This is a genomic window from Streptomyces sp. NPDC006602 (assembly GCF_042870385.1).
In the GTDB taxonomy this organism is placed as follows: Bacteria; Actinomycetota; Actinomycetes; order Streptomycetales; family Streptomycetaceae; genus Streptomyces.
Genome location: NZ_JBIAHG010000004.1, coordinates 288,414 through 381,590, shown reverse-complemented (window position 1 = coordinate 381,590; position 93,177 = coordinate 288,414). Strand labels below are relative to the sequence as shown.

At 70.8% G+C, this 93,177-nt stretch carries 83 protein-coding genes and 4 pseudogenes (1 of these 87 cut by a window edge); 47 read left to right on the top strand and 40 right to left on the bottom strand.

What is annotated here, in order from left to right:
• The first annotated feature begins 138 nt into the window (after positions 1-138).
• Positions 139-384: a hypothetical protein gene (locus ACFYO2_RS14010; RefSeq protein ID WP_388348202.1), complete on the top strand. Its 246-nt coding sequence runs from the start codon at positions 139-141 to the stop codon at positions 382-384.
• The gene (locus ACFYO2_RS14005) at positions 327-1,163 is read left to right on the top strand and encodes a TIGR04222 domain-containing membrane protein (protein ID WP_388348200.1); all 837 of its coding nucleotides are present in this window, start codon (positions 327-329) and stop codon (positions 1,161-1,163) included. The genes ACFYO2_RS14010 and ACFYO2_RS14005 overlap by 58 nt, the downstream gene beginning before the upstream one ends.
• A gap of 98 nt (positions 1,164-1,261) precedes the next feature.
• Here the strand turns inward: ACFYO2_RS14005 and gcl are convergent, their stop codons facing one another.
• A complete protein-coding gene (gene gcl / locus ACFYO2_RS14000) occupies positions 1,262-3,046 on the bottom strand; it encodes a glyoxylate carboligase (protein WP_388348199.1) in 1,785 nt (594 codons plus the stop codon).
• Between the two features lie 186 nt (positions 3,047-3,232).
• On the opposite strand from gcl, the gene ACFYO2_RS13995 reads away from it, so the two are divergent.
• Positions 3,233-3,922 (top strand): hypothetical protein, encoded by a 690-nt coding sequence (locus ACFYO2_RS13995; RefSeq protein WP_388348197.1) that lies wholly within the window; start codon positions 3,233-3,235, stop codon positions 3,920-3,922.
• Positions 3,923-3,946: 24 nt separating this feature from the next.
• Here ACFYO2_RS13995 and ACFYO2_RS13990 read toward each other — a convergent pair whose 3' ends face one another.
• From ACFYO2_RS13990 to ACFYO2_RS13980, 3 genes are read right to left on the bottom strand one after another with little or no spacing between them, the layout of a single operon-like run.
• Positions 3,947-5,092 (bottom strand): NADAR family protein, encoded by a 1,146-nt coding sequence (locus tag ACFYO2_RS13990; protein ID WP_388348195.1) that lies wholly within the window; start codon positions 5,090-5,092, stop codon positions 3,947-3,949.
• A 21-nt stretch (positions 5,093-5,113) separates the two neighbouring features.
• Positions 5,114-6,736 carry an AMP-binding protein gene (locus ACFYO2_RS13985; protein ID WP_388348193.1) on the bottom strand — a complete coding sequence of 541 codons (1,623 nt, stop codon included), beginning with the start codon at positions 6,734-6,736 and terminating at the stop codon, positions 5,114-5,116.
• Complete coding sequence (locus tag ACFYO2_RS13980) at positions 6,733-8,403, bottom strand: AMP-binding protein (RefSeq protein ID WP_388348191.1); 1,671 nt, start codon at positions 8,401-8,403, stop codon at positions 6,733-6,735. The genes ACFYO2_RS13985 and ACFYO2_RS13980 overlap by 4 nt, the downstream gene beginning before the upstream one ends.
• A gap of 112 nt (positions 8,404-8,515) precedes the next feature.
• Here ACFYO2_RS13980 and ACFYO2_RS13975 point away from each other — a divergent pair, with 112 nt between their 5' ends.
• From ACFYO2_RS13975 to ACFYO2_RS13965, 3 genes are all read left to right on the top strand, one after another.
• The gene (locus tag ACFYO2_RS13975) at positions 8,516-9,352 is read left to right on the top strand and encodes a response regulator transcription factor (RefSeq protein ID WP_388348189.1); all 837 of its coding nucleotides are present in this window, start codon (positions 8,516-8,518) and stop codon (positions 9,350-9,352) included.
• Between the two features lie 141 nt (positions 9,353-9,493).
• Positions 9,494-12,343, top strand: a complete 2,850-nt coding sequence (locus ACFYO2_RS13970; protein ID WP_388348187.1) for an ATP-binding protein — start codon at positions 9,494-9,496, stop codon at positions 12,341-12,343.
• A 294-nt stretch (positions 12,344-12,637) separates the two neighbouring features.
• A complete protein-coding gene (locus tag ACFYO2_RS13965; RefSeq protein WP_388348185.1) occupies positions 12,638-13,426 on the top strand; it encodes a S1 family peptidase in 789 nt (262 codons plus the stop codon).
• 182 nt (positions 13,427-13,608) lie between these two features.
• On the opposite strand, the gene ACFYO2_RS13960 is transcribed toward ACFYO2_RS13965, so the two are convergent.
• The 8 genes from ACFYO2_RS13960 to ACFYO2_RS13925 form a co-directional block, all read right to left on the bottom strand.
• The gene (locus ACFYO2_RS13960) at positions 13,609-14,718 is read right to left on the bottom strand and encodes a winged helix DNA-binding domain-containing protein (RefSeq protein ID WP_388348183.1); all 1,110 of its coding nucleotides are present in this window, start codon (positions 14,716-14,718) and stop codon (positions 13,609-13,611) included.
• A gap of 91 nt (positions 14,719-14,809) precedes the next feature.
• Positions 14,810-16,273, bottom strand: a complete 1,464-nt coding sequence (locus tag ACFYO2_RS13955; RefSeq protein WP_388348181.1) for a glycoside hydrolase family 32 protein — start codon at positions 16,271-16,273, stop codon at positions 14,810-14,812.
• A 132-nt stretch (positions 16,274-16,405) separates the two neighbouring features.
• Positions 16,406-17,350, bottom strand: coding sequence for a carbohydrate ABC transporter permease (locus ACFYO2_RS13950; RefSeq protein ID WP_388348179.1), 945 nt, complete (start codon positions 17,348-17,350; stop codon positions 16,406-16,408).
• A 1-nt stretch (position 17,351) separates the two neighbouring features.
• Positions 17,352-18,308, bottom strand: coding sequence for a carbohydrate ABC transporter permease (locus ACFYO2_RS13945; protein WP_388348177.1), 957 nt, complete (start codon positions 18,306-18,308; stop codon positions 17,352-17,354).
• A gap of 79 nt (positions 18,309-18,387) precedes the next feature.
• On the bottom strand, positions 18,388-19,668 hold the full coding sequence (locus ACFYO2_RS13940) for an extracellular solute-binding protein (RefSeq protein ID WP_388348175.1): 1,281 nt from the start codon (positions 19,666-19,668) through the stop codon (positions 18,388-18,390).
• A gap of 130 nt (positions 19,669-19,798) precedes the next feature.
• Positions 19,799-20,833, bottom strand: a complete 1,035-nt coding sequence (locus ACFYO2_RS13935; RefSeq protein WP_388348173.1) for a LacI family DNA-binding transcriptional regulator — start codon at positions 20,831-20,833, stop codon at positions 19,799-19,801.
• A 183-nt stretch (positions 20,834-21,016) separates the two neighbouring features.
• Positions 21,017-21,310, bottom strand: a complete 294-nt coding sequence (locus ACFYO2_RS13930; RefSeq protein WP_388348171.1) for a putative quinol monooxygenase — start codon at positions 21,308-21,310, stop codon at positions 21,017-21,019.
• A gap of 67 nt (positions 21,311-21,377) precedes the next feature.
• Entirely contained in the window at positions 21,378-23,939 is a 2,562-nt protein-coding gene (locus ACFYO2_RS13925; protein ID WP_388348169.1) for a GH32 C-terminal domain-containing protein, read from the bottom strand.
• 441 nt (positions 23,940-24,380) lie between these two features.
• Here ACFYO2_RS13925 and ACFYO2_RS13920 point away from each other — a divergent pair, with 441 nt between their 5' ends.
• The 5 genes from ACFYO2_RS13920 to ACFYO2_RS13900 all read left to right on the top strand — a co-directional run bounded on the left by ACFYO2_RS13920 (position 24,381) and on the right by ACFYO2_RS13900 (position 28,949).
• Complete coding sequence (locus tag ACFYO2_RS13920; protein ID WP_388348167.1) at positions 24,381-25,403, top strand: sugar ABC transporter substrate-binding protein; 1,023 nt, start codon at positions 24,381-24,383, stop codon at positions 25,401-25,403.
• Between the two features lie 154 nt (positions 25,404-25,557).
• Complete coding sequence (locus tag ACFYO2_RS13915) at positions 25,558-26,553, top strand: ABC transporter permease (protein WP_388348165.1); 996 nt, start codon at positions 25,558-25,560, stop codon at positions 26,551-26,553.
• Complete coding sequence (locus tag ACFYO2_RS13910; RefSeq protein ID WP_388348163.1) at positions 26,550-27,386, top strand: ATP-binding cassette domain-containing protein; 837 nt, start codon at positions 26,550-26,552, stop codon at positions 27,384-27,386. Before ACFYO2_RS13915 ends, ACFYO2_RS13910 begins: the two co-directional genes overlap by 4 nt.
• Positions 27,387-27,460: 74 nt before the next feature.
• Positions 27,461-28,492 carry a LacI family DNA-binding transcriptional regulator gene (locus ACFYO2_RS13905; protein WP_388348161.1) on the top strand — a complete coding sequence of 344 codons (1,032 nt, stop codon included), beginning with the start codon at positions 27,461-27,463 and terminating at the stop codon, positions 28,490-28,492.
• 289 nt (positions 28,493-28,781) lie between these two features.
• Complete coding sequence (locus ACFYO2_RS13900; RefSeq protein WP_388348614.1) at positions 28,782-28,949, top strand: nitronate monooxygenase; 168 nt, start codon at positions 28,782-28,784, stop codon at positions 28,947-28,949.
• A 91-nt stretch (positions 28,950-29,040) separates the two neighbouring features.
• Here the strand turns inward: ACFYO2_RS13900 and ACFYO2_RS13895 are convergent, their stop codons facing one another.
• A complete protein-coding gene (locus ACFYO2_RS13895; protein ID WP_388348159.1) occupies positions 29,041-29,838 on the bottom strand; it encodes a VOC family protein in 798 nt (265 codons plus the stop codon).
• Between the two features lie 224 nt (positions 29,839-30,062).
• Between ACFYO2_RS13895 and ACFYO2_RS13890 the strand changes: the two genes are divergently transcribed.
• The 10 genes from ACFYO2_RS13890 (at position 30,063) to ACFYO2_RS13845 (ending at position 38,622) form a co-directional block, all read left to right on the top strand.
• On the top strand, positions 30,063-31,721 hold the full coding sequence (locus ACFYO2_RS13890) for an FAD-dependent oxidoreductase (protein WP_388348157.1): 1,659 nt from the start codon (positions 30,063-30,065) through the stop codon (positions 31,719-31,721).
• A 229-nt stretch (positions 31,722-31,950) separates the two neighbouring features.
• Entirely contained in the window at positions 31,951-32,235 is a 285-nt protein-coding gene (locus tag ACFYO2_RS13885) for a hypothetical protein (protein WP_388348155.1), read from the top strand.
• Positions 32,236-32,354: 119 nt separating this feature from the next.
• Positions 32,355-33,149, top strand: a complete 795-nt coding sequence (locus tag ACFYO2_RS13880; RefSeq protein ID WP_388348153.1) for a class F sortase — start codon at positions 32,355-32,357, stop codon at positions 33,147-33,149.
• A gap of 143 nt (positions 33,150-33,292) precedes the next feature.
• Positions 33,293-34,450 carry a SchA/CurD-like domain-containing protein gene (locus ACFYO2_RS13875; protein WP_388348151.1) on the top strand — a complete coding sequence of 386 codons (1,158 nt, stop codon included), beginning with the start codon at positions 33,293-33,295 and terminating at the stop codon, positions 34,448-34,450.
• 70 nt (positions 34,451-34,520) lie between these two features.
• On the top strand, positions 34,521-34,982 hold the full coding sequence (locus ACFYO2_RS13870; RefSeq protein ID WP_388348149.1) for a cupin domain-containing protein: 462 nt from the start codon (positions 34,521-34,523) through the stop codon (positions 34,980-34,982).
• Positions 34,979-36,247, top strand: a complete 1,269-nt coding sequence (locus ACFYO2_RS13865) for a beta-ketoacyl-[acyl-carrier-protein] synthase family protein (protein ID WP_388348147.1) — start codon at positions 34,979-34,981, stop codon at positions 36,245-36,247. The genes ACFYO2_RS13870 and ACFYO2_RS13865 overlap by 4 nt, the downstream gene beginning before the upstream one ends.
• The gene (locus ACFYO2_RS13860; protein ID WP_388348145.1) at positions 36,244-37,494 is read left to right on the top strand and encodes a ketosynthase chain-length factor; all 1,251 of its coding nucleotides are present in this window, start codon (positions 36,244-36,246) and stop codon (positions 37,492-37,494) included. The genes ACFYO2_RS13865 and ACFYO2_RS13860 overlap by 4 nt, the downstream gene beginning before the upstream one ends.
• A 33-nt stretch (positions 37,495-37,527) precedes the next feature.
• Positions 37,528-37,788: an acyl carrier protein gene (locus tag ACFYO2_RS13855; protein ID WP_388348143.1), complete on the top strand. Its 261-nt coding sequence runs from the start codon at positions 37,528-37,530 to the stop codon at positions 37,786-37,788.
• A 1-nt stretch (position 37,789) separates the two neighbouring features.
• On the top strand, positions 37,790-38,269 hold the full coding sequence (locus ACFYO2_RS13850; protein WP_388348141.1) for an SRPBCC family protein: 480 nt from the start codon (positions 37,790-37,792) through the stop codon (positions 38,267-38,269).
• Between the two features lie 20 nt (positions 38,270-38,289).
• Positions 38,290-38,622 carry a TcmI family type II polyketide cyclase gene (locus tag ACFYO2_RS13845; RefSeq protein ID WP_388348139.1) on the top strand — a complete coding sequence of 111 codons (333 nt, stop codon included), beginning with the start codon at positions 38,290-38,292 and terminating at the stop codon, positions 38,620-38,622.
• 88 nt (positions 38,623-38,710) lie between these two features.
• Here ACFYO2_RS13845 and ACFYO2_RS13840 read toward each other — a convergent pair whose 3' ends face one another.
• The 3 genes from ACFYO2_RS13840 to ACFYO2_RS13830 form a co-directional block, all read right to left on the bottom strand.
• Entirely contained in the window at positions 38,711-39,739 is a 1,029-nt protein-coding gene (locus ACFYO2_RS13840) for a methyltransferase (RefSeq protein WP_388348137.1), read from the bottom strand.
• A gap of 61 nt (positions 39,740-39,800) precedes the next feature.
• A complete protein-coding gene (locus ACFYO2_RS13835) occupies positions 39,801-40,859 on the bottom strand; it encodes a nitrous oxide reductase family maturation protein NosD (protein ID WP_388348135.1) in 1,059 nt (352 codons plus the stop codon).
• Between the two features lie 109 nt (positions 40,860-40,968).
• Positions 40,969-41,151 carry a hypothetical protein gene (locus ACFYO2_RS13830; RefSeq protein WP_388348133.1) on the bottom strand — a complete coding sequence of 61 codons (183 nt, stop codon included), beginning with the start codon at positions 41,149-41,151 and terminating at the stop codon, positions 40,969-40,971.
• A 71-nt stretch (positions 41,152-41,222) separates the two neighbouring features.
• Here ACFYO2_RS13830 and ACFYO2_RS13825 point away from each other — a divergent pair, with 71 nt between their 5' ends.
• Positions 41,223-42,026: an enolase C-terminal domain-like protein gene (locus tag ACFYO2_RS13825; RefSeq protein WP_388348131.1), complete on the top strand. Its 804-nt coding sequence runs from the start codon at positions 41,223-41,225 to the stop codon at positions 42,024-42,026.
• A 60-nt stretch (positions 42,027-42,086) separates the two neighbouring features.
• Here the strand turns inward: ACFYO2_RS13825 and ACFYO2_RS13820 are convergent, their stop codons facing one another.
• On the bottom strand, positions 42,087-43,565 hold the full coding sequence (locus ACFYO2_RS13820) for an MFS transporter (protein ID WP_388348129.1): 1,479 nt from the start codon (positions 43,563-43,565) through the stop codon (positions 42,087-42,089).
• 104 nt (positions 43,566-43,669) lie between these two features.
• Here ACFYO2_RS13820 and ACFYO2_RS13815 point away from each other — a divergent pair, with 104 nt between their 5' ends.
• Positions 43,670-44,179 carry a MarR family winged helix-turn-helix transcriptional regulator gene (locus ACFYO2_RS13815; RefSeq protein WP_388348612.1) on the top strand — a complete coding sequence of 170 codons (510 nt, stop codon included), beginning with the start codon at positions 43,670-43,672 and terminating at the stop codon, positions 44,177-44,179.
• A 70-nt stretch (positions 44,180-44,249) separates the two neighbouring features.
• On the opposite strand, the gene ACFYO2_RS13810 is transcribed toward ACFYO2_RS13815, so the two are convergent.
• Both ACFYO2_RS13810 and ACFYO2_RS13805 read right to left on the bottom strand, forming a co-directional pair.
• A complete protein-coding gene (locus tag ACFYO2_RS13810) occupies positions 44,250-44,348 on the bottom strand; it encodes a ferredoxin (protein ID WP_388348127.1) in 99 nt (32 codons plus the stop codon).
• Between the two features lie 23 nt (positions 44,349-44,371).
• Entirely contained in the window at positions 44,372-44,509 is a 138-nt protein-coding gene (locus tag ACFYO2_RS13805; RefSeq protein ID WP_388348125.1) for a hypothetical protein, read from the bottom strand.
• Positions 44,510-44,874: 365 nt separating this feature from the next.
• Between ACFYO2_RS13805 and ACFYO2_RS13800 the strand changes: the two genes are divergently transcribed.
• Positions 44,875-45,582 (top strand): TetR/AcrR family transcriptional regulator, encoded by a 708-nt coding sequence (locus ACFYO2_RS13800; RefSeq protein ID WP_388348123.1) that lies wholly within the window; start codon positions 44,875-44,877, stop codon positions 45,580-45,582.
• A 143-nt stretch (positions 45,583-45,725) separates the two neighbouring features.
• Here ACFYO2_RS13800 and ACFYO2_RS13795 read toward each other — a convergent pair whose 3' ends face one another.
• On the bottom strand, positions 45,726-46,580 hold the full coding sequence (locus ACFYO2_RS13795; protein WP_388348610.1) for a LysR family transcriptional regulator: 855 nt from the start codon (positions 46,578-46,580) through the stop codon (positions 45,726-45,728).
• A gap of 86 nt (positions 46,581-46,666) precedes the next feature.
• Between ACFYO2_RS13795 and ACFYO2_RS13790 the strand changes: the two genes are divergently transcribed.
• The 7 genes and pseudogenes from ACFYO2_RS13790 (at position 46,667) to ACFYO2_RS13760 (ending at position 52,670) form a co-directional block, all read left to right on the top strand.
• A complete protein-coding gene (locus ACFYO2_RS13790; RefSeq protein ID WP_388348121.1) occupies positions 46,667-47,578 on the top strand; it encodes a DMT family transporter in 912 nt (303 codons plus the stop codon).
• A gap of 88 nt (positions 47,579-47,666) precedes the next feature.
• Entirely contained in the window at positions 47,667-49,175 is a 1,509-nt protein-coding gene (locus ACFYO2_RS13785; RefSeq protein ID WP_388348119.1) for a family 43 glycosylhydrolase, read from the top strand.
• Positions 49,176-49,236: 61 nt separating this feature from the next.
• Positions 49,237-50,688, top strand: a complete 1,452-nt coding sequence (locus tag ACFYO2_RS13780; protein ID WP_388348117.1) for a family 43 glycosylhydrolase — start codon at positions 49,237-49,239, stop codon at positions 50,686-50,688.
• 83 nt (positions 50,689-50,771) lie between these two features.
• A pseudogene (locus tag ACFYO2_RS13775) lies at positions 50,772-51,048 on the top strand (MgtC/SapB family protein); the annotation flags it as partial.
• A 96-nt stretch (positions 51,049-51,144) separates the two neighbouring features.
• On the top strand, positions 51,145-52,056 hold the full coding sequence (locus ACFYO2_RS13770) for a polysaccharide pyruvyl transferase family protein (protein WP_388348116.1): 912 nt from the start codon (positions 51,145-51,147) through the stop codon (positions 52,054-52,056).
• Positions 52,057-52,111: 55 nt separating this feature from the next.
• Positions 52,112-52,420: a DUF3040 domain-containing protein gene (locus ACFYO2_RS13765; RefSeq protein ID WP_388348114.1), complete on the top strand. Its 309-nt coding sequence runs from the start codon at positions 52,112-52,114 to the stop codon at positions 52,418-52,420.
• A 52-nt stretch (positions 52,421-52,472) separates the two neighbouring features.
• On the top strand, positions 52,473-52,670 hold the full coding sequence (locus ACFYO2_RS13760; RefSeq protein WP_388348112.1) for a hypothetical protein: 198 nt from the start codon (positions 52,473-52,475) through the stop codon (positions 52,668-52,670).
• 50 nt (positions 52,671-52,720) lie between these two features.
• Here ACFYO2_RS13760 and ACFYO2_RS13755 read toward each other — a convergent pair whose 3' ends face one another.
• From ACFYO2_RS13755 to ACFYO2_RS13700, 12 genes are all read right to left on the bottom strand, one after another.
• Positions 52,721-53,617 carry a glycosyltransferase family 2 protein gene (locus tag ACFYO2_RS13755; RefSeq protein WP_388348110.1) on the bottom strand — a complete coding sequence of 299 codons (897 nt, stop codon included), beginning with the start codon at positions 53,615-53,617 and terminating at the stop codon, positions 52,721-52,723.
• Positions 53,614-54,489 (bottom strand): glycosyltransferase family 2 protein, encoded by an 876-nt coding sequence (locus tag ACFYO2_RS13750; RefSeq protein WP_388348108.1) that lies wholly within the window; start codon positions 54,487-54,489, stop codon positions 53,614-53,616. Before ACFYO2_RS13750 ends, ACFYO2_RS13755 begins: the two co-directional genes overlap by 4 nt.
• Before the next feature lie 2 nt (positions 54,490-54,491).
• Positions 54,492-55,448, bottom strand: coding sequence for a glycosyltransferase family 9 protein (locus ACFYO2_RS13745; protein ID WP_388348106.1), 957 nt, complete (start codon positions 55,446-55,448; stop codon positions 54,492-54,494).
• A gap of 52 nt (positions 55,449-55,500) precedes the next feature.
• Positions 55,501-56,952, bottom strand: coding sequence for a D-glycero-beta-D-manno-heptose 1-phosphate adenylyltransferase (gene rfaE2, locus ACFYO2_RS13740; RefSeq protein ID WP_388348104.1), 1,452 nt, complete (start codon positions 56,950-56,952; stop codon positions 55,501-55,503).
• Positions 56,949-57,530 (bottom strand): SIS domain-containing protein, encoded by a 582-nt coding sequence (locus ACFYO2_RS13735; protein ID WP_388348103.1) that lies wholly within the window; start codon positions 57,528-57,530, stop codon positions 56,949-56,951. The genes rfaE2 and ACFYO2_RS13735 overlap by 4 nt, the downstream gene beginning before the upstream one ends.
• The gene (locus ACFYO2_RS13730) at positions 57,530-58,747 is read right to left on the bottom strand and encodes a glycosyltransferase (RefSeq protein WP_388348102.1); all 1,218 of its coding nucleotides are present in this window, start codon (positions 58,745-58,747) and stop codon (positions 57,530-57,532) included. Before ACFYO2_RS13730 ends, ACFYO2_RS13735 begins: the two co-directional genes overlap by 1 nt.
• Entirely contained in the window at positions 58,744-59,694 is a 951-nt protein-coding gene (locus tag ACFYO2_RS13725) for a glycosyltransferase (protein ID WP_388348101.1), read from the bottom strand. Before ACFYO2_RS13725 ends, ACFYO2_RS13730 begins: the two co-directional genes overlap by 4 nt.
• Entirely contained in the window at positions 59,691-60,689 is a 999-nt protein-coding gene (locus ACFYO2_RS13720) for a glycosyltransferase family 9 protein (RefSeq protein WP_388348100.1), read from the bottom strand. The genes ACFYO2_RS13725 and ACFYO2_RS13720 overlap by 4 nt, the downstream gene beginning before the upstream one ends.
• A complete protein-coding gene (locus ACFYO2_RS13715; RefSeq protein ID WP_388348099.1) occupies positions 60,686-61,411 on the bottom strand; it encodes a D-glycero-alpha-D-manno-heptose-1,7-bisphosphate 7-phosphatase in 726 nt (241 codons plus the stop codon). Before ACFYO2_RS13715 ends, ACFYO2_RS13720 begins: the two co-directional genes overlap by 4 nt.
• Positions 61,408-62,427, bottom strand: coding sequence for a glycosyltransferase family 2 protein (locus ACFYO2_RS13710; protein ID WP_388348097.1), 1,020 nt, complete (start codon positions 62,425-62,427; stop codon positions 61,408-61,410). Before ACFYO2_RS13710 ends, ACFYO2_RS13715 begins: the two co-directional genes overlap by 4 nt.
• The gene (locus tag ACFYO2_RS13705) at positions 62,424-64,058 is read right to left on the bottom strand and encodes a carbamoyltransferase (protein WP_388348095.1); all 1,635 of its coding nucleotides are present in this window, start codon (positions 64,056-64,058) and stop codon (positions 62,424-62,426) included. Before ACFYO2_RS13705 ends, ACFYO2_RS13710 begins: the two co-directional genes overlap by 4 nt.
• Before the next feature lie 267 nt (positions 64,059-64,325).
• Complete coding sequence (locus tag ACFYO2_RS13700; RefSeq protein WP_388348093.1) at positions 64,326-65,288, bottom strand: UDP-glucuronic acid decarboxylase family protein; 963 nt, start codon at positions 65,286-65,288, stop codon at positions 64,326-64,328.
• Positions 65,289-65,546: 258 nt separating this feature from the next.
• Between ACFYO2_RS13700 and ACFYO2_RS13695 the strand changes: the two genes are divergently transcribed.
• Entirely contained in the window at positions 65,547-65,987 is a 441-nt protein-coding gene (locus ACFYO2_RS13695) for an SRPBCC family protein (RefSeq protein WP_388348608.1), read from the top strand.
• Between the two features lie 70 nt (positions 65,988-66,057).
• Here ACFYO2_RS13695 and ACFYO2_RS13690 read toward each other — a convergent pair whose 3' ends face one another.
• From ACFYO2_RS13690 to ACFYO2_RS13670, 5 genes are all read right to left on the bottom strand, one after another.
• A complete protein-coding gene (locus ACFYO2_RS13690) occupies positions 66,058-67,209 on the bottom strand; it encodes an XdhC family protein (protein WP_388348091.1) in 1,152 nt (383 codons plus the stop codon).
• 52 nt (positions 67,210-67,261) lie between these two features.
• Positions 67,262-68,719: an NCS2 family permease gene (locus ACFYO2_RS13685; RefSeq protein ID WP_388348090.1), complete on the bottom strand. Its 1,458-nt coding sequence runs from the start codon at positions 68,717-68,719 to the stop codon at positions 67,262-67,264.
• A gap of 254 nt (positions 68,720-68,973) precedes the next feature.
• Positions 68,974-71,373 carry a xanthine dehydrogenase family protein molybdopterin-binding subunit gene (locus ACFYO2_RS13680; RefSeq protein WP_388348088.1) on the bottom strand — a complete coding sequence of 800 codons (2,400 nt, stop codon included), beginning with the start codon at positions 71,371-71,373 and terminating at the stop codon, positions 68,974-68,976.
• Positions 71,374-71,375: 2 nt separating this feature from the next.
• On the bottom strand, positions 71,376-71,960 hold the full coding sequence (locus tag ACFYO2_RS13675) for a (2Fe-2S)-binding protein (protein WP_388348086.1): 585 nt from the start codon (positions 71,958-71,960) through the stop codon (positions 71,376-71,378).
• Positions 71,960-72,859 (bottom strand): FAD binding domain-containing protein, encoded by a 900-nt coding sequence (locus ACFYO2_RS13670; protein WP_388348084.1) that lies wholly within the window; start codon positions 72,857-72,859, stop codon positions 71,960-71,962. The genes ACFYO2_RS13675 and ACFYO2_RS13670 overlap by 1 nt, the downstream gene beginning before the upstream one ends.
• 375 nt (positions 72,860-73,234) lie before the next feature.
• Here ACFYO2_RS13670 and ACFYO2_RS13665 point away from each other — a divergent pair, with 375 nt between their 5' ends.
• Together ACFYO2_RS13665 and ACFYO2_RS13660 are read left to right on the top strand one after the other, a co-directional pair.
• Positions 73,235-74,911 (top strand): PucR family transcriptional regulator, encoded by a 1,677-nt coding sequence (locus ACFYO2_RS13665; RefSeq protein WP_388348082.1) that lies wholly within the window; start codon positions 73,235-73,237, stop codon positions 74,909-74,911.
• Positions 74,912-75,038: 127 nt separating this feature from the next.
• Positions 75,039-75,818 (top strand): hypothetical protein, encoded by a 780-nt coding sequence (locus ACFYO2_RS13660; protein ID WP_388348080.1) that lies wholly within the window; start codon positions 75,039-75,041, stop codon positions 75,816-75,818.
• Positions 75,819-76,236: 418 nt separating this feature from the next.
• Here ACFYO2_RS13660 and ACFYO2_RS13655 read toward each other — a convergent pair whose 3' ends face one another.
• Positions 76,237-77,064, bottom strand: coding sequence for a GntR family transcriptional regulator (locus ACFYO2_RS13655; protein WP_388348078.1), 828 nt, complete (start codon positions 77,062-77,064; stop codon positions 76,237-76,239).
• Positions 77,065-77,219: 155 nt separating this feature from the next.
• Between ACFYO2_RS13655 and ACFYO2_RS13650 the strand changes: the two genes are divergently transcribed.
• Both ACFYO2_RS13650 and ACFYO2_RS13645 read left to right on the top strand, forming a co-directional pair.
• Positions 77,220-78,077: a (2Fe-2S)-binding protein gene (locus tag ACFYO2_RS13650; RefSeq protein ID WP_388348076.1), complete on the top strand. Its 858-nt coding sequence runs from the start codon at positions 77,220-77,222 to the stop codon at positions 78,075-78,077.
• A gap of 303 nt (positions 78,078-78,380) precedes the next feature.
• A complete protein-coding gene (locus ACFYO2_RS13645; RefSeq protein WP_388348075.1) occupies positions 78,381-79,424 on the top strand; it encodes a DUF2637 domain-containing protein in 1,044 nt (347 codons plus the stop codon).
• Positions 79,425-79,519: 95 nt separating this feature from the next.
• Here ACFYO2_RS13645 and ACFYO2_RS13640 read toward each other — a convergent pair whose 3' ends face one another.
• Entirely contained in the window at positions 79,520-79,942 is a 423-nt protein-coding gene (locus ACFYO2_RS13640) for an ATP-binding protein (RefSeq protein ID WP_388348606.1), read from the bottom strand.
• Positions 79,943-80,742: 800 nt separating this feature from the next.
• Positions 80,743-81,347: pseudogene (locus tag ACFYO2_RS13635) on the bottom strand (amino acid ABC transporter permease); the annotation flags it as partial.
• Between ACFYO2_RS13635 and ACFYO2_RS13630 the strand changes: the two are divergent.
• The 11 genes and pseudogenes from ACFYO2_RS13630 to ACFYO2_RS13580 all read left to right on the top strand — a co-directional run.
• Positions 81,240-81,506: pseudogene (locus ACFYO2_RS13630) on the top strand (phosphotransferase); the annotation flags it as partial. The pseudogenes ACFYO2_RS13635 and ACFYO2_RS13630 overlap by 108 nt on opposite strands.
• Positions 81,507-81,667: 161 nt before the next feature.
• On the top strand, positions 81,668-81,832 hold the full coding sequence (locus ACFYO2_RS13625; RefSeq protein ID WP_388348073.1) for a hypothetical protein: 165 nt from the start codon (positions 81,668-81,670) through the stop codon (positions 81,830-81,832).
• Between the two features lie 1,033 nt (positions 81,833-82,865).
• Positions 82,866-85,997 carry a BTAD domain-containing putative transcriptional regulator gene (locus ACFYO2_RS13620; protein WP_388348071.1) on the top strand — a complete coding sequence of 1,044 codons (3,132 nt, stop codon included), beginning with the start codon at positions 82,866-82,868 and terminating at the stop codon, positions 85,995-85,997.
• Positions 85,998-86,224: 227 nt separating this feature from the next.
• Positions 86,225-86,371, top strand: a pseudogene (locus tag ACFYO2_RS13615) (IS5/IS1182 family transposase); the annotation flags it as partial.
• 159 nt (positions 86,372-86,530) lie between these two features.
• On the top strand, positions 86,531-87,112 hold the full coding sequence (locus ACFYO2_RS13610) for an ArsR/SmtB family transcription factor (RefSeq protein ID WP_388348069.1): 582 nt from the start codon (positions 86,531-86,533) through the stop codon (positions 87,110-87,112).
• On the top strand, positions 87,094-88,389 hold the full coding sequence (locus ACFYO2_RS13605; RefSeq protein ID WP_388348067.1) for an MFS transporter: 1,296 nt from the start codon (positions 87,094-87,096) through the stop codon (positions 88,387-88,389). Before ACFYO2_RS13610 ends, ACFYO2_RS13605 begins: the two co-directional genes overlap by 19 nt.
• Before the next feature lie 742 nt (positions 88,390-89,131).
• Positions 89,132-90,475, top strand: a complete 1,344-nt coding sequence (locus ACFYO2_RS13600) for a condensation domain-containing protein (protein ID WP_388348065.1) — start codon at positions 89,132-89,134, stop codon at positions 90,473-90,475.
• A gap of 51 nt (positions 90,476-90,526) precedes the next feature.
• Entirely contained in the window at positions 90,527-90,796 is a 270-nt protein-coding gene (locus ACFYO2_RS13595) for an acyl carrier protein (protein ID WP_388348063.1), read from the top strand.
• Between the two features lie 2 nt (positions 90,797-90,798).
• Positions 90,799-92,004 carry a beta-ketoacyl-[acyl-carrier-protein] synthase family protein gene (locus ACFYO2_RS13590; RefSeq protein WP_388348062.1) on the top strand — a complete coding sequence of 402 codons (1,206 nt, stop codon included), beginning with the start codon at positions 90,799-90,801 and terminating at the stop codon, positions 92,002-92,004.
• Positions 92,001-93,056, top strand: coding sequence for a beta-ketoacyl synthase N-terminal-like domain-containing protein (locus ACFYO2_RS13585; RefSeq protein ID WP_388348060.1), 1,056 nt, complete (start codon positions 92,001-92,003; stop codon positions 93,054-93,056). Before ACFYO2_RS13590 ends, ACFYO2_RS13585 begins: the two co-directional genes overlap by 4 nt.
• A protein-coding gene (locus ACFYO2_RS13580; RefSeq protein ID WP_388348059.1) for a TauD/TfdA family dioxygenase crosses the window boundary here: on the top strand, positions 93,053-93,177 show its 5' end (the start). It continues 880 nt past the right edge of the window; 125 of the gene's 1,005 nt are visible here — the first part of the coding sequence; it begins with the start codon at positions 93,053-93,055; its stop codon lies off the right edge, out of view. The genes ACFYO2_RS13585 and ACFYO2_RS13580 overlap by 4 nt, the downstream gene beginning before the upstream one ends.

Genomic DNA, 93,177 nt, shown 5'->3' with positions numbered 1-93,177 from the left:
CGCGCGCCGCGCCACTCCCCGGCGCCCCCCCCTTGGCCCCCGTTACGTCCGGCCGCCCCCCCCCCCCCCCCCCCCCCCCCCCCCCCCCACCGGGGATTCCGGCGTGCGGATCCGTGCCACGCGCAGGAGCCTGAAGGCATGGCACCTCCGGCACACCCCACGCAGCATCCGCACATCGTGGTCCACGCCCCCGCCCTGGACGGCTCCCGGCGCGTGACCTGGGACGACGAGAACCTCGGGGTCGCCTCCCACCTGGACGACGTGGTCGAGCTCCTGCGCCTCGCGGACCTCGACGAGGTCGAGGTCGAGGAGAGCGACATCATCGAGTGGCAGGGCGGCGGCCCCGACGACTGGCCGGGACTCTCCGAGCACCACGAACAGTGAGCCCGCGTACCACCCATGGCCACGCACAACCGACGTACGCCAACGGTCGTACGCGGGCTACGGAACCCTCAAAAGAAGCTCTGAAACGGGCCCGGGAGGCTTCACCAGCCCCCTTACCCGGGCACATTCTCCTCACGCGGGGCCCGTCGGCACGGGGGCGGCGGGCCCCGTCCGAGGGGGGTGTCATGGACAACGGCACGAGGGTCCGGCTGGAGCCGCACGAGGTCGCACTGCTGCGGGGCGGTCCCCGCGCCGCCGTCACGGTCGCCGTACTCGCCCTGCATCTGCGGGGCGCCGCCGACGCCGGCCGACCGGGGACGGTACGGGTCTCGGGGGAGCCCGGGGGTGCGGGGCGTGCCCTGTCGGCCCTTGACCAGGCCGTGTACGTCGCTCTTCGGCAGCCCGCGGGGATACGGGAGTTGTCGCAGCGCCCCGCTGTACGCCAGGAGGTCGCCGCACTGCGGGCCGGGCTGGTCGCCGCCGGGCTGGTGCGCGCCCTTCCGCCGCGCCGGACCCGCGCCGCCCGGCGCGTTCTCGACGCCCTGCGCGCCGAGCGGCCGCTCCCCGCCCGCCGGAAGGATCTGCCGACGGCCGATGCCCTGTTCGCGGTCGCCCTGTACGGCGCCCCGGCTCTCGCCGCCCTGGTTCCGCGCTTCGCCCTGCGGGCCGGGCTCACCGCCCGGGCCGAGGTGGCGGACAAGGGTTTGCTCCGGCACTCGCCGCGCAACCTCGGTGGGGGCGGCGGCCACGGCTGCGGGGACGGCGGCGGCTCGGACTGACGGCCGAGGGCTGAGTTCAGGAGCTCACGCCTCGGGCCGCGCACGCCGAAGGGCGGCCCGTCCCAGACTGGGCCGCCCTGAGTGACCGACGGCGTGCGTCAGACCTTCAGTGTCCTGATCGAGGTCGGGGCGTGCCCCGGTTCGGTCGCGGTCTCCTCGAACTCGACGACGTTGCCGATGTCGTTGGTCTTGGACATCGCGATGTTGGTGACGCGCTCCAGGATGGCCTCGACGACCACCGGCACCTGGAACTCTGCGGCGAGCTTCTTGGCCTGCTCGAAGGCGGCGCCCAGTTCGGCCGGGTCGGTCACGCGGATCGCCTTGCAGCCGAGACCCTCGACGACCTTGACGTGGTCGACGCCGTACACCCCGAGTTCGGGCGAGTTGATGTTCTCGAACTCCAGGTTGACCTGGAAGTCGATGTCCAGGCCGAGTTGCGCCTGACGGATCAGGCCCAGGTAGGCGTTGTTGACGAGGACGTGGACGTACGGGATCTTGTGCTGCGCCCCGACGGCCAGCTCCTCGATCATGAACTGGAAGTCGTAGTCGCCGGAGAGGGCCACCACCGAGGCCTCCGGGTCGGCCTTGGCGACACCCAGCGCGGCCGGGATCGTCCAGCCGAGGGGGCCGGCCTGGCCGCAGTTGATCCAGTGGCGGGGCCGGTAGACGTGCAGCATCTGGGCACCGGCGATCTGCGAGAGGCCGATCGTGGAGACGTACCGGGTCTCGGGGCCGAAGGCCTTGTTCATCTCCTCGTAGACGCGCTGCGGCTTGATCGGGATGTCGTCGAAGTGCGTACGGCGCTGCAGCGTGGCCTTCTTCTCCTGCGCGGCGGCCGCCCACGCGGAGCGGTCGGGCAGTCGGCCCGCTTCCTTCAACTCCCTTGCCACCTGCACGAACAGTTCCAGCGCGGCCTTCGCGTCGGAGGCGATGCCGTAGTCCGGGGCGAAGATCTTGCCGATCTGGGTGGGCTCCACGTCGACGTGGACGAACGTCCGGCCGGCCGTGTAGACGTCGAGTTTGCCGGTGTGGCGGTTGGCCCAGCGGTTGCCGATGCCGAGGACGAAGTCGGACTCGAGGAAGGTCGCGTTGCCGTAGCGGTGCGAGGTCTGGAGGCCGACCATGCCGGCGTTCAGCTCGTGGTCGTCGGGGAGCACCCCCCAGCCCATGAGGGTGGGGACGACCGGGAGGCCGGTCAACTCGACGAATTCCACCAGTAGTTCGGCGGCGTCGGCGTTGATGACACCGCCGCCGGCGACGAGCAGCGGGCGCTCGGAGGCGTTGAGCATGCCGATCGCCTTCTCGACCTGGGCGCGGGTCGCGGCCGGCTTGTAGACCGACAGCGGCTCGTACGTCTCCGGGTCGAACTCGATCTCCGTCAGCTGGATGTCGATCGGCAGGTCGATCAGGACCGGGCCGGGGCGGCCGGAGCGCATGAGGTGGAAGGCCTGTTGGAAGACGCCTGGGACCTGCGCGGCCTCCAGCACCGTGACCGCCATCTTCGTCACCGGTTTGGCGATGGAGGCGATGTCGACGGCCTGGAAGTCCTCCTTGTGGATCACGGCGGTCGGGGCCTGGCCCGTGATGCACAGGATCGGGATCGAGTCGCCGATGGCCGAGTACAGGCCGGTGATCATGTCGGTGCCGGCCGGTCCGGAGGTGCCGACACAGACGCCGATGTTGCCCGGATGGGTGCGGGTGTAGCCCTCGGCCATGTGCGAGGCGCCCTCCACGTGCCGGGCGAGGGTGTGGTGGATGCCGCCGGAGGCCTTGAGCGCCGCGTAGAAGGGATTGATCGCCGCGCCGGGGACACCGAACGCGTCGGTGACGCCTTCACGCCTGAGAATCTCAACTGCCGCGCGGGCAGCGGTCATTCGAGCCATGGAGTACTCCTGCTTCGGCTGTCGGATCCGCACTCCCGTCGCGCCCCGCGGTGAGCACTTCCCGTATCTTCTCTTTCCGCGGCAAGTTTCCGTATTGCGGAAAGTAATTTCTACTATCTGGAAGCAATGTAAGTGGGTGGGCGAAGGCCGTCAAGACAGGGACAAGCAGGGGTCGCCTGGAGGACGATGGGGGCCATGTCCGAGAGCGTGTCGGTGCGCTGCCCGGCCTGCAGACGCGAGCACGTCTACGAGCCGCCGTCGTACCCCTGTTTGTGCGGGGCGCCCATCGCCCCGGTGCTCGACGAGCACCGGACGGCCACCGCGGCCGGCCACCGTGTCTGGGACGAGGACTGGGTCACCGTGCGGTGCGACGCCTGTGGCCGCCCGGGCCAGTGGCCGTACCCGGAACTGGGCTGCGCGTGCGGGACGATGCTGCGCATCCCGGTGGCCGGTGGGGCCACCGCGGCGAGCCCCCGTACCGCCGCCCCGACCCGGCGCCGCGTCTTCCAGCCCGTCACGATCCGCACCGCCCGCGACGCGGTCACCGCCGCCGCGCTGTATCTGCGCTGGCTCGGCTACCGGGACATCCGCCGCGCCGACCAACGGCCCCCGTCCGGCATCGGCCTCGCCGCGCGCGGCGTGCTGGCCCAGGTCGACCCGACCGTCCGCCCGGCGGCCCTGCGCGACGTGGAGTGCCTGTGGCTGACGGCCATGACGGAGTCCGCCTCCTGCGTCTACTTCTCCCTCGCCGGGTTCTCCCCCGACGCCCGCACCCGCGCCGACGCGCTGGGCGTCCCGCTGTTCGTCCTCGACCTCACGGGCACGCCGCAGGCGGTGAACAGTCACGCCGACGAGCTGGATGCCGCCGGGGCCTGACGTGCAGCGCCGCCGCGGCGACGATCAGGCCGGCTGGTCGGTCGTCGTCGCTGAGATGCCCGCGCGCTCGGCGTGCAGTTCCGAGCGGACGAGTTCGAGGAGGCGGCCGGCCCAGTTCCGGCCGCGGCCGGCGTTGTCGCCCCAGAAACGGGAGTCGCCGTCGTCGTAGATGATCGTCGCGTCGTCCGTGGCCAGGAGGACCCGGGCCAGGTGCGGGTGCTGGGCGAACTTGGCCCGCAGCAGGCGGGTCATGACGGCCGTACGGGCCTGCTCCCAGCCGTCGCGCCGACCGGCGCCGGCGGCCAGCTCCCGGGCGGCGAACGCGGTGTCCGCAGCGGCGATCCGGGCCCGGACGCCGGGGTCCTCGGTCGAGAGGGCCCAGTAGGCGTGGGCGACGGACGGGTAGGTGACGCCGTCGACGTCGACGGGTGCCGGCCAGTTGTTGCGCAGGGCTCTGGTGTCCGGATCGTCGGACGGTTTCAGCGGCCAACTGTCGTAGAGCTGGATCGCGGGGGCGAGGGGAGTCACCGGTCCGTCCGCCGGAACGCGTGAGGACCGCTTGTCGAGCCACTCCGCCCGGTCCTCGAAGTAGTCGACCGCCTCGTCGTACTCCTCCTGCGTGACCGGGTCCTCGTCGCCGTCCGGCCGTGCCTCCACCCGCCCGCCGGGTCCGGCCACCAGGACCTGAAGCGGCCGGTCCTGGCGGTCCATGTCGCCGAGCGCGTAGTGCCGCTGCGTCCTGGGGATGGCGAGGTAGGCGGCACGCGCCACGGCCCGCTTCTCCTCCGTCCGGTCGGCGAGGAACGCGTCGACGGCGTCCAGACACCGGTCCGTTGAGTCCGGCCGCCCGTTGAGCTGGTCCACGGTGTCGCGCACCTCGGCGAGCAGCAACTCGGGCGTGAGCCAGGCGCGCGGCTCGCTGAACTTCCAGGCGGCCAGCTCATGCCCGGACGCCCTGGCACCGTCCGGCAACTCGGTGGCGACCCATCCGCACCGCAGCTTCTCCTCGAACTGCTCCAGCGTGACCAGTCCCCAGCAGTCGACGAGCCCGTCCGCGTAGATGAACAGGTCGGTGAGGAAGTAGTCGCCGTTGCGGATGAAGACGGGCCGCCAGGTTCCGGTTACTCGTATGCCGTCCGCCATGCGGTGGGTGATGCGTCTGCCGATCATCGCGACAGTCTGCCGGACGGCTCAGCCGCGCGCCGCGTGATTTTCCCGCAGCTCGATCTTGCGCACCTTCCCGGACACCGTCATCGGGAAGGAGTCCATGACCTCGAGCCGACTGGGGATCTTGTAGTGCGCCAACCGCCCGTCGCAGAAGGCCCGCAGCTCCTCCAGCGCCGGCGGATCGGCCGGGTCCCGCGGGATGACGCAGGCGAGGACCTCCTCGCCGTACCGCTCGTGGGGTACGCCGACGACCTGGACGTCCGCGATCTTCGGGTGGGCGTAGAGGAACTCCTCGATCTCGCGGGGGTAGATGTTCTCGCCGCCCCGGATGATCATGTCCTTGATGCGGCCGACGATCTCGACGTACCCGTCCTCGCGCATCACCGCGAGGTCGCCGGTGTGCATCCAGCGGCCGGGGTCGACGGCCTCGGCGGTCTTCTCGGGTTCGTTCCAGTAGCCGAGCATCACGCTGTAGCCGCGGGTGCACAACTCGCCTGCCGTGCCACGAGGTTGGGTGACGCCGGTCGCCGGGTCGACGACCTTGCTCTCGATGTGCGGCAGGACGCGGCCGACCGTGGCCGTGCGGTGTTCCAGGTCGTCGTCCCGGCGGGTCTGCAGGGACACCGGGGAGGTCTCGGTCATGCCGTAACAGATGGAGACCTCCGCCATGTGCATCTCGGCGACGACCCGTTTCATCACCTCCACCGGGCAGGGCGAGCCGGCCATGATGCCGGTGCGCAGGGAGGACAGGTCGTACGTCGCGAAGTCGGGGAGGTTCAGCTCGGCGATGAACATGGTCGGGACGCCGTACAGGGAGGTGCAGCGTTCCTGCTGGACCGCGCGCAGGGTCGCCGCCGGGTCGAAGGACGGGGCCGGGATGACCATGCAGGCGCCGTGCGACGTGGCGGCGAGATTGCCCATCACCATGCCGAAGCAGTGGTAGAAGGGCACCGGGACGCAGACCCGGTCCTGCTCGCTGTAGGCGATCAACTCCCCCACGAAGTAACCGTTGTTGAGGATGTTGTGGTGCGAGAGCGTGGCCCCCTTGGGGAAGCCCGTCGTGCCCGAGGTGTACTGGATGTTGATCGGGTCGTCGCAGGACAGGTCCTCGTACCGGGCGTCGGGGGTCGCGCGGTCGAGCAGCGCGTCCCAGCTCGGGTCGCCGATGAACACGACCTCGCGCAACTGGGGGCACCTGCCCCGCACTTGCCCGACCATGGCCCGGTAGTCGCTCGTCTTGTGGCTGACGGAGGAGAACAGCAGCGAGACACCGGCCTGCTTGAGGACGTACTCGACCTCGTGCGTGCGGTAGGCCGGGTTGATGTTCACCATGATCGCGCCGATGCGGGCGGTGGCGTACTGGACGAGCACCCACTCGGGGCAGTTGACCGCCCAGATGCCCACCCGGTCGCCCTTGACGACCCCGGCGGCGAGCAGGGCGCGCGCCAACTGCTCGACGTCCGCGCCGAATCGGGCGTACGTCCAGCGCCGCCCGGACGGCACGTCGACGAGTGCCTCGCGCTCCGGCCAGGTCGCCACCGCCCGGTCCAGGTTCACCCCGATCGTGTCGCCCAGCAGCGGCGTGCCGCTCGTCCCGTGGGCGTACGACAGTCCGCTCGTCCCGTGCGTGTACGACGACCTGTTCATCGGAAGTTCTCCTCGCGGTACTCGGCGTCGGACCCGGCGGCCGTGGCCTCGCGCAGTTCGATGCGGCGGATCTTGCCGGAGACGGTCTTGGGCAGGGGCGCGAACTCCAGGACGCGGACGCGCTTGTAGGGCGCGAGCGTCTGCCGGGCATGCTCGAAGAGGACCTTCGCGGTGTCGGGGCCGGGCTCCCAGCCCTCCGCCAGCACCACGTAGGCCTTCGGGACGGCGAGCCGCAGCTCGTCAGGGGCGGGCACGACGGCCGCCTCCGCGACCGCCTCGTGCTCAAGGAGCGCGCTCTCCAGCTCGAAGGGGCTGATCTTGTAGTCGGAGGCCTTGAAGACGTCGTCGGCCCGCCCGACGTAGGTGATGTAGCCCTCGGCGTCACGGGCGCCGATGTCCCCGGTCCGGTAGTAGCCGCCGGCCATCGCCTCCGCCGTACGGTCGGGGTCGCCGTGGTAGCCGGTCATCAGGCCGACCGGGTGGGTCGACAGGTCGAGTGCGATCTCGCCCTCGACCGCGCCGGGCGCGCCGGACACCGGGTCGAGGAGTTCGACGCGGTAGCCGGGGCCGGGGCGGCCCATGGAGCCGGTCTTCAGAGGCTGGCCGGGACTGTTGGCGATCTGCACCGCCGTCTCCGTCTGTCCGAAGCCGTCCCGGATGGTCACGCCCCAGGCCCGGCCGACCTGCTCGATGACCTCGGGGTTGAGGGGTTCGCCGGCGGCCACGGCCTCGCGCGGCGGGGTGCGCAGCTGGGTGAGGTCGGCCTGGATGAGCATCCGCCACACGGTGGGCGGGGCGCAGAACGTCGTGACGCCCGCGCGGTCCATCTCGGACATCAGGCGGGCCGGGTCGAAGCGCGTGTAGTTGTGGATGAAGACGGTCGCCTCCGCGTTCCACGGCGCGAACAGGTTGGACCAGGCGTGCTTGGCCCAGCCCGGGGAGGAGATGTTCAGGTGGACGTCGCCGGGCTTGAGCCCGATCCAGTACATGGTCGCCAGATGCCCGATCGGGTAGGAGGCGTGGGTGTGTTCGACGAGCTTGGGGCGGGCCGTCGTACCGGAGGTGAAGTAGAGCATCAGCGGGTCGTCGGCGAGGGTGGGGCCGTCGGGCAGGAAGTCGGCGGCGGCGGCGTAGGCGTCCTCGTACGGCTGCCAGCCCTCCGGCAGGCCGCCGACGGCGGTGCGCGTGTAGTCGCCGGGCACGTCGTCGAACTTGGCGGTGTCCTCGGCCCGCACCAGAACGTGCCGCACGCGCCCACGCTCGACCCGGTCGCGCAGGTCGGCGGGGCCGAGCAGCGGGGTCGCCGGGATGACGACGGCCCGCAGCTTCATCGCCGCCAGCGCAACCTCCCACAGCTCGGCCTGGTTGCCCAGCATGACCAGGATCCGGTCCTCGGCACCGACCCCGCGCTCGCGCAGCAGGTTGGCGACGCGGTTCGACCGCTCGGACAGTTCGGCGAAGGAGAGCCGGATCTCGGAGCCGTCCTCCTCGACGATGTGCAAAGCGGTGCGGTCGTTGCCGTACGCGATGACGTCGAACCAGTCCAGCGCCCAGTTGAAGTGCTGCGGGCGGGGCCAGTCGAAACCCTCGTACGCCGTGGCGTAGTCCTCGCGGTGTTCCAGCAGGAAGTCCCGCGCGCTGCGGAAGAGCTCCGTCGCGGTCGTCATCTGTCCTCCTCGGTACCGGCACCATTGCCGGGCGGCTCTCTGTCATCGTGTAATGCGTGATGCGGGTTCACTACCCCCGTACGGGGGTGTGCCGCGGCGAAGGAGCGTGTTCGTGACAGCAGACGGATCGGCGTCGGTGGAGATCCGGCGCGCGCTGGTACGGCTGCGGCGCACGACCGGGCTTCCGGTCACCTTCGGCGGCCTGGTGGAATCGGGGCGACCGCAGATCCGCATCAGCGAACTGAACGGCACCGCCACGCCCGCCCTGAGCGCGTTGGCGGTGACCTCCGGCAACGGCCTCGGCGGCAAGGCGGTGGCCCTCGCCCGTCCGTGCGCCGTCACGGACTACTCCGCCTCGCGGCAGATCAGCCACGAGTACGACACGGCGGTCGCCGCGGAGGGACTGCGCTCGGTGGTGGCGGTGCCCGTCGTCGTACGGCGTCGGGTGCGCGGTGTGCTGTACGGCGCCCTGCGGGACGCCCGGCCCTTGGGCGACCGCACGCTGACGGCGGCGGTGGAGGCCGCGCGGGACGTGGAGCAGGCGCTGGTGCTGCGGGAGGAGGCGCGGGCGCTGATGGCGGCGATGCGGGTGGAGCAGCCGGCCCGGCCCGCGGACGGCTCCGCTTGGGAGCAGGTGCGGGAGGCGCACGCGGCGTTGCGGGCACTCGCGCCGAGGATCGCCGACGAGGCGCTGCGGGCCGAGCTGCTGGCCGCGTGCGGGCTGCTGACCTCGGACACCCCGCGCTCGGACGGGGTGAGTCTGGCGCCGCGTGAGGTGGATGTGCTGGCGTGCGTCGCCGCGGGCGCGACGAACTCGGTGGCCGCCGAGCGGCTGGGAGTGACCGCCGAGACGGTCAAGGGATACCTTCGTTCGGCCATGCGGAAGCTCGGGGCCAGGACCCGTGGGGAGGCGGTCGTGGCGGCGCGGCGGGCGGGGTTTCTGCCCTGATTTCCGTCGGCGCCCCATTCATGCACCAAGTCGCTGAATTTCTCTATGCCGGCTGTTGTTATTTCCCTCACGACGTGGTCCGGCCGAATTCCTATGCCCGTTGCCTAATATTGGCCAGGACACGACACACGGAGGGGAGCGGTGACCGTGCGACGGGACTTCGAGGAGCCTGCCAGAAGCCGCCCCGACCTGGTGATCGGCAGGGAGGAGCTGTTCGCGGGAGCGCGTGAACAGCTGACCGGCGGCGGCAGCGTGCTGCTCCACGGTCCGGCCGGAATAGGAAAGTCGACCGTGCTGCGGGCATTGGCCGCGGATAACGCCGTCGCCGCCCGGACCGTGTTGCGCTGCTCGGCGACGGAGTCCGAATCCCACCTCCCGTTCCTGGCGCTGGCCGACCTGCTCGGTCTGGTCGTCGACGAGGTGTCCGACCGGCTGCCCGCCGCCCAGCGCACCGCCCTGGAGTCGGCGCTCACCGGACGCGGCGAGTCCACCCTCCAGCGCGACGGGCTGGCACTGCGGCTGGCCGTCCTGTCGGTGCTGCGCGCACTGGCCGCCGAGGGGCCGGTCCTGGTCGTCGCGGACGACCTGCAGTGGCTGGACCCGGCGAGCGCGGAGCTCCTCGGCTTCGCCGCCCGCCGCCTCGGCGACACCCCGGTCCAGCTGCTGTGCGCGGTGCGGACCGAGGGACAGGAGTACGACCGCCATCTACGCGCGTTGCCGCCGAACAGCCTCGCCGTCCGCCTCAACCCGCTCTCCCGTGCCCAGGTCTCCACGCTCCTGGACCACCGCGGCTACACCGGCCTGCCCCGCTCCACGGTCCGCGACATCCACCGCACCAGCGCCGGCAACCCGCTCTTCGCCCTGGAACTGGGCCGCGCGCTCGCCGAGGACCCCACCCCGCCCCGGCCCGGCGAGCCGCTGCACGTGCCCACCTCGCTGCGCGCCCTGGTGCTCAACCGCCTGGACATGCTCTCCGACGAGGCCCGCCGCACCCTGCTGGTGGCCAGCGCCGGCGCCCGTCCCACGCTGGCCCTGCTGCACGCGGCCGGCCGGGACAACGCCGAGTCCGAGACCGCCCAGGCGGCCGCCCTCGGACTGCTCGCGACGGAGCCCGAGGGTCCCGCCGTACGGTTCGCGCATCCGCTGATCTCGGCCGCGCTGTACGCGGAGGCGCCCGCGCAGGAGCGGCGGGCCGCGCACGCCGCGCTGTCCACGGCGGCCTCCGACACCATCGAGCGGGCCCGGCACCTGGCGCTCGCCAGCAGCGGCACCGATCCGGAGGTGGCGGCCCGGCTCGCGGAGGCCGCGACCCAGGCCCGGGACCGCGGTGCACCCTCGGTGGCCGCCTCGATGGGACTTCTCGCGGCCCGGCACACCCCGGCCGACAGCGTGCCGGGTGCGGACGAGCGGCGGTTGCAGGCCGCCACGGACGCCATCACCGCCGGCGAGATGGACCTCGCACGGGACATCGCCCGCGAGGTGCTGACCCGGGCCACCCTGCCCGCGGAGCGGGTGCGGGCCTGGATCGTGGTGATCGAGTCGGCCGGACACACCCTGGGCGACGTCGACTCCGTCTTCCCGCAGGCGCTGGCCGACGCCGGCGACGACGCCGGGCTGCTCGCCCTGGTCCACTACCAGCTGGCCTGGCGGGGTCTGATCGTGGAAGGGGACTTCGCGGAAGGCCGGGAGAAGGCCGCACACGCGGCGGAGCTGGCCGCCCGGGCCGGCGACCGGCGCACAGAGCTCCTCGCGCTCGCCTTCCAGGCGCAGACCGAGACCCTGATGGGGCACCCGGACGCCCCCGCGACCATCAAGCAGGCGCTGAAGGAGCCTCAGGATCCGCAGGTCGCCTGCCACCACAACGGCCCCGGCCTGGCCCGGTTCCGCTGGTTGCAGATGAGCGACCAGCTGGCGGAGGCCCGTACCACCGTCACCGCGCTGCTGCGCGAGGTGCGGCGGCGCGGCATGGTCGAGAGCGAGGTGCACTTCCTGCGGCTGCTCGCTGAGACCGAACTGCGCTCCGGGCACTGCGGCCGGGCCCTCGACCTGGCCCGGGAGAGCCTGAGGCTGGCCCGGGACTCCGGCATCGGCGAGGTGGCCTCCGCGCTGCTGACCTCGTTCGCGGAGGCGGCCGGCGGGGACGTGGACCGGGCGCTGGCCCTGGCCAGGGAGGCGGAGGAGCACGCCGAGGGGATCGGCGATCAGATGTACGTCTCCCGCGCCCTGGCCGCTCTCGGCCACGCCCAGTTGGTGGCCGGGGACACCCAGGGGACGGTTCGCTCCCTGCGCCGGGTGCGGGAGCTGGAGCACGGGCTCGGCATCACCGACCCGGCCCGCGGCCGCTGGCACGGCGACCTCGCCGAGGCCCTCGTCCGGATCGGCGAACTCGCCGAGGCGCAGGACGTCATCGATGTGACGCGCGAACAGGCGCTGCGGCTGGGCCGGGAGAGTGTGCTCGCCGTGGTGGACCGGGCGGAGGCGCTCGTGCGGGCCAGACGCGGCGAACTCGAGGCCGCGCTGGGCCAATTGACGTCGGTGCAGGACCGGCTCGGCAAGCTGGGCTACGGCCTGGAGGAGGCCCGCGCCGCCTTCGCGCTGGCCGCGCTGCGCACCCACCCCCAAGCTCTCGGCTTCCCGCGGACAGGCGGGACCGCCAGGCCGGGACCGACGTCGTACGACGAGGCGGCGCGGCTGTTCAGGCGCTGCCGCGCACTGCCCTGGCTGCGCCAGGCTGAGGCGGCCGCCGCGACACCGCCGCCCGAGCCGGTCGCCGTCCCCGCTCCCACGCTGGACGCGCTGGACGGGCTCGCCTCGATGGAACGTCAGGTCGCCGCGCTCGTCATGGAGGGCGCGACCAACCGGGAGATAGCCGCGCGGCTGTTCATCAGCGTCAAGACGGTCGAGGCGACCCTGACCCGGGTCTACCGCAAGCTGGGGATCCGTTCGCGGGTCGACATCGTCAGACTCGCGGCGGGCCGCCGTACGAAGTGAGAACCGCGGATCCGCCGCTGTACGAAACAAGAACCGCGCGGGTTCTACCGAGAACACCACACGGGTCGGACCGCGAACCGCGAAGGTTCACCGGCCGAGTGGTTCACCGGGGCCGACCGAGGGTTTTCCCTGCCCAACTCCCTTAGGGGGTTCCCTCATTGGGAAGAGGTCGTTCCGGGTTCTAGCGTAGGGGCGTGCCGCTCGCCCGGGCACACGGGGGCCGGTCCCGCGGCCCCCGTGCACCACCCCCCACACCCGTGCGATCCCCCACCGGCAATCCCAATGAGGAGACTCATGTTCGGGTTCAACCGCGCCAAGAAGACCGCCGCCGCCCTCGCGGCCACCGCCGCCTCCGCGACCGTTCTGCTCGGCGCCCCCGCCGCTGTCGCCGCCCCCCAGCCCATCGTCGGCGGTACGACGACCACGACGACCGCGTACCCGTTCATGATGCAGATCACGGACGCCTCGCAGAACCAGTTCTGCGGCGGCACCCTGGTCTCGGCCACCAAGGTCGTCACCGCGGCCCACTGCATGGTCGGCGAGACCACCAGCAGCGTCAGAGTCGTCGGCGGCCGCACCTACCTCAACGGCACGAACGGCACCGTCAGCCGGGTCAGCAAGATCTGGATCAACCCGGACTACACGGACGCCACCAACGGCGACGACGTGGCCGTCCTGACGCTGTCGACGTCGATGCCGTACACGACGGCGAAGTACGTCACCTCCTCCCAGACGAGCGTGTACGCGGCCGGCACCACCGCCCGCATCGTCGGCTGGGGCACCACGTCCGCGGGCGGCAGCTCCTCCAACCAGCTGCGCACCGCGACCGTGCCCACCGTCTCCAACTCGAGCTGCAGCAGCTCCTACGGCTCCGACTACATCGCGAGCGACATGGTTTGCGCCGGATACACCTCCGGCGGCGTCGACACCTGCCAGGGCGACAGCGGCGGTCCCCTGCTCATCGGGGGCGTCCTGGCAGGGATCACTTCCTGGGGCGAGGGTTGCGCGGAGGCCGGTTACCCGGGTGTCTACACCCGGCTGACCACCTTCTCCAACCTGGTGACCACGCAGGTCAACTCGTAACCCGAAGATTCTCCTGAGCACCCCTCAGGTGAAAAACCAGGGGGCGTTGCGGGCCTCCACGAGCGGCCCGCAGCGCCCCCTCTCCATGCGTCACCGTCCCGGTACCTCGCTGCCGTGCGCGGTCTTCGCCTCCGTACGACGTCTTCGACTCCGTAGCACGTCTTCGACTCCGTACGACGTCCTCATCGCCGTACGACGGTCCCCAACCGGATGTCGTACGACGACTCGGGGTGCATCACCGCCAGCATCCGCTCCCCCTCCGTGCGCACCTCGTCCCGCTGGGCCTTGGTGAGCCGGCCGAAGGGCTCGATGACGAGGGCATCGCCCTCCAGCTTCCACACGCCCGCCAGGAAGCCGTCGACCAGGAACGTGCAGTGGACCAGGTTGCCCTGCCAGGTGCGGCCCCGGTACTCGGGCGGGATGACGCGGGTGCGGTCGGCGTGGGAGAGCAGGAGGTTGTCGAACTCGGGCAGGAAGCGCGGCGGGGCCGGGGTGTCCGCGTCGGGGCGGGGCGCGTCCGGGAGGTCGAAGAGTTCGACGCCGTGCACGTCGCGGAAGGTGACGAGGTTCGGGCGGAGCCGTTCGAAGGCGTCGCGCAGCCGTGTCAGGCCGGCCCAGGTCTGCATGTCCTTGACGGAGGCCGGGCCGAAGGCGGCGAGGTAGCGCAGCACGGTGGCGTCGGGGTCGGGCGTCGGCTCGGCGGGCCGGCCCAGCCAGTGCTCGGCGGTGGTGAGGGCGACCTGGCCGCTCTTGCCCCACAGTCCGCGCGGGGTGACCTGGACCAGCGGGAGCTTGCAACGGGCGGCGATCGCCAGGGCCTGCGGATCGGCGTCCGGCCACTCGACGAGCAGGCCCTCGCGCAACTGCTTCATGGTGCGCGGCTCGGCCTCGACGAGCTCCCGGGCGAGGGCGGCGAGGCGGTCGAGGTCGACGCCCTGAAGTCCCTTGCGGAAGTTGCCCAGTTCGCGGTCCCTGGCGGGCTGCACCAGCGGCCGCAGGGTGAGGCAGTCGTCGGCGGTGTGGGTGTGGATGGTCGAGCGCATGCTGACGATTCGGACGACCTCGCGCTCGGCCATCAGACCGGACAGCTCCCCCGGGGTGAAGCCGTCGAGGCGGGCGGCGAGCGCGTAGTACGGCGGCTTGACGTTCTGCGCCTGGAGGCCGAGGAGGTGCTCGACGGCCGCCTTGGCGGGCAGCGCCACGGGGCGCAGGAGCAGCTGCCGGTCGAGGGTGGCGCGGTTGAGGGCGCGGTTGCCGAGCACGGGTGCCGTCGTGGTTGTCGTCTTCGTCATGCTCCGTACGCTAGCGGGGCTTGCGGACAGGTTCTGTCCGCAAAGCCGATGCCCTGTCCCCCGGATATCCTGCTCCGTGATCACTGTTCGGTCATACGTCCTGCCGCCGGCTCGCAAGCAACGGTTCCTGACGGATCTCGACGGGATTCAGGGCCCACGCCTCGACGGTGAGGTCGCTGCCTCCGGCGCCGGTGGTGTGGGCCTGCAGCCGCCACGGTCCGTCGCCGACGGGATAGAACCTGAGGGTGAGTACCTGGCCGGTGGCCAGGTAGATCTCGGCGATCGATCGGTCCACGACGACGCGCAGTTCGACGGCGGTGCCCGGGACCCTCGCGTCCGGGCAAGGGACGGTGTAGGTGCCCGCTCGTGCTCGCGGGTCCAGTGACGCGTGGCCGCGGTCGACGGTGAGATGGCCGGCGGTGGCGTCGAGGCTGATGCGGAGGTACTCGGTGCCGTCCGCGGAGGTGATCAGACGCAGGCTGCTGGTGCCCGAGGGGTCGGAGGTCAGGACCGCGGCGAGGTCGAAGGTGCGGCTGACCTCCCCCAGTTCGGCCGGCGTGGATCCGGCGAGGCGTCCGGTGTGGTGCAGGACGCGTTCCCCGCGCAGGGCGAGCAGTTCGCGGGCGGGGCGCTGGCCGACCGTGCCGTCGTCCGCCAGGGTCAGTTCGCGCGGGAGCGTGAGGACGCCCGCCCAACCGGCTTCGTGCGCCCAGGCGTCGTCGCGGGCCTCCCATGACCAGCCCCACAGCAACCACCGGTCTTCCCCGGGGACCTTGAGCAGGGCGGGGGCATAGAAGTCCGGGCCGTGGTCCAGTCGTACGGGGTGTGCGGTCGCGGTGAGACGGCCGTGCTCCTCGCGGCCGGTGTGGACCGTGACGTGGGACGGGCCGTCCTGCGGGTCCCAGTCGCTGACGATGAGGACGCCGCGGTCGCCGAACGTCGCGTACTGGGGGCATTCCCAGCCGACCGGGTCGGCACCGGCAGCAGGGTCGCTGGTCGTGAAGGGGCCTTGGTAGGTCCAGTTCTCCAGGTCGTCGGACTCGTAGAGGAGCGCGGCACCGCGGCCGTCGGCGAGTGCCGCGCCGACCAGCATCCGCCGGCGGCCGTCCTGCTGCCAGACGTAGGGGTCGCGGTACATGGTGGTGCCGGCCGGCGGCTGTGGGATGAGCAGCTCCGGCCGCTTGGTCCAGGTGTGTCCGCCGTCGTAGGACTCGGCGGTGGTGACCGGCTGCCACCAGCGGCCGGTGCGGTTGGCGGAGTAGAAGGCCAGCAGGCGGCCGTCGACGGAGATCGCGTTGCCGGAGAAGCAGCCGTCGGCGTCGTCGCCGCCGGGGGTGGGGGCCAGGGCGACGGGGAGCTGTTCCCAGGTGATCAGGTCGGGACTGCGGAAGTGGCCCCAGTGGATGTTCGCGTGCTGCGGAGCGTACGGGTTGTACTGGAAGAACACGTGGTAGTGGCCGTCGTGGAAGACCAGCCCGTTGGGGTCGTTGAGCCAGTTGCGGGGTGGCCGCAGGTGTACGGCGGGCAGGTGGGGGTCGGTGGACGGCGTGGGCACACGGGGCCTTTCGAAGGGTGCGCGAGGCACAGGGGGGTGGCGGAAGAAGTGAACGCGGGCCCGGGCCCTTAAGAAGTGGACGCGGGCCGCCCCGCCCGGAAGACGTGCGCGCGGGCGCGGGCCCGGTGAGGGTCAGCCCTTGACGCCGCTGGAGGCGATGCTGCTGACGAAGGCCCGCTGGAAGGCCACGAACAGTGCGAGCACCGGCACAGTGATCATCGACGAGTAGGCCATGACCTCGCCCCAGGAGGGGTTGAGCTGGAAGAAGTAGTCGATGCCGACCATGACCGGCCGCAGGTCCTCGCTCTGAACGACCATCAGCGGCCACAGGTAGGCGTTCCACATCGGCAGGAAGGCCAGGATGGCGACCGTGGCGATCGCCGGACCGGACAGCGGCATCACGATGCGCCGGTAGATGCCGAACCAGCTCGCCCCGTCGATGACCGCCGCTTCGTCGAGTTCCTTGGGGATGCTCTGGAAGTACTGGTGGAACAGGAAGATGAACATGGCATTGGCGACGAAGGGCAGGATCTGCACCTGGTAGGTGTCCAGCCAGCCCTCGGTCACGACGAGCCGGCCGCCGTCCAGTTGCAGCCAGGGCAGTTTGTTGACCCACCAGACCATCGGCAGGGCGAAGGTCTCGAACGGCACGATCAGGGTCGCGATCACGGCGGTCAGGACGATCTTCTTCCCGCGCCACCGCATCCGGGACAGCGCGAACGCCGCGAGGCTGTTGATGAAGATGCTCAGCGCCACGGTGACGGCGGAGATCCCGATCGAGTTGAGCAGGAACCGGATGGCGGGCACCCGGTCGAAGACCCCGGTGTAGTTGTCCAGGGACAGGTGACCGACCGGCAGGAACGCCTTGATGCCGTCCAGGTCGCCGAAGATCTGCTCGTCGGGCTTGAACGACGACACCAGCATGAAGACGATCGGGAACGCGAAGAACAGCGCGAGCGCGATGCGCGCCGCCTGCAGGCCGATACGGCGCGGCGACGGCCTGCGACGGCGGCCCGGGCGTACGGGTGCCGGGGATGCCGGAGCAGGCGACACGGGCGCAGGGGATACGGAGGTCATGTCAGTCCTTCTCCCGGGTGAGGAAGCGCTGGACGAGGGAGACGGCCAGCACCAGTACGAAGAAGACGAGGGAGATCGCGGACGCGTATCCGGTCTGCTGCTGGCTGTATCCGGTCCGTACGGCCTGGTAGACGACCGTGCTGGTGGAGTCCAGGGGTCCGCCCTGCGTCATCACGCTGATCTGGGTGAACAGGGCGAACGCGTTGATGGTGATGGTGATGAGCACGAAGGTGCGCGTCGCGCTGAGGCCGGGCCAGGTCACGTGCCGGAAGCGCACCCAGCGGGTGGCCCCGTCGATGTCGGCGGCCTCGTACAGGTCCTGCGGGATGGTCTGGAGGCCGGCCAGCCAGATGATCATGTGGAAGCCGACGCCCTGCCAGACCGACATGAGGATGATGGCGGGCATGGCCGTGGACGGGTTGTTCAGCCAGTCCGGTCCGTGCACCAGGCCGAGCGTGACGCGGGAGATGAGCTCGTTGACCAGCCCGGTCTTCTGGTACAGCAGCGTCCACAGGATGGAGACCACGACCATCGAGGTGACGACCGGGAGGAAGTAGACGGTGCGGAAGAGGTTGGCGCCCTTGACCTTGGCGTTGACGAGCAGGGCGAGCACCAGCGCCAGGCCGCCCTGGAGCGGGACGACGACCACGGCGAAGTAGAAGGTGTTGCGCAGCGACTTGTAGAACAGCGGGTCGTCCAGCAGGACGCGGAAGTTCTGCAGGCCCGTGAACTGGGCCGGATTCGGGGACACCAGGCGGGCGTTGGTGAAGGCCAGCGCGAAGGCCAGCGCCACGGGGATGACGATGAACATCACCAGCAGGAACACGGCGGGGCTCACCATGCCGAGTGCGGTGAGGCTTTCTCTGCGCCGTCCGCGTCCCCGCGTCGCACGTCGGGGCGGTGGGGCGTCGGCGGCGGCGCCGGAACGGGTGGACAGTGACGACAGTGTGGTGGTCATGGGACATCCAGGCAGGTACATGTCCCGGCGGAGGCGGAGGGGACGAACCGCCGCCATCCGCCGGAACGGGCGGACGCGGTCAGCTGCCGGTGGAGTAGCCGCTGGTCGACAGGTTGTTGTCGATCTCGCTGACGGCCTGGTCGAGGGCGCCCTTCACATCGGCGCCGGCCATGATGTCCCGAGCCGTCTTGGCGAACACCGTGGAGATGTAGGGGTAGGCCGGGGTGACGGGCCGGACCACCGCGAACTTCTGCGCTTCCTTGAGGAAGACGTTGAACTGGCCGCCCGGTTCGTAGCCCTTCACCTGTGCCGCTGCCGCGTCGGTGGCGGCGATGGTGCTGGTGGCCTTGGCGAAGTCCACGAAGTACTTGGTCTGCCGGGAGAAGTTCAGGTAGGCCTGGGCGCCTTCCTTGTTGGAGCAGGTCGCGCTCATGCCCCACTGCCAGGAGGCTCCGCCGATCTTCGGTCCGTCGCCGAAGTCGACCGGCGGGAGGATCGCCAGGTCGCTGCCGAACTTGTCGGTGTTGGCCTGGGCCGACCAGCTGCCGTCCCACTGGATGGCGGTCTTGCCGTTGCGGAAGTCGTCGGCGGGGCTCTTGCCGGACCGCTGCGGCGCGTAGCCCTTCGTGACCATCGAGCGGAACCACTTGCCCCACTCGACGGCCTGCTCACCGTTCAGCGCGCCCTTGGCGCTCTTGTAGGTCGAGCGGTCGATCAGGTCACCGCCGAAGCTCTGCAGCATCGGCGAGTAGGCGTACGGCCACCATTCACCGGGGTCACCCGTGCCGAGGTCCAGCGCGTTCTTGAACGTGCCGCTCGCCTTGATCTTGGCGAGCGCGGACATGAACTCGTCCTCCGTCCACGGCTTGTCGAGCGTGGGGACGCGGATGTCGTACTTCTTCAGGACGGACTTGCGGGAGTACATGGTCAGCGCGACGTCGTAGAACCCGAACCCGTAGGTCTTGTCCTGGTAGGTGGCGACCGTACTGGGCAGCTGGTCCTTCACCGCGACCTGGCCCTTGGACAGGTCCAGCGGCGCGAGGTACCCGCCCCAGGCCCAGTTCGGGACGTTCGGCCCGTCGACGTCGAGGATGCACGGCAGCTTCTTGGCGGAGGCCGCGGCCACCACCGAGTCGTTGTAGGAACCCTGCGGGAACGCCTGGATCTTGACCTTGTACGTGCTCTGGCCGGCGTTGAAGTCCTTGACGATCTGCTTCACGACGCCGTATTCGGCGGCGTTGCCGGCGTTGTGCGTCCACAGGGTCAGCGTGTTGCCGTCGGCACCCGACGAGCCGGCGCTCCCGCTGCCGCCGCAGCCGGCCACGAGCACTGCCGCGGTCAGGGCGGCTAGACTCGACACCGCGAGGCGCCTGGTTCTCGATTCCACTGGGTTCACTGGGGTCCTCCATTTCACTGGGCACGGTCCTGGCAGACCGTGCCGGCGGCCGGTGATGACGGCCGCCTGTCGGTGGTGCTTCGCCGTTCCGGGGTCAGAGTCGGGGCGGCGAAGCGACCGATGCCCGTACCACCAGTGGGCAGGGCAGCATTTCCTGAGCAGCGGGACCGGACTCCTGGTCCTGTGCGCCCGTGAGCGCGAGCAGCTGTGCGACAGCCCGCGCGCCCATCTCGTAGTGCGGCAGGGCGACGGTGGTCAGCCCGGGGAACAGGCCGTCACAGATCAGTTCCTGGTCGTCGAACCCGATCACCGACAGGTCGGCGGGGATCGACAGCCCCAGTTCGGCGGCGGCACGGTAGACGCCCATCGCCATCCGGTCGGCGAAGCAGAACAACGCGGTGGGCCGCGGCTTGGCCCGCAGCAGTCGGAGCGCCGCCCGATACCCGCCGGTGGCGTCGGTGGTCTCCGCCACCACCAGCCCGGGGTCCTCGTCGATGCCCGCCTCGGCGAGAGCACGCCGGTAGCCCTCGAGGCGGCCGTGGGTGGCCGGGATGTCGTCGACGTTGTTGATGAAGCCGATCCGGCGGTGGCCATGGCGGACCAGCTCGCGTACCGCCGTCTCCCCGCCCAGGACCTCGTCCGGTACGACCGACGGCACGCCGGCGTCGTCCGAGCGCGCGTCCAGCAGCACCGTGGGGACCGACCGCAGCCGCTGCGGCACATCTACGACCCTGTGGTACATGGACGCGTACAGCACGCCGTCCACCTGGCGCTGCAGCAGCAGGTCGATCTCCTTGCGCTCCAGCTCCGGGTCGCCCCCGGTGTTCAGCATGAGCAGCAACAGGCCGTGCTTGGCCGCCTCCTCCTGCGCTCCCAGGATGATCCGGCCGGCGTGCGGAGTGGTGGCGATCTGGTCACTGACGAAGCCGATGGTGTTCGACCGCTTCAGCCGCAGTCCCCGCGCCAGCCCGTTGGGCGCGTACCCCAGTTCCCGGGCCGTTTCGAGAACGCGCTGCCGGGTCTCGGCGTTGATGCGCTTGCCCTCGACCTCGTTGAGGATGTGCGAGACGGTCGTGGCCGAGACGCCGGCGGCTGCCGCCACGTCCTTGATCCCGATCCGCCCGCCCATGTCGTGCCCAATCGTTTTGGCAAGTGAGTGCGGGATGAGATTGCGCCCCGCGAGGTACCCCTGTCAACGGCTCGTTACGAACTCGTGGCCGAACAATGTCGGTGAGACCCGGCCGCCATGTTGTGAGGGCGCGGCAAGGGCCGGGCCCGCGAGGCGGGCCCGGCCGGCTCGGTCACGGGACCGTCAGGCCACCGGGTCGAGGAAGGTCAGCACCGAGGCGTCCTCCTCGATCAGCGGGGTGAGTGCGGCGTTGAACGGGCCGCCGTAGGGGGCCTTCAGGTGTGCCTGGAAGGCGTCCTCGTCCCGGTACACCTCGAAGATCCAGTAGGCGCGTGGGCTGGACGCCTTGGTGTAGACGTCGAAGGCGAGGTTGCCGTCTTCCTCGCGCACCTTCCGGGCGTAGTCCAGCAGCAGGCGGGCGACCTCGTCCTGCGCGCCCTCGCGGGCGGTGAACTCGGCGAGCAGGGTCTTGTTCACGGTGTGGGGTCCTCCGTGGTCGGGATCGGGATCGGGAGATGGCTCGGGAGATGGCTCGGGATCGGTATCAGTCGCGGTAGGAGTCGAGGTGCCAGACGCGGGCCTGGTCCAGCTTCACCGAGCCGTTCTCGGCGAAGACCTGGACTCCCTGGTCGGCCGGGTCGGGGAAGATCTGGTCGGTGATCACCGCTTCGCCGCTGCCGCCGAAGACCTCGACGGACGACCAGTCGACGAGGATCCGCAGCTTCACCTTGCCGTCCTTGGCCTGCAGCGGCGCTCGCTGGACGCCGGGGAAGGTGCTGTTGAAGTCCACAGCGCCGGAGCGGGTGCGGTCGACGTACAGCTCCTGTGTGGTGGTGTCGTAGCCGATGACGGTCTCCTGACCGTCGGCGCCGGTGCGCACCTTGAGGCCGAAGCGTTCGGCGTCCTTGAGGGAGAAGGTGGCCTCGATGTCGAGTGCCTTGCCGTTGGCCGCGGGGCCGATCAGGGGCTTTGTGGTGCTCTTGACGGTGACACCGGTCGCCGTCGCCGGGCTCTTGCGCCGGAGGGACGTAAGGCTGTCGACCGGCTCGCTGGTGAGCCGGATCCGGCTGTCGATCGTGCGCAGGGCCATCTGCCGGGGAGCGCTCTGGGCGCCGCGCCAGGGGGAGGTGGGGACGGCGCCGCTGTAGTCCCAGTTGTTCATCCAGCCGATCATGTAGCGCTTGCCGCCCGGCGCGTTCTCCCAGGACACCGCCGCGTAGTAGTCCTTGCCGTAGTCGGCCCAGTCGGCGCGCTGCACGACGGACTTGGCGGCGGTGTCGGCAGCGGTGAACCGGTCGGCCATGATGTGGCCCCAGCCGGCGGTGTTCATGTCGACGATCTGAATACGTGCCTTCTGGCCGGCGTAGGGGCGCAGGTCGAAGGAGGCCCAGTCCAGGGTCTCGCTGTTGGCGCCGGTGGCGCTGCGGACGATCTGGCCGTCGACGATCAGGTTGACGGACGTCTCCTGGGAGACGGGCCGGGCCGCGGTGTCGGACAGCATGATGTGGTCGACGTTGAGGTGACCCCAGCCGCCGGTGTTGTCGTCGACGATCCTGATCTGCGCCTTCTTGCCGGCGAGGTCGCCGACGTCCCAGGACGCCCAGTTGAGCGCCTCGGCGTCCTTTCCGGTGGCGCTGCGCACGACTTGGCCGTCGACGAGGAGTTCCACGGCGGTGGGGTCGGCGGAGCCGGCGGGGTGATTGCCGCCACCGATGAGGAAGTTGATGTGGCTCTTGTCGATGGTGAATTCGGGCGAGGTGAGGGTGCCGGTGGTGGAGTCGCCGTTCAGGTAGGTGTCGACCAGGCCGCTGCCCAGGAATCCGGAGACCTCTTGCTGGTTGGGGAGGGTGCCGGTGGCCGGTGCCGAGCCGAAGGCGTCCCCGGTCGTCGTCCAGTCGCCGTAGCTGCCGCCTTCGAAGTCGGCGAGGACCGTCCCTGCGGGCGGCGGCCCCTGCTCCATGACGGTTCCGGGCTCGTGCGGGTGTCGTCCGCCGCCGACCTTGAAGTTCAAGTAGGGGCTGTCGACGGTGAATTCGGGTGAGGTGAGGGTGCCGGTGGTGCCGTCACCCGCGTGGAAGCTGTTGGCGAGGCCCTTGCCGTCGAAGCCGTCGACGGTCCCCTGCCCGGCCAGTGCCCCGGCCGCCGGTCCGTCGCCGAACGCGGTGCCGGTGGTCGTCCAGGTACCGAAGTCGGAGCCCTCGAAGTCCTGCACCACCGTGCCGGTGGGCGGGGTGTAGGTGCCCTTGTCCTCGGCGGTGAACTTCTTGCCGTCGAAGTCGCCGACGAAGTACTGGGCGGCCGAACCACCGGCGATACCACCGGGGTTGATGTTGACGACCAGGACCCACTTGATGTTGTTCTCGTCCCCGTCGACGGCCAGGGGGAACAGGTCGGGGCACTCCCACACGCCGCCCGTCGCGCCGGCCGGCCCGAACTCGCTGAGCAGGTCCCAGTCCTTGAGGTTCTTCGAGGAGTAGAACCGCACCTTGTGCTCGGTGGACAGCGACACCGTCATCAGCCAGCTCTTGGTCGGCGCATACCACTGGACCTTGGGGTCGCGGAACTCCTTGGAGCCGATGTCGAGGACGGGATTGCCCTGGTACTTGGTCCAGGTGCGGCCGCGGTCGGTGCTGTAGGCGATGGACTGGGCCTGGATGCCCGTGGCCTTGTCATAGCTGGTGTAGATCGCCACCATGGGCGGGTTCTTCTTGGTGCCGAACCCCGTGGTGTTGTTCCAGTCGACGACCGCGCTGCCGGAGAAGACCATCTCCTGGTCGTCGTGCGACAGGGCGAGCGGCAGTTCCTTCCAGTGCACGAGGTCCGTGCTCACCGCGTGCCCCCAGGACATGTCGCCCCAGGAGTTGCCGTTCGGGTTGTACTGGTAGAAGAGGTGGTATTCGCCCTGGTAGTACACGAGGCCGTTGGGGTCGTTCATCCAGTTCTTCTCCGGCGTGAAGTGGAACTGGGGCCGGTAGGTCTCGCTGTACGTCGGAGTGTCGGCGGCGACGGCCTGGGGTGCGAGCGGGGCCGCGGACAGGGCACAGACGGTCGCCACCGCCGCCATCATCCGTATGCGGGCATGCCGGGATGTATGTCCAGAGCTCATGGGGTCTCCTGTGCCGCGGCCCTTCGCGCAACGGAGCCTGCTGCCCGGCGCGGGCCGACCGAAAAGTGGACGTCCTGCCGGCGCCGTCGTCCCCGAAGCCGACAAGGAGTGTCATCGTTGACTTGTGTCATCGATGACATCGAGTGGCCCGATGATGGGGTCAATCCGGCAGACGCGTCAACAGCTCGGGCGTGGCCGACCACGCGGAAGGGGCGCACGGGAGACCGGATGCGTCGTCGCGCAACTGCCGTACGGCTGCGGTCCGGCGGCGGTCGCGGGGCGTTGCCAATTTGTGACGAGTACAGGGCATTGACGTTTCCGGGAAACGGAGTCCATCATCCTCGCCATGCAGTGTCAACGATGACATAAGTCAACGATGACACCTCGGGACGGCATGCTCCGATGCCGACCGCGCCGCTCGCAATCCCGCAGGAGTCGTTCATGCCTCGCACCGCTCGTCTGCCCATGTCCCTCCTCAGAGCCGCTGCGTGCACGGGCATCGCGGCCCTCACCCTGACGGCCTGCGGATCCGGCTCCGGATCGACTTCCGCCGGGACCGGTTCGGGCGACGTCAAGGTCGGTCTGATCACCAAGACCGACACCAATCCCTTCTTCGTGAAGATGAAGGAGGGCGCGGAGAAGTCCGCGAAGGCCGAGGGCGTCAAGCTCATGACCGCGGCCGGCAAGTTCGACGGCGACAACGCCGGTCAGGTCACGGCCATCGAGAACATGGTCGCCGCCGGGGTGAAGGGCATCCTGATCACCCCGAGCGACTCCAAGGCCATCGTGCCCGCGATCGCGAAGGCCCGCGCCAAGGGCGTCCTGGTCATCGCCCTGGACACCCCGACCGAGCCGGAGAGCGCGGTCGACGCCCTCTTCGCCACCGACAACCTCAAGGCCGGCGAGCTGATCGGCGAGTACGCCAAGGCGGTGATGAAGGGCAAGGCCGCAAAGATCGCCACCCTCGACCTCGCGCCGGGCGTGTCCGTCGGCGTCCAGCGGCACGACGGCTTCCTCAAGGGCTTCGGCATCGGCGCGAAGGACCCGGCGGTCGTCTGCTCCCAGGACACCGGAGGCGACCAGGCCAAGGGCCAGACGGCGATGGAGAACTGCCTCCAGAAGGAGCCCGGCATCAACGTCGTCTACACCATCAACGAACCGGCCGCGCTGGGCGCGTTCACCGCGCTCAAGGCCAAGGGCCGGGAGAAGGATGTCCTGATCGTCTCCGTCGACGGCGGCTGCACCGGGACCCAGGCCGTCAAGGACGGCAAGATCGCCGCCACCTCGCAGCAGTACCCGCTGAAGATGGCCGCCGAGGGCGTCAAGGCCGTCGTCACGTACGCCAAGGACGGCAAGAAGGCGTCCGGTTACACCGACACCGGCGTCACCCTGATCTCCGACAAGGCGCAGGCCGGGGTCACGTCCAAGGACACCGGCTATGGCCTGGAGAACTGCTGGGGCTGAGCCGGCCCCGAGGCGAGGACCGTACGACATCGTCTCTCCCCCCTCAGCGGGGCGGTCGCCCCCTCCTCCCCCCGACCGGGGACGGCCGCCCCCTCGTTCCCTTGTCCTCCGACGGGGACGGACAAGGACCTCTGTCTTCCGACAAGGACTTCGCATGACAGCCACGACCACGCCGTACGCCGAGCTCAAAGCACCGACCACGGCCCGCAGACTGCTCACGGCGCCGACCACCGGCCCCCTGGTCGCCCTCCTCCTAGCCTGCGCCTTCTTCTCCTTCTCGACCGACCAGTTCCTCACGGGCGGCAACTTCTCGCTGATCGTGCAGCAGGTCATGGTCGTCGGCACCCTCGCCATCGGGCAGACGCTGATCATCCTCACCGCGGGCATCGACCTGTCCTGCGGTGCCGTGATGGCCTTCGGCAGCATCGTCATCGCCAAGATGGCCGCCGAGGGCTCCCTGCCCCCGCTCGTCGCCATCGCCCTGGGTCTGGTCGTCTGCGGCGGCTTCGGCCTGCTCAACGGGCTGCTGGTGCAGAAGATCCCGCTGCCGCCGTTCATCGTCACCCTCGGCATGCTGAACGTCGCGTTCGCGCTGACCCACATCTACTCCGAGGAGCAGACGGTCACCAACCTGCCCGGCCCGCTGACGGACCTCGGCAAGACCTTCCCGCTCGGCCACACCGACATCACCTACGGCTCCCTGGTCACCATCGCCCTGTTCCTCCTCCTCGCCTACGCGCTGAGCAACACCAGCTGGGGCAGGCACGTCTACGCCCTGGGCAACAGCCAGGAAGCGGCCCGGCTGAACGGCATCCGCACCTCCCGGCTGACCATCGGCATCTACACCGTGGCGGGTCTGTTGTACGGTGTCGCCGCCCTGCTGCTCATCTCCCGCACCGGAGTCGGCGACCCCCAGGCGGGACAGACCGACAACCTCGACAGCATCACCGCCGTGGTCCTCGGCGGCACCAGCCTCTTCGGCGGACGCGGTTCGGTTCTGGGCACCTTCATCGGCGTCCTCATCGTCGGCGTCTTCCGCAACGGCCTGCAGCTCATGGGCGTCGCCTCCATCTACCAGACCCTGATCACCGGAATCCTGGTGATCCTCGCGGTGACCGTCGACCAGCTCTCCCGGAAGAAGGCCCGATGACCGCCACCTCCTCCCCCACCCCCGTGCTGCAGGCCCGCGGACTGGTCAAGCGCTACGGCCACGTCACCGCCATCGACGGCGCCGACTTCGACCTGCTGCCCGGCGAGGTCCTCGCCGTCATCGGCGACAACGGAGCCGGCAAGACCAGCCTGATCAAGGCACTCACGGGTGCTGTGGTCCCCGACGCGGGCGAGATACGTCTCAACGGCAGGCCCATCACTTTTTCCGGGCCGCAGAGCGCGCGCGCCCACGGCATCGAGACGGTCTATCAGGACCTCGCCGTGGCCGCCTCCATGGACATCGCCTCGAACGTGTTCCTCGGGCGCGAACTGCGCCGGCCCGGCGTCCTCGGCAGCGTCTTCCGCATGCTGGACAAGAAGCGCATGCGCCAGGAGGCCGCCGAGCACATGGCCGACCTGAAGATCGGCCTGCGCTCGCTGACGCAGTCGGTGGAGACGCTCTCCGGCGGGCAGCGGCAGGCCGTCGCGGTCGCCCGTTCCGTCGCCTGGGCCAGCAGCGTCGTCGTCATGGACGAACCCACGGCCGCCCTCGGCGTCAAGGAGTCGGGGCAGGTCCTGGACCTCATCCGCCGCGTCCGGGACAAGGGCATGCCGGTCGTCCTGATCAGCCACAACATGCCGCACGTCTTCGAGATCGCAGACCGGATCCACGTCCACCGACTGGGCCGGCGCGCTGCCGTGATCAAGCCCTCCGACTACTCCATGGCGGAGGTCGTCGCCATCATGACCGGCGCGCTCACCGTCGACGAGGCCGGAGATACTGTCGTAGCGGATTCCAAGGCGGCGAAGGCCGCGGGCGTCCAGGCCAACTGACGTACGACTGAAGCACTCACCGATTCCGGCCGAGGCCGCGGCCGGAACCGACGAGCACAGGAGACCGTTCCTCCATGGCAGCGAACCGCCGCCCCACCCTGGCAGACGTCGCCCGAGAAGTCGGCGTCAGCGCCAAGACCGTCTCCCGCGTCCTCAACGAGGACGGGCCCGCCTCCGCGCGGACCCGGGAACAGGTTCTCGCCGCCGTGGCCAAGCTCGGCTTCCAGCCCAACCTCATGGCCCGCAACATCCGCGTCGGCGGACCCGACACCACCATCGGACTGGTCATCCCCGACCTCGGCAACCCCTTCTTCGGAGCCGTGGCCAGCAGCATCGAGGACGCCGTCCGGGACCGCGGCCTGACCCTGCTCATGGGTTCCTCCGCGGACGATCCCGGCCGTGAACGCGCGCTGACGAACACGTTCCTCGCCCGCCGCATCAGCATCCTGATGGTCGTGCCGTCCGTCGGCGCCGACCACTCCCACCTCAAGAGCCACCGCGCCGCCGGCCTGCCCGTCGTCTTCCTGGACCGTCCGGGCTCGGGCCTGTCCACGGACAACGTGGTCAGCTCCAACCGCGCGGGCGCCCACGACGGCGTCGCCCACCTGATCGCCCACGGACACCGGCGCATCGGCTTCATCGGCGACCTTCCCACCAAGCTCTACACCCGCCGCGAGCGCCTGGCCGGATACCGCGCGGCTCTGGAGGAAGCCGGCCTCCCGCACGACCGTTCCCTGGTCACCAACGCCCATGACCGGCACGGGGCCTCCGCCGCCACGTCCCAGCTGCTGGGCCTGGAGGATCCCCCCACCGCCCTGTTCGCCGGCAACAACATCGTCGCCGAGGGCATCGTCACCGAACTCGCCCGCAGCGACCGGAAGGACGTCGCCGTCGTCGCCTTCGACGACGTGGCCCTCGCCGAGGCCCTCGAACCGGCCCTGACCGTCGTCGCCCAGAACGCCGGGGAAATCGGCAGAACGGCAGCGGCCACCGCCCTGGCCCGCCTGGACGGCGACCGCTCTCGTGCCCGCACCATCACCGTCCCCACCCGGCTGATCGTCCGGGGCTCGGGAGAGCGGCCGGCTCCGGCGCTGCAAGAGGCGTGACGGTGAAGTGGGTGCGCCCCCAGTGGGGGTCATCCGCACCAGTCGACCTCAAGGCCACCGGCTCCGCCGGATCCCCGATCGCGCCCGCGGCAACCGCATTCCCCCGACGGGTCGGCGGAATGGCGGTCTGCCGGCCGCGGGGCATGCTGGAGTTGCCAACCATTGAGTCCGCAGCAGGCCGAGGCGCCGCGGTGTGGGAGAACGGATGCCCCGGACCCGTCTGTGCGACGTGTTCGGCATCGAGGTGCCGGTGATCGGCGCTCCGTTCGGCCCGTTCGACTAGGTCGACCTGGCGGCGGCGGTCTGTGCGGCGGGCGGACTCGGCAGCCTGGGCACCGCCGTGCGCCCGCTGCCTGACGTTCGGGAACAGTGCGCTCGACTGCGGCAGTTGACGGACCGGCCCTTCGCCGTCAACCACACCATGCGCCCGCTGGAAGGAGACGGCGGCGGGCCGTGATTCAGGGTGGCCCGGAACGCGCGGTCCGGCACAGGGGCGGACCGGCGGCCCGGCAGACGGACGTGGGTGCCCGGCCGCCCGGCGTGCGGGCTCAGCTCTCGACCGGGGTGAGCACCACGAAGTCCGCGTTCCAGGGGTCGAGGCAGACGGCCAGCCGGCCGACGCCTTCCACGTCGTCCGGACCCATCTGCACGCTGCCGCCGTTCTCGGTGACCTCGGCTACCGCGGCATCGCAGTCGGTGACGTTGAAGACCGGGTGCCAGTACGGCCGCCCACTCGCCAGGGCGAGGTTCTCCTCGGGGACCTCCATCAGCCCGCCCTGCATGCGCTCCTCGGGAAGCCCGGCGGGCGTGACGAGGGTGTACGTGCCCCCGCCGCCCGGCAGCTCCATGTCACTGAACTGCCAGCCGAAAACACCGCCGTAGAACTCCTTCGCGGCCGCGGCGTCGCTCGTGTACAGCTCGGTCCAGGACAGCGAGCCCGGCTCGTCCGCCAGCTCGAAGCCCGTGTTCTTCCCCGGCTGCCAGACGGCGAACTGGCCCCCCGACGGGTCGCTGTACTGCGCCATCCGGCCCCAGTCGTCGAGGTCCCTCGGCGCCACCCGCACCGTGCCGCCCGCGCGCTCCACGGCCTGGGTCGTGGCGTCCGCGTCGGTGACGCTGTAGTAGATCATCCAGGCCGGGCGCGCGCCCTCCTCGGTGAGCTTGCCGAGCCCGGCGACGGTCTTGCCGTCCTTGCGGAACATCCCGCCTTCCATGTCCTCCCCCTCGCCCATGGACTCGTAATCCCAGCCGAGCACCGCGCCGTAGAAGGCCGCGGCCGCCGGGACATCGGGGATACCGAGGTCGAGCCAACAGGGGGAGCCGGGAGTGAGGTCAGTGGTGAGCACGGCGCTTCCCTTTCGCAGGTCGTGTGTCACATCAGCGTGACACCCGCCACTGACAATCGCGCGTCGGCCGCCGGCCGGTCCGATTCGCTCGTCCGTGACCTGGATGCGGCCGAATCGGCGGGTGAAGCGGGTGAAGCCTGAGCCGCCGTTCGCCGTGCGGGGCATGCATGAAGGTCCCGTCCGTACCGGCCGAGTCGGCGGACATGACGAGCTGGAGGCGAGTGATGAAGGAAAGAGCCGGTCAGGCCGGCGACACGATCCACAAGGTCCCGGTCCTGATCGTGGGCGGCTCCCTGGTGGGACTGTCGACCTCCCTGTTCCTTGGCCGCCTCGGTGTGCCGCACACGTTGGTGGAGCGCCACACGGGCACCTCCATCCACCCCCGGGGCCGCGGCAACAACGTCCGCACGATGGAGTTGTTCCGGGTGGCCGGCGCGGAGCCGGCGATCCATGAGGCCGCGGCCACGCTGGCCGACAACCACGGCATCCTGCAGACTCCCACGCTGGTCGGCGACGAGGGCGAGTGGCTGTTCCGGGACATCGACCCCGGCGGCGGGCTGGCCCGGTTCAGCCCGAGTGCGTGGTGTCTGTGCAGCCAGAACGACCTGGAGCCGGTCCTGCTCGACCACGCCGGGGGGCTCGGCGGCGACCTGCGGTTCGCCACCGAACTGCTCTCGTTCGACAGCGATGCCACCGGTGTCACCGCGGTGGTCAAGAGCCGGGAGACCGGCGAGCACACCACCATCCGCGCGGACTATCTGGTCGCCGCCGACGGTCCTCGCAGTCCCGTGCGGGAACAACTCGGCATCGGTCACAGCGGCCCCGGCGACCTGTTCCACAACGTCAGTGTCACCTTCCGCTCACCTCGGCTGGCCGAGGTGGTGGGGGATCGACGCTTCATCGTCTGCTATCTGACCGGCCCGGACGCCGACGGCGCGCTGCTGCCGGTGGACAACCGCGAGAACTGGGTCTTCCACGCCCCCTGGCACCCCGAACTCGGCGAAACGATGGAGGACTTCACCGACGAGCGCTGCGTCGACCACATCCGCCGGGCGGTCGGGGTCGCGGACCTCGACGTGCAGATCACCGGCAAGGCTCCCTGGCACGCCGCCCAACGTGTCGCACGGACCTACCGGGCAGGCCGTGTCTTCTTGGCCGGCGACTCGGCCCACGAGATGTCCCCCACCGGAGCCTTCGGCTCCAACACCGGTATCCAGGACGCGCACAACCTCGCCTGGAAGCTGGCCGCGGTCCTCGGCGGCTGGGCAGGGGAGGGGCTGCTCGACACCTACGACGCCGAACGACGCCCGGTGGCGGAGGCGACCAGCGCCCGTGCGGCCGCGCGGTCCGCCGAGCACAGCCACCCCGGATTCACTCCGCCGGCCGGCTCCGGCGGCGGGGGGCCTCAGCGCGGCATCCTCAACGTCGCCCTCGGCTATCGCTACCCGAACGGTGCCGTCGTCGGCACCGATCCCACCGGCGCGGTGGTCCCGGAGAAACTCGACCTGAGCGGGGAGCCCGGCAGCAGGGCACCCCATCTGTGGGTACGGCACCGGGGCGAGCGCGTCTCCACCCTCGACCTCTACGAACGATCCCTGGTCCTGCTCAGCGACGCCGGTGAGCCGAGCGGATGGCACGAGTCCGCCGCCCGCCTCGCACAACAGTTGTCCATCCCGCTGGTCTCGTACCGGGTGGGGGCCGGGCCCGATGCCGAACTGGCTCCCGAGGACGGTGCCGACTGGCTGGAACGCCACGGCATGACACCGGGCGGCGCCCTGCTCGTCCGGCCCGACGGATTCGTGGCCTGGCGATCCCCGGGTCCCGTCCCGGATGCCGAGTCGACACTGCGTCAGGTCCTGACGGCAACGCTGGATCTGACCTGACCGCACCGCAAAGTTCGATGAGCACATCTCGGCCGACAGCCATGCTGTCGGCCGACCCATTGGGTGTCCCGGAGCAAGTGGGCCGCGCCGCCGCAGATCGACCCGGTCACCCGGCCGAGTGGCTCGAGTGGTGGGATGCGGCGGTCTGGCTGACGGTGGATCACGTCATCGCCGGGTCCCGTCAGCTGACGAGGCGCCAGCTGCCCGGTCGTGGCGAAAGGACCCTCGAATGCGTTCGGCTCGCATCCTCCTGGCCACCGCGGCGGCCTCGGCCGTCCTCGCCGTCACCGCACCCGGCGCTCACGCGGCCGCGGGTGACTGGGACCACGACGACTCCTCCTACAGCAAGGAACACCACAAGGGGGGCAGCCACGACGGACCGCGCGGTGGCATGCACACGGGTGGCGGCGCGCTGGCCGCACCCGCCGTGACCGCGGGCGGTCTTGCGGTCCTGGCCGTCGCCGGAACCGGTCTGTACGCCGTGCGCCGCAAGAAGTCCCACGGCCTGGCCTGACCGATTCCGGACGCGACAGCAACGGCGGCCGCCACCGGCGCATCGTGCGGCGGCCGCCCCGGCCGGTTCTCGGCCCGTCCCGTCCGTCCTGCTCCCGGCCCTCAGTGAGGTGGTCTCCGATGGCATTCCCTCCTTCCTCCCCCACCGACGGCGAGCCGAGACCGACCGGCCAGGGCTCTCGCCGAGGCGTGCTGGTGCTGTGCGCCGTGGCTCTCCTGATCCTGGCGGTCGCCCTGATCGGCGGCCGGGACACGTCGTCCGGTACGTCCGGCACGTCCCGCCCGCCGCAGGCCCAGCAAGCCCCACAGACGCAGCAAGCCCCGCAGGCCTCACAGGCCCCGCAGGCCCCGCAGGCCCCGCAGGCCCCGCAGGCCCCGCAGACGCAACGAACCCCCCACACCCGGCAATCCCCGCAAGCCCCGGCGCCCGCGCCGCCTGCCGCACGCCCGGCGGGAAAACATCTGCCGCGATCCAAGCCGATGCGCCTGCTCATCCCGAAAATCTCCGTGAACGCGCCTTTCACGGACCTCGCCATCGGCCCCACGGGCCAGCTCGAAGCCCCGCCCCCCGACGACACCAACCTCGTCGGCTGGCACGCGAAGGGCCCCTCCCCCGGGGAGCCGGGCACCGCGATCATCGCCGGACACGTCGACACGGCGACCTCCGCCGCCGTCTTCGCCGACCTCGCTGAACTGGAGAAGGGCGACACCTTCCGTGTCGTGCGGGCCGACCGGCGCCAGGCGACCTTCGTGGTCGACAGCGTGGAGACGTTCGACAAGGACCACTTCCCCAACCGGCGGGTGTACGGCGACACGCGACAGGCCCAGGCCCGGCTCATCACCTGTGCGGGTGACTACGACCGCACGGTCGGGGACTACACGGACAACCTGGTGGTCTTCGCGCACCTCACGTGAGCTCGTTCCGCCTGGGTGCCGATCACTCACTTAGTCCATACGAATCGCGCGTCGGTCAGGACCTGATGAGGATCGACTCACGCTCACATCGGAGCGCCGCAACCGAAGGTCGCTGTTTCCCCGCGAAGGAGATGTGCCCCAGGATGACCACCACCTCCGCACCTGCCTCACAGCCGCTGACCCAGAAGGTGTCGCCGCGTGTCTCCCAGTCAGTCTTCGACGGCTCCAGGCTCCGGGTCGTCCTGTTGGTGGACGTCTACGACGGAGCCCAGCAGCAGTTCCTGGAGGCGTACGAGCAACTCTGCAACCAGGTCGCGTCCGTTCCCGGGCACGTCAGCGACCAGCTGTGCCAGTCGATCGAGAACCCCTCCCAATGGCTCATCACCAGTGAGTGGGAGAGCGCTCCGCCGTTCCTCACCTGGGTCAACAGCGAAGCCCACGTGCGGATGGTGGAGCCGCTGCACAGCTGCGTCCGGGACACCAGGTCGCTTCGCTTCAATGTCGTCCGTGAGACCGGCGGCCCGGCGGCGCACGCCGAGGCGGGCAAGCGCGGCCTGCAGGCGGCGCCCCGGATCGGTGACGGCGTGATCCGCCACGCGCTCACCTTCACGGTCAAGCCCGGCAGCGAGGCGACCGTGGCGGAGATCCTCGCCGGCTACGCCTCGCCCGAGCCGCGTGTCGACGACACCACCCGGCTGTGCCGCACCTCGCTCTTCATGCACGGCAACCGGGTGGTCCGGGCCATCGAGGTACGGGGCGACCTGCTCGCCGCGCTGCGCCATGTCGCCCGGCAGCCCGAGGTGCGGGCCGTCGAGGAGGCCATCAACCCGTATCTGGAGCAGGACCGGGACCTCGACAACCCCGAGTCCGCCCGGGTCTTCTTCACCCGGGCCGCGCTGCCCGCCGTACACCATGTGACGGCCGAGGAGGAGGACCCGGCGGCGGAACGGCACGCGTTGCACTACCCGGCCCGGCCCGGCTGCGGTCTGCGGCTGGCCGAGCTGCTCGCTCAGCAGGACGAGGCGGCGGCGGACGATCCGCGCAGCCCGGTCCTGCGCAGCACGATCTTCCAGCGCGACGACATCGTGGTGCGGCTGATCGACGTGCGTGGCGGCCTGGACGCGGGCGACCCCGTGCTGTTCCTCGGCCTTCCGGACCCAGGGCAGGTCGCCGAGCTGACGACGTTCCTGGACGGCGCCGCCGGTGCGGACACCTCCGCACCGAACGACGGCGACCTCAGGCACTTCCTCAAGCTCGCCCGCATGGAACTCGTCACCGACCGCCGCTCGCCCGACGCCTGACTCGCCCGGCCGCCGATCGCGGCGGCCGCGGCCCCCCTCTCGACTCAGCACACACGATCGGAGCAACGTCGTGACCAAACCCCGTCCCAGAATCGTGGATCTCAGCGAGGTCGAGCCCAACACCCGGCGCGGCGGCGATCTGCGCGCCATGCTCACCCCCACCACGGTCGGCTCCACCAGCGGTTTCATGGGCGTGGCCATCGTGCAGCCCGGCGACCGCATCGCCGAGCACTACCACCCGTACTCCGAGGAGTTCATCTACGTCGTCTGCGGGCGGCTGGAGGTGGACCTGGACGGCGAGCCCCACCCGCTGCAGCCCGAGCAGGGGCTCATGATCCCCACCCATATGCGGCACCGCTTCCGCAACGTCGGCAACGTGGAGGCCCGCATCGTCTTCCACCTCGGCCCCCTCGCACCGAGCCCGCCGCTCGGCCACGTCGACACCGAGGAGACCGACACCGTGCCGGTCGTGCGGGAGGAAGCCCACGCCGGTACGGGCCGGGCGGCCGAGCGACGTCAGGTGAGTTCATGACCAGGCGCGTGGCGGTCACCGGCATAGGCATCGTCGCCCCTGGTGGCATCGGCGTACCCGCGTTCTGGGACCTCTTGTCCCACGGACGCACCGCGACCCGGGGCATCACCTTCTTCGATCCGACCGGACTGCGTTCGCGGATCGCCGCCGAGTGCGACTTCGACGCGGCGGCCCACGGGCTGGAGGCGGAACAGATCGAACGATGCGACCGGTACATCCAGTTCGCCCTGGTCGCCGGCGACGAGGCGATACGGGACGCCGGCCTGGACCTCGCCCGGGAGAACCCCTGGCGGGTCGGGGTCTCCCTGGGCACCGCGGTCGGCGGCACCACCCGGTTGGAGCACGACTACGTCCTGGTCAGCCACGGCGGACAGCGCTGGGACGTGGACCACCGGGAGGCGGGCCCGCACCTGCACCGCGCGTTCTCGCCCAGCACGCTGGCCTCGACGGTGGCGGAGCGGGTGGGGGCACGCGGGCCGGTGCAGACCGTCTCCACGGGCTGCACCTCGGGGCTCGACGCGGTCGGGTACGCCTTCCACACGATCGAGGAGGGCAGGGCCGACGTGTGCGTCGCCGGCGCCTCGGACTCGCCGATCTCCCCCATCACCATGGCCTGCTTCGACGCGATCAAGGCCACCTCCCCGAACAACGACGACCCCGCCCACGCCTCGCGTCCCTTCGACGCCGACCGCAACGGGTTCGTCATGGGCGAGGGCGGCGCCGTACTTGTCCTGGAGGAGCTCGAACACGCCCGGGCCCGCGGCGCACAGGTGTACTGCGAGCTCAGCGGCTACGCGACCTTCGGCAACGCCTACCACATGACCGGTCTGACCAGCGAGGGCCTGGAGATGGCCCGGGCCGTCGAGGACGCCCTCGACCACGCCCGGCTCGCCCCCACCGCGATCGACTACGTCAACGCGCACGGGTCGGGCACCCAGCAGAACGACCGTCACGAGACCGCCGCGGTGAAACAGGCCCTGGGACAGCACGCCTACGACACACCCATGAGCTCCATCAAGTCCATGGTGGGCCACTCCCTGGGTGCGATCGGGGCGATCGAGGTCGTCGCCTGCGTACTGGCCCTGGCCCACCAGGTGGTACCGCCCACCGCGAACTACCAGACCCCGGACCCCGAGTGCGACCTGGACTACGTGCCGCGGGTCGCGCGCGAGCGGAGGCTGAAGAACGTGCTCTCCGTGGGCAGCGGGTTCGGCGGCTTCCAGTCCGCGGTGGTCCTGACCCGGCCGAGGGAGACGACACGATGAGCGAACCCCATCCACGGCGCGCAGCTGTCACCGGAATCGGTGTCATCGCGCCCAACGGGACCAGCACCGAGTCCTTCTGGAAGTCCACCCAGGAAGGCATCAGCGTCCTCGACCGGGTCACCCGCGAGGGCTGTGAGCACCTGCCGCTGCGGGTGGCCGGCGAGGTCCGGGACTTCGAGCCGTCGGCGGCGGTCGAGGAACGCTGCCTCGTCCAGACCGACCGGTTCACGCACTTCGCGATGGCCGCGGCCGACCTCGCGCTGGACGACGCCCGCCTCGGCCAGGCAGACACCGGTGACGCGCCGTTCTCCGTGGGCGTGGTCACCGCGGCCGGTTCCGGCGGCGGCGAGTTCGGCCAGCGGGAGCTGCAGCAGCTGTGGGGCAAGGGCAGTCGCTTCGTCGGCCCGTACCAGTCGATCGCCTGGTTCTACGCCGCCAGCACCGGCCAGATCTCCATCCGCCGTGGCTTCAAGGGGCCCTGCTCGGTCGTCGCCGCCGACGAGGCGGGCGGCCTGGACGCCCTCGCGCACGCGGCGCGTGCCGTGCGGCGTGGCACCGACGTGATCGTGGCCGGCTCGACCGAGGCACCGCTCGCCCCCTACTCGGTGGTGTGCCAGCTCGGCTACGCGGAGCTGAGCACCGCCGAGGACCCGTTGCGCGCCTACCGCCCGTTCACCGGCGGGGCCTGCGGGTTCGTGCCCGCCGAGGGCGGCGCCATGCTCGTCGTGGAGGAGGAGACCTCGGCCCGGGAGCGGGGCGCGCGCGTGCGGGCCACCCTTGCCGGGCACGCGGCGACCTTCACCGGGCCCTCGCGCTGGGAGCAGTCCCGGGAGGGACTCGCGCAGGCCATCCGCGGTGCGCTGGACGAGGCCGGCTGTGCCCCCGAGGAGATCGACGTGGTCTTCGCCGACGCCCTGGGCGTACCGGAGGCGGACCATGCGGAGGCGCTGGCGATCGCCGACGCCCTCGGCGCGCACGGCAGGAAGGTGCCGGTCACCGCGCCGAAGACCGGTATCGGCCGCGGCTACTGCGCGGCGCCCGTGCTGGACGTCGCGGCCGCGGTGCTGGCGATGGAGCACGGTCTGATCCCGCCCACCCCCAATGTTTTCGACATCTGCCATGACCTCGATCTGGTGACCGTCCGCGCCCGCGCCGCCGAGCCGCGCACGGCACTGGTCCTCAGCCGGGGGCTCATGGGCTCCAACTCGGCGCTGGTGCTGCGGCACGGCGCCGCCGACGCCTCGTAGCGAGGCGCCGCGGAACACATGGAGAGGAACCGCATGAGTACTGACCGCATCACAGTGGAAGAGCTGGCCGAGCTGATGAAGAAGGCGGCCGGAGTCACCGTCACCCCGGAAGAACTGGAGCAGCGCCGCGAGTCCGGCTTCGACGGCCTCGGCATCGACTCGCTCGGTCTGCTCGGCATCGTGGGCGAGCTGGAGAACCGGTACGGCACGCCGATGCCTCCCGACGCAGAGCGCTGCAAGACCCCCCGGCAGTTCCTCGATCTCGTCAACAGTGCCCTCCTGGCAGGAGCGTGACATGGCCGGACACACGCAGAACGAGATCACGATCGCCGCGCCGCTGGACCTGGTCTGGGACATGACCAACGACGTGGAGAACTGGCCGCGGTTGTTCTCCGAGTACGCCTCTGTCGAGATCCTGTCCCGGGAGGGGAACAGGACCACCTTCCGGCTGACCATGCACCCCGACGAGAACGGCACCGTGTGGAGCTGGGTCTCGGAACGGGAGACGGACCGCGACGCGCTCAGCGTCAAGGCCCGCCGCGTCGAGACCGGTCCCTTCGCCCACATGAACATCCGGTGGCAGTACGAGAAGGTGCCCGCCGGCACCCGGATGGTGTGGACGCAGGACTTCGCGATGAAGCCGGACGCACCGGTCGACGACGCCTGGATGACGGACAACATCAACCGGAACTCCAAAACCCAGATGGCCCTGATCCGGGACCGCATCGAGAAGGCCGCCGCCGAGCAGGGCTCCGCGCCGGGCCTGAGCGACTGAGCCGGACGGAGGACGGGATCATGCACCAGGCCCTGATCGTCGCCCGGATGGCTCCGGGGTCGGCCCCGGACATCGCCAAACTGTTCGAGGAGTCGGACCGGGGAGAGCTGCCGCACCTAGTGGGGGTCTCCCGGCGCAGTCTCTTCGAGTTCGGTGACGTGTACCTGCATCTCATCGAGTCCGAGCGGGACCCCGGGCCCGCCATCGCCAAGCTGGCCGGACACCCAGAGTTCCGCGACATCAGCGAGCGACTGTCGGCGTATGTCACGGCGTACGACCCGTCAACCTGGCGTTCGCCGAAGGACGCGATGGCGCACTGCTTCTACCGCTGGGAGCGGGACTCCACCGGCTGAACCGGCCCGCCCACGGCTGACCGGTCGCCGGGCCCGCGAGTGACGCGGGTCCGGCGACCGGTCTGTCGTGGGACGCCTGACGGGGTGATCAGCCGGGCACGGTGCAGTCGAACGCGTGCAGGTACGGGTTGACCGGGCGGACCTCGTCGATGACCAGACCGGCGTCGGTCAGCCGGCCGGTCATGCTCTCGGTGGTGTGCTTCGCCCCGCCCACGTTGAGGAGCAGCAACAGGTCCATGGCGGTGCTGAACCGCATGGACGGCGTGTCGTCGACCAGGTTCTCGATGGCCACGACCCGCGCCCCCGGTCCGCCCGCCTCGATGACGTTGCGCAGGGTGCGGGCGGTGCTCTCGTCGTCCCACTCCAGGATGTTCTTGATGACGTAGACGTCGGCCTTGACCGGGACGGCCACACGGACGTCGCCGGGCACGATGCGCACGCGGTCCGCGAGGTCTCCTCCCTGGCGCAGCCGTGGCACCGCGTTCTCGACCACGCGGGGCAGATCGAGCAGGGCGCCGTGCATCGAGGGGTACTTGTCCAGCAGGCTCGCCACCACATGCCCCTGGCCGCCGCCGATGTCGGCGACCGACGCGCTGCCCGACAGGTCGAGGAACGCCGCGACGTCCCGCGCCGACTGCTCGCTGGAGGTCGTCATGGCGCGGTTGAAGACCTCGGCCGACTCGGGAGCGTCCTCATTGAGGTAGGAGAAGAACTCCTTGCCGTACAGGTCCTCGACAACGTTCCGCCCCGTACGCACCGCCTCGTCCAGCCTCGGCCACACGTCCCAGGTCCACGGCTCGGTGCACCACAGCGAGATGTCGCGCAGGCTGTGCGGGTCGTCCTCGCGCAGCAGCCGGGACATGTCGGTGTGGGTGAACGTCCCGTCCGGCCGCTCGGCGAAGACGCCGTAGCAGGACAGGGCCCTCAACAGCCGTCGCAGCGGCCGGGGTTCGGCCTTCACCGCGGCCGCGAGGTCCTCCACGGTCATGGGGTCGTCGCCGAGAGCGTCGGCGACGCCCAGCCGGGCGGCCGCGCGGAGGGCGGCGGCGCACGCCGCCCCGAACACGAGTTCCCGCATCCGCATGGGCGGCGGTGGGGCGGTCTGTGCGGTCGTCATGTGCCGCCTTCCTTCCTTCTGGGCCTTGTTCTCGGGTCCACTTGGGTCGCGTCCGGGCGGATCAGCACAGTCCCTGGGGCTTGGACGCCCCACAGCGGTTGCCTTCGAACACGTTGTCCTTGCCGGTGTCCGTGTTGACGAGGTCGGCCGGGGAGTTGCCCTCCAGCCGGTTGTCGCTGATCCGGTTCCGCTCGCTGGTGGTGCCCACGAAGCTCTTGAACAGGACGATGCCGCCCGAGAGCGGGGAGGTGCCGACGTTGTCCGTGATCACGTTGCGTGTGACCAGGGTGTCCTCGGCGCCGGTCAGGACGATGCCCGAGCCCTGGAGGGCGTCCAGCCGGGCGGTCTTCGGGCAGGACTTGTTGTTGCGCGTGATGCGGTTGTCGCTCACGACCAGGTCACCGGCCCGCGGCTTGTTCTCGTCGCCGACGACGAACACCCCTGCGCAGTTGCCGGTGAGGTAGTTGTGGTCGACGACGAGGTTCCGCAGGCGCCGGACGGTCACGCCGATCCGGTTGCCCTCCAGCCGGTTGCCCTTGACCACCGTCCCCCGAGTGTCCGTGGCGCCCTGCTCCTCCGCGATGGTGTTGGCGAGGAAGAGGCCCGCATCGCCGTTGTCCCGGGCGGTGTTCTGGCGGAACGTCCCGTGGAGCGACCGCTCCTGGGCGATGCCCCACACCCCGTTCTTCACCGCCGTCACGTTCCGCACGGTCAGCCCGTCCGCCGCCGTGGCGAACACGCCGTTCTTGGCGAAACCGGACACGGTCAGGGAGGCCACGGTGACGCCCTCCACGTTGCGGTCCTTCGTCCCGGCCACGCAGATGCCGTTGCCGCCCGCGCCACAGCTGTCGGCGGCCTTCTTCGCGCTCGGTTCGATCACTGTGCCGCGGCCCACGCCGCGCAGGGTCAGCCCGGGCGTGCTCACTTTGACGCTCTCGCGGTAGGTGCCGGCAGTGACGAGGACGGTGTCGCCCGGTTCGGCGGCGTCCACCGCCTTCTGGATCGATCCCCCCGGGCGGACCACGTGGGTCTTGTGACCGGCCGCCGGCGGGGCGGCCCCGAGGAGCGCCCCGGCGACCACTACCGAGCACGCCAGGTACACAGCATTGCATTTCGTCATATTCTGGACACTATGCCCAGGCGTCCACGGACAGGGCGGATGGGCCGTCCGGCGGCGTGTCACACCTGCGGACAACCGTCATCGCCCGCACATCGAACCTGACGACCCATCACGCCTGCGGGCGGGACAGACGGACCATGTTCCAGGACATGGGCTCGAGGGCCGCGCGCAGGACTCCCCCGGTGACGCTCGTGCCGGTCGCGGTGTGCGGGGTGACGCGGTCGGGGTGGTGCGCGGTGTTGGTGGCCTCCGGGTCGCCGTTCGGCCAGGACCAGGTGCTCCGCGAGGACATGGGCGTCGACCCCGCGCAGGTCTATCTCCAGTGGCAGGGCGTCGGTCCGGCTGCGGTCGACGGCGAAAACGGTGACGTCGCCGGTCTCGTCGTCGGTCACCGCGGTACGGCTGGGTCGGCGGCGAGACGCCGCAGGAGGTCGTGAGTCGGCGGCCGCGCAGGTCGCCAAGGGGCTGACCGCGGTCAAGCTGAACCCCTGCGGACAGCTGGAGCCTCTCGACACGCCCGCCGCGATCCACGCCATCGTGGAACAGGTGGCCGCGGTGCGCGAGGCCATCGGCCCGGACCGCGACCTGGCGCTGGACTTCCACGGCCGCTTCAGCGGGGCGATGCCCCGTCGCGTCCTGCCGCTGCTGCAGCCGGTGCTGCCGGAGTTCACCCGGGACCTCGGCGCCGTGGTGCGCTCGACCTCGATCCCCATCGCCACCGGTGAACGGCTCTACTCCCGCCGGGACTTCCGGTCCGTGCTGGCGGACGGCATCGCCGTGGCACAGCCGGACATCAGCCACGCCGGAGGCATCTCCGAGACCCGACGCATCGCGGCGATGGCCGAGACGTACGACGTCCTGGTCGCTCCGCACTGCCCGCTCGGCCCGATCGCGCCGGCCGCCAGCCTCCAACTCGACTTCGCCGTCCCCAACTTCCTGATCCAGGAGCAGGCGCTCGGCATCGGGTACGGCGACAGCGGCGGGCTGCTGGACTCTCTCGTCGACACCGAGGCCTTCACGTTCCGCGACGGCTACATCGACCGCCTGACCGCACCCGGGCTCGGCATCACCATCGACGAGGACGCGGTCCGCGCCGCCGCCGAACGCGGACACCGCTGGCGCAACCCCCTGTGGCGCAACGCCGACGGCTCGCTGGCCTCCTGGTAGCGGCCGCCGCGGGTTTCCTGCTCGCAGAGGAGAGTCCACCGCCGCGGACTCCCTTTCCGTTCAGGCCTCGACGACCGGAGTGGGGCCCGACGCCGTCCTGTTGAAGCGTGGCAGGACGGCGGCGGCCGGGGCGAGCAGGGCGACGATGCCCATCTGCACGTATTCGACGCCGGCGAAGGCGTGGGCGATGTTGTGCGGCGCCAGGGCCAGGTAGAGGGTGCCGAGGGTGGCCACACCGAGGGCGAGGCCGCTCTGCTGCAGGGTGATCAGTACGCCGCTGCCGATGCCGGCCAGGTGGGTGGGAACGTCGGCGAGGACGCTGCGGAACAGGCCGGCGAACAGCATCGACTGCCCGGCACCGACCAGGGCGAGCGGTACGGCCATCGCCCACAGACTGACGTGCGGCCAGTTCCCGAGCAGGACCGCCACCAGCGAGACCAGTCCGGCGAGTTGAACGACGGCGCCGGCCGAAAGTGCCGCCCGGCCGAACCGGGTGATCACGCGGGGCGCCAGGAGGGAACCGGCGAGGAAGAGCAGGGCCATCGGCAGGATCGCCAGGCCGCTGTGCAGGGCGTCGGCATGCAGGCCGCTCTGGACGGTGAGGGCGAAGACGAACATGAACGCGCCGAAGCCGATGCTGAACGCGAACACCATGACCAGGCCGCGGGACATCGACGGCAGGCGCAGCAGGGACGGCGGCAGCAGCGGCACCTCGCCGCGCCGCTCGACGCGCTTCTCGACGGCGTAGGTGGCTGCGCCGAGGACGAGGGCGACGGCGAGCAGCAGCCAGGTCCACCAGGGCCAGCCCAGGGAGTGCCCCTCGGTCAGCGGGACCAGCAGGGCGGTCAGGGTGGCGGCGAAGAGCACGGTGCCGGGCAGGTCGACGCCGACCGGGTGGTGGGAGCGGGTGTCCGGGACGATCCGTGCCGCCACCAGGAGAACGACGGCCCCGATCGGGACGTTGACCAGGAAGATCGGCCGCCAGGAGGTGCCGGCCACATCGGCGCTGACCAGCAGGCCGCCCGCCAACTGGCCGACCACGGCGGCTATTCCGGAGGTGGCGCCGTACAGGGCGACGGCACGGGACTTGCGCTCCGCGTCGAGGACGTGGTGGAAGGTCGCCAGCACCTGGGGCACGAGGAGGGCGGCGGTGGCGCCCTGGACGATGCGGGCCGCGATCAGCGCGCCCACCGTCGGGGCGGCACCGCAGGCCAGCGAGGCCAGGACGAAGCCCGCGAGTGCACCGAGGAAGATCCGGCGACGGCCGAAGCGGTCGCCGAGCCGGCCGCCGAGGACGAGCAGGGTCGCGTACGCGACGCCGTACCCGGCGATGACGAGTTCCAGGGACGACGCCGAGGCGTACAGGGAGGCGCCGATGCTGGGCAGGGCCACGTTGGTGATGAAGAAGTCCATGATCGGCAGGAAGGCGCCGGCCAGCAGGATGCACACCCCGACCGGGTGCAGCCCGCCCGCGTGGGCCGTGGCCCGGGGCGAGAGCGTCGGCGCCTGCGCATGCCGGGAGGAGGTGGTTGTCGTCATGACGGCTCCCAGGAGAGGCAAGTGGTTATCACTACATAACTATGAGGTAATAACGAGTATGGACTCATAACCACTTTCCGGCAAGCCCGTACCCTGGGGCCGTGATGGAGGAGCAAGCGCACCCGACGAGCCCGACGGCCGGAGCGGACGACGGCCGGCGGTGGGCCGAGCTGGCCGACCTCGTGCTGATCATCAGCCGGGAGATCCAGTTCCGCGGATACACCGACGAGCGGGCCGTCCCGCTGTCCCCGTCCGAGGGCATGGTGATGCGCCACCTGCACCGCGAGCCCGCCGCTCCGCCCAGCCGCATCGCCGAGGCGACCGGGCTGCAGCGCACCAACCTCTCCACCGTCCTGGGCGGGCTGGAGCGCAAGGGCCTGGTCGAGCGACGCACGGATCCGGGCGACGGCCGCGGGGTGACCGTCCACCTCACCGAACACGGACGCGCCAACTACGCCCTGGTCCGCCGGGAATGGGCCGCGGCCGTCTCCGCGGCCGCCGGCCACGACACCGAACACCTCGACGCGGCCCTCACCCTGCTCGCCGCCGTGGAAGCCGGCCTGGCCAGGACGCGCCCACGCAATCGCGCCAAGCGTCCGCCATCAGGGACCTGACCTTCCGCCGGCGGCGGTCACCGGCGAAACGACCGCCGCGCGGCGCCCTGCGACCGCGCTGGAACCGGTCCTAGAACTGGTGCTTGAGGAACGAACCGGACCACGCCATCAGGTCGGACACGCACTGTCCGGCGGCGACGCACTTCTCCTCGTCGACGACGACCTTCATGGGACTCTCCTGAACGTTCAGTGTCAGTGGGTGGGGGCGGCGGCAGGGGCCTGGAGGGCGTCGACGACCTCCTGGCGGCGCAGTCGGGTCTGCTTGGGCATGTTCCAGCCGAGGACGCCGGTGACCGCGGGCGCCGAGCGGCCAGCAGGCGCCGACGGCACTGGCCGCCGATCGACAGGTGCAGGAAGCCAGGAATCTCGGTCGCCTTGTAGAGCTCGGACGCCCGCTCCTCGAAGCGCCGGATGCGGCGCATCCGGCGGTACATCTCCAGGAGCTGCTCCGCGTCCACGAAGCCGGTGCCGGTGCCAGTGGCGGTGCCGGTGCCGGTGCCGGTGGCGGTGCCGGTGCCGGTGCCGGTGGCGGTGCCGGTGCCGGTGCCGGTGCCAGTGGCGGATGCGGTGCGCTGCGGTGCCTGAGTCATGAGCGTCCTCGCTATGCTCGCGCGGGCGGCGTACCGCCTGCGTCCGTCTTTTTAATGTACCGTTTGGTCTAGCAAACTTGGGTGACGTCAGCGGGGAGAGCAGCCATGCCACGACCACCGGGTCACGGACCGGACTTCGAGGTCAGGCGCCAGAAGATCATCGACACGGCCGCCGAGCTGTTCGCCCGCCAGGGCTACGCGGCGACCTCCGTCAACGACCTGGGCCGCGCGGTCGGGCTCGCCAAGGGAGCGCTGTACTACTACATCGGCTCCAAGGAAAACCTGCTGATCGAGATCCAGTCCCGGGTGATGGCGCCGCTGCTCGCCCGTGCCCGGCAGATCGCGGGCCTGGACGAGGAGCCGCTGCTGCGGCTGCGGCTGCTGTCGGAGTCGCTGCTCACGATCATCTACCGCCGGCTCGACCACATCTGGGTCTACGAGCACGACTACCGCAGCCTCACCGGCGACTACCTGCACACCCTGCTGCGCCAGCGCTCCGACTTCGAGCAGCTGGTCACGGGCCTGCTCACGGAGGCCGTCGAGGAGGGCACCTTCCGCGCGGTCGAACCGCGCCTGGCCACCCTGCAGTTCCTCAATCTGCACAACCACACCTACCAGTGGGTCAAGCCGGAGGGCCGCTGGAGCGCCGCGGACCTGTCGCGGGAGTACTGCTCGACCCTGTTCCGCGGGTTCGCGGCTCCCGGCGCGGTCCTGCCGGACGTCGAGGAGCAGGCCACGCGGTTCAAGCGCGACCGGACCGACCTGCCGCTCGACCCCGAGGCTGTGTGGGAGCCGGCCTCGCTGGCGAGCTGACCTTCGGCGGCAGGCCGACGAAGGAGGGCCCGCGGTGCGCTGCGGGCCCTCACGCACGTCACGCCTCCCGGTTCGTCACCGGGACCACGCTCACCGTGGACGGCGGGTGGACGGCCTGGTGACCGGGGGGCCTGGGAGGGGGCTCAGCCGGTGTGGTAGAGGGTGGTGAGGAGTTCGATCACGGCCGGGGTGGCCGGGTGGGTGTCGCCGCGCCACCAGGCCAGGCGTACGGCGATGTGCTCGGCGTCGCGGACCGGCCGGTAGACGATGCCGGGGCGCGGGTACTGGTGGGCGGTGGACTCCGCGGTCACGCCGACGCCCCGGCCGGTGGAGATCACGGTGAGCCAGTCGTCGATGTCGTGGGTCTCCTCGGTCTCGGGGCGGGCGTCCGGCGGCCACAGTTCGGCAGTCGTGGTGCCGGTCCGCCGGTCGATGAGCAGGGTGCGTCCGGCGATGTCGGCGAGCCGGACGGAGCGGCGCCTGGCCAGGGGATCGTCGGCGGCCAGTGCGCACAGCCGTCGCTCCAGCCCGACGAGGGCGGAGTCGAACCGCCGGTCGTCCACCGGCCTGCGCACCACCGCGAGATCGCAGGCGCCCTCCGCGAGACCGGCGGTGCCGGAGTTGACGCGCACCAGGTGCAGGTCGGTCCCGGGGTGGGCCTGGGCCCAGCGGCGCTGGAAGGCGGGGGTGTGGCGGCCGAGCGCCGACCATGCGTAGCCGATCCGCAGCCGGGTGTGCCCCGAGGCGGCCTCCCGGACCAGGTCGTCGACCTCGCCGAGCACCCGCCGGGCCTGCGCCACCGTCCTCAGACCGGTCGCGGTCGGCGTCACCTCGCGGGAGGTGCGGCGCAACAGCCGTACGCCCAGGGCCCGTTCGAGCGAGGCCAGCGAGCGGGAGACGGCCGCCTGGGAGACGCCGAGCGCGATGGCCGCGTCGGTGAAGCTGCCCTCGTCGACGATCGCGACGAGACAGCGCAACTGGCGTAGCTCCACATCCATGCATCCTGCTGCTTCCATGCGTCCAGCGTATAGATCGCGGCGCGGGCGCATTTTGCGTATGTGGCGTACGGCCGCACGATCGGCGCATGCGAGCCGCACGCGCCTCAGCGACCGTGAGCACCACCACCACCGCCCCTGTCCCGGAGCCCGCCCGCGAGCGGCTCGCCGGTGTCGCCACGATGGTCGGCAGCGGTCTGTCCAACCAGACCGGCGCCGCGCTCGGTTCCCTCGCCTTCCCGGTGCTGGGACCGGTCGGGGTCGTCGCGGTGCGCCAGTACGTCGCCGCGCTCGTCCTGCTGGTCGTCGACCGGCCGCGACTACGGGCCTTCACCTGGCGGCAGTGGTGGCCTGTGCTGCTGCTCGCCGTGGTGTTCGGAACGATGAACCTGTCCCTGTACAGCGCCATCGACCGCATCGGCCTGGGGCTCGCGGTCACCCTGGAGTTCCTCGGGCCGCTCGCCGTGGCCCTGGCCGCGACGCGCCGCCGCGTGGACCTGTGCTGTGCGCTGGTCGCGGCGGCGGGCGTGGTCACGCTGATGCGTCCGCGGCCGTCGGCCGACTACGTCGGGATGGGCCTGGGGCTGCTCGCCGCCGTCTGCTGGGCGTCGTACATCCTGCTCAACCGCACGGTCGGCCGGCGCGTCCCCGGCGCCCAGGGCTCCGCCGCGGCCGCCGGTGTGTCCGCCCTGCTGTTCCTGCCGGTCGGTGTCGTGCTCGTGCTGCGGCAACCGCCGACCCCGGAGGCAGTCGGATACGCGGTCGCCGCCGGGGTGCTGTCCTCGGCGGTGCCGTACCTCGCGGACCTGTTCACGCTGCGCCATGTCCCGGCCCAGGCCTTCGGGTTGTTCATGAGCGTCAACCCGGTTCTCGCCGCCGTCGTGGGGTGGATGGGGCTCGGCCAGAACCTGGGCTGGGCGGAGTGGGCGAGCATCGGCGGGATCGTCGCCGCGAACACGCTGAGCATCGCCACGCGTCGCCCCCGTGTAAAGCGCACGTGACGAAACCGTTGACGGGGGCATACCTTCCACTTATCTTCTGACCGAATTTACGAACGACGTTCGAAATTACGGACAGGGACGGTCCCGCATGCCAAAGATGTCAGAGCAGCCCCCCGCCAGACGCCGCAGATCCCTGCTCCTGTGCGTGCTCGCCGTACTGATCGCCATGGTGTCGGCGACGACGCCGGCCGCCGCCGCCGACGGCCGCCCGTACACCAACCCGATCAAGTCGACGAAGGGCGCCGACCCCTGGCTCGAGTACTACAACGGCAACTACTACCTGGTCACCACGTCCTTCACCGGTGTGCTGACCATGCGGAAGTCGCCGACGCTGGCCGGGCTCTCCACGGCCGCCAGTGTCCAGATCTGGAGTGACACCACCTCCACCCGCAACACCAACATCTGGGCGCCGGAGATCCACTTCCTCGACGGCCACTGGTACCTGTACTACTCCGCGGGACAGAGTGGTGTCTCCTGCTGCGACTCCCAGCGCACCCACGTCCTGGAGAGCGCGGGCACCGACCCGATGGGCCCGTACACGTACAAGAACCAGCTCTCCGGCTCCAACCTCACCCCCGGCGGCTGGCTCATCGACGCCACCGTCCTGGAGGCGAACAACAACCTGTACCTGGTCGGCAGCGGCTTCATCAACGGCAGCAAGCAGAGCCTGGTCATCGCGCCGATGAGCAACCCGTACACGCTGGCCAGCAACACGTTCACCATCATCTCCAGCCCCACCGCGAGCTGGGAGACCTCGGGCGGCGCGGTCAACGAGGGCCCCGAGCCGCTCTACCACGACGGCCGCACCTTCCTCACCTTCTCCGCGAGCTTCTGTGGCACCCCGGACTACAAGCTGGGCCAGCTGGAGCTCACCGGCAGCGACCCCCTGCTGGCCTCCTCCTGGACGAAGAAGCAGACGCCGGTCTTCCAGCGCAATGACGCGGCGAGTGTCTACGGTCCCGGCCACAACGGCTTCTTCTCCTCACCGGACGGCACCGAGAACTGGATCGTCTACCACGCCAACGACAGCGCGACCGGCGGTTGCGGCAACGGCCGTACGACGCGGGCGCAGAAGTTCACCTGGAACGCGGACGGCACGCCGAACTTCGGCACCCCGGTCGCGCTCGGCACCACGCTGCCCGGCCCCTCGGGCGAGACGGCGGCGACCCCGACCGCGTACACCCTGGTGAACCGCAACAGCGGCAAGTGCCTGGACGTCGAGGGCGGCAACACCGCGGACGGCACCAACATCTTCCAGTGGAGCTGCACCGGCGGCGCCAACCAGAAGTGGCGCGTCGAGGACCTCGGCAACGACACCAGCCGCCTGGTCAACGTCGCGACCGGCAAGGTCGCGGACACCGCGAACTGCGCCACGACCGACGGCACGGATATCGCGCAGTGGTCCTGGCTGAACAACAACTGCCAGAAGTTCCGACTGGTCTACACGGCCACCGGCGACTACGTGCGGATCGTGAACGAGAACAGCGGCAAGGTCGCCGACGTCGCCAACTGCGGCACCACGAACGGGACCGACGTACGGCTGTGGACCTGGCTGAACAACAACTGCCAGCAGTGGCGCCTCGTCCCCACGACCTGACCTCCCCCCTCCCTTCGCATCCCGCATCCCGCATCCCGCATCCGCAATCTGGAGCAACCCCTTGAGACGCAACGCCGTACGGCTGCTCACGGCCGTCCTCTTCGCCCTGGTGGGCTGTCTCGCCGGACCCGGCACCGTCGCCCACGCGGCCGTGCCCGACTCCCCCGCCGTGACCTACACCAACCCGATCGCCGAGAAGCGCGCCGACCCGCACATCTTCAAGCACACCGACGGCTACTACTACTTCACCGCGACCGTCCCCGAGTACGACCGCATCGTGCTGCGCCGGGCGACCACCATCCAGGGCCTGTCGACGGCCCCCGAGACCACGATCTGGACCAAGCACGCCAGCGGCGTGATGGCCAACCACATCTGGGCACCGGAGATCCACTACATCAACGGCAAGTGGTACGTGTACTTCGCCGCCGGCTCCAGCAGTGACCAGTGGGCGATCCGGATGTACGTCCTGGAGGGCACCGGAGCCAACCCGCTCACCGCGACCTGGGCCGAGAAGGGCCAGATCAAGACGACGTGGGAGAGCTTCTCCCTCGACGCCACCACCTTCGTCGTGGGCGGCGTCCGCTACCTCGCCTGGGCCCAGCGCAACCCGGCCGAGAACAACAACACCAGCCTGTTCATCGCCAAGATGGCCGACCCCTGGACGCTCACCGGCACTCCGGCGGAGATCTCCCAGCCGACGCTGTCCTGGGAGACGATCGGTTACAAGGTCAACGAGGGCCCGGCGGTGATCGAGCACGGCGGCAAGGTCTTCATGACCTACTCGGCCAGCGCGACCGATTCCAACTACTGCCTGGGCATGCTCACCGCCTCATCGACGGCCGACCTGACCAACCCGGCGTCCTGGACCAAGGGTTCGCAGCCGGTGTTCAAGACGAGCGAGGCGACCTCGCAGTACGGGCCGGGCCACAACTCCTTCACCGTCTCCGAGGACGGCAAGTCCGACGTCCTCGTCTACCACGACCGCAGCTACAAGGACATCACCGGCGACCCGCTGAACGACCCCAACCGCCGTACCCGCGTCCAGAAGGTGTACTGGAAGGCCGACGGCACCCCCGATTTCGGCATCCCGGTGGCCGACGGGGTCACCCCGCAGCGTTTCTCGTCGTACAACTTCGCGGACCGCTTCATCCGCCACTTCGACTACCGCGGCCGGATCGACGCCAACGTCAGCCCGCTGGCGGACTCGCAGTTCCGCGTGGTCACCGGCCTGACCGGCAGCGGCACCGTGTCGCTGGAGTCGGCCAACTTCCCCGGCTACTACCTGCGGAGCAACGCGAGCTTCGAGGTGTGGCTGCAGAAGAACGACGGCACGGCGCAGTTCGCGTCCGACGCCACCTTCTACAAGCGGGCGGGGCTGTCGGACTCGGCGGGCGTCTCCTACGAGTCGTACGCCTCCGCGGGCCGCTACATCCGTCACTACACCTACCTGCTGTACGTGCAGACGCCCAGCACGGCCACCGACCGGGCGGACGCCACGTTCTACGGCCAGTGACCCGCGCCGCCTCTGCCCCTGAACCGGCCCGAAGCGGGAAGCGGCAGGGGCAGAGGTTGACGTGACGGCACGGGAGGCCGCGGATGCCGGTGCAGGCCGCCGGGCTGTGGGACGTGAGCAACGGGCTGGCAAGGGCTGCGCCAGCTGTCCGAACTCGGTCTCGCGCTGCTGCTCTCCAGCCTGATCGGCTGGGAGCGGGCGGCCCGGCAGAAGAGCGCCGGCCTGCGCACCCACACCCTGGTGGGCATCGCCGGCGCCCTGATGATAGAGGTCTCCCAGCACGGGTTCGGCAATGTCCTCGGGCTGGACAACGTGTCCTTCGACCCGTCCCGGGTGGCGGCCCAGATCGTCTCCGGGATCGCTGACGAGGAGTAGCCGAGCGCTCTGCCCGGCGGCGCGGTGATTGCGTGCGGGGCGGCCGGGCACTCGTGCCGCACCGCACGAGGAGGTCGGGACATGCCGCGTCGGCGAAGAGTGGTGCTGACCGGGTGGTTCAGCTTCCGGGACGGGGAGGCCACCGCCGGGGACGTCCTGGCGCTGCGGCGGGTCGAGGACGTGCTGGAGCGGGCGGAGATCCCGTACGACGTCGTGTGGAGCCCGGGTTTCCGGCCCGGGGCCCTGCATCTGGCCGGGGTCCGGCCCGAGGAGTACTCCCACCTGGTGTTCGTGTGCGGGCCCCTGTACGGGCCGCAGGTCGAGGAGTTGCACCGGCGGTTCGCGCACTGTGTGCGGATCGCCGTCGGGACGTCGGTCGTCGACTCCGGCGCACCGGCCGCCGCCGGCTTCCACCGCGTGCTGGCCCGGGACGCCCCGGAAGCGGAGCCGGTGCGGGACCTGTCGGCACGCGCCCCTGCCGCCCCCGCGCCGCCCGTGGTCGGGGTGGTCCTCACGCACGGGCAGCACGAGTACGGGGCCCTGCGGCGGCACGGGCAGGTCGCGGACGAGGTGACGCGCTGGCTGGCGGGCCGGGACTGCGCCCGGCTGGAGCTGGAGACCCGGCTCGACGCGCACGACTGGCGGCTCGGCGCCACCCCGGCGCAGCTGGAGGCCGTACTCGGCCGGCTGGACCTGGTCGTCACGGACCGGCTGCACGGGCTGGTGCTGGCACTGCGGGCCGGAACCCCGGCACTGGCCGTGGACCCGGTCGAGGGCGGCGCCAAGGTCACCGGGCAGGCCCGTGCCTGCGGCTGGCCCGCGCTGGTGTCCGCCGAACACCTCGACGCCGACCGGCTCGACCACTGGTGGGACTGGTGTCTGAGCTCCGGCCCGGAGGCCGCCCGCCGGATCCGCGCCGAGTTCCTGGCGGGCGCGGAACCCGACGGCGCGGACGCGCTGCCTCAGGCCCTGGAGCGGCTCGCCGCCGGTTAGTTCGCGGGTGGCCGGGCACTCGGAAAGGGACTCTCCGGCCCCGCGAGGAGCGACCGTGACCACAAGCCGACTCCCCGACCACGAGCAGCGCATCCTCGACGAGATGGAACGCGCGCTGCGCCGCGACCGCCGACTCGACCGCAGGATGCGCACGCTGCGGCCGCGCCGGCCGTCCGTTCTCTCGCGGCTGGCCTCCTGCCGGCCGCGCACCTGGATCGTCGCGCTCCTCCTGGCCGTGTCGACCGGGCTCATGGTGACCGGCATCCTCACCTCCGAGCCGGGTGTGATCTGGGCCTTCGCCGCGGTGTGGCCCCTCGCGCTGTTCTCGGTGTTCCGCCTGTTGTGCCGGTGGACCGAGGGCTGAGGCGTTTGTGGCCCAGGGCCACGGGGACCCGGCCGCCCAGGAGGTGATCGTCGTGCCCGAACCAGGAAGCAAGAAGTACGACACCCGGCGGGCCCGGCTGCGCAAGGAGGCGGAACGGTCGGGAGTCTCCGACCAGGATGCCAACGCGGCCGCCAACAAGGCCCTGCAACAGGATCCGGAGTGGCAGAGCTCGGGCCCGCGCACCGAACGCGGACGGGGCCCGAAGGGCGAACGCCCGGAGAACGAGTGACCGGAGAACGAGTGACCGGGCTTGGACCCGGCCGACCTGGTCGGCCGGGTTCAGCCCGTGTAGCGGCGGGCGGTCGAGTTGCGCTGGGCGTGCTCCAGCGTCCGCAGCCGTGACTCGACCGCCGTCGGCAGCACCCGGCGCTCGCGCAGCACCCACGGGAGCGCGGCCGTCGCCTCGGCGAAGGCGCGCAGGGAGGCCCGGTCGCGGGGAACCGTGCGGGCCAGGTGGAGGGTGCGGCGCAGGGCGGGACCGGCCGGGCGGCGCAGCCAGGTGAACCAGAGTGTGTTGCGGATGCCGTGCGTACGCCGGAGCGTGGAGTCCCGTGCGGTGGAAGGCTGGTGGTGGACCGTGAGGTCGTCCGCGTACGTCAGCCACCAGCCGTCCGCCGCCAGATCCGCGGCGAGCAGCTCCTCCTCACCGCCCAGCCACAGCCGTGGATGGAAGCCGCCCGCGGTCCGGAAGGCGTCGGTGCGCAACACGGTGGCCGCGGCCAGGAAGGAGCCCAGCGCCGGACCGGGCAGCCAACCGGGGCCGGGGATGGGCGAGTTGCGGAGTTCCTCGGTGATCGGGTCGTCGGTGCCGTCGGGTTCGACGACGATACGGGCCGTCACGGAGGCGAGCGCGGGGTGCCGGTCGAGGAGGTCGGCGGCGCCGGACAGCGCGCCCGGCGCCCACCACGAGTCGTCGTCGCAGAAGGCCACGTACGGCGTACGGACCTGGCGCACGGCCAGATTGCGGCCGACGGCGCCCAGGTTGCGGCCCGGGCGCAGCAGCCGTACGTCGGGGTGGTGCCGGGCGACGGCGCCGGCGGTGCCGTCCGTGGAGGCGTTGTCGGTGACGATCACGGCGGGTCGCTCGGGAAGCTTGGCGAGTCGGTCGAGGGTGCGCAGGAGTTCGGGGCACCGGTTGTGCGTGATGACGACGACGGTGGTGCGCGGGTCGGTCATGCGGTGACTCCGGGGCTGCCGTCCAGCAGGCGGGCGGCGCGTTCGACGTTCGGGGGCAGGGCCCTGCGGGCGTGCAGTGCGGTGGGCAGGCGCACCAGCGTCTCGCGCAGGGCGCGTCGGGCCTGGCCGTCGTGGCCGGCGTCGGCGGCCAGGTCGCGGGTGCGGGCCAGCGCGTACGGCAGGGGGCGGCGCAGCCAGGCGGTGAGGAGTTCGTTGCGGCGCATGACGGCCCGGCGGTGGACGCGGGGTGCCGGGTCCGGATGGTGGTGGGCTGTCACGTCCGGGCAGTGGCTGACGCCCCAGCCGCGGGCGGCGAGGTCGTAGGCGAGGAGGGTCTCCTCGCCGCCGAAGAACAGCAGCCGGTGGAACCCGCCCGCGTCGAGGTAGGCGCTGCGGCGGACGACGGAGGCGCAGGCGAGGAAGCCGAGGACCTGGGTGCCGGGCAGGTCGGCGGCCGGGCCGAGCGGGGAGTCGGCGAGCACCTCGTTGAGCGGGTCGGGGGCCCCGTCGGGGCCGACGAGAGTGCGGGCGGCGAGCAGTCCGAGCCTCGGGTGCTGGTCGAACAGGCGGGCCGCCCGGCTCAGCGCGCCCGGCGCCCACCAGGAGTCGTCGTCGCTGAACGCCACGTACGGGGTGTCGAGGGCGCGGACGCCGTGCGTGCGGGCGAGGGCGCCGCGGTTGAACGGCAGGGCCAGCACGCGGACGTGGGGGAAGTCGCGCGCGACCATGGTGCGGGTGTCGTCGGTGGAGGCGTTGTCGACGACGAGGACGGGGGGGCGTTCCGGGAGGGCGCCAAGACGGCTGAGGGTCTCGGCGAGGGCGGCCGAGCGGTTTCGGGTGGCGATGACGATGCCGACGGGTGCCTGGGTCATGGTCAAGAAGTGCCTCGTAGCTCGTGCAGGGCGGCGAGTACGTCGTCGGAACGGATGCGCAGCAGCGCCGGGTCGGGCGTGCCGGCGTGCGGGTCGCCCTCCGGGCCGGGGTGCCACAGGGCGCGGTGCCGCGGGTGCGCGGGCGGGCCCCAACGGCTCGGCGGGACCGGGCCGAAGAGGGTGACGGACGGGGTGGCGTGGGCGACCGCGAGATGGGCGATGCCGGTGTCGCCGCTGAGCACGGCGCGGGCGTCGGCGACCAGTGAGGAGAGCCGGTCGAAGGGGAGGCCGCCGCCGAAGACGTCCGTGTCGGGCACGTCGGCGCGCTTGGCGAGGTCGGCCACCAGGTCGCCCTCGTCCGCTCCCCCGGTGACCACGACCCGCTGCCCGCGCTCGCGCAGCGCCCCGGCGACCTCCGCGTAACGCTCCGTGGGCCAGCAGCGGGAGGGTGCGCCCGCGCCCGGGTGCAGGACGACCGCGCCGGGGGCCGGGGACGGCCCGGGTGGCCGCGGCAGCCGCAGGTCGGCTGGGTCGGCGTCGATGCCGTACGACCGCACAAGCCGGCACCAGCGGTCCCGCTCGTGTTCCTCCGGGAACCACCGCGGACCGTCGACCTCGGGCGTCTCGGGGTGCGCGAAGGCCAGCAGCCTCAGCGGGCGCAGCGCCATCAGCAGACGGTGGCTGGGCGGTCCGTTGCCGTGCAGGTCGACCGCGATGTCGGGGGGCGGACCGGTCCAGTCGATACGCCGCGGTACGGCACGCCCGGGGGCCGACGCGGGCAACAGCCGGTCGACGGCACCCGTAACCGCCGCGACGGGCCCGAGCTCGGCAGGCGCGGCCAGCACGAGCTCATACCCGGGAAACCCCCGACGCAGCGCACGCAACGCCGGCACACCGGCGAGAAGATCACCGAGACCCAGGGCACGCAAAACGAGGAGACGGGGGCGCGGGGTGGTCATGGGGCACCTCCGGGCATACGCGACGGAGACTTCGCCTCCCGGCGTCCGGTGGTCATCGGCGCACGCTCGCCGCTCGGGCCATCAGGGTCGTCGAGGAGCGGCCGTCCAGGTAGGGCAGCAGGACCGCCTGGCCGCCCCACTCCTCGAGGAGCGTGGCTTCGGGGAGTTCGGCGCCGGCGTAGTCGCCGCCCTTGACCCAGACCTGCGGGCGGAGTTCGGCGAGGAGGCGTTCGGGGGTGTCCTCGTCGAAGACGGCGACCGCGTCGACGCAGGCCAGCGCGCGCAGGACGCGGACGCGGTCGGCGAGCGGGTTGACCGGGCGGCCCTCGCCCTTGCGCCGCCGTACCGAGGCGTCCGAGTTGACGCAGACGACCAGGCAGTCGCCGAGCCGCCGGGCGGCCTGGAGCAGTCCGACGTGCCCGGCGTGCAGGAGGTCGAAGCAGCCGCCCGCGGCGACGACGGTGCCGTGCGCGGCGCGGACGCGGGCGGCCAGGGCGAGCGGGTCGTCCGGATCGCCGTCGGCGGCCGGGGACTGGACCTCCTCGCACGCCAGCGCGGCCGCACCGCCCGCGCCGACGAAGTCGCTCGCGGCGGCCACCGCGCCCTCGACCGCCTCGCCGACGAGCGCGCCGTCCGCGAGCAGCCCGGCCGCCGTCGCCGCGAACCGGTCGCCCGCGCCGCACGGATCCCCGGCGTGCGCGGTGGGCGCCGGGACGAGCAGCGGGTGCTCCCCGTACGACAGGAGGGCGCCCCGCGCGCCGAGGGTCACCGCGACGGCGGCGACCCGCCAGTGCCGGACGAGTGCGGCGGCACCGCGGGCGGCACCGCGCAGGTCGCCGTCCGGTGCGCCGCTCTCCCCCGACAGCGCGTACGCCTCCTTCTCCGACGGTGAGACCAGCCGGGTGCCCGGCACCGGCGGGCACCCTTGCGGGTGCGGGTCCCAGACGAGGGGCGGGCGTTCGGCGAGGACGTCCCGCAGCGCGTCGGCGGCGCCGCGGCCGTAGTCGGAGACCAGGACCGACGGTGCCCGGCGGATCGCCCGCCGCGCCTGGTCGGTGGCCTCGCGCACCCGGCCGTCGCCCCGGTCCAGGCGGACGACGGGGCGGCCCTGGGCGAGTACGCGGGTCTTCTCGGACAGCGGGCCGGTCAGCGGGAGCGGGATCAGCGTCAGCCACGGTTCGAGCAGGCGACGCAGCTCCCGGCCGGCGGGGTCGTCGCCCAGCCCGGTGACGAGGGTGACGTCGTGGCCGTCGCGGGCGGCGAGGTAGGCGGCGAGGGCCGCGCCGCCCGGCCGCACGCGCTGCCCGCAGTCGGCGACGACCGGCACGGGTGCGTCGGGCGCCAGCCGCTCGGCGTGACCGGTGAGGTCCCGGTCGAGCAGCGCGTCGCCGACCACCAGCAGCGGGGCCCGGCGGCGCCCGCCGCCCGCCGCGCCGGCTCCCGGCGCACCGGCCGTACCGTCGCGTGCCGCGTCCGCCGCGCCCGCTTCCCATCCGCCGGTCATGCCGCACCCCGCTCCACGGCCGCGTCGAACGCCGCGCACACCATGTGCACCGCCACCAGGTGGAGTTCCTGGACCGTCGCGGCGGACGCGGCCGTCACGCACAGGGACTCGTCGCTGCCCGCCATGAGGGGGTTGGGGGCCGGGCCGGTGAGCGCCCACACCCGCAGGCCCGCCGAGCGGGCCGCGTCCGCGGCGGACAGCAGGTTGGCGCTGGCACCGCTGGTGGACAGCAGCACCAGGACGTCGCCGGGACGGCCGTGGGCGCGGACCTGGCGGGCGAACACCTGGTCCACTCCATAGTCGTTGGCGATGGCGGTCGTGCTGGAGGTGTCGGCGTGCAGGGCGATCGCGGAGAACGCGGGCCGGTCGTCGCGGTAGCGGCCGACGAGTTCTGCGGTGAGGTGCTGGGCCTGGGCGGCGCTGCCGCCGTTGCCCGCGGCGAGCAGCCTGCCGCCCCCGGTGAGCACGGCGGCCAGTCGCTCGCCCCAGCGCTCGATGATGTGGGCCGATGCGCGGAACGCGCCCAGCGCGTCCTCGAGTTCGTCGCAGTGCGCGACGGCGGGCGGGTGCAGGGTCATCAGGCCACCTCCTTCGGCAGTGCGTGTCCGACCGCCACCCGGCGGTAGACCTGTTCGACACCGTCGGCGACCCGGTGCCAGGTGTAGTGGGTGAGGACCCGGGCGCGTCCGGCGGTGCCGTAGCGGCGGCGGGTGCCGCCGTCGGCGAGCAGGTCGCGGACGGCGCCGGCGATCGCGCCGGGGTCGCCGGGCGGCACGAGTCGGCCGGTGCCGCCGTCGTCGACCGTGTCCCGGTGGCCGCCGACGTCGGTGGCGACGACGGGGACGGCGCACGCCATCGCCTCCAGCGGCACGATGCCGAACGGCTCGTAGACCGGCGTGCACAGGACGAGGTCCGAGCTGCGCATCAGGGCGGGCATGTCGGCCGGGTCGACGGCGCCGAGCAGCCGCACCCGGTCGGCCCCGCCGGTGCGCTGCGCGAGCCGGCTCAGTCGCTGCGCCTCGGGGTCGGCGTCCAGCAGACCGGGCGCGGGCCCGCCCGCGATCAGGAGTTCGGTGTCCGGGATCCGGGCCAGCGCGCGGATCGCCTCGTCGTAGCCCTTGCGGCGCACCAGCCTGCCGCAGGCGAGCAGTCGGTGCCGCTCCTGACGGGCGGGCGCGGCGGCGGTGTCCACGCCGGGGTGGAAGTGCCCGACGTCCACTCCGCAGGGCACGACGGACGTCTGCCGCGTCGTTACGCCCATGTCCGCGAGTTCGTACACCTCGTCGGTGCAGGTCGCAAGGACGCGCTCGCAGCCGCGGCCGATCTGCCGCTCGATGCCGACCCGTTCGTACGGACTGGTGTCTCGCCTGCCCTGGTGGCGCCGCTTGACGGTGCCCAGGGCGTGGAAGGTCTGCACGACCGGGATGCCGTGCGGGCCCGCACCGATCTGGGCGGCCATGCCCGACATCCAGAAGTGGGCGTGCACCACGTCGGGCCGCTCGCGGGCCCAGGCGCGTGCCAGGTAGGAGCCGAACGCGGGCATGTGGGGGAACAGTTCGTCCTTGGGTACGGCCTCGGGGGGTCCGGCCGGCACGTGCTCGACGACGGCGCCGCCGGGCAGCGGAACCCGGTCGGGCAGGTCGGCGCTGTCGCGGCGGGTGTAGACCGTGACGTCGTGGCCGCGCCGGGCCAGCTCTTCGCTGAGGCGGGCCACGTACACGTTCTGGCCCCCGGCGTCGACACCGCCGAGCGCGGCGAGCGGGCTCGCGTGCTCGGACACCATGGCGATCCTCATCGGGTCACCTCCTTCAGCAGCCGCTCCCAGTCGTCCAGGAAGCGGGACAGCCCGTAACGGGCGAGCGCCGCCGCCCGCGCGCCCTCGCCGATCAGGCGAGCACGCAGGGGATCGGCCACGAAGTCCCGTACGGCATCGGTCAGTACGTCGATTCGGTTGGACACCAGTCCCGCGCCGGGGGGCACCGCCTCGGCGACCTCGGTGGTGGCGAGCGCGACAACGGGCATCCCCAGGTGCATCGCCTCCAGCAGGGACAGTCCGAGGGAGGTCCAGCGGACGGGGTGGACGTAGACGCGCCGCCGCGCCATCTCCGCGTGCAGGTCGGCCTGCACGAGCTCGTGGGAACGGCAGCGGTCGGGCGGCAGGCCGAGATGGCCGGCGAGCCCTTCGGCGCCCATGCCGAAGACGTCCAGCGGGGCGGCGTCGGCGAACGCGGGCAGCAGGTCGGTTCCGGTGGTACGGCCGCGCCGCACCGGCTCGTTGACGACGACGGCCGCGCGGGGCAGCTCGCCGGTCCAGCGGGGTCCGGGGTCGACGATGCCGTGCTCGATGACGGTCGTCGGGGTGGGACCGGCGTCCCACATCAGCCGGTTGAAGTGGGTGACGTGGGCCAGGGTGACGCCGGGGATGTCGGCGGCCGGGTGACGGGTGTCGGGCACGTCCCCGTGCGGGGCGTTGTGCTCCAGGTACACCAGGGGCGGACGGCGGCCCAACCACTGGTCGACGAGGGCGAGTTCGTGCGGCCGTTGCAGCACGACGACGTCGATGCCGGCGTCCCGCAGCCGCTGTGGCGGTACCTCTACGACGGAGTCGGGCCAGTCGAACGTACGGGCGCGGCCGAGGCCGTCCGGCCCGCGGTCCGGGGTGACGGGGACGACGTAGGTGTGCGGGCCCCGGACGAAGGCCGTGGTCCAGGAGCCGTGCACGTGCCAGAGCAGGATCCTCATGTCCGCCCCACCTCCGCGACGAGCTTCTCGACGGCGGCGACCACGTCGTGGGCGGCCACCGTGTCCAGGCACGGATGCCCGGGCACGGGACACTCCCGGGCCCTGCTGTCCGCGCAGGGCGCGTGCTGGTCGCCGAGCAGTACGTAGGGCACGCCGTACGGCCGCCAGCGTTCGGCGGGCACGACCGGCGCGAACAGGGAGACGACAGGGGTGCCGACGGCGGCGGCGAGGTGTGCGGGCGCCGTGTTGCCGGTGACGACGGCGTCGGCGCCGGCCAGCACACCGGCGAGTTCCGCGGCGCCGGTACGGCCGCCGAGGTCGAGCGCGTGCTCGCCGGCGACATGAGCGGTCAGGTCGCGCTCGTCCGGGCCGCCGGTCACCACGACCCGGTGTCCGGCCGCGGCCAGTTCGCGGACCGTCTGCGCGCTGCGGTCGGGACTCCAGGCCCGGGCCGGGACGCTGGCGCCGGGATGCAGCGCGAGGTACGGTCCCGGGCCGGTCAGCGCGGTGGCGCGGGGCGGGGGCAGCACCCGCAGCCGTCCGTCGTCGGTCGCCGGGAACCCCGCGGCCCCGGCGAGGTCGAGCATCGCCTCCGCCTCGTGGACGTGCGGGGCGCGGTGATGCCGTACGTCGAGCAGTGAGCCGGGGTAGTCCTCGCTGTCGGCGGCGATGTGGGCCACGCCGGCCAGCCGCAGCAGCAGGGCGACGGGCAGCGGGGACTGGTGGAACGAGGTCAGCACCAGGGCCGTGTCGGCGTCGATGGTGTCGATGAGCTGCTCGACCTCGCCGCGGCCGACGGGCGGGGGATCGAGGCCCACCCAGGGCGCGTCCCAGACGAGGATGTCGTCCACGCCCGGCAGCAGCCGGGCGGCGGGCGCGCCGCGCGGTCCGCACAGCAGGGTGACCGAGTCGGCCCGGGCGGCGACGGCGCGGACGGCGGGCCCGGCGAGCAGAACGTCGCCGAAGCTGTCGAGGCGGGTGACCAGAGCCTTCACCGCAACCTCCCGCTGGTGTCGTCGGACGTAGGGGGAGCTTGGACGGACGGCCTCCCGCCCGTGTCATCGGACGGACGGGGAGCCTGAACGGACGGCCTCCCACGCGTGTCATCGGACGCACGAGAAACCTCGACGGACGGCCTCCCACCGGTGTCGTAGGCGGCCTCGATGGGCCGTTCGTCGGCCAGGACGCGGCCCGTCGGCGGCCCGTTCAGCACGGCCCGCACGGCGGTCAGGAGGTCGGGAGCCACATGGTCCGCGCCCGCCGTCTCCTGGGGCCGGGTCTCGGGAGTGGGTACGAGGATGCCGTGGGCGCCGGCCCGGCGTGCGGCCTCGACGTCGGCGCCGATGTCGCCGATGACCACGCAGTCGGCGGGCGCGGTGCAGATGCGTCCGGCCGCCCAGAGGATGAGGCCCGGTTCGGGTTTGCGGCAGTGGCAGCCGTCGTCGGGGCCGTGCGGGCAGACGCCCCACACGTCGAAGGGGCCGAGGAGCTCGTCGACGCGGTGGTTGACGTGCCGGACGTCGGCGTCGGTCAGCAGGCCGCGCGCGATGCCCGACTGGTTGGTGACGACGCCGGTGCGGATGCCCTGCCGGCGCAGCAGGCCGAGGGCCTCGCGCGCTCCGGCGACGGGGCGTACGCGGTCGGGGTCGCCGTTGTAGGGAACGTCGTGGACGAGGGTGCCGTCGCGGTCGAACAGCACGGCTCGCACGCGGTTCATGCGGCCACCTCCTGCCAGGCGGGTGCGTCGCGGTGTCGCCATACCCCGCCGAGCCAGTGCCAGGTGGCCGCGGGCGGGATGAGCGCGCTGGTGACGAGCATGGTGGTCACCTCGTACCGGGTGCGCGGTCCGGGGGCGATACGCGCCCAGGCGAACTCGCCAGTGCCGGCGGCCCAGCCCAGCGCGGCGAGGGCGGCGGCCCGGCGGCGTCCGGCGAGGGCGAGGGCGCACGCGGCGGCGCCTGCCGCGGTGATCGCGAGGTGGCTGCGCAGCCGACCCCGCGGGGCGATGGCCTTCTCCCACCAGTCGGTGCCGTGCAGGTGCCGCATCAGGGCGTCGTCGGCGTTGCCGCGCTGGGCGCGCAGGGACACCCAGCGGTCGGCGGGGCGCACGGGGTGGCGGGTGGTGCGGCGGCCCTGCCGGATGCGCCAGCCCGCGTCGAGGACCCGCAGGGCGAGGTCGGCGTCCTCGCGGAAGGCGCGCGGGAAGCGTTCGTCGAAGCCGCCGACCTGCTTCAGGGCATCGGTGCGATAGGCCATGTCGGCGGTGATCCAGCGGGCCCGGGCGAGAGAGGCGGTGCCGCGTTCCCAGTCGGTGGGCCGGCGCTCGCCGGGCAGCGGTACGGCGATCACGCCCTGCACGCCCGCGGTCTCGGGGGTCGTGTCGGCCAGGTCCTGCACGAGTTGCTCGCACCAGTGCGGGCCGACCTGGACGTCGTCGTCGAGGAAGGCCACCCAGGGCGCGGTGATGACGCGCAGGCCGGTGTTGCGGGCGGCGGCGGGCCCGCGCCCGCCGCTCGGGACCACGATCGTGCGCTCGCGCAGGTCGCCCAGCACGCTGAGCGGGTGCTCCCACGGCCCAGGATCGGGCTCGGGCCGGTCGTCGACCAGGACGATCTCGTGCGGCTTCGGGCCGGTGGCGGCGACGAGCGCGGCGAGGCAGTCGGCGAGGGTGTCGCGCACGAGGGTCGGGATCACCACCGCGTAGGCCGTGCTCGTGCCGGTCGGCGCCGTCATGCGAACGCCTCCCCCCGGCGCACGACGTACGGCCCGATGGCGAGCAGGTCGACGGGCGCGGAGCCGAAGCACTCCAGTGCGTCCCGCGGGTCGTCGACCATGGGCCGGCCGGCGGTGTTGAGGCTGGTGTTCACGACCACGGGCAGCCCGGTGCGCCGCTCGAAGGCGTGCAGCATCCGCGCCACCAGCGGTTCCCGCCGCTCCTCGACGGTCTGGATACGGGCCGTGCCGTCGACGTGCACGACGGCCGGAATCCGGTCGCGCCAGTCGCGTGCGACGTCGTGGACGAAGAGCATGTACGGGCTCGGCAGCGGCCCGGTGAACAGTTCGTGGGCGCGCTCGGCCACGACCATGGGCGCGACCGGGCGGAACTCCTCGCGGCCCTTGACGTGGTTGAGCCGTTCCAGGTTCTCGGCCCGGCCCGGGTGGGCGAGCAGGGACCGGTGTCCGAGGGCGCGCGGCCCGTACTCGCTGCGTCCCTGGAACCAGGCGACGATCCCGTCCCGGGCGAGTTCCTCGGCGACGGCCTCGGCGACGTCGTCGGGCCGTTCGTACGGTACGGCGGCCTCGTCGAGCCGGGCGCGCAGTTCCTCGTCGCTCCAGCCGCGGCCCAGGTCGGCGCCGGGCATGGGCTGCGGGGGTTCGTCCTGCGCGGCCACATGGAGGGCGCCGCCGAGGGCGGTTCCGGCGTCTCCGGCGGCGGGCTGCACCCACACGTGCCGGTACGGGCCACGGGCGGCGATCTTGGAGTTGGCGACGCAGTTCAGGGCGACGCCGCCGGCGAGAGTGAGCGCCTCGCCGCCGGCCTCCCGGTGCAGCCAGTGGACCAGTTCGAGGAGGACCTCCTCGAGCACGGCCTGGGCGCCGGCGGCGAGGTCGGCGTGGTCCTGGGTCCAGCCCTCGCCCTTGGCTCGCGGCGGGGCGAGGGCGGCCCAGTCGACGCCCTGGGTGCGGAACCCGCCGTCGCCGGTGGCGTGCACGTACTGCCGCAGCTGGGGCAGGAAGCGCGGCTTGCCGTAGGAGGCGAGGGCCATCACCTTGTACTCGTCGCTGCTGCGCAGGAAGCCGAGGTGCTCGGTGAGCTCCTCGTAGAGCAGGCCCAGGGAGTGCGGCAGCGCCTGTGCGGCGAGGGTGTCGAGCTTGCCCTCGCGGTAGCGGCCGGCCAGGTGGGACGCGGCCTCGCCGCGGCCGTCGAGGACGAGGACGGCGCTGTCGGGGTGCGGGGAGGCGGGTCCGGCGGAGGCGGCGTGCGCGACGTGGTGCGGGACGAAGACCACACGGTCCGGGTCCAGGCCGGGCAGGGACTCGGCGAGGAACTCGGGGGCGCGGCGGGCGTACTCCAGCCGCAGCGGGTCCCAGGGGTCGTCCAGGCCCAGGTCCCGGGCGGGCCGGGACAGCTTCGGGTCGAAGGAGTAGGTCACCGCGTCGAGCTCCTCGGGGCGTATGCCCGCCTGTTCCAGACACCAGCGGGCGGAGAGCTCGGGCAGCTCCCACGCGGAGAACGGCACCGGGCGCTTGCCGTGCTTGCGGCGGCTGAAGCGCTCTTCCTCGGCGGCCGCGACCGTGTGGCCGTCGACGACCAGAGCGGCGGCCGGATCGTGGAACAAGGCGTTGATACCAAGGATGCGCATGTGGGGGGTGCTCCGTCCCGGGCGGCGTGTGGGGATTTCCGGCGTCCGAGTGCCTTACCGCAGCTGTCTCAAACAGTTGAAGACGACTTGCCACGAAAAACGCCGACTTTTCACTGTTTGCGGTGCTAAGGCCACCGCTCTCTCGCGGCTGGGGCCTGCTTCAGAAACGCACGGCCGCTCAGGCGGCTATGGCGGCTCAGCCGGCTACGGAGGCGCGGCGGCCACGGCGGCGGCTCGGCGGCTCGGCGGCTCGGCGGCTACAGCGACTCAGGCCGCTACGGAATGCGAGAACCAGCCGATCGTGCGCTCGAGCCCCTCGCTCCAGCCGACCCTCGGCTGCCAGCCGAGCAGTTCCCGGGCCAGCCGGGTGTCGGGGCGGCGCCGGGCGGGGTCGTCGGCGGGGCGTTCGACGAACCGGATCCGGGAGGAGGAACCGGTGAGTTCGATGATCCGGCGGGCGAGCTCCAGCATGGTGATCTCCTCGCCGCCGCCGATGTTCACGGGGCCGTCGGCGCCGGAGGCGGCCAGGGCGAGGACGCCGTCGACCGTGTCGTCGACGTAGCACAGTGAGCGGGTCTGCCCGCCGTCGCCCGCGACGGTGAGGGGCGCGCCGTCCAGGGCCTGCGACACGAAGGCGGGGACGGCACGGCCGTCGCCGGTGCGCATGCGCGGGCCGTAGGTGTTGAAGATGCGGACGATGGCGGCGTCCGTGCCGTGCACCTTGCGGTGCGCGGTGACCAGGGCCTCGGCGAAGCGCTTGGACTCGTCGTACACGCTGCGCGGGCCGATCGGGTTGACGTTGCCCCAGTAGTCCTCGTGCTGCGGGTGCTCCAGCGGGTCGCCGTACACCTCGGAGGTGGAGGCGAGCACGAAACGCGCGCCGTCGGCCCGGGCCCGCTCCAGGGCGTTGCGGGTGCCGGTGCTGCCGACGTCGAGGGTCTCCAGCGGCAGCCGCAGGTAGTCGACGGGCGAGGCCGGGCAGGCGAAGTGCAGCACCAGGTCGAAGCGGCCGGGCAGGCCGCGCAGGGCCACGGGATCGGTGGCGTCGGCGCGCACGAAGCGGAAGCCGCGGCGCTGCTCCAGGTCGGCGACGTTGACGCGGGAGCCGGTGGCCAGGTTGTCCAGGCACACGACGTCGGTGCCCTCGGCGACCAGTCGCGCGCACAGATGGGATCCCACGAATCCGGCTCCGCCGGTGACCAGGGCCCGGCGCCAGGCGTGTCCGCTCATGGGGCTCTCCTCACTCTCGCCTTCACGTGCGTGTCGGCGAGTAACCCGGCGGCGGGTTTCACATGCGCGGACCGGGCATCCGTCACTGCCCGTGTCCGGGTCGGAGCACCGTGGGCCGGACCTCGCGTCCGGCCTGCTCGGCGGCGCACGAGACGCCGCGCGCACTTCTGGGAAGGGTGACCTCACGCCCGCACGTGCGACGTGACCGAGCCGTATACGAACACCCTGCTCAACGCGCCGCATCCCTACGATCGTCCCGTGGTCAACTTCCTGCTCGAACGCACCGCGCCGCTCCCCCTCGACGAGGCATGGCGCCGCCTCACGGACTGGCCCCGGCACGGCGACGCGGTTCCGCTCACCCGGATCACCGTCACCCCGTCCGGGCCGACCCGCGAGGGCACTGTCGTCCTGGCCCGCTCGGGAATCGGCCCGCTCTCGTTCGACGACCCGATGGAAGTCACCCTCTGGCGTCCCCCGACGGACAACGCGCCCGGCCTGTGCCGCCTCGACAAACGCGGCCGTTTCATCACCGGCTGGGCCGAACTCGAGGTCCACCCCGGCCCCGGCGGCCGCACCCGCGTCCTGTGGCGCGAGGAACTGCGCGTACGCCTCCTCCCCCGCCTCTTCGACCCCCTCCTGGGCGCCGCGGCACGCTACGTCTTCGGCCGAGCGGTGAACGGGCTCCTGAGACGCCGGTGACCATGGTCGAACGCGCGCACCGGCAGGGCCACCACGCGTCCGCCCGGCCTGCCGTACGCGGCGGCGCCGTTCAGGCCACCGATCCGATCCGCCCCGCCGGCACCGACGTCACGTCGTGATGGATCGGCGTGTGCGCGCCGGTCAGTGAGACCCCGCTGCCACCCCGCCGCTCGGCGACGATCTCGGCGGCGATCGACAGGGCCGTCTCCTCAGGTGTACGCGCCCCGAGGTCCAGCCCGATCGGCGACCTGAGCCGCGCCAACTCCAGCTCGGTGACGCCGACTTGGCGCAGCCGCTCGTTGCGGTCCAGGTGGGTGCGCCGGGAGCCCATCGCGCCGACATACGCCACCGGCAGCCGCAGCGCGAGCTTCAGCAGGGGTACGTCGAACTTGGCGTCGTGGGTCAGGACGCACAGCACGGTGCGGGCGTCGACGTCCGTGCGCTCCAGGTACCTGTGCGGCCACTCGACGACGATCTCGTCGGCCTCGGGGAAGCGGGCGCGCGTGGCGAACACCGGGCGGGCGTCGCACACGGTCACGTGGTAGCCGAGGAACTTGCCGACGCGCACCAGCGCCGACGCGAAGTCGATCGCGCCGAAGACGATCATCCGGGGCGGCGGGACCGACGACTCCACCAGCACCGTGAGCGGCGCCCCGCAGCGGGAGCCGTGCTCCCCGATCTCCAGCGTGCCCGTACGCCCGGCGTCCAGGAACGCGCCGGCCTCCGCGGCGACCGTGCGGTCCAGCTCGGGATGGGCGCCGAAGCCGCCGTCGTACGACCCCTCGGGACGGACCAGCATCGCCCGCCCGACCAGCTCGGCGGGACCGGACACGATCCGGGCCAGCGCGGCCGCCCGCCCGCGCGCGGCGACGTCGAGCGCGGCCGTCACCACCGGACGGACCCGGTCGCCCGCCCGTACCGGCGTGACGAGGATGTCGATGACGCCGCCGCAGGTCAGCCCGACGGCGAAGGCGTCGTCGTCGCTGTACCCGAAGCGCTCGAGCACCGATTGGCCGTCCCGCAGCGCCTGTTGGCACAGTTCGTAGACCGCGCCCTCCACACAGCCGCCGGAGACCGAGCCGATCGCCGTGCCGTCGGCGTCCACCGCTAGGGCGGCGCCGGGCCGGCGGGGCGCGCTGCCGCCGACGGCCACGACGGTGGCCACGGCGAAGTCACGTCCCTGCTCGACCCACCGGTTCAGCTCCTCGGCGACGTCCAGCATGTCTCGGTCTCCTTTCAACTACGGTCCGTGCGGAGGGCGTTCGTCCGGGCGGCTAGTGCACGCCCAGCCAGCTCTCGATCGGGTCGAGGGCGAAGTACAGCAGGAAGATCACCGTCAGGCCCCACATGAAGGCGCCGATCTCCCGGGGCTTGCCCTGGGCGGTCTTGATGGCCACGTACGAGATGACACCGGCCGCGACGCCGGCCGTGATGGAGTACGTGAACGGCATGATGACGACGGTCAGGAAGACCGGGATCGCGGTGGCGCGGTCGGCCCAGTCGACGTGCCGGGCGTTCGTCATCATCATGGCGCCGATCACGACGAGGGCCGCGGCGGCGACCTCGCCGGGCACGATGGCCGTCAGCGGGGTGAAGAACAGACAGGCCGCGAAGAACAGCCCCGTGACCACCGACGACAGGCCCGTACGGGCCCCCTCGCCGACGCCGGTCGCCGACTCGACGAACACCGTCTGGCCCGACGCGCCCGCCACGCCGCCGATCGCACCGCCCGCGCCGTCGATGAACAGCGCCTTGGACAGGCCCGGCATCCGGCCCTGCTCGTCGGCGAGCTTCGCCTCGGTGCCGACGCCGATGATGGTGGCCATCGCGTCGAAGAACCCGGCCAGCACGAGGGTGAACACGATCATGCCGACGGTCATCGCGCCGGCCTCGCCCCAGCCGCCGAACTCGACATCGCCGAAGATCGAGAAGTCCGGCATGGAGACCGCGCCGCCGTGCAGTTCGGGGGCGCCGCTCGCCCACTGCCCGGGGTCGATGACGTCAGTTGCGTTGAGCAGCACGGCGAGTACGGTGCCGCCGACGATGCCGAGCAGGATCGCGCCGGGGACGCCGCGCGCCTGGAGCATGAAGATCGCGAGGAGGGTGACGGCGAAGAGCAACACCGGCCAGCCGGCCAGTTCGCCGGCCGGACCGAGGGAGACCGGGGTCGCCTTGCCCTGGTGCACGAAACCGGCCTTGTAGAAGCCGATGAGGGCGACGAACAGGCCGATGCCCATGGTGATCGCGTGTTTGAGCGCGAGCGGGATCGCGTTCATGATCATCTCGCGCAGGCCGGTGACGACGAGCAGCATGATGACCACGCCGTAGATCACGCACATGCCCATCGCCTGCGGCCAGGTCATCCGGGGGGCGACCTGGGACGCGAGGACTCCGGAGACGGAGAGGCCGGCGGCGAGGGCGAGGGGCACCTTGCCGACGAAACCCATCAGGAGCGTGCTGAGGGCCGCCGCGAACGCGGTCGCGGTGATCAGCGCCTGCTGGCCGAGCGTGTTCCCCGCCGCGTCCTTGCCGGACAGGATCAGCGGGTTGAGCAGGAGGATGTACGCCATCGCCATGAAGGTGGTGGTGCCGCCGCGCACTTCACGCGCGAGAGAGGATCCGCGCCGGGATATGTGGAAGTACCGGTCGAGCCAGGACCGTCCGGCCGCGACGCGGGTGCCTTCTCCCGCGTCTTCGGCGACGGTCTTCGGCTCCAGTGACTGCTGGGTCATGTGGGCCTGCTCCCAAGGTTCATAGGGACACCCGCGGGTTGCCTTCGGTGACGCGCGGGTTTTGGGGAGGTGCACGACCCGGGGGACGGCCCGAGACGAACGTGGGTACTGCACTGCAACCGGCGCCGGAGCGGCCGTGGGTCCAGCAGGTGCCCGGCGTCGGGGTGCCGCTGCGCCCACCCGTGCCGCCTGGGGGTCCCCCCAGGCCCTTGAGGCACTGGGGGAGGCACGACTGCCCGCAGCGGCGGCGGACGTTATGCGGTTCCCGTCAGGTGTTCGGGACGTACCGGCGTCCTGTTCAGCTCCAGCCCCGTCGCGTTCCGGATGGCCGCCAGGACCGCCGGAGTCGACGACAGGGTGGGGGCCTCACCGACGCCGCGCAGCCCATAGGGGGCGTGGTCGTCGGCGAGTTCGAGCACGTCGACCGGGATGGTCGGCGTGTCGAGGATGGTGGGGATCAGGTAGTCCGTGAAGGAGGGGTTCTGGACCTTCGCGGTCTTCGGGTCGACGATGATCTCCTCCATGACCGCCACGCCGAGCCCCTGGGTCGTACCGCCCTGGATCTGGCCGATGACGGACAGCGGGTTCAGCGCCTTGCCGACGTCCTGGGCGCAGGCCAGTTCGATGACCTTGACCAGGCCGAGCTCGGTGTCGACCTCGACGACCGCGCGGTGCGCGGCGAAGGTGTACTGGACATGGCCGAAGCCCTGGCCCGTACGCAGGTCGAAGGCCTCCGTCGGACGGTGCCGCCACTCGGCCTCGACCTCGACGGACTCGTCGTCGAGTACGTCGATCAGGTCGGCGAGGACCTCGCCGCCGTCGGTGACGACCTTGCCGCCCTCGAGCAGCAGCTCCGCCGTCGCCCAAGCGGGATGGTATGAACCGAACTTGCGGCGGCCGATCTCCAGGACCTTCTCGCGGACGAGCTCGCAGGAGTTCCTGACGGCGCCACCGGTGACATACGTCTGACGCGACGCCGACGTCGAACCGGCGCTGCCCACCTGCGTGTCGGCCGGCTTGATCGTCACCTGGGTGACGCCCAGCTCGGTGCGGGCGATCTGCGCGTGGACGGTGACGCCGCCCTGGCCGACCTCGGCCATCGCGGTGTGCACGGTGGCCACCGGCTCCCCGGCGACGACCTCCATCCGGACGCGAGCGGTGGAGTAGTCGTCGAAGCCCTCGGAGAAGCCGACGTTCTTGATGCCGACCGCGTAGCCGACGCCGCGCACGACGCCCTCGCCGTGCGTGGTGTTGGACAGGCCGCCCGGCAGCTGGCGTACGTCCGCGGCCTCGCCGGCCGCGAGCCACTGCTGCTCCGGCGGCATCGGCATCGCCTTGACGCGGCGCAGGAGTTCGGCGACCGGCGCGGGAGAGTCGACGGTCTGCCCCGTCGGCATGAGGCTCCCCTGCTCCATCGCGTTGAGCTGACGGAACTCCACCGGGTCCATGCCCAGCTTCTTCGCCAGCTTGTCCATCTGCGCCTCGTAGGCGAAGCACGCCTGTACCGCGCCGAAGCCGCGCATGGCGCCGCAGGGCGGGTTGTTGGTGTAGAGGGCGATGGCCTCGATGTCGACGTTGTCGATGACGTAGGGGCCCGCGCCGAGCGAGGCGGCGTTGCCGACGACGGCCGGGGAGGCGGAGGCGTACGCGCCACCGTCGAGCACGATCCGGGCCTTCAGGTGGGTGAGCCTGCCGTCCTTGGTCGCTCCGTGCTCGTAGTGGAGCTTCGCCGGGTGACGGTGCACGTGCCCGAAGAACGACTCGAAGCGGTTGTAGACGATCTTGACGGGCTTGCCCGTGCGCAGGGCCAGCAGGCAGGCGTGGATCTGCATCGACAGGTCCTCGCGGCCGCCGAAGGCGCCGCCGACGCCGGACAGCGTCATACGGACCTTGTCCTCGGGCAGGCCCAGGACCGGGGCGATCTGGCGCAGGTCGGAGTGCAGCCACTGGGTGGCGATGTAGAGGTCGACGCCGCCGTCCTCGGCGGGGACGGCCAGACCGGACTCCGGGCCGAGGAAGGCCTGGTCCTGCATGCCGAAGGTGTACTCGCCCCTGACGACGAAGTCGGCCTTCTTGGCGGCCTCTTCGACGTCACCGCGGATGATCGGCTGGCGGTGCAGGATGTTCGGGTGCGGGACGTGGCCGATGTGGTGGTCGTCGCGGTTCTCGTGGATCAGGATCGCGTCCGGCGCGGTCGCGGAGGCCTCGTCGGTGATGACGGGCAGGTCCCGGTACTCGACCTTGATCTTGGCGGCGGCGCGGCGCGCGGTCTCCGGGTGGTCGGCGGCGACGATGGCGACCGGCTCGCCGTGGTGACGGACCTTGCCGTGGGCGAGGACGGGGGTGTCCTGGATCTCCAGGCCGTAGTTCTTCACGTCGGTGGGCAGGTCGTCGTACGTCATGACGGCGTAGACGCCGGGCAGGGCGAGTGCCTCGCCGGTGTCGATCGACACGATCTCGGCGTGCGCGACCGTGGAGCGCAGGATCTGGCCCCACAGCATGTCCTCGTGCCACATGTCGGACGAGTACGCGAACTCGCCGGTGACCTTGAGGATGCCGTCCGGGCGCAGTGTGGACTCGCCGATGCCGCCCTTGGTCTTCGATCCCTGGGTGACCTTGGTGGGGGTCCCGATGGGGGCGCCGTTGCTGGGCATGCTCAGACCGCCTCTCCCTGTCGGGCGGCCGCCAGGCGGACCGCGTCCATGATCTTCTCGTAACCGGTGCAGCGGCACAGGTTGCCCGACAGCGCCTCGCGGATGTCCGCGTCGGTCGGGTTCGGGTTGCGCTCCAGCATCTCGTCGGCGGCGACCAGCAGGCCCGGCGTGCAGAAGCCGCACTGGACGGCGCCGGCGTCGATGAACGCCTGCTGCACCGGGGAGAGCTCGGTGCCTCCACCGGTCTGGGAGTCATGCCCCGCGGCGGCCCACCGCTGGGCATCCTGCAGGGACGTACCGCACGCACCGCTCGCACAACCCCCGTGCTCGGCACGCTGCTTGGCGAAGTCCGCGAGGCCCTCGACGGTGACGACCGCACGGCCCTCCACCTGCCCCGCGGCGACCAGGCAGGAACACACCGGCACACCATCGAGCCGGACGGTGCAGGACCCGCACTCCCCTTGCTCGCAGGCGTTCTTCGAACCCGGCAGGCCGAGCCGCTCCCGCAACACGTACAGCAGGGACTCGCCCTCCCACACGTCGTCGGCTTCCTGCGGACGGCCGTTGACCGTGAAATTGACGCGCATTACGCGACGCTCCCCTTCTGATGTGTCCGACCGTCCGTGCCCCGGTACGACTCCCAGGTCCAGGTCAGCGTGCGGCGGGCCATGACGCCGACCGCGTGGCGGCGGTAGCTCGCGGTGCCCCGCACGTCGTCGATCGGGTTGCAGGCACCGGCGCACAGATCCGCGAACTGCTTGGCGACCGACGGGGTGATGATCTTCCCGTTGTCCCAGAATCCGCCTTCCTCCAGGGCAGCGTTCAGGAACTCCTCCGCGGCCTTGGCCCGAACCGGGGTGGGCGCGGCCGACCCGATCCCCGTACGCACGGTCCGCGTCTGCGGATGCAAGGCGAACCCGAACGCACACACGGCGATGACCATGGCATTGCGCGTGCCGACCTTCGAGTACTGCTGCGGCCCGTCCGCCTTCTTGATGTGCACCGCGCGAATCAGCTCGTCGGGCGCCAGCGCATTGCGCTTCACGCCGGTGTAGAACTCGTCGATCGGAATACGGCGCGATCCCCGCACCGACTCGACCTCGACCTCGGCCCCCGCCGCCAGCAGAGCGGGGTGGGCGTCACCGGCCGGGGAGGCGGTACCGAGGTTGCCGCCGACGCCACCGCGGTTGCGGATCTGCGGGGAGGCGACGGTGTGCGAGGCGAGAGCGAGCCCCGGCAGTTCGCCGCGCAGGTGCTCCATGATCTTCGCGTAGGGGACCGAGGCCCCGAGCCGCACACTGTCCTCGCCGACCTCCCACTCCTCGAGGCCGCCGATGCGGTTGAGGTCGAGCAGGTACTCGGGACGGCGGTGATCGAAGTTGATCTCGACCATCACGTCGGTGCCACCCGCAATCGGCACAGCGGTGGGGTGCTCCGCCTTCGCGGCGAGCGCCTCCTCCCAGCTGGCGGGGCGAAGGAAGTCCATGACCGGCTCTCTTCTTCGTCTCGTGAGTCGTACAGATCGAGCCAATCCGTGTGCGGCGGGCCCGGCTCGTTCATGGGCTGTTAACGCGCATTGAGGCCAGTACACAGCGCCGTGCGCCACCCGGGTCAGTCACGGAAACCATGAAGGAGTTGGCTGGCCAGGGCGGGCATCTTGTAGATTCGTATGAACGGAGGTCATCGGCAACCTCGGCGTTTCGCCGGGGAAACGCGAGGCACACCCCATGTGACCTGGAACACAGCCGGAAAGCGGCTCTCAAGACGACGAGCACCACTCGCCGACCGCCGGACGGACCACTCCCCCACCAGACCTCAAGATTCATCGTAGATTTCGAGACAAAGAACGGCGGCGACGAGAATGCGGCTGCGCGCACTGCTGGGCACCGACGCGCTGGGCCTGCGGCTGCTCGGCGGCGAGGACGAGCTGGACCGCGGCGTGCGGGGTGTCATGACCACCGACCTCAGGGACCCCAGCCGCTATCTCTCCGGCGGCGAGCTGGTCCTGAGCGGTCTGGCCTGGCGCCGGGACGCCGCCGACTCCGAGCCCTTCGTACGGATCCTGGTGCAGGCCCAGGTGGCCGCGCTGGCGGCCGGCGAGGCCGAGCTCGGGGCCGTCCCGGAAGACCTGGTGGTGGCCTGCGCGCGCCACCGCCTCCCCCTCTTCGCGGTGCACGAGTCGGTGGCGTTCGCGACGATCACCGAGCACGTCGTACGCCAGGTGTCGGGCGAGCGTGCCGGTGACCTCGCTGCCGTCGTCGACCGCCACCGGCGGATGATGACCTCGGGCCCGGCGGGCGGCGGCCCGGACGTGGTCCTGGACCTGCTGGGCTCGGACCTGGACCTGCGAGCCTGGGTCCTGTCCCCCACCGGACGGCTCATCGCGGGCTCGAAGGTCGCGGGCCCCGCCCTGCCCGCCGACGTCTGCGCGAAGCTGGCGGCAGAACACCTGGCGGCGGCCCGCACGGGCCGCCGCGGACCGCACCGCGTCCTGCTCGGCTCCACCACCTACTCGCTCTTCCCGGTCCGCGGCAGCGGCGGCCGCTCCCCGCAGGGCTCCCGGGACGTGCGCGAGACGGTGCTGTCGGACTGGCTGCTGGCCGTCGAGGCGGACGCCGGGGACTGGCCGGAGGAGCGGCTGGACCTGCTCCAGGGCGTCACCCAGCTGATCTCGGTCGAACGCGACCGGCGGGACGCGGCACGCACGGTCCGCCGGCGGCTCGCCCAGGAGGTCCTGGAACTGGTGCAGACGGGCGCCGCGCCCGCCGAGATCTCCGCACGCCTGCGCGTGGCCGCCCCCGTCCTCCTCCCCGGCCTGGGCGCGGCCCCGCAGTGGCAGGTGGTCGTGGCCCGCGTCGAGTGGCAGGGAGCCGAGCCGGCGGGCGGCCCGGTAGCCCAGTCCCTCCTCGAGGAGATCCTGGTCGACCCCCTCTCCACCGGCCCGGAGCCCTCCGACCGCATCGCCGTGGCCCACACGGGCGACGAGGCGATCGCCCTCGTCCCCCTCCCCGCGGTCTCCTCGGAGCACGAGGGCTCGGAAGCGGGCATCATCGCCGACCTGCTCCTGGAGTCCGTACGGGACCCGCTGTCGGCCGGACTCGACGACGACGGCCGCGTCACACTCGGCGTCAGCGCCTCGGTCCACTCCGCGGACGGCCTGCGCGGCGCGCTGGAGGAGGCCCGCCACGCCCGCCGAGTAGCAGCAGCCCGCCCCGGCCGGGTCTGCGCGGCGGGCCACCAGGAACTGGCTTCCCACGTCCTCCTCCTCCCCTTCGTCCCGGACGACGTACGCCGGGCCTTCACCGCCCGCCTCCTCGACCCGCTGCGCGACTACGACCACCGCCACCGCGCCGAACTGATCCCCACCCTGGAGGCGTTCCTCGACTGCGACGGCTCCTGGACCCGCTGCGCGACCCGCCTCCACCTGCACGTCAACACGCTGCGCTACCGAGTCGGCCGCATCGAGCAGTTGACGAGCCGCGACCTCTCCCGCCTCGAGGACAAGCTGGATTTCTTCCTGGCACTGAGGATGAGCTGACCCGTCGACCCCCCGCGACTCCCCCGACTTTGTGAATTCCTTCACCCACCCCCTTGGCCCGGCCGGTGGATTCGTGCTGAGATGCGGCCACCACTCATAGCTCGATGGCGTGCTCGGGGAGGGCAACGTGGCGCATACCGCCATGTCTGGTAACGGAACGACCGCCGGTGACGATCCACTCCAGACCGCGGTATGGCGGCTGCGCTCCCGCGCCTGCTGGGCGGACGCCGCCGCCCTGCTCCAACCGGTCACCGCACCGGCCGCGCTCCAGCGGGCCTCCCTCCTGGTGGAGCGGTGCCTGTACACCGAGCAGGGCTGGGAACAGGCCGAGGACGCGCTGCGCACGGCCGAGGCGCTCGCCCACGGCGACGACGAGCGGGGCGCGGCCGCTTGTGAACGCGGGCAACTTGCCTACGCGGCGACGCTGCACGGCGTACGGGACCGCGCCGACGAGGCACGGGCGGCGCTCGGGCGGGCGGCGGCGCTGATCCCTCCGGGGACTCCTGGGAGGGCGCTGCTGGATTTCCGGCGGGGCCTGCTCGCGGAGAACCTGGCGGACTCCCCGCAGGCCGCGCGGGCGGCGTACCGGCGTGCGCACGCGGGAGCCACAGCGCATGCCGATCCACTACTCCTGTCCTGCACCTGGCGCCACCTGGCCGGACTCGCCCTGCAGGACGGGGACTTGGCGGAGGCGAGGCACGGCTTCAGCGAATCCCTCCGCATCCGCGAGGAGCTGGGCTACCTCGTCGGAACGGCACCGGCACTGGCCTCCCTGGCGGACGCGGAAGTGGAGCCGGAGGCCTCCCGCCTGCGCGAGGAAGCCCGCCGACTGTTCCGCCTGCTCGGCGGCGTCCCGACGTGGCTGGCACGACAGCTGGCACCCGTGCCTCCGGCAGCAACGGCGTAACCGTCCCCCAACACCTGGTTCCAGCCGCCGACTGGGGGCTCCGCCCCCAGACCCCCGACCTACACCCACCCACCACCCGACTCGGCCGGCCAAGAGGTGGACCTCCCCCGACCGCCACCGGCGTCGCAAAGGCGCACCCGCGTACGGCGCGAAGGGGACGTGTCGGGGGGCCGCCCGCAGGGCTGGCGGTCGGCCAAGAGGCGACCGTCGCCACCCGACCGCACACCGGCGTCGCAAGGTGAACGCCCCCGCACCCGCGCACGGCGGCAAGGGGACGTGTCGGGGGGTGTCCGCCCGCAGGGTTGGCGCGTCAACACCGGTGAGTTGGTGAGCAACCGATTCCGCGCCGTTCCGAGGACGGACACCCCCCGACACGTCCCCGACCCACAACGCACCGGCAGGCGCACCACGCACTACCTCAGCGCGCGCCCCTGAAGTGCTCCCCCACCAGAGCCCGCACCACATCCAGATCCCGCGCGACCAACGCGTCCAACAACGCCGTGTGTTCGGCCGCGTCCGCCACCAGCTCGGCCCGCCCCCGCAGGCCGGGCCCGCCGACCAGGGGCCACTGAGCGCGCCGGTGCAGATCCTCGGCGACCTGGACCAGCTGTTCGTTGCCCGACAGCGCGAGCACCGCACGGTGGAAGGCCCGGTCGGCCTCCGCGTAGGTCGCCCGGCAGCCGGAGGCCGCCGCCCGGACGCTCGCCTCGACGAGGGGCCGCAGCTCGGCCCAGCGTTCGGCCGGCACAGTACGGGCGAGTCGGAGCATCACCGGGATCTCGATCAGCGAACGAACCTCGGCGAGTTCCGCCAGCTCGCGCCGCCCTCGCTCGACCACCCGGAACCCACGGTTGGGAACCACCTCGACGGCACCCTCCAGCGCGAGCTGCTGCATCGCCTCCCGGACCGGCGTCGCGGAGACTCCAAAACGGTCGCCGAGCGCGGGCGCGGAGTAGACCTCGCCGGGCCTGAGCTCGCCGGCGACCAGCGCGGTCCGCAGGGCGTCGACGATCTGTCCGCGCACGGAGGCCCGCTGCACGGCGGGGCGAGGCCGCGGGAGGGGCGTTTCACTGTGGGTGTGCTCACCGCGGACGCCCCCCGGCGCGTCATACCGCTCACGGCCCACCTCCACATCCACGTCCACATCCGCGTCCGCCGCCCCTCTGGACTGCGGCGGCACCCTCACCGCACTCCCCGGGACATCCCCGGCACCCGTCGCGGCGGAGCCCTGCGCACCCTGCTTCACGCGGTCCTCCTCCGGACGTGTCGGCACTTCGGGCCATTACGGCGAGTTGTTACTCGTCCGTCAAGCAGATTAGGGCATAACCCGACAGTTCCCATGCCGACCATGTTGGGTAAGGTAAGCCTTCCTTCAAGCGATCGCGAATCGGTGGTCCCCCCATGCCCGTCCCACCGCCCGCCCCCCACTCGCCCGTCGCAGACGCGTACGCCCACGTCACCGACGTCTTCCCAGGGCTGACGGTCACGGAACTGCCCCCCGACGGGCCGGCCCCTCAGGGCGGCGGCTGGGTCCGGGCCGCCGAGCTCGCGAACGGCGGCCCCGGCCTGGACGGATTCCTGGCCTGGGACGACGCACAGGTACTGCGAGACCACGGCCGCCCCGCCCGCCCCGACGTGCTCGCCGGCTTCGGCCTGCACCGGTACGCCTGGCCCGCCTGTCTCCTGATCACCGTGCCATGGTTCCTGCACCGCCGGGTGCCGCGCTTCCCCGTGACGCATGTCTCGTACGACCGCACGCAGGGCCCGATGTCCTTCGCCGTCCGCCCCGGCGCCTTCGCCTGCCTGCCGGACGACCCGGCGAGGGCACTGCCCGGCGCCCGCGTCGTCCCCGACGAGGAGGCACTGCGGGCCGAGGTGCTGGCCGCGGTCGCCGAGCACATGGAGCCGGTGCTGGCCGGCTTCGGGCCACGCATGCGCCGCCGCGGCCGCGCCCTGTGGGGGATGGTGACGGACGAGATCGTCGAGGGCCTCTGGTACGTCGCCGAACTGCTCGGCGAGAGCGAGCGGCGCCGGGCCGAGCGCGAACTGGAACTCCTCCTGCCCGGATCGACCAAGCCGTACGTCGGCTCGGCGGGCTTCCGCCTCCTCACCGGACCGAACGGCGAGTCGCTGCCCACCCGGGACCGGGCGAGCTGCTGCATGTTCTACACACTGGAGCCCGAGGACACCTGCGCCACCTGCCCGCGCACCTGCGACGCGGACCGGCTGGCCAAGCTGACCGCCTCCGCACCCAGTTGAGGGACCCTCAGGCCGGCTCGGGATCACCCGTCCCGTAGGATCACTCGCGACTGAGACGTCGCCCCGGTTACAGGCAATTCACAATTTCCTCACTGGCCGCAGGAACTATCCGTCGAACCACCCGTACGGGTAGTCTTATTCGAACTCAGCTCCCGCCCCTCATGCGGCAGTTCGAGCAGAACGCCGCCCTGGGCATTCCCTTGCACTTCCTTGGCGGCCTCTTGCCCCGAAACCCTCTGAGGGCCGGTGGGATTGGGCCACTATGGCGGGCGTTACGCCCTATCCCAATGCAAGGGACCCCAGATGAGATTGACCGACATATCGCTGAACTGGTTGCTTCCGGGCGCCGTATTGCTCCTGGGCATGCTGGCGGCGGTTGCGGTGCTGGCGCGTGGCAAGCGCACCTCGGGGAAGGACGCGCGCGCGGACGACTCGTGGGAGCGCAGCGAAGAGCGCCGCAGGCGCAAGGAGGCCATATACGGCACCGCCTCCTACGTGCTGCTGTTCTGCTGTGCGGCGGTGGCGGCCGCGCTCTCCTTCCACGGCCTGGTCGGCTTCGGCGAACAGAACCTCGGCCTCTCCGGCGGCTGGGAGTACCTCGTGCCGTTCGGCCTGGACGGCGCGGCGATGTTCTGCTCCGTGCTCGCGGTACGCGAAGCCAGCCACGGTGACGCGGCGCTCGGCTCCCGGATACTCGTATGGACGTTCGCCGGCGCGGCGGCCTGGTTCAACTGGGTGCACGCACCCAGGGGCATCGACCACGCGGGCGCCCCGCAGTTCTTCGCCGGCATGTCGATGTCGGCGGCCGTACTGTTCGACCGCGCGCTGAAGCAGACCCGCCGGGCCGCCCTGCGCGAGCAGGGACTGGTGCCCCGTCCACTGCCGCAGATCCGCATGGTCCGCTGGCTGCGGGCGCCCCGCGAGACGTACAAGGCGTGGTCGCTGATGCTCCTGGAGGGCGTGCGCAGCCTGGACGAGGCGGTCGACGAGGTCCGCGAGGACAAGCGCGAGAAGGAGGCGGCCCGACTGCGGCGCCGCGACAAGGAGCGGGTCGAGCGCGCGCAGCTCAAGGCGATCAGCCGGGGCCACCGCGGTTTCGTGGGCCGCGGCCGGCAGCTGGAGGCGCAGGCGACCCTGGAACGTGGCCCGTCGGACCGGACCACCGCGGAGCCTGCCATATCGCCGGAGCAGCTCCCGCCCGCACGCCAGCGGCCCTCCCTGCAGCCCGTCCGCAGCGGATCTGACCCGATCACCGTCGACCTCACCGCGGAGGACGACACAATGGCCCTGCCGCGTCTCGACTCCCTCGAGCGCAAGCTCAAGGACCTGGAGCAGCAGTTCGGCTAGAGGCAAGAGGCTTCACGGGACGGGGTGCGGCTCGCACGAGCCGCACCCCGTCCCGTTCGGTTCGCGCTCCGGTTCACGCCTGGGTCGCGCCCGGTTCAGGCGACGCCCGCGTCCAGTTCGAACCACACCGCCTTCCCCACTCCGTGCACCCGCACGCCCCACGCGTCCGCGAGGGACTGCACGAGGAGCAGGCCCCGGCCGTTCGTACCGTCGTCGGCGTTCGGTACGCGCAGTCTGGGTCTGCGGGCGACGAAGTCCCGCACCTCCACCCTCAGGCCATGCGGTCCGACGGTGGCCGTCAAGAGGGCGTCGTGGTCGGTGTGGACGATCGCGTTGGTGACGAGTTCGCTGGTCAGCAGTTCCGCGACCTCGGCCCGTCCGCGGCTTCCCCAGTGCCTCAGGTACTCGCGCAGTGCTTTGCGCGCCTCGGGCACCGCCCTCAGGTCCGCCCGCCGTAGTCTGCGTGTGAGCTGCTGCGCCGACGCCTCTTCCGTGGCGCTGTCGGCCTTGTCCTCCACTGTGTCCGCCGAGAAGGCCCCTGTCGCGATGGGACCGCCTCCTCGTACCTGCCTCTTCATGACCCCCGCCGGCGTGCCGATGTCGGTTCCCCTCCTGTTCGAACACGTTCACGGGGATCCATGCCCCGTGGGGCACGCGGCAGTCATGTCGCGTCGTCAACGACCACGTGTTCGGCCATCCTCGAGGCTCTCCGCCGCCACGGGTGCGGTGATCCCCGGGGTCACGGTCCCGGACAAACAGACGAATCCTGGACCCCGCCCAACGCCGGTTGGTGCGTCCGGCCCGGTACACGGAGCGGGTGCCGCTGGTCCTGTCCGTGTGGCATGCGGCGGGCTGACCGGTGCCGGTGAAACAGGAGTTGCAGACCGCCGATGGCCGCCGCCAACCAGGCCGTTCCGCACCGCTGCGAGCCTGCGCACCCGGGCGACGTCCTGGCCACCGCCCATGGGCCCGTCCACGATTCCGGTCTGCCTGCCTCGCCGTACTCGACGGACGCCTGGCGGACGTCCTGGTTCTGCCCCGGACTCGGCATGGCTCTGGCCGCTGCGCGAGACGGCCCGCAAGATCCCCCGCACCTTGGCAACGTCACCGCGGTCCCCGGCGACCACCCGGAGCCGTGTGCACGGCAGGCGGGCCTGCACCGAGGAACTCGGCATGGCGACGGCGAGGTCTGCGCGGCCGCCTTCCCGCGGCCGCGCGAAACTGGCCGGAATCCGCTGGTCCCCCACCCAGAAACTCTGCTCGGCGTGCCCCGGGTCTCCCCCGATTCACCGGGTCTCCCCGGTCTCTCCGGCGGGCGGTACCGCTCGACGTCGTACTGGCCCGCGCTGAGCACGCTGGTGACCAACGATGTACCAGAGCGTGGCGACCATCAGCAAGAGGATGACCTGGTACGTCTGGTTGTAGATCAGCTGTACCGAGTACAGCAGGTCGTGCACGGCCAGCACGCTGACGATGCTCGTGCCCTTCAGGGTGCCGATCAGCATTTCCCGGCGGTCGGCACGATGGAGCGATCGCCTGGGGAATGACGATCCGGCGCAGGGTGCGGCGCCTGCTCAGGCCGATTGCCTGCGCGGCCTCGGTCTGGCCGGAGTCGACGGAGAGGATGCCGCCGCGTACCACCTCGGCGGCGTAGCCGGTCTCGTGCAGGGTCAGTCCGATGACGGCGGTGAGGGTGGGGCCGAGCAGGTTCTCCGTCTCGACGGTGACGAACTGCGGGCCGAACGGGATGCCAAGGCCGAGCGTCGGATACAGGGCGCCGATGTTGAACCAGAACAGCAGCTGCACCAGCAGCGGAGTGGACCGGAAGATCCACACGTAGCCCCAACTCAGTGTGCTCAGCACCGGGTTGGCCGACAGCCGCATCACCGCCAGCACCGTGCCGAACACAAAGCCGAGCACCATGCCTGCAGGAGCTTTTCACCTCCGCCGGGCGCGAGCTGGTCCACGGACGCAGGCAGCCCAGGCGACGACGAGGTCATCTGCCATGGGGACTTCGGTCCCTGGAACGTCGTCTGGCAGGGTAATCAGCCGATGGGAATCACCGACTGGGACTTCGCCCGCCCGGCACCACGCATGCACGACGTGGCCTACGCCCTGGAGTACGTTGCCCCGTTCCGCAACGATGCAGATTGCCTGCGCTGGCTGCAGTACCCGGCGCCGCCCGACCGCCGTTCGCGGCTGGAGGACTTCTGCAGCGCGTACGGCCTCGACTCGGCCGCGGGATGGTCGACGCCCTTATCGCCAGACAGCAAGACAATGCCGACCTCGTGCGCCGGCTGGCTGAGCAGGGGCACGAGCCCCAGGCCACCTGGGCTGCCGATGAGTTCCTGACCGAACTCGACGACAGGATCGACTGGAGCAAGGCGCACTGGCATCTGGTCGAGTAGCCAATTCGCTTGTCGCCCGGCCTTCTGGCGGCCGGCGCGCAGCGAACCTGACCGTCAGCACGGTGCCATATCTGCCCCTCCATGAGGAGCTACTTCCGGCTGTCATGGGGGCCGACTCACGTCAGGGCAGTTGCGGGACAACCTTTAGCAAGGCCAGCGCCAGGCCGTGTACGGAAGTCGACGGGGCCGGGGTTACGGGTGCTTCCTCTTGCCCCGCTCTTTCAGGGATGACGAATCGAGGTCAGCTCTGGTCTAATCACAGGTATCAACCTCCCAGCATTTACTGTGGAAAGCTGGAACCGATCAACGAACAAGGATCATGTCGGTCGCCCCCGGCAATTTGTTGATTTCCTATCGCCAGCCGGGGCGAATTACTGGTTGATTTCGGTGTGGACGCGGCAATCATGCCCCTGCCCCTCGCCCTTGCCTTGCTCGCGATTCCATCTGATCCGGCAACCGGTTTCTACCTGGCGGAGCCCCTGGTACAACCCGTGCGGCCAGTTTCTCCGTGGCCTTCTTGGTCGGATAGGTCACTGAACTGGGGCCTTCGCCGACTGCCGAAATACTTCATCCCGCTCCTCGCCCCTGCATCGCTCGCGCCTTCGCCAGGTCTAGCAACCGGTTTCTACCCGGTGAAGCTCCCTGGTACAACCCGTGCGGCCAGTTCTCTGTGGCCTTCCCGTTCTGGCAGGGCGCTGAGCTGGGTCTTCACAGGGTGTCGAAAAATTTCGGTATCCGTACGCGGTCGAAGAGAGGCGGGGCGACGTTCTCCCGGACGGGCGGACAGGATGCGAAGCAGAGCCCAAACCTGGTCAATACGGACGGCATTGTGCCGCCCTACCGGGGGCGGGCAAGGCCATCACACAGATAACGCAAGGGCATTGACCCTCGGACACCTTGGCAAGATCATGTTACGAGATCGTTTACGCAGCCGGGGGCGTGCAGTTACTCTGCATATCGCTTTGAACACCAACCGCCCGCCCTCGCCGAGTCCAGGTCGGTGATCTTAGTTGCTGGTAATGATGGATAGCATGTGGGGGAATCAGTGTCTGAGTTGGTATTTCGGATCCTCGGGTCGATAGAGCTCGATGGGGGACGCGGACCTGTCTCACTAACAGCGCCACGCCAGGAAGTCGTATTGGCGATGCTTCTCCTGGAAGCCGGGCAGTCAGTGCCGGTAGACCGGCTCATCGAGGCCGTCTGGGAAGAGACGCCCCCTTCCACCGCACGCAGTCAGGTGCAAATCTGCATCTCCCAACTGCGCAAGCTTCTCGCCCAGTTGAACATCGACGCGACCATTCGAACCAGCCGCACGGGCTATCGGCTGACCTTCCCGGCCGGACTGCTTGACCTGGAGCTCTTTCGCGAGTCTGTGACACGCGCCGCGGGGATGCAGCAGCCGGACGAATCGGTAGTAGAGTACCGAGCCGCCCTCGAACTCTGGCGCGGTGACGCCTGCGCAGGCGTAGAAAGCCGGGTCGTGGGGCAGGCGGTCACGCGCCTCCACGAAAGCAGGCTCGCCGCCCTGGGTGACTGCATTGATCTGGAATTGCGTCTCGGCCGCCACCATCAGGTCATCGGTGAGCTGTCCGAGCTGGTTTCCCGCTACCCATTGTGGGAACGTGCGCGCGGGCAGCTGATGCTGGCCTTGCACCGGTCCGGGCGGTCGGCCGAGGCCCTCGAGGTATTCCGCGCGGGCCGCGCGGTACTGATCGATGAGCTGGGACTGGAGCCGGGCAAGACCTTGCAGGTCCTGCACCAGGCGATACTGAACAACGACAGCGGGCTCGACGCCGGCCCCGGGGCGGACGAGGCGGTGCCGTTGCCGCCCCCGGCGCAGGAGAACGCGCCGCCGGATGTGGTGCCTCAGCTCCTGCCGTCAACGATCGCAGACTTCTCTGGCCGTCATGAGGAGCTCGATTCCATCGTTGCCTCACTCCACGGGGCCGGCGGCGGTAGTACCCCATCTGGTGCACTGCACGTTCCCATCGTTGTGCTCACCGGGCGGGGCGGTGTGGGCAAGACCACCCTGGCCATCCGGGCCGCGCATCTGCTGAATGAGCGTTTCCCCGACGGGCGCCTGTATGCGCGGCTCGGTGAGGCGCAAGGGCCGGCCTCGTCCGTGACCGCGGTTCTCGACCGGTTTCTGCGGTCGTTCGGCATGAACTCCACCGAGATACCTGACAATGCCGTTGAGCGTGCCGAGACGTACCGCAGCAAGCTGGCCGGGAGACGCGTCCTCGTCGTACTCGACGATGTTTCCAGCGCCCGGCAGATCTCGGACCTACTGCCGGGAGAACCGGGCTGCGCCGTGATCATGACCAGCCGGAGCAGGCTGGCCGGGCCGCCTGGAGCGGCGTGGTGTGACGTCGGCCCACTGGACACCCCGGCGGGCGCCTCCCTCGTGACAGGGGCCATCGGCTCCCACAGGGCGAGTGCGGAACCGGAGGCGATCACCAGCCTGGTCGAACTCTGCGAAGGCCTTCCGCTGGCCCTGCGCATCGTTACCACCAAGCTTGCCACCCGGCCTCATTGGCGAGTTGTCCACCTGGTCGAGCGGCTGTCCAACGAGCGGTTGCGGTTGGACGAACTCGCTCTCGAAGGTGCGAGCATCCGGGCCACCCTGGACTTCACGTACAGGGGACTGGCGGAGGACCAGCAGCGACTGCTGCGTCGCTTGAGCATTCTAGGAGCAGCGGACTTTGCCGGCTGGATCTCAGCCGTACTGCTGGATGATGACGTGCGCAGGGCGGAGAGCCTGCTCGAGTCGCTGGTCGAGGAAGGGCTGGTGCAGGCCTGGAGCACACATGCCGGGAACCTGCGCTATCAACTGCACGACATGGTCCGACTCTACGCCGGTGAGCAGTTGGCACGGTCAGAGTCTGCCGCGACACGCAGAGAGATACTCAGCCGCTACCTTGGCGGCTGGCTCTCCCTGGCCGCCGAGGCTCACAGACGACACTACGGCGGAGATTTCTACGTGCTCCACGGTACGGCCGCCCACTGGCCGCTGCCGAAGGAACGGGTTCAGGCCCTACTCACCGATCCAGTCACCTGGTTTCAGAGCGAGCGGACCCTGTTGGTGGAAGCCATTCTCCTGGCCGCTCGGGGCGGCTTCGATGAGATCTGCTGGGATCTTGCGATCACCTCGGACACGCTCTTCGAGTCGGGTCCCTATCCCGAGGACTGGCAGGTCACGCACCTGGGGGCCTTGGAGGTCACGCGCCGAGCGGGCAACGACCGGGGCACGGCGGCCCTGCTCTATTCGCTTGGCGTGCTGGCCACGACTCGGCAGCTCGACGAAGCAGAGCAGCTGTTCGGTGAGGCGCTCGTGCTGTGGGAGAAGATCGGCGACCGGCACGGCAGCGCCTTGACCACCCACGGACTGGCCGGTGTTGAAAGACTTCGTGGCAGCTATGACGCCGCCTCTGTGCTCTATGGTCAAGCACTGGTGCTCATGCGGGAAGTGGGGGATCAGGCGGGAGAGTCCGCCGTCCTGCGCTGTATGGGCCAGATCGCCATGGACCGGCGGCAGTATCGTTTGGCCGAGGAGAGATTCGAGCGGGCGGCAGCCGTGGCCCAGCGGGTCGATTCGAAGCGGGACTCCGCGCAGGCGCAGTACCATCTGGCGGAACTTTGTTTGCAGCTCGGCGACTTGACGCGTGCCGAGGGCCTGCTGAAGGACGTGTGCCGGGAGAGCAGACTGGGAGCCGACTCGGTCGGCGAGGGTTTCGGCTATCTGAGTCTCGGCATCACCTACGCCCAGATGGACGCAACAGAAAAGGCCCGGGAGAGCCTGCGCACCGCGACCGAATTGTCCCAACGCGCAGGCGATGTCTTGCTGAACAGCAGGGTACTGCTCGCCTCCGCGGAAGTTGAGTTCGCCGCCGGGGACCTGGATTCCGCGGCCACCAGGGCCATGGATGCCTGCGCTGCCTTCCAGGCCCTCGGCTCCCACCTTGTGTGGCGCGCCCGGTGCCTGGAGCTGGCAGGGCGAGCGTTGCACGGGCTGGGCCGCACTGATGAGGCGGTGCGGATGTGGCGGGAGGCCGCGGAATCGCTTGCCTCGAAGGACGCCGGACTCTCGGCGCGGCTCGCCGCTCATCTGAAAGGTGCCCATGCTGCCAGTGCGGCACATGGACCGGACAGAAATGCGAGCGTCTGACAGGAATCCGTCAGGACTTCCTGCCGGGCCGGTTGGGGAGCATGTCGGGTCTGTGGCCGCACATGAAGTGAGGCGGCGGGGCTCCGCATCACCGCACGAACCCCTCACGATGAGGCAGTTCGCCCCCCTGTTCGGCATCTCGCCCGCGACCGTGCGCGGGGTGCTCCAAAGACTCGGCCCGCTGCTCCCACAGGGACTCCGGCTTGGCCGAACACCGCCAGGGCGCCACCGTGTTCTGCGACGGCGCCTACATCAACACCGGTCTCCTCGTCTCGCACCGCAAGCGCCCGGGGCGACCTCTGCTGAAGGTCGGAGAGGAAGACAACGCCGTCCAGACCGTCGCCAGCATGCACAATCTCGCCCTCGCCGCATGACCAGACCCGCCAACGGCCCAGCTCAGGCAGCGTGGTCGCGGCCTTCTGCAACACGCTTCAGCCACCCTCGCCGACCGACGAACCGCGCTCGGCGATTATGCAGCGACATTTTCGCGAAGATATCTTCGCGAACAACTCTTCGCGTTCTATGGTGGCTTCATGACTCAGGATCGAGCTCCGGATCATGTTGTTCTCGACGCCAAGAGCCTGCGCGCCCTGGCTCATCCAGACCGGGTGGAGATGCTCACCCTGCTGCGCAGAAACGGGCCGTCCACAGCCACCCGGATGGCGGAGCAGCTGGGGATCAACTCCGGATCCGCCAGCTACCACCTCCGCCAGCTCGCCCAGGCCGGACTGGTGGCAGAGGATGCGGATCGGGGCAACGCCCGTGAGCGCTGGTGGCGTTCGGTGCACGACGGGACGGTCTTCGACGACCTGGAGCTGGCCCGGCAGGAGCCCGAGGCCTCGCTGGCGTATCTGCAGTCGGTGGTGAACTCGTACCAACTGCACATCCAGCAGGTCCTGACGACCCTGCCCGCCCTGCCCAAGGAGTGGCAGGGGGCCATCAATGCCAGCAACTGGCAACTGGTGTTGACGCCTGACCAGGCCCATCAGCTGCGCCAGGACATGGCGGAGGTCGTCGAGCGCTACCGGCTGCCGGAAGGCGTGGAGGCGCCGAACGACGGTGCGACGGTGGAGGTTATCTCCTACGTGCTGCCCACGTGGGAGGCGAAGCCGTGAGGTTCGTACGGATACCCCGACGGAGCCTGCCTCCTCTCGGAGGGCTGGTCGCCGCAGTCGCCGTGTCCCTCACCGGCAGCAGGGTGGCCGCGGTTGCCCTGCCCTGGTTCGTTCTCGTCACCACGGGAAGCGTCACTCAGACCGGAGTGGTCGCGTTTTGCGAGACGGCGCCGTATGTGGCGTCGAAAGCGTTGGCTGGACCATGGATCGACCGGTTGGGGCCGCGCCGTGTTTCGTGGGTGACCGATCTGGCCAGTGCGGCCTCGGTGGTCCTCATCCCTCTGCTGCACGCGCTGAACCTGCTGTCGTATGCGCTGCTGCTGGTTCTGGTGGCCGTGGTGGGCGCCGTCCGAGGGCCGGGCGATCTGGCGAAGGAGGTCATGGTTCCGCAGGCTGCCGAGCTCAGCGGGGTGGCATTGGAGCGGGGCACGGGGTGGATCGGAGTGATGGAACGGCTGTCCGGCACGCTCGGTCCGATGGCCGGCGGGGGACTGGTGCTGCTGTTCGGGCCGATGGCAGGCCTGGCGGTCAACGGCGCGGCCTTTCTGCTCGGTTCGGCACTGGTCGCTCTGGCCCTGCCCAAGGGAATGGGGGGCCCGGTTCCGGCCGCCGGGCGGGAGTCCGGATATCTGCGCAGCCTCGGTGAGGCATTCACACTGCTGCGGAGCGATCCGCTGCTGGTGACCATCATCGTGATGCTGACGGTCACCAACTTCCTCGACGCCGCAATGTGGGTGCTGCTGCCCGTCTGGGCCAGGGATTCGGGCAGTGGCGCCGGGATGTTCGGTCTGCTGCTCGGGGTGTCCAGTGCCACCGCCGTCGGCGGCAGCCTTGTCGCGGCGACGATCGCACACCGGTTGTCGCGGCGACGCGTGTTCTTCGGCGGGTTCTTGCTCGGCGGGGCGCCGAAGTTCCTCATCCTCGCCATGGACGTACCGGCCTGGGTCGTGGTTGCGGTGTTCGCGGTCGGTGGCTTCGGCACCGGGTTCCTCAACCCGGTTCTGGGAGCGGTCCTCTTCGAGCGCATCCCCCCGGAGCTCCTGGGGCGGGTGCAGGGGCTGGGCAGCTCACTGGCCTTCGCGGGTACGCCCTTGGGCGGGCTGTTGGCCGGCGCGGGGGCGGCTGCCGTGGGCCTGGTGCCCGTGCTGATGACGGTGGGGCTCGCGTACCTCCTCGCCACGGTCGCATCGGGTATGAGGCCGGAGTGGCGGCGGATGGACGAACAGCGCGTGAGCTCACCGAATCCCTCGCACAGGGCCGAAGCCCTCGACGCGTAGGCGCCGGGCGCAAAAGGACAGAATGATCTTCTTCGGCGGTGCCGCTCGGAACGCGTAGATCCGGTAACACCGCATGGCGGGACGCCATCTGATGCCACGACGATAGTGACAAGATGGCCGGATAGCAGCGGACGACAGTTAGGTGGGTCTCGGCAAGCAGATGACACCCTCCCACCTCAAGGAGTATCCGATGCGCACTCCGCGGCCTTATGCACAGCGCTGGTACTGCGGGACCACGATGATTACGGCAGCGATCATCGGACTCGGCGGGTTCTCAGCCACGGCGGACCTGAACAAGCCGGTGGGTTCGGTGATGGCCGTCGGGACTTCGGCCCAAGCAGAGAGCAATGAGGACGGAACCCCTTGGGGCTGAGGCGCGTCTCCACATAGCTGTTCACCGGAGACCGTGCAGCCCGCCGCCAGAGACGAGGGCATGGCGGGCTCGGTGAACCTCTTGCTTTGGCCGCTCGACCAGGCCCTGTTCGCCGTGGCCCACCTGCACAAAAGCGAGACCTAGACAGGTGGGTGCCGGATTCGGGGTGAATGACGTATCGCCCGAGCCGTCCTCACCCTGGAACAGCACCACTGAAAACGCTCGGTGATCACCCAGAAGAGCTCACGGGGGACGGGCACGAGACCGGCAATAATATTGCCCCCTCGGTGCCTTGTCGGACAGCCGGCACATGTGGCGAACTTACGTTGGCGGCCGCAGTGGTCCGATCCTGACGGAGGCAGATAAAGTATGGAAGAAACACTGACCCGAGCGGGTTCACTGCCGACTGACGGGCACGAACTCACCATAGCCCAGGAAGGGCTATGGGTTTTGCAGAAATTCCAGCCGGACCGCTGCGCGGACAATGTGACCGGGGCCTGGCGGCTGCATTTTCCGGTTGACGTGTCAAGGCTTTCCACGGCCGTTAGCCGGACCATCTCCAGGCACGCCCTACTGCATTCCGTGTTTCGAGTCGAATCCGGCAGGGTCTGCCGCTTCGCTGCACAAGGGCGTGTGCCCGCACTCGATGAGTACCGCATCGACGAGATACCCGACATGGACGCTCGCCGCTTCGTGCAGGAGCAGGGTAGACGCCCCTTCCAACTGGACCAGGAGCCGCCCGTGCGGATTGCGCTCCTACGCGACGGCACGGCTGACGACATCCTGCTGGTCGTCGCTCACCACATCGTCATGGATGACCTGTCCACGTTGCTCTTCCTCCGTGAGGTCCTGACTCAATACGTGGACGCCCACAAGGCCGCTGACATGCCTCGCAGGTTCGGAGCCGGCATCGACGAACTGGTGCGAGGTGAGCAGAGCTATCTCTCCTCGCCTCGCGCCGCTGCGGCCCGGGACTATTGGAGGGAGGAGCTCACGCAGGGTGCTGTCGGAGTCGATCAGCCCACTGACCACCCGCGACCCGCCGCCTATCGGGCCGAAGGATCGGAGATCCAATTCTGGCTCGACCACAAGTTGACCGAAGGAGTGCGGCGTGCGGCCGTGAGCAAAAAAGCGACGCCGTTCGCCTATTACTTGACGGCTTTTCATCGGCTTCTCCATCAGGAGTCCGGTCGGACGGACTTCATCATCGGCTATCCCGTGACGCTGCGATCGGCTCGTCGTTTCCGTAATTCGATCGGTCATTTCGTCAATGTCCTCCCCATGCGGGTCTTGGTGGACCCGGATGAATCCTTCACCTCGGCTCTGCGACGCACAACGGAGAAACTGTGGGGTGGACTGCGCCACCGCGACTTTCCGTACGCGATGATGCCGGCCTTGCTGCGAACTCAACGGGACCCCAGGAGTCTCGGCCTGGTGTCCTGTACCTTCGGCATGAATGCTGAAAGTATCGCGAGCCCCTACTTCGACATGCTGCTGCCGGATCGCCGAGTCGAACACGCCGGGCTGAATATTTCCCGGCTCCATGTGCCGGTATTCCCCGGGCAGTTTGATATGACGTTGAACCTCAGCCAGCACGGCGCCGACGTGTTCGCCGAGCTTAGGTACAACACGTCCCTGTACGTCGATGAAACCGCACACCGAATGGCTGACAACTACGTCCGAATACTAGAAAAAGCCGTCTCGAATGATTAACTCACCCCTTAGACAGATATGGTCGGCACCATCAGGAGAAGAGGGCGTAAGATGATCGATCAGAACTCACGCATTATTCGCGAAGAGTTGCTGAACGAAATCCGCGACATCGTCTCGGATGTTTTCTCGGTCGAACCCAAGGAGGTGGAGGAGGCGAACTCGTTCGCCACCGACCTCGGCGCCGACTCGCTACTCGCCATCGAGCTGCTGACGCAGCTTGAGCTGCACTTCGACGTCGCCATTGACGAGGCCGAGACACCACGCCTCATGACGAATCTGAAGTCCGCGTACCACGTAGTGGCCGAAAGCGCTGGTTGGTAGCCGTGGGACGCCGTGTCGTCATCACCGGACTGGGTCCTGTATCGAACATAGGTACTGGAATATCCAGCTTCACGAAGGCCCTCCGCCGGGGCCTTTGCGGCACCAGGCCTATAAAAGGATTCGACACCACTGGATTCCTGAAGACTGCTGGCGGTGAGGTGCCAGATTTCCGGCCGTACGAAATCCTGCGCCGGATCACCCCTGCGGACCGCGGGTGGGGGCGCACGGCTCTCTTCGCCGCGGCCGCCGCGCGGCTGGCGGCCGACGACGCCGCGCTCGACCTGAACGGCACTCCTGCCGCGGTCGTCATGGGCACCACGTTCGGCGAGATACCAGCCGTGGTCGGCATGGCTGAGCAGTGGAAGCGGAATGGATGGGGTCTCCCCGACCCCCAGGCCGCCGCCCAAGCCTCGGCATCCAACCTGGCATTGGTCGCCTCGCGCGAGCTGGGCACCGTGGGCGAGCCGGTCACGCTGGGCACCGCTTGCGCGGCCGGCAATTACGCCCTCGGGCACGCCTTCGACCTGATCACCACTGGCGAGACGGACATCGCCGTGGCCGGGGGTGCCGACTCAGTCAATCGTTTCACTCATGCCGGCTTCCATCGGATGGGCGCCCTGGCCGCGGACGTGTGCCGACCATTCGACGTCGACCGCGAAGGCATCATCACCGGCGAAGGTGGTGTGGCTCTGGTCCTTGAGGAACGGACGCATGCCAAGGCCCGCGGGGCACGGGTCTACGCCGAACTCCTCGGCTACGGCATGACCTGTGACGCCAAGCACCCTGTGTCCCCGGACGCCGCCAGCATCATCCGGTGCTTCCGGCTGGCCCACAGCCGAGCCGGCGTCACCCCGGACCAGGTCGACTACATCTGCGCCCACGGTACGGGCACACGGATGAACGACGCGGTGGAGGCAGCGGCTGTACGAACGGTCTTCGGCGGCAAGGCGCCACCCATCAGCTCCATCAAGTCCATGGTTGGCCACACGATGGGCGCCTCCAGCGGGTTCGGAGCGGTGGCCTGCGCCCTGAGTATCTCCGAGGGGTTCCTGCCTCCGACGGTCAACCACCGCCTCACTGATCCAGAAGCCACGGGGCTCGACATCGTCTCGAATCAGAGCCGGGACGGGGTGGTCCGTATCGCGCAGAACAACGGGTTCGCATTCGGTGGCAACAACGCCGTCGTCATGTTCGGGAGCGAACAATGACCACTGTCATCACCGGGATCGGAGCAGTCAGGCCCGACCCGAGCACGCAGCCAGAGGTGACCTCGGGGCATCCGGTGCACCGGGTCGCCGGCTTCGACCCGGAGGCCCTCTTCGGTCGGCGGGCCACACGGTTCAGCCATCGGTCAACGCTGCTGACGATGGCCGCCTGCGGCGCCGCCCTCGCCAATGCCGGACTTGACATAAGCGCGTCGAACCAGGAGACGGTGGGCATCGCGGTGGGCACCGCTCTGGGGAGTATTTCCGGCACCGTCGAGTTCGGCTCCCGCAGCTTCAACCAGTCGCGACCCTACCTGGTGGATGCCGCCTCGTTTCCCAACACAGCGATGAACACCGCTGCGGGTGCGGCGGCGATCCAGGTCGGCGCGCGGGCGGCGAACTTCACCGTCGTCGCCGGCCCGCTGGCTGGTGTGTCCGCGCTCCGCCAGGCCGAAATGGCGTTGCGCGTCGGCCATGCGCAGAGGATCGTCGCCGGCGCCTCCGACGAGGCGACGACAGCGGCCGTGTGGTGGGCACAGGCCGTCCGGGACACCGGCGCCGTCGGCGAGGGTTCCGCGATGTTCGTCCTGGAACGACTGGCGGACGTCCAGGCGGCCGGCCGCTTGCCCATCGCGCGGCTTGCCGCCACCACAGTGCGCGCGGTCGACCCCGCCGACCCGGGCGAACTCGCCGAAGCGGTGACCGCAACTCTGCGGCGCGGCCGGGTCGAGCCGAGCGACGTCGGCCTCGTGGCGCTCCGGGAGACGGGCGTCCCCGACGTGGACCGATCACAGCTCATTGCGGTGCGTCAGGCGGTCGACGCTCCGCTGCTGTGGGGCGAGAACGAGATGGGTGATTGCTACAGCGCTCATAGTGCCCTGCAACTTGCTGACGTCATCAAGCACTTGACGTCAGCGATGGTGCCGGACAGCCCGGCCGGAAGAGCCGGGCTCGTCATGACCACGGATCCGCACGGCGCTGTCGGGCTCGCCCTCGTCGATCTCGACTGGCCGCGAGCCGAGCCTGCCCAAACCGAGAAGGAGCTTGGTACGTGACCGGCACGCTTACTTCCACCAACAGCTCGACAACCCCTCATGTAGACGCAAGTCCCGTACTGGAACTGTCGGATCGCGAACGCTCAGTCCTGTCCTCTCAGGCCCTGGAGCTTGCCCAGAC

Excerpts from the sequence above, each read along its gene's own strand:
- ACFYO2_RS14010 (WP_388348202.1), top strand. The coding sequence starts at position 139 with ATGGCACCTCCGGCACACCCCACGCAGCATCCGCACATCGTGGTCCAC.
- gcl (WP_388348199.1), bottom strand. The coding sequence starts at position 3,046 with ATGGCTCGAATGACCGCTGCCCGCGCGGCAGTTGAGATTCTCAGGCGT.
- ACFYO2_RS13995 (WP_388348197.1), top strand. The coding sequence starts at position 3,233 with ATGGGGGCCATGTCCGAGAGCGTGTCGGTGCGCTGCCCGGCCTGCAGA.
- ACFYO2_RS13990 (WP_388348195.1), bottom strand. The coding sequence starts at position 5,092 with ATGATCGGCAGACGCATCACCCACCGCATGGCGGACGGCATACGAGTA.
- ACFYO2_RS13985 (WP_388348193.1), bottom strand. The coding sequence starts at position 6,736 with ATGAACAGGTCGTCGTACACGCACGGGACGAGCGGACTGTCGTACGCC.
- ACFYO2_RS13980 (WP_388348191.1), bottom strand. The coding sequence starts at position 8,403 with ATGACGACCGCGACGGAGCTCTTCCGCAGCGCGCGGGACTTCCTGCTG.
- ACFYO2_RS13965 (WP_388348185.1), top strand. The coding sequence starts at position 12,638 with ATGTTCGGGTTCAACCGCGCCAAGAAGACCGCCGCCGCCCTCGCGGCC.
- ACFYO2_RS13960 (WP_388348183.1), bottom strand. The coding sequence starts at position 14,718 with ATGACGAAGACGACAACCACGACGGCACCCGTGCTCGGCAACCGCGCC.
- ACFYO2_RS13950 (WP_388348179.1), bottom strand. The coding sequence starts at position 17,350 with ATGACCTCCGTATCCCCTGCGCCCGTGTCGCCTGCTCCGGCATCCCCG.
- ACFYO2_RS13945 (WP_388348177.1), bottom strand. The coding sequence starts at position 18,308 with ATGACCACCACACTGTCGTCACTGTCCACCCGTTCCGGCGCCGCCGCC.
- ACFYO2_RS13935 (WP_388348173.1), bottom strand. The coding sequence starts at position 20,833 with ATGGGCGGGCGGATCGGGATCAAGGACGTGGCGGCAGCCGCCGGCGTC.
- ACFYO2_RS13925 (WP_388348169.1), bottom strand. The coding sequence starts at position 23,939 with ATGAGCTCTGGACATACATCCCGGCATGCCCGCATACGGATGATGGCG.
- ACFYO2_RS13920 (WP_388348167.1), top strand. The coding sequence starts at position 24,381 with ATGCCTCGCACCGCTCGTCTGCCCATGTCCCTCCTCAGAGCCGCTGCG.
- ACFYO2_RS13915 (WP_388348165.1), top strand. The coding sequence starts at position 25,558 with ATGACAGCCACGACCACGCCGTACGCCGAGCTCAAAGCACCGACCACG.
- ACFYO2_RS13910 (WP_388348163.1), top strand. The coding sequence starts at position 26,550 with ATGACCGCCACCTCCTCCCCCACCCCCGTGCTGCAGGCCCGCGGACTG.
- ACFYO2_RS13905 (WP_388348161.1), top strand. The coding sequence starts at position 27,461 with ATGGCAGCGAACCGCCGCCCCACCCTGGCAGACGTCGCCCGAGAAGTC.
- ACFYO2_RS13890 (WP_388348157.1), top strand. The coding sequence starts at position 30,063 with ATGAAGGAAAGAGCCGGTCAGGCCGGCGACACGATCCACAAGGTCCCG.
- ACFYO2_RS13885 (WP_388348155.1), top strand. The coding sequence starts at position 31,951 with ATGCGTTCGGCTCGCATCCTCCTGGCCACCGCGGCGGCCTCGGCCGTC.
- ACFYO2_RS13880 (WP_388348153.1), top strand. The coding sequence starts at position 32,355 with ATGGCATTCCCTCCTTCCTCCCCCACCGACGGCGAGCCGAGACCGACC.
- ACFYO2_RS13875 (WP_388348151.1), top strand. The coding sequence starts at position 33,293 with ATGACCACCACCTCCGCACCTGCCTCACAGCCGCTGACCCAGAAGGTG.
- ACFYO2_RS13865 (WP_388348147.1), top strand. The coding sequence starts at position 34,979 with ATGACCAGGCGCGTGGCGGTCACCGGCATAGGCATCGTCGCCCCTGGT.
- ACFYO2_RS13860 (WP_388348145.1), top strand. The coding sequence starts at position 36,244 with ATGAGCGAACCCCATCCACGGCGCGCAGCTGTCACCGGAATCGGTGTC.
- ACFYO2_RS13855 (WP_388348143.1), top strand. The coding sequence starts at position 37,528 with ATGAGTACTGACCGCATCACAGTGGAAGAGCTGGCCGAGCTGATGAAG.
- ACFYO2_RS13850 (WP_388348141.1), top strand. The coding sequence starts at position 37,790 with ATGGCCGGACACACGCAGAACGAGATCACGATCGCCGCGCCGCTGGAC.
- ACFYO2_RS13845 (WP_388348139.1), top strand. The coding sequence starts at position 38,290 with ATGCACCAGGCCCTGATCGTCGCCCGGATGGCTCCGGGGTCGGCCCCG.
- ACFYO2_RS13840 (WP_388348137.1), bottom strand. The coding sequence starts at position 39,739 with ATGACGACCGCACAGACCGCCCCACCGCCGCCCATGCGGATGCGGGAA.
- ACFYO2_RS13835 (WP_388348135.1), bottom strand. The coding sequence starts at position 40,859 with ATGACGAAATGCAATGCTGTGTACCTGGCGTGCTCGGTAGTGGTCGCC.
- ACFYO2_RS13830 (WP_388348133.1), bottom strand. The coding sequence starts at position 41,151 with ATGTCCTCGCGGAGCACCTGGTCCTGGCCGAACGGCGACCCGGAGGCC.
- ACFYO2_RS13820 (WP_388348129.1), bottom strand. The coding sequence starts at position 43,565 with ATGACGACAACCACCTCCTCCCGGCATGCGCAGGCGCCGACGCTCTCG.
- ACFYO2_RS13815 (WP_388348612.1), top strand. The coding sequence starts at position 43,670 with ATGGAGGAGCAAGCGCACCCGACGAGCCCGACGGCCGGAGCGGACGAC.
- ACFYO2_RS13810 (WP_388348127.1), bottom strand. The coding sequence starts at position 44,348 with ATGAAGGTCGTCGTCGACGAGGAGAAGTGCGTCGCCGCCGGACAGTGC.
- ACFYO2_RS13800 (WP_388348123.1), top strand. The coding sequence starts at position 44,875 with ATGCCACGACCACCGGGTCACGGACCGGACTTCGAGGTCAGGCGCCAG.
- ACFYO2_RS13795 (WP_388348610.1), bottom strand. The coding sequence starts at position 46,580 with ATGGATGTGGAGCTACGCCAGTTGCGCTGTCTCGTCGCGATCGTCGAC.
- ACFYO2_RS13790 (WP_388348121.1), top strand. The coding sequence starts at position 46,667 with ATGCGAGCCGCACGCGCCTCAGCGACCGTGAGCACCACCACCACCGCC.
- ACFYO2_RS13785 (WP_388348119.1), top strand. The coding sequence starts at position 47,667 with ATGCCAAAGATGTCAGAGCAGCCCCCCGCCAGACGCCGCAGATCCCTG.
- ACFYO2_RS13770 (WP_388348116.1), top strand. The coding sequence starts at position 51,145 with ATGCCGCGTCGGCGAAGAGTGGTGCTGACCGGGTGGTTCAGCTTCCGG.
- ACFYO2_RS13755 (WP_388348110.1), bottom strand. The coding sequence starts at position 53,617 with ATGACCGACCCGCGCACCACCGTCGTCGTCATCACGCACAACCGGTGC.
- ACFYO2_RS13750 (WP_388348108.1), bottom strand. The coding sequence starts at position 54,489 with ATGACCCAGGCACCCGTCGGCATCGTCATCGCCACCCGAAACCGCTCG.
- ACFYO2_RS13745 (WP_388348106.1), bottom strand. The coding sequence starts at position 55,448 with ATGACCACCCCGCGCCCCCGTCTCCTCGTTTTGCGTGCCCTGGGTCTC.
- rfaE2 (WP_388348104.1), bottom strand. The coding sequence starts at position 56,952 with ATGACCGGCGGATGGGAAGCGGGCGCGGCGGACGCGGCACGCGACGGT.
- ACFYO2_RS13735 (WP_388348103.1), bottom strand. The coding sequence starts at position 57,530 with ATGACCCTGCACCCGCCCGCCGTCGCGCACTGCGACGAACTCGAGGAC.
- ACFYO2_RS13730 (WP_388348102.1), bottom strand. The coding sequence starts at position 58,747 with ATGAGGATCGCCATGGTGTCCGAGCACGCGAGCCCGCTCGCCGCGCTC.
- ACFYO2_RS13725 (WP_388348101.1), bottom strand. The coding sequence starts at position 59,694 with ATGAGGATCCTGCTCTGGCACGTGCACGGCTCCTGGACCACGGCCTTC.
- ACFYO2_RS13715 (WP_388348099.1), bottom strand. The coding sequence starts at position 61,411 with ATGAACCGCGTGCGAGCCGTGCTGTTCGACCGCGACGGCACCCTCGTC.
- ACFYO2_RS13710 (WP_388348097.1), bottom strand. The coding sequence starts at position 62,427 with ATGACGGCGCCGACCGGCACGAGCACGGCCTACGCGGTGGTGATCCCG.
- ACFYO2_RS13705 (WP_388348095.1), bottom strand. The coding sequence starts at position 64,058 with ATGCGCATCCTTGGTATCAACGCCTTGTTCCACGATCCGGCCGCCGCT.
- ACFYO2_RS13700 (WP_388348093.1), bottom strand. The coding sequence starts at position 65,288 with ATGAGCGGACACGCCTGGCGCCGGGCCCTGGTCACCGGCGGAGCCGGA.
- ACFYO2_RS13690 (WP_388348091.1), bottom strand. The coding sequence starts at position 67,209 with ATGCTGGACGTCGCCGAGGAGCTGAACCGGTGGGTCGAGCAGGGACGT.
- ACFYO2_RS13685 (WP_388348090.1), bottom strand. The coding sequence starts at position 68,719 with ATGACCCAGCAGTCACTGGAGCCGAAGACCGTCGCCGAAGACGCGGGA.
- ACFYO2_RS13680 (WP_388348088.1), bottom strand. The coding sequence starts at position 71,373 with ATGCCCAGCAACGGCGCCCCCATCGGGACCCCCACCAAGGTCACCCAG.
- ACFYO2_RS13675 (WP_388348086.1), bottom strand. The coding sequence starts at position 71,960 with ATGCGCGTCAATTTCACGGTCAACGGCCGTCCGCAGGAAGCCGACGAC.
- ACFYO2_RS13670 (WP_388348084.1), bottom strand. The coding sequence starts at position 72,859 with ATGGACTTCCTTCGCCCCGCCAGCTGGGAGGAGGCGCTCGCCGCGAAG.
- ACFYO2_RS13665 (WP_388348082.1), top strand. The coding sequence starts at position 73,235 with ATGCGGCTGCGCGCACTGCTGGGCACCGACGCGCTGGGCCTGCGGCTG.
- ACFYO2_RS13650 (WP_388348076.1), top strand. The coding sequence starts at position 77,220 with ATGCCCGTCCCACCGCCCGCCCCCCACTCGCCCGTCGCAGACGCGTAC.
- ACFYO2_RS13645 (WP_388348075.1), top strand. The coding sequence starts at position 78,381 with ATGAGATTGACCGACATATCGCTGAACTGGTTGCTTCCGGGCGCCGTA.
- ACFYO2_RS13625 (WP_388348073.1), top strand. The coding sequence starts at position 81,668 with ATGGTCGACGCCCTTATCGCCAGACAGCAAGACAATGCCGACCTCGTG.
- ACFYO2_RS13610 (WP_388348069.1), top strand. The coding sequence starts at position 86,531 with ATGACTCAGGATCGAGCTCCGGATCATGTTGTTCTCGACGCCAAGAGC.
- ACFYO2_RS13600 (WP_388348065.1), top strand. The coding sequence starts at position 89,132 with ATGGAAGAAACACTGACCCGAGCGGGTTCACTGCCGACTGACGGGCAC.
- ACFYO2_RS13595 (WP_388348063.1), top strand. The coding sequence starts at position 90,527 with ATGATCGATCAGAACTCACGCATTATTCGCGAAGAGTTGCTGAACGAA.
- ACFYO2_RS13585 (WP_388348060.1), top strand. The coding sequence starts at position 92,001 with ATGACCACTGTCATCACCGGGATCGGAGCAGTCAGGCCCGACCCGAGC.